The 110,323-nt window shown below is 73.0% G+C and carries 105 protein-coding genes (2 of these 105 cut by a window edge); 43 read left to right on the top strand and 62 right to left on the bottom strand.

Going from position 1 to position 110,323, the window contains the following annotated elements; all coding sequences use genetic code 11:
- Positions 1–6, bottom strand: the beginning of a protein-coding gene (gene ubiA / locus NRP21_RS13355; protein ID WP_257716700.1) for a 4-hydroxybenzoate octaprenyltransferase. The gene continues 894 nt to the left of window position 1, outside the view; 6 of the gene's 900 nt are visible here — the first part of the coding sequence; the start codon lies at positions 4–6; its stop codon lies beyond the left edge, outside the window.
- 29 nt (positions 7–35) lie between these two features.
- Between ubiA and NRP21_RS13350 the strand changes: the two genes are divergently transcribed.
- A complete protein-coding gene (locus tag NRP21_RS13350) occupies positions 36–764 on the top strand; it encodes a 16S rRNA (uracil(1498)-N(3))-methyltransferase (protein ID WP_257716699.1) in 729 nt (242 codons plus the stop codon).
- Positions 765–772: 8 nt separating this feature from the next.
- Entirely contained in the window at positions 773–2,116 is a 1,344-nt protein-coding gene (locus tag NRP21_RS13345; RefSeq protein WP_257716698.1) for a glutamate--cysteine ligase, read from the top strand.
- Positions 2,117–2,130: 14 nt separating this feature from the next.
- Here NRP21_RS13345 and NRP21_RS13340 read toward each other — a convergent pair whose 3' ends face one another.
- From NRP21_RS13340 to NRP21_RS13310, 7 genes are all read right to left on the bottom strand, one after another.
- A complete protein-coding gene (locus NRP21_RS13340) occupies positions 2,131–3,714 on the bottom strand; it encodes a methyl-accepting chemotaxis protein (RefSeq protein ID WP_257716697.1) in 1,584 nt (527 codons plus the stop codon).
- Positions 3,704–4,768, bottom strand: a complete 1,065-nt coding sequence (locus tag NRP21_RS13335) for a TRAP transporter substrate-binding protein (RefSeq protein WP_257716696.1) — start codon at positions 4,766–4,768, stop codon at positions 3,704–3,706. Before NRP21_RS13335 ends, NRP21_RS13340 begins: the two co-directional genes overlap by 11 nt.
- A gap of 105 nt (positions 4,769–4,873) precedes the next feature.
- On the bottom strand, positions 4,874–5,329 hold the full coding sequence (locus tag NRP21_RS13330; protein ID WP_257716695.1) for a GNAT family N-acetyltransferase: 456 nt from the start codon (positions 5,327–5,329) through the stop codon (positions 4,874–4,876).
- The gene (locus tag NRP21_RS13325; RefSeq protein WP_257716694.1) at positions 5,326–6,036 is read right to left on the bottom strand and encodes a TSUP family transporter; all 711 of its coding nucleotides are present in this window, start codon (positions 6,034–6,036) and stop codon (positions 5,326–5,328) included. The genes NRP21_RS13330 and NRP21_RS13325 overlap by 4 nt, the downstream gene beginning before the upstream one ends.
- Position 6,037: 1 nt before the next feature.
- Positions 6,038–7,474: a metalloprotease TldD gene (tldD, locus tag NRP21_RS13320; RefSeq protein ID WP_257716693.1), complete on the bottom strand. Its 1,437-nt coding sequence runs from the start codon at positions 7,472–7,474 to the stop codon at positions 6,038–6,040.
- A complete protein-coding gene (locus NRP21_RS13315) occupies positions 7,471–8,964 on the bottom strand; it encodes a PAS domain-containing sensor histidine kinase (protein ID WP_257716692.1) in 1,494 nt (497 codons plus the stop codon). Before NRP21_RS13315 ends, tldD begins: the two co-directional genes overlap by 4 nt.
- Positions 8,961–10,052 carry a COX15/CtaA family protein gene (locus NRP21_RS13310; protein WP_257716691.1) on the bottom strand — a complete coding sequence of 364 codons (1,092 nt, stop codon included), beginning with the start codon at positions 10,050–10,052 and terminating at the stop codon, positions 8,961–8,963. Before NRP21_RS13310 ends, NRP21_RS13315 begins: the two co-directional genes overlap by 4 nt.
- 145 nt (positions 10,053–10,197) lie before the next feature.
- Here NRP21_RS13310 and NRP21_RS13305 point away from each other — a divergent pair, with 145 nt between their 5' ends.
- The gene (locus tag NRP21_RS13305) at positions 10,198–10,983 is read left to right on the top strand and encodes a glycosyltransferase family 2 protein (RefSeq protein WP_257716690.1); all 786 of its coding nucleotides are present in this window, start codon (positions 10,198–10,200) and stop codon (positions 10,981–10,983) included.
- A 10-nt stretch (positions 10,984–10,993) separates the two neighbouring features.
- Positions 10,994–11,704: a TVP38/TMEM64 family protein gene (locus tag NRP21_RS13300; RefSeq protein WP_257716689.1), complete on the top strand. Its 711-nt coding sequence runs from the start codon at positions 10,994–10,996 to the stop codon at positions 11,702–11,704.
- Positions 11,705–11,755: 51 nt separating this feature from the next.
- Here the strand turns inward: NRP21_RS13300 and NRP21_RS13295 are convergent, their stop codons facing one another.
- From NRP21_RS13295 to NRP21_RS13285, 3 genes are read right to left on the bottom strand one after another with little or no spacing between them, the layout of a single operon-like run.
- Positions 11,756–12,244: a hypothetical protein gene (locus NRP21_RS13295; protein WP_257716688.1), complete on the bottom strand. Its 489-nt coding sequence runs from the start codon at positions 12,242–12,244 to the stop codon at positions 11,756–11,758.
- Positions 12,244–12,792 carry a hypothetical protein gene (locus NRP21_RS13290; RefSeq protein WP_257716687.1) on the bottom strand — a complete coding sequence of 183 codons (549 nt, stop codon included), beginning with the start codon at positions 12,790–12,792 and terminating at the stop codon, positions 12,244–12,246. The genes NRP21_RS13295 and NRP21_RS13290 overlap by 1 nt, the downstream gene beginning before the upstream one ends.
- Before the next feature lie 41 nt (positions 12,793–12,833).
- Entirely contained in the window at positions 12,834–13,490 is a 657-nt protein-coding gene (locus NRP21_RS13285; RefSeq protein WP_257716686.1) for a hypothetical protein, read from the bottom strand.
- Between the two features lie 73 nt (positions 13,491–13,563).
- On the opposite strand from NRP21_RS13285, the gene NRP21_RS13280 reads away from it, so the two are divergent.
- Positions 13,564–14,409 carry an aldo/keto reductase gene (locus NRP21_RS13280; protein ID WP_257716685.1) on the top strand — a complete coding sequence of 282 codons (846 nt, stop codon included), beginning with the start codon at positions 13,564–13,566 and terminating at the stop codon, positions 14,407–14,409.
- Here NRP21_RS13280 and NRP21_RS13275 read toward each other — a convergent pair.
- Both NRP21_RS13275 and NRP21_RS13270 read right to left on the bottom strand, forming a co-directional pair.
- Positions 14,406–14,783 carry a response regulator gene (locus NRP21_RS13275; protein ID WP_257716684.1) on the bottom strand — a complete coding sequence of 126 codons (378 nt, stop codon included), beginning with the start codon at positions 14,781–14,783 and terminating at the stop codon, positions 14,406–14,408. The two genes, NRP21_RS13280 and NRP21_RS13275, sit on opposite strands and share 4 nt — an antisense overlap.
- 80 nt (positions 14,784–14,863) lie before the next feature.
- The gene (locus NRP21_RS13270) at positions 14,864–15,661 is read right to left on the bottom strand and encodes an SDR family NAD(P)-dependent oxidoreductase (RefSeq protein ID WP_257716683.1); all 798 of its coding nucleotides are present in this window, start codon (positions 15,659–15,661) and stop codon (positions 14,864–14,866) included.
- A 110-nt stretch (positions 15,662–15,771) separates the two neighbouring features.
- Between NRP21_RS13270 and NRP21_RS13265 the strand changes: the two genes are divergently transcribed.
- Positions 15,772–16,590 (top strand): aspartate dehydrogenase, encoded by an 819-nt coding sequence (locus NRP21_RS13265; RefSeq protein WP_257716682.1) that lies wholly within the window; start codon positions 15,772–15,774, stop codon positions 16,588–16,590.
- On the opposite strand, the gene NRP21_RS13260 is transcribed toward NRP21_RS13265, so the two are convergent.
- Genes NRP21_RS13260 through NRP21_RS13250 form a run of 3 tightly spaced genes read right to left on the bottom strand, consistent with a single transcriptional unit; the run spans position 16,587 to position 20,070 of the window.
- Positions 16,587–17,669: an alpha/beta hydrolase gene (locus NRP21_RS13260; protein ID WP_257716681.1), complete on the bottom strand. Its 1,083-nt coding sequence runs from the start codon at positions 17,667–17,669 to the stop codon at positions 16,587–16,589. The two genes, NRP21_RS13265 and NRP21_RS13260, sit on opposite strands and share 4 nt — an antisense overlap.
- The gene (locus NRP21_RS13255; RefSeq protein ID WP_257716680.1) at positions 17,612–18,556 is read right to left on the bottom strand and encodes a 2-hydroxyacid dehydrogenase; all 945 of its coding nucleotides are present in this window, start codon (positions 18,554–18,556) and stop codon (positions 17,612–17,614) included. The genes NRP21_RS13260 and NRP21_RS13255 overlap by 58 nt, the downstream gene beginning before the upstream one ends.
- Before the next feature lie 47 nt (positions 18,557–18,603).
- The gene (locus tag NRP21_RS13250) at positions 18,604–20,070 is read right to left on the bottom strand and encodes a GTPase (protein WP_257716679.1); all 1,467 of its coding nucleotides are present in this window, start codon (positions 20,068–20,070) and stop codon (positions 18,604–18,606) included.
- On the opposite strand from NRP21_RS13250, the gene NRP21_RS13245 reads away from it, so the two are divergent.
- Positions 20,069–20,785 (top strand): hypothetical protein, encoded by a 717-nt coding sequence (locus tag NRP21_RS13245; RefSeq protein ID WP_257716678.1) that lies wholly within the window; start codon positions 20,069–20,071, stop codon positions 20,783–20,785. The two genes, NRP21_RS13250 and NRP21_RS13245, sit on opposite strands and share 2 nt — an antisense overlap.
- A 59-nt stretch (positions 20,786–20,844) precedes the next feature.
- On the opposite strand, the gene NRP21_RS13240 is transcribed toward NRP21_RS13245, so the two are convergent.
- The 5 genes from NRP21_RS13240 to NRP21_RS13220 form a co-directional block, all read right to left on the bottom strand.
- Positions 20,845–21,276: a hypothetical protein gene (locus tag NRP21_RS13240; RefSeq protein WP_257716677.1), complete on the bottom strand. Its 432-nt coding sequence runs from the start codon at positions 21,274–21,276 to the stop codon at positions 20,845–20,847.
- Between the two features lie 144 nt (positions 21,277–21,420).
- Positions 21,421–22,068, bottom strand: coding sequence for a GTPase (locus NRP21_RS13235; RefSeq protein ID WP_257716676.1), 648 nt, complete (start codon positions 22,066–22,068; stop codon positions 21,421–21,423).
- Between the two features lie 17 nt (positions 22,069–22,085).
- The gene (locus tag NRP21_RS13230) at positions 22,086–23,495 is read right to left on the bottom strand and encodes a TRAP transporter large permease (RefSeq protein WP_257716675.1); all 1,410 of its coding nucleotides are present in this window, start codon (positions 23,493–23,495) and stop codon (positions 22,086–22,088) included.
- Between the two features lie 28 nt (positions 23,496–23,523).
- A complete protein-coding gene (locus tag NRP21_RS13225; RefSeq protein WP_257716674.1) occupies positions 23,524–24,072 on the bottom strand; it encodes a TRAP transporter small permease subunit in 549 nt (182 codons plus the stop codon).
- A gap of 47 nt (positions 24,073–24,119) precedes the next feature.
- On the bottom strand, positions 24,120–25,238 hold the full coding sequence (locus tag NRP21_RS13220) for a TRAP transporter substrate-binding protein (protein WP_257716673.1): 1,119 nt from the start codon (positions 25,236–25,238) through the stop codon (positions 24,120–24,122).
- Positions 25,239–25,365: 127 nt separating this feature from the next.
- Here NRP21_RS13220 and NRP21_RS13215 point away from each other — a divergent pair, with 127 nt between their 5' ends.
- Both NRP21_RS13215 and NRP21_RS13210 read left to right on the top strand, forming a co-directional pair.
- Positions 25,366–25,740, top strand: a complete 375-nt coding sequence (locus tag NRP21_RS13215) for a VOC family protein (RefSeq protein ID WP_257716672.1) — start codon at positions 25,366–25,368, stop codon at positions 25,738–25,740.
- Between the two features lie 94 nt (positions 25,741–25,834).
- Positions 25,835–26,035 (top strand): hypothetical protein, encoded by a 201-nt coding sequence (locus NRP21_RS13210; protein WP_257716671.1) that lies wholly within the window; start codon positions 25,835–25,837, stop codon positions 26,033–26,035.
- A gap of 7 nt (positions 26,036–26,042) precedes the next feature.
- Here NRP21_RS13210 and NRP21_RS13205 read toward each other — a convergent pair whose 3' ends face one another.
- The 11 genes from NRP21_RS13205 to NRP21_RS13155 form a co-directional block, all read right to left on the bottom strand.
- A complete protein-coding gene (locus tag NRP21_RS13205; RefSeq protein WP_257716670.1) occupies positions 26,043–27,926 on the bottom strand; it encodes a response regulator in 1,884 nt (627 codons plus the stop codon).
- Positions 27,923–29,680: an ATP-binding protein gene (locus NRP21_RS13200; protein WP_257716669.1), complete on the bottom strand. Its 1,758-nt coding sequence runs from the start codon at positions 29,678–29,680 to the stop codon at positions 27,923–27,925. Before NRP21_RS13200 ends, NRP21_RS13205 begins: the two co-directional genes overlap by 4 nt.
- The gene (gene cheB, locus NRP21_RS13195) at positions 29,677–30,756 is read right to left on the bottom strand and encodes a chemotaxis-specific protein-glutamate methyltransferase CheB (protein WP_257716668.1); all 1,080 of its coding nucleotides are present in this window, start codon (positions 30,754–30,756) and stop codon (positions 29,677–29,679) included. Before cheB ends, NRP21_RS13200 begins: the two co-directional genes overlap by 4 nt.
- 1 nt (position 30,757) lies before the next feature.
- On the bottom strand, positions 30,758–32,980 hold the full coding sequence (locus tag NRP21_RS13190; protein ID WP_257716667.1) for an ATP-binding response regulator: 2,223 nt from the start codon (positions 32,978–32,980) through the stop codon (positions 30,758–30,760).
- A gap of 33 nt (positions 32,981–33,013) precedes the next feature.
- On the bottom strand, positions 33,014–34,684 hold the full coding sequence (locus NRP21_RS13185) for a methyl-accepting chemotaxis protein (protein WP_257716666.1): 1,671 nt from the start codon (positions 34,682–34,684) through the stop codon (positions 33,014–33,016).
- Between the two features lie 5 nt (positions 34,685–34,689).
- Positions 34,690–35,283 (bottom strand): chemotaxis protein CheW, encoded by a 594-nt coding sequence (locus NRP21_RS13180; RefSeq protein ID WP_257716665.1) that lies wholly within the window; start codon positions 35,281–35,283, stop codon positions 34,690–34,692.
- Entirely contained in the window at positions 35,283–36,710 is a 1,428-nt protein-coding gene (locus NRP21_RS13175) for a CheR family methyltransferase (protein WP_257716664.1), read from the bottom strand. Before NRP21_RS13175 ends, NRP21_RS13180 begins: the two co-directional genes overlap by 1 nt.
- Positions 36,707–37,261 (bottom strand): chemotaxis protein CheW, encoded by a 555-nt coding sequence (locus tag NRP21_RS13170; protein WP_257716663.1) that lies wholly within the window; start codon positions 37,259–37,261, stop codon positions 36,707–36,709. Before NRP21_RS13170 ends, NRP21_RS13175 begins: the two co-directional genes overlap by 4 nt.
- 71 nt (positions 37,262–37,332) lie before the next feature.
- Positions 37,333–38,058: an ankyrin repeat domain-containing protein gene (locus tag NRP21_RS13165; RefSeq protein ID WP_257716662.1), complete on the bottom strand. Its 726-nt coding sequence runs from the start codon at positions 38,056–38,058 to the stop codon at positions 37,333–37,335.
- A gap of 88 nt (positions 38,059–38,146) precedes the next feature.
- Positions 38,147–38,557, bottom strand: a complete 411-nt coding sequence (locus tag NRP21_RS13160) for a hypothetical protein (RefSeq protein ID WP_257716661.1) — start codon at positions 38,555–38,557, stop codon at positions 38,147–38,149.
- Between the two features lie 31 nt (positions 38,558–38,588).
- Positions 38,589–39,599 (bottom strand): Bug family tripartite tricarboxylate transporter substrate binding protein, encoded by a 1,011-nt coding sequence (locus tag NRP21_RS13155; protein WP_257716660.1) that lies wholly within the window; start codon positions 39,597–39,599, stop codon positions 38,589–38,591.
- A gap of 161 nt (positions 39,600–39,760) precedes the next feature.
- Here NRP21_RS13155 and NRP21_RS13150 point away from each other — a divergent pair, with 161 nt between their 5' ends.
- On the top strand, positions 39,761–41,044 hold the full coding sequence (locus NRP21_RS13150) for an ArgE/DapE family deacylase (protein ID WP_257716659.1): 1,284 nt from the start codon (positions 39,761–39,763) through the stop codon (positions 41,042–41,044).
- A 4-nt stretch (positions 41,045–41,048) separates the two neighbouring features.
- Positions 41,049–41,714 carry an RraA family protein gene (locus NRP21_RS13145; RefSeq protein WP_257716658.1) on the top strand — a complete coding sequence of 222 codons (666 nt, stop codon included), beginning with the start codon at positions 41,049–41,051 and terminating at the stop codon, positions 41,712–41,714.
- A gap of 3 nt (positions 41,715–41,717) precedes the next feature.
- Here the strand turns inward: NRP21_RS13145 and NRP21_RS13140 are convergent, their stop codons facing one another.
- Positions 41,718–43,292, bottom strand: coding sequence for an ABC transporter substrate-binding protein (locus NRP21_RS13140; protein ID WP_257716657.1), 1,575 nt, complete (start codon positions 43,290–43,292; stop codon positions 41,718–41,720).
- Positions 43,293–43,630: 338 nt separating this feature from the next.
- Between NRP21_RS13140 and NRP21_RS13135 the strand changes: the two genes are divergently transcribed.
- Positions 43,631–44,377: a PEP-CTERM sorting domain-containing protein gene (locus NRP21_RS13135; protein ID WP_257716656.1), complete on the top strand. Its 747-nt coding sequence runs from the start codon at positions 43,631–43,633 to the stop codon at positions 44,375–44,377.
- 61 nt (positions 44,378–44,438) lie between these two features.
- On the opposite strand, the gene NRP21_RS13130 is transcribed toward NRP21_RS13135, so the two are convergent.
- Genes NRP21_RS13130 through NRP21_RS13110 form a run of 5 tightly spaced genes read right to left on the bottom strand, consistent with a single transcriptional unit; the run spans position 44,439 to position 52,167 of the window.
- On the bottom strand, positions 44,439–45,407 hold the full coding sequence (locus NRP21_RS13130; protein WP_257716655.1) for an NAD(P)H-dependent flavin oxidoreductase: 969 nt from the start codon (positions 45,405–45,407) through the stop codon (positions 44,439–44,441).
- Positions 45,408–45,440: 33 nt separating this feature from the next.
- Positions 45,441–47,522 carry a glutamine amidotransferase gene (locus NRP21_RS13125; protein ID WP_257716654.1) on the bottom strand — a complete coding sequence of 694 codons (2,082 nt, stop codon included), beginning with the start codon at positions 47,520–47,522 and terminating at the stop codon, positions 45,441–45,443.
- Positions 47,522–50,239 (bottom strand): DUF4159 domain-containing protein, encoded by a 2,718-nt coding sequence (locus NRP21_RS13120; protein ID WP_257716653.1) that lies wholly within the window; start codon positions 50,237–50,239, stop codon positions 47,522–47,524. Before NRP21_RS13120 ends, NRP21_RS13125 begins: the two co-directional genes overlap by 1 nt.
- Before the next feature lie 40 nt (positions 50,240–50,279).
- Positions 50,280–51,125, bottom strand: a complete 846-nt coding sequence (locus NRP21_RS13115) for a DUF58 domain-containing protein (RefSeq protein WP_257716652.1) — start codon at positions 51,123–51,125, stop codon at positions 50,280–50,282.
- A gap of 25 nt (positions 51,126–51,150) precedes the next feature.
- Entirely contained in the window at positions 51,151–52,167 is a 1,017-nt protein-coding gene (locus NRP21_RS13110) for an AAA family ATPase (RefSeq protein WP_257716651.1), read from the bottom strand.
- Between the two features lie 117 nt (positions 52,168–52,284).
- Between NRP21_RS13110 and NRP21_RS13105 the strand changes: the two genes are divergently transcribed.
- The 7 genes from NRP21_RS13105 (at position 52,285) to NRP21_RS13075 (ending at position 57,943) form a co-directional block, all read left to right on the top strand.
- Positions 52,285–52,932, top strand: coding sequence for a DUF1285 domain-containing protein (locus NRP21_RS13105; protein WP_332844178.1), 648 nt, complete (start codon positions 52,285–52,287; stop codon positions 52,930–52,932).
- Positions 52,929–53,531: a CoA pyrophosphatase gene (locus tag NRP21_RS13100; protein WP_257716649.1), complete on the top strand. Its 603-nt coding sequence runs from the start codon at positions 52,929–52,931 to the stop codon at positions 53,529–53,531. The genes NRP21_RS13105 and NRP21_RS13100 overlap by 4 nt, the downstream gene beginning before the upstream one ends.
- Before the next feature lie 41 nt (positions 53,532–53,572).
- Positions 53,573–53,824, top strand: a complete 252-nt coding sequence (locus tag NRP21_RS13095; RefSeq protein ID WP_257716648.1) for a hypothetical protein — start codon at positions 53,573–53,575, stop codon at positions 53,822–53,824.
- Complete coding sequence (locus NRP21_RS13090; protein ID WP_257716647.1) at positions 53,821–55,104, top strand: CCA tRNA nucleotidyltransferase; 1,284 nt, start codon at positions 53,821–53,823, stop codon at positions 55,102–55,104. Before NRP21_RS13095 ends, NRP21_RS13090 begins: the two co-directional genes overlap by 4 nt.
- Positions 55,105–55,149: 45 nt before the next feature.
- A complete protein-coding gene (locus NRP21_RS13085) occupies positions 55,150–55,548 on the top strand; it encodes a DoxX family protein (protein WP_257716646.1) in 399 nt (132 codons plus the stop codon).
- 86 nt (positions 55,549–55,634) lie between these two features.
- Positions 55,635–57,404, top strand: coding sequence for an ABC transporter ATP-binding protein (locus tag NRP21_RS13080; RefSeq protein WP_257716645.1), 1,770 nt, complete (start codon positions 55,635–55,637; stop codon positions 57,402–57,404).
- A gap of 11 nt (positions 57,405–57,415) precedes the next feature.
- Positions 57,416–57,943 (top strand): HutD/Ves family protein, encoded by a 528-nt coding sequence (locus tag NRP21_RS13075; RefSeq protein WP_257716644.1) that lies wholly within the window; start codon positions 57,416–57,418, stop codon positions 57,941–57,943.
- A gap of 6 nt (positions 57,944–57,949) precedes the next feature.
- Here NRP21_RS13075 and NRP21_RS13070 read toward each other — a convergent pair whose 3' ends face one another.
- From NRP21_RS13070 to NRP21_RS13060, 3 genes are all read right to left on the bottom strand, one after another.
- A complete protein-coding gene (locus NRP21_RS13070; RefSeq protein ID WP_257716643.1) occupies positions 57,950–58,927 on the bottom strand; it encodes a Bug family tripartite tricarboxylate transporter substrate binding protein in 978 nt (325 codons plus the stop codon).
- 14 nt (positions 58,928–58,941) lie between these two features.
- A complete protein-coding gene (locus NRP21_RS13065; RefSeq protein ID WP_257716642.1) occupies positions 58,942–60,297 on the bottom strand; it encodes an LLM class flavin-dependent oxidoreductase in 1,356 nt (451 codons plus the stop codon).
- A gap of 133 nt (positions 60,298–60,430) precedes the next feature.
- Positions 60,431–61,048: a tyrosine-protein phosphatase gene (locus NRP21_RS13060; protein WP_257716641.1), complete on the bottom strand. Its 618-nt coding sequence runs from the start codon at positions 61,046–61,048 to the stop codon at positions 60,431–60,433.
- A 162-nt stretch (positions 61,049–61,210) separates the two neighbouring features.
- On the opposite strand from NRP21_RS13060, the gene NRP21_RS13055 reads away from it, so the two are divergent.
- Together NRP21_RS13055 and NRP21_RS13050 are read left to right on the top strand one after the other, a co-directional pair.
- Positions 61,211–61,417 (top strand): hypothetical protein, encoded by a 207-nt coding sequence (locus NRP21_RS13055; RefSeq protein ID WP_257716640.1) that lies wholly within the window; start codon positions 61,211–61,213, stop codon positions 61,415–61,417.
- A 3-nt stretch (positions 61,418–61,420) separates the two neighbouring features.
- On the top strand, positions 61,421–61,636 hold the full coding sequence (locus tag NRP21_RS13050; RefSeq protein WP_257716639.1) for a hypothetical protein: 216 nt from the start codon (positions 61,421–61,423) through the stop codon (positions 61,634–61,636).
- A 74-nt stretch (positions 61,637–61,710) separates the two neighbouring features.
- Here the strand turns inward: NRP21_RS13050 and NRP21_RS13045 are convergent, their stop codons facing one another.
- A complete protein-coding gene (locus NRP21_RS13045) occupies positions 61,711–62,688 on the bottom strand; it encodes a Bug family tripartite tricarboxylate transporter substrate binding protein (RefSeq protein ID WP_257716638.1) in 978 nt (325 codons plus the stop codon).
- Positions 62,689–63,015: 327 nt separating this feature from the next.
- On the bottom strand, positions 63,016–63,936 hold the full coding sequence (gene hemF, locus NRP21_RS13040) for an oxygen-dependent coproporphyrinogen oxidase (protein ID WP_257716637.1): 921 nt from the start codon (positions 63,934–63,936) through the stop codon (positions 63,016–63,018).
- Positions 63,937–64,147: 211 nt separating this feature from the next.
- On the opposite strand from hemF, the gene petA reads away from it, so the two are divergent.
- The 3 genes from petA to NRP21_RS13025 are packed head-to-tail and all read left to right on the top strand — an operon-like array spanning position 64,148 to position 66,845.
- Positions 64,148–64,759, top strand: a complete 612-nt coding sequence (gene petA / locus NRP21_RS13035) for a ubiquinol-cytochrome c reductase iron-sulfur subunit (RefSeq protein ID WP_257716636.1) — start codon at positions 64,148–64,150, stop codon at positions 64,757–64,759.
- 11 nt (positions 64,760–64,770) lie between these two features.
- A complete protein-coding gene (locus NRP21_RS13030; RefSeq protein WP_257716635.1) occupies positions 64,771–66,048 on the top strand; it encodes a cytochrome b in 1,278 nt (425 codons plus the stop codon).
- Positions 66,048–66,845: a cytochrome c1 gene (locus NRP21_RS13025; protein WP_257716634.1), complete on the top strand. Its 798-nt coding sequence runs from the start codon at positions 66,048–66,050 to the stop codon at positions 66,843–66,845. The genes NRP21_RS13030 and NRP21_RS13025 overlap by 1 nt, the downstream gene beginning before the upstream one ends.
- 71 nt (positions 66,846–66,916) lie before the next feature.
- Here NRP21_RS13025 and NRP21_RS13020 read toward each other — a convergent pair whose 3' ends face one another.
- Positions 66,917–68,701 carry a sensor domain-containing phosphodiesterase gene (locus NRP21_RS13020; RefSeq protein ID WP_257716633.1) on the bottom strand — a complete coding sequence of 595 codons (1,785 nt, stop codon included), beginning with the start codon at positions 68,699–68,701 and terminating at the stop codon, positions 66,917–66,919.
- 216 nt (positions 68,702–68,917) lie between these two features.
- On the opposite strand from NRP21_RS13020, the gene NRP21_RS13015 reads away from it, so the two are divergent.
- Together NRP21_RS13015 and NRP21_RS13010 are read left to right on the top strand one after the other, a co-directional pair.
- Positions 68,918–69,805 (top strand): S-methyl-5'-thioadenosine phosphorylase, encoded by an 888-nt coding sequence (locus NRP21_RS13015; RefSeq protein ID WP_257716632.1) that lies wholly within the window; start codon positions 68,918–68,920, stop codon positions 69,803–69,805.
- Between the two features lie 85 nt (positions 69,806–69,890).
- On the top strand, positions 69,891–70,460 hold the full coding sequence (locus NRP21_RS13010; protein WP_257716631.1) for a chalcone isomerase family protein: 570 nt from the start codon (positions 69,891–69,893) through the stop codon (positions 70,458–70,460).
- 9 nt (positions 70,461–70,469) lie between these two features.
- On the opposite strand, the gene NRP21_RS13005 is transcribed toward NRP21_RS13010, so the two are convergent.
- A complete protein-coding gene (locus tag NRP21_RS13005; RefSeq protein WP_257716630.1) occupies positions 70,470–71,489 on the bottom strand; it encodes an enoyl-CoA hydratase/isomerase family protein in 1,020 nt (339 codons plus the stop codon).
- A gap of 66 nt (positions 71,490–71,555) precedes the next feature.
- On the opposite strand from NRP21_RS13005, the gene NRP21_RS13000 reads away from it, so the two are divergent.
- The 5 genes from NRP21_RS13000 (at position 71,556) to NRP21_RS12980 (ending at position 76,507) form a co-directional block, all read left to right on the top strand.
- Entirely contained in the window at positions 71,556–72,797 is a 1,242-nt protein-coding gene (locus tag NRP21_RS13000; RefSeq protein WP_257716629.1) for an ABC transporter ATP-binding protein, read from the top strand.
- A 107-nt stretch (positions 72,798–72,904) separates the two neighbouring features.
- The gene (locus tag NRP21_RS12995; RefSeq protein ID WP_257716628.1) at positions 72,905–73,981 is read left to right on the top strand and encodes an extracellular solute-binding protein; all 1,077 of its coding nucleotides are present in this window, start codon (positions 72,905–72,907) and stop codon (positions 73,979–73,981) included.
- A complete protein-coding gene (locus tag NRP21_RS12990; RefSeq protein ID WP_257716627.1) occupies positions 73,978–75,075 on the top strand; it encodes an ABC transporter permease subunit in 1,098 nt (365 codons plus the stop codon). Before NRP21_RS12995 ends, NRP21_RS12990 begins: the two co-directional genes overlap by 4 nt.
- Entirely contained in the window at positions 75,072–75,785 is a 714-nt protein-coding gene (locus tag NRP21_RS12985; RefSeq protein ID WP_257716626.1) for an ABC transporter permease subunit, read from the top strand. The genes NRP21_RS12990 and NRP21_RS12985 overlap by 4 nt, the downstream gene beginning before the upstream one ends.
- Positions 75,752–76,507 (top strand): superoxide dismutase, encoded by a 756-nt coding sequence (locus tag NRP21_RS12980; protein WP_456300237.1) that lies wholly within the window; start codon positions 75,752–75,754, stop codon positions 76,505–76,507. Before NRP21_RS12985 ends, NRP21_RS12980 begins: the two co-directional genes overlap by 34 nt.
- A 439-nt stretch (positions 76,508–76,946) precedes the next feature.
- Here the strand turns inward: NRP21_RS12980 and NRP21_RS12975 are convergent, their stop codons facing one another.
- The 5 genes from NRP21_RS12975 to ileS all read right to left on the bottom strand — a co-directional run bounded on the left by NRP21_RS12975 (position 76,947) and on the right by ileS (position 83,718).
- Entirely contained in the window at positions 76,947–78,209 is a 1,263-nt protein-coding gene (locus tag NRP21_RS12975) for a M16 family metallopeptidase (RefSeq protein ID WP_257716625.1), read from the bottom strand.
- A complete protein-coding gene (locus NRP21_RS12970; RefSeq protein WP_257716624.1) occupies positions 78,206–79,645 on the bottom strand; it encodes a M16 family metallopeptidase in 1,440 nt (479 codons plus the stop codon). Before NRP21_RS12970 ends, NRP21_RS12975 begins: the two co-directional genes overlap by 4 nt.
- A gap of 81 nt (positions 79,646–79,726) precedes the next feature.
- Positions 79,727–80,305 carry a DUF3035 domain-containing protein gene (locus tag NRP21_RS12965; protein ID WP_257716623.1) on the bottom strand — a complete coding sequence of 193 codons (579 nt, stop codon included), beginning with the start codon at positions 80,303–80,305 and terminating at the stop codon, positions 79,727–79,729.
- Positions 80,306–80,371: 66 nt separating this feature from the next.
- The gene (gene lspA, locus NRP21_RS12960) at positions 80,372–80,890 is read right to left on the bottom strand and encodes a signal peptidase II (RefSeq protein WP_257716622.1); all 519 of its coding nucleotides are present in this window, start codon (positions 80,888–80,890) and stop codon (positions 80,372–80,374) included.
- Positions 80,890–83,718, bottom strand: a complete 2,829-nt coding sequence (gene ileS, locus NRP21_RS12955; RefSeq protein ID WP_257716621.1) for an isoleucine--tRNA ligase — start codon at positions 83,716–83,718, stop codon at positions 80,890–80,892. Before ileS ends, lspA begins: the two co-directional genes overlap by 1 nt.
- Positions 83,719–83,993: 275 nt before the next feature.
- Between ileS and NRP21_RS12950 the strand changes: the two genes are divergently transcribed.
- A complete protein-coding gene (locus NRP21_RS12950; RefSeq protein WP_257716620.1) occupies positions 83,994–85,139 on the top strand; it encodes a mandelate racemase/muconate lactonizing enzyme family protein in 1,146 nt (381 codons plus the stop codon).
- Positions 85,140–85,145: 6 nt separating this feature from the next.
- On the opposite strand, the gene NRP21_RS12945 is transcribed toward NRP21_RS12950, so the two are convergent.
- Positions 85,146–86,138: a tripartite tricarboxylate transporter substrate binding protein gene (locus tag NRP21_RS12945; RefSeq protein ID WP_257716619.1), complete on the bottom strand. Its 993-nt coding sequence runs from the start codon at positions 86,136–86,138 to the stop codon at positions 85,146–85,148.
- A 34-nt stretch (positions 86,139–86,172) separates the two neighbouring features.
- Here NRP21_RS12945 and NRP21_RS12940 point away from each other — a divergent pair, with 34 nt between their 5' ends.
- Complete coding sequence (locus NRP21_RS12940; RefSeq protein ID WP_257716618.1) at positions 86,173–87,825, top strand: cation:proton antiporter; 1,653 nt, start codon at positions 86,173–86,175, stop codon at positions 87,823–87,825.
- A 3-nt stretch (positions 87,826–87,828) separates the two neighbouring features.
- Here NRP21_RS12940 and NRP21_RS12935 read toward each other — a convergent pair whose 3' ends face one another.
- Positions 87,829–88,116 carry a DUF3297 family protein gene (locus NRP21_RS12935; RefSeq protein ID WP_257716617.1) on the bottom strand — a complete coding sequence of 96 codons (288 nt, stop codon included), beginning with the start codon at positions 88,114–88,116 and terminating at the stop codon, positions 87,829–87,831.
- An 86-nt stretch (positions 88,117–88,202) separates the two neighbouring features.
- Positions 88,203–89,576 (bottom strand): glycosyltransferase family 4 protein, encoded by a 1,374-nt coding sequence (locus tag NRP21_RS12930; RefSeq protein ID WP_257716616.1) that lies wholly within the window; start codon positions 89,574–89,576, stop codon positions 88,203–88,205.
- A gap of 143 nt (positions 89,577–89,719) precedes the next feature.
- On the opposite strand from NRP21_RS12930, the gene NRP21_RS12925 reads away from it, so the two are divergent.
- A complete protein-coding gene (locus tag NRP21_RS12925; RefSeq protein WP_257716615.1) occupies positions 89,720–91,903 on the top strand; it encodes a tetratricopeptide repeat-containing glycosyltransferase family protein in 2,184 nt (727 codons plus the stop codon).
- Positions 91,904–92,188: 285 nt separating this feature from the next.
- Here the strand turns inward: NRP21_RS12925 and NRP21_RS12920 are convergent, their stop codons facing one another.
- From NRP21_RS12920 to NRP21_RS12910, 3 genes are read right to left on the bottom strand one after another with little or no spacing between them, the layout of a single operon-like run.
- Positions 92,189–93,349, bottom strand: coding sequence for a flavin-dependent monooxygenase (locus NRP21_RS12920; RefSeq protein ID WP_257716614.1), 1,161 nt, complete (start codon positions 93,347–93,349; stop codon positions 92,189–92,191).
- Positions 93,349–94,389 (bottom strand): ring-opening amidohydrolase, encoded by a 1,041-nt coding sequence (locus tag NRP21_RS12915; protein ID WP_257716613.1) that lies wholly within the window; start codon positions 94,387–94,389, stop codon positions 93,349–93,351. Before NRP21_RS12915 ends, NRP21_RS12920 begins: the two co-directional genes overlap by 1 nt.
- A 48-nt stretch (positions 94,390–94,437) precedes the next feature.
- Complete coding sequence (locus tag NRP21_RS12910) at positions 94,438–95,904, bottom strand: amidase (RefSeq protein WP_257716612.1); 1,467 nt, start codon at positions 95,902–95,904, stop codon at positions 94,438–94,440.
- A 60-nt stretch (positions 95,905–95,964) separates the two neighbouring features.
- Between NRP21_RS12910 and NRP21_RS12905 the strand changes: the two genes are divergently transcribed.
- From NRP21_RS12905 to NRP21_RS12895, 3 genes are all read left to right on the top strand, one after another.
- Positions 95,965–97,002 (top strand): ABC transporter substrate-binding protein, encoded by a 1,038-nt coding sequence (locus tag NRP21_RS12905; RefSeq protein WP_257716611.1) that lies wholly within the window; start codon positions 95,965–95,967, stop codon positions 97,000–97,002.
- A 334-nt stretch (positions 97,003–97,336) separates the two neighbouring features.
- Positions 97,337–98,107, top strand: a complete 771-nt coding sequence (locus tag NRP21_RS12900) for a DUF1194 domain-containing protein (RefSeq protein WP_257716610.1) — start codon at positions 97,337–97,339, stop codon at positions 98,105–98,107.
- A 49-nt stretch (positions 98,108–98,156) separates the two neighbouring features.
- A complete protein-coding gene (locus tag NRP21_RS12895; RefSeq protein ID WP_257716609.1) occupies positions 98,157–98,408 on the top strand; it encodes a hypothetical protein in 252 nt (83 codons plus the stop codon).
- 4 nt (positions 98,409–98,412) lie between these two features.
- Here the strand turns inward: NRP21_RS12895 and NRP21_RS12890 are convergent, their stop codons facing one another.
- The 3 genes from NRP21_RS12890 to ygfZ are packed head-to-tail and all read right to left on the bottom strand — an operon-like array spanning position 98,413 to position 100,966.
- Positions 98,413–99,369, bottom strand: a complete 957-nt coding sequence (locus NRP21_RS12890) for a 2-hydroxyacid dehydrogenase (protein ID WP_257716728.1) — start codon at positions 99,367–99,369, stop codon at positions 98,413–98,415.
- Positions 99,302–100,105, bottom strand: a complete 804-nt coding sequence (locus NRP21_RS12885; protein ID WP_257716608.1) for a GntR family transcriptional regulator — start codon at positions 100,103–100,105, stop codon at positions 99,302–99,304. The genes NRP21_RS12890 and NRP21_RS12885 overlap by 68 nt, the downstream gene beginning before the upstream one ends.
- A gap of 45 nt (positions 100,106–100,150) precedes the next feature.
- Positions 100,151–100,966 (bottom strand): CAF17-like 4Fe-4S cluster assembly/insertion protein YgfZ, encoded by an 816-nt coding sequence (gene ygfZ / locus NRP21_RS12880; RefSeq protein WP_257716607.1) that lies wholly within the window; start codon positions 100,964–100,966, stop codon positions 100,151–100,153.
- A gap of 84 nt (positions 100,967–101,050) precedes the next feature.
- On the opposite strand from ygfZ, the gene NRP21_RS12875 reads away from it, so the two are divergent.
- From NRP21_RS12875 to NRP21_RS12865, 3 genes are read left to right on the top strand one after another with little or no spacing between them, the layout of a single operon-like run.
- A complete protein-coding gene (locus NRP21_RS12875) occupies positions 101,051–101,956 on the top strand; it encodes a glycosyltransferase family 9 protein (protein ID WP_257716606.1) in 906 nt (301 codons plus the stop codon).
- Between the two features lie 33 nt (positions 101,957–101,989).
- Complete coding sequence (locus NRP21_RS12870) at positions 101,990–102,766, top strand: glycosyltransferase (RefSeq protein WP_257716605.1); 777 nt, start codon at positions 101,990–101,992, stop codon at positions 102,764–102,766.
- The gene (locus tag NRP21_RS12865) at positions 102,763–103,875 is read left to right on the top strand and encodes a glycosyltransferase family 4 protein (protein WP_257716604.1); all 1,113 of its coding nucleotides are present in this window, start codon (positions 102,763–102,765) and stop codon (positions 103,873–103,875) included. Before NRP21_RS12870 ends, NRP21_RS12865 begins: the two co-directional genes overlap by 4 nt.
- Positions 103,876–103,885: 10 nt before the next feature.
- Here the strand turns inward: NRP21_RS12865 and NRP21_RS12860 are convergent, their stop codons facing one another.
- Positions 103,886–105,127, bottom strand: coding sequence for an O-antigen ligase family protein (locus NRP21_RS12860; RefSeq protein ID WP_257716603.1), 1,242 nt, complete (start codon positions 105,125–105,127; stop codon positions 103,886–103,888).
- A 447-nt stretch (positions 105,128–105,574) separates the two neighbouring features.
- Between NRP21_RS12860 and NRP21_RS12855 the strand changes: the two genes are divergently transcribed.
- On the top strand, positions 105,575–106,927 hold the full coding sequence (locus NRP21_RS12855; protein ID WP_257716602.1) for a hydrolase: 1,353 nt from the start codon (positions 105,575–105,577) through the stop codon (positions 106,925–106,927).
- A gap of 10 nt (positions 106,928–106,937) precedes the next feature.
- On the opposite strand, the gene NRP21_RS12850 is transcribed toward NRP21_RS12855, so the two are convergent.
- Positions 106,938–107,141, bottom strand: coding sequence for a DUF1289 domain-containing protein (locus tag NRP21_RS12850; RefSeq protein ID WP_257716727.1), 204 nt, complete (start codon positions 107,139–107,141; stop codon positions 106,938–106,940).
- Positions 107,138–108,211: an AbrB family transcriptional regulator gene (locus NRP21_RS12845; RefSeq protein ID WP_257716601.1), complete on the bottom strand. Its 1,074-nt coding sequence runs from the start codon at positions 108,209–108,211 to the stop codon at positions 107,138–107,140. The genes NRP21_RS12850 and NRP21_RS12845 overlap by 4 nt, the downstream gene beginning before the upstream one ends.
- A gap of 126 nt (positions 108,212–108,337) precedes the next feature.
- On the opposite strand from NRP21_RS12845, the gene NRP21_RS12840 reads away from it, so the two are divergent.
- The gene (locus tag NRP21_RS12840) at positions 108,338–109,672 is read left to right on the top strand and encodes a dihydroorotase (RefSeq protein ID WP_257716600.1); all 1,335 of its coding nucleotides are present in this window, start codon (positions 108,338–108,340) and stop codon (positions 109,670–109,672) included.
- 194 nt (positions 109,673–109,866) lie between these two features.
- On the top strand, positions 109,867–110,323 hold the 5' portion of the coding sequence (locus tag NRP21_RS12835) for a cytochrome c3 family protein (RefSeq protein ID WP_257716599.1). 197 nt of this gene lie beyond the right edge of the window; 457 of the gene's 654 nt are visible here — the first part of the coding sequence; it begins with the start codon at positions 109,867–109,869; its stop codon lies beyond the right edge, outside the window.

Genomic DNA, 110,323 nt, shown 5'->3' with positions numbered 1-110,323 from the left:
AGCCACGCCTGCCCCCTTCCGACGGATTAGAGCCCTTGTCCATCCCGCGCCTTTTCACCGAGCACGACCTGCAGGAAGGCCAGGCCATTCCGGCCGCCCCCGGCCAGGGCCGCTACCTCGGATCGGTGATGCGGAAGGCGGTGGGCGACGAGGTGGTCCTGTTCAACGGGCGGGACGGGGAGTGGCGCGCCCGCATCGCCGCCATCCGCAAGGACGACGCCAGCCTGATGCCGGAAACCTCGCTGCGCCCCCAGCCGCCCGCCGCCGGTCCCACCCTGCTCGTGGCCGCCCTGAAGCGGGAGGCGATGGAGTGGGTGGTGGAGAAGGCCACCGAGCTCGGCGCCCGGGCCATCCGCCCTGTCCTCACCGCCCGCTCCGTGCCGGACCGGGTGAACCGCGCCCGCCTCGCCCTCATCGCCCGGGAGGCGGCGGAGCAGTGCGAGCGGCTGGACGTACCCGACCTGCCCGAGGCCCAGCCCCTGCACGCCGTGCTGGATTCCTGGGACGGAACCCCCCTGATCGTGGCCGCCGAGCGCCGCGGCGCCGCCCCCCTGGCGGCCTGCGTGACCGCGCCGGACCCCGCCATCCTCGTCGGGCCCGAGGGGGGCTTCACGGGACCGGAACTTGACGCCTTGGCAGGTCGTCCCTTTGTTGCACTGGCCAGCCTCGGCCCCCGAATCCTACGGGCGGAGACGGCGGCGGTCTCGGCGCTCGCTGTGGTGCAGGCGATCCGCGGCGATTGGGCCCACCACGGGGACGAGTAGAAGAACACATGTCCAATCCTGGGGAGGCCGACCTCACGCCCATCCAGTCCGCGCGCGACCTTGCGGGCTGGTTCGCCGCCGGCAGCAAGCCGCGCGACGCCTGGCGCGTGGGGACCGAGCACGAGAAGATCGGCTTCCGGAAGGAGGGCTTCCTGCCCCCCGCCTACGAGCCCAACGGCATCGCCGCCCTGCTGGAAGGCCTTGCAGGGAAAGGCTGGGAGCGGATCGAGGACAACGGCAAGCTCATCGGCCTGAAGCGCGGCGAGGCGAGCGTGAGCCTTGAGCCCGGCGGGCAGTTCGAGCTCTCCGGCGCGCCCGTCTCCACGGTAATCGAGACCGAGACAGAGCTGGAGGACCATCTGCGCGACCTGCGCGAGGTGGCGGAACCCCTGGGCATCGGCTTCGCCGGCCTTGGCTTCCACCCGCTGGCCACTCGGGAGGCCATGCCGTGGATGCCCAAGACCCGCTACGCCATCATGCGAAACTACATGCCGCGGGTGGGCGACATGGGGCTGGACATGATGCTCCGTACCGCGACGGTCCAGACGAACCTCGATTTCGGGGACGAGGCGGACATGGTGGAGAAGCTCCGCATTTCCCTCGCGCTCCAGCCCCTCGCCACCGCCCTTTTCGCCAATTCCCCCTTCCGGGAGGGAGAGCCGACAGAGTATCGCACCTTGCGCGGCCTGGTCTGGACCCGCACGGACCCGGATCGCACGGGCATTCCCCCCGTGGTATTCGAGGACGGCTTCGGCTTCGAGCGCTTCGCGGACTGGGTGCTGGACGTGCCCATGTACTTCATCATGCGCGACGGCCGCTTCGTGGACGCCACGGGCTGCACCTTCCGCCAGTTCATGGAGAAGGGCCTTCGGTCCGACCCCTCCATCCGCGCCACCATGGGCGACTGGGCGGATCACGTGACCACCGTCTTCACCGATGTCCGCCTCAAGCGCTTCCTGGAGATGCGCGGCTCCGACATGGGCTCCGCCGCCATGGTCTGCGCCCTGCCGGCCTTCTGGGTGGGCCTGCTCTACGACGATGCCGCGCAGAAGGCCGCGGCCGCACTGGTGCGGGACTGGTCGGTGGCGCAGATGCACGCGCTGCGGGCAGACGTGCCGCGCCGCGCGCTGGACTCCGTGATCAACGACGTGCCGCTCCGCGATGTGGCGCAGGCGGTGCTGGCCATCGCTCGGGACGGGCTGCGCGCCCGCGGCCACGGGGAGGAGCGCTTCCTGGCGCCGCTGGAGCGCATCGTCTCCTCCGGCGAGACCCAGGCGGACCACTGGCTGCGCCGCAACGCCGGGGAGTGGGGCGGGGACGTCTCCAAGGTGTTCGGCGAAGCGGCGCTCTGATTTTGAGAGGGGGCTTAGCGCCCCTCCGCCGCCACGTTCTCCACCGCCGCCCGCGTCTCATCCGCGAGCCGCGACAGGTCGATCATCGTTACCGTGATCTCCTCCGCCGAGGTCGCGTTGCTCTGCCCGATGCGGGTCAGCACCTGCACCCGCTCGGCGATGCTGCCCACCGTCGCCTCCTGCTGCTCCATGGCGATGGCGGTGGCGCCGGAGAGGCGGGCGCTCTCGCCCACCAGCCGCTCCAGTTCGTCCATGGCCTCGCCCACGGCGGCGGCGCCCTGCCGGCCCTCCCGCGCGCGGGTGCCGGCGCGCACCACCGCGTCCGCGATCTCCTGCGCCAGCGCCTCCGTGTTCACCGCCAGCGCCCGCACCTCCTCCGCCACCACGGAGAGGCCGCGCCCGTGCTCCCCGGCGCGGGCCGCCTCGATGGCGGCGTTGATAGCCAGGATGTTCGTCTGAGTCGCGATCCGGCCGATATTGGCGGCGATGCGCGTCACGCGCTCCGTGTCCTCGCCCACCGAATCCACCACGTCCACCAGGGTCTCGATCTTCGTCAGGCTCTCCGCCAGCAGGCGGCGGGCGGCCTGGGTCGTCTCGTGGGAGCCCTGGGTGATGCCGCCGACGGAGCGGATGGCGTCGCGGCTGTGGTTCAGCGCCTCGGCCAGATGATTCAGCTCCGCCAGCTGCGTCATCGCGCCGTCTGATATCTGGCTGATGGCGTCCGAGGCCTGGGTGGTCGCCACCGCCGTGCGCCGGGCGCCGTCCAGCGCCTGCTCTCCCAGGCGGCGGGTGGCGAGGAGATTGTCGCGGAACACCAGCAGGGCACGGGCCATCTCCCCCACCTGGTCGCGGCGGCCGGTCTCCGGCACCTCGGCCTCGGCCTGCCCGTGCGCCAGCCGCTCCATCGCGCCCGCCACCCGCGCCAGCGGGCGGGCGGTGAGGCGGACGAGGACGAGCCAGGTGAGGATCAGCCCGACCAGCCCCACTGCCAGCCCGGCGGCGTTCACCAGCCGCGCCGCCTGTGCCACCTGCGACGCGCGGCCCAGATTCCCCGCCGCCTCCTCCCGCACCACGTGGCGGGCCTCGCTCACCAGGCTGTCGAAGGTCACGGCGCGCACGCGCCAGGCGTCGTTCAGCGCGGCGTAGCGGTCCCGCCGCTCCTCGGCGAAGGCCTGGCGCATCTCCTCGGCCAGGGGCCCCATGCGCCGCATCATGTCCCGCGTGATGGTGACGAGAAGCGGGTCCAGCCGGTCGCCGATGCGGTCGATCAGCCGGTCATACTCGGCCGCCAGCAATTCGGCCTGCCGCACCGCGCGCCGGGCGGCCACAGCCGGCCGCACCTCCCCCAGCGCGACGTTGGAGAGGAAGCCGCTGAAGGCGAAGAGGGAGCTCGCGAAGCCGTCCACCGCCTCCGTCTGGCCGCGCTGGCGGATGCCCAGCTCCTCGATGATGGCGGCCTGCCGGGCCCCCAGCAGCGCCGCCCCGCCGGAGAGGGTACCGAGCACGACGAGCATCAGCAGCACGATCCCCGCCGCGCGGACGCTGATCCGCCCGGTCCAGGCAACGAGGCGGCGCTGCGCCGGCGGATCAGCGGGCATGGGCCTGGATCCCCGAACCGGCCGCGAGGGAGCCGTTCCAAACATCCGCGCAGTCCGGCCCGCATCGGTCGATCCAGCGCGGCAGCACGGTCCAGTTGAGGAGACCCCGGCGCAGGGCCGCTTCCCCCGGCGTCATCGGCACGGCGGTCAGGCGGCCGGTCGCGCCGGTGCAGCCCGCTCCGCCAGTGGCGCAGCGCATGCCGTCCACCGTTTCGCCCTCCACCCCGGCCCAGACGGCTGCCTCCAGCCCGGAAAGCCCCTCGCGCAGCCGCGCGCGGACATCCTCCGGCAGGGCGTTCCAGGCGGCGCGGTTGGCGACGAAGATGGAGACGCCCCAGCTCAGCGCCATGTCCTGGATGTGTGTGGCCACGTTCTGCAGCCCGATGGCGTTGCCCGACAGCGCGCCGGTCACGGCGCACTCCACCGCCCCGTCCCGCATGGCCTGCACGATGCCGTTGAAGGGCACGGAGACCGGGGTGGCGCCGAGGGCCTCGAACACCTCGCCCTGGCCGAGGGAGGAGATGCGGATGCGCCGGTTCGCGAGGTCCGACAGCCCGGAGAAGGGCTGGCGGCACCAGACCACCTGGGCGGGGTAGGTATAGACCGCGAGCAGCTCAATCCCGTAGCGCTCGGCCAGCAGGCGCTGGAGGTGGGGGCGGTAGAGCTGCACCGTCCGGCGCAGCGTGGTGATGTCCGGGTTCTGCAGGGGCAGGTCCAGGGCCTGGAACTCCGGTTCCTCGGCCGCCGCCTGGGCCAGCAGGATGGTGCCGAAGGGCACGGTCCCGCGCTGGATCAGGGAGAGCATGTCCTCCGGCTTCAGGCCGGAGCGGTCAGATGGGACGATCTCCGTTGTCACCCTGCCGCGCAGCAGCTCCGGCACGCGGTCCCGCCAGAAGGGCTCCTCGTGGCGCGTGTACTGGGAAACGCCGCCCAGGCCGCCGACCACGCGGAGATGCAGCGGTTCCTGCGCCGCCGCGCCCCCCGCGCCGGCCATGGCCATGAGCGCCGCGCCGAGCAGGCGCAGCCAGGAGGGGCGGAAGGGCGTTCGGCGCATCGCGATCCCGTGGCAGGCGGCCCGCTTCCGCGCCGCGGTTGCCGAACCATAGCCCTGGGCCGCGTACTGCCGCCAGGGTGCAGCCCCAGGGTGGGGCTGGCCGGGTCAGGCAGGGTCCAGGTGGCGGACCATGTAGACGCGGCGGAAGCCCATCTCCTCCCGCCGCTCCGTCTCCTGGAAACCGGCACGGGCATAGATGGCGCGGTTGCGCTCCATCCGCTCGTTCGTCAGCAGCCGCAGCTCGCGCAGGCCCAGGCGGCGTGCCTCGCCCTCCGCGAAGGCGAGCAAGGCGCGGCCGATGCCCTGCCCGTGCAGCCCCGGCTCCACCGCCAGGTCCTCGATCCAGAGGTGGTCCGCGCGGTCCTCGATCACCGCCAGGGCGACGAGGGCGCCGTCCCGCTCCATGACATGCGCCTGACCCTGCGCGATGCGCGCGGCGAAGTCGTCGTCCATCGGCGCGGGGCGGCGGCCGAGCAGCGGGACGTAGGGGGCGTAGGCGCGCTCCACCAGCGCACGGATCGTCGCCTCGTCCTCTGGCTTGGCGGGGCGGAGCGCGCTCATCCCCGTGCCACCAGCGCGGCGCCGCCTGCGGCCGAGATGCCGAGGATGGCCCAGCGCAGCCGCGGCCCGTCCAGCCAGCGCCGCGCCGGGCCGGAGAGGGCGGCCCCCAGCGCCACGCCCGGCAGCAGCCCGAGGGCCAGCCACGCCTCCCCCCACCCCAGCCGCCCGGCGGGGATCGCCATGGCGAGCAGGGTGAGGTGCGCCAGGAGCCAGAACAGCCCGAGGAAGCCCCGCACCGCCTGCGCCGGCAGGTGGGACACCACCAGCCCCATCAGCGGCCCGTGCACGCCGGAGATCCCGCCCATCACGCCGGAGACGAGCCCGGCCCCGGCCAGCATCGGCGTGGTGGGTTGCAGCCGGGGAACCGCCACGGCCAGCGCCACGGCCACCAGCGTGACGATCCCGTAGCCGCGCGGCGTGGCGATGCCGGGCTGGTAAACGGCCAGCGCCATGCCCGCCGCCGTGCCCAGCGCCACGCCGAGCACGGAGGGCAGCAGCATCCCCTTCGGCACGTGGCGCGAATCCACCCGCCACTGCCCGAACATCATGGGCAGGGCGGAGAGGATGAAGGGCACCGGCACCAGCCGGGGTTCGATGGCAACCAGCATGGGCACCCCCACCAGCGTCAGCCCCAGCCCCGCCGAGAGCTGCACGATGGCGGCAACGGCCACGGCCAGGCCGGCCAGGACGAAGTCCCAGAACCCCAAGTCAGACGGCCGTGCCGCCGACCGTCAGCCCCGTCATCTTCAGCGTCGGCTGGCCCACGCCCACGGGCACGCCCTGGCCCTGCTTGCCGCAGGTGCCGATGCCCGCGTCCAGCGCCATGTCGTTGCCGATCATCGAGACCTGGGTGAGGGCGCTCGGCCCGTCGCCGATCAGCGTCGCGCCCTTCACCGGCGCGCCGAGCCTGCCGTCCTCGATCATGTAGGCCTCGCTGGCCGAGAACACGAACTTGCCGGAGGTGATGTCCACCTGCCCGCCGCCGAAGTTCACGGCGTAGATGCCGCGCTTCACGCTGCGCAGGATCTCCTCCGGATGGTGGTTCCCGCCCAGCATCACCGTGTTCGTCATGCGCGGCATCGGCGCGTGGGCGTAGCTCTGCCGGCGCCCGTTGCCGGTGGGGTTCACCCCCATCAGGCGCGCGTTCTGCCGGTCCTGGATGAAGCCGGTCAGGATGCCGTCCTCGATCATCACGGTGCGGCTGGTCGGCGTGCCCTCGTCGTCGATGGTCAGGCTGCCGCGCCGGTCGGGGATGGTGCCATCATCCACCACCGTCACGCCCTTGCTCGCCACGCGCTGGCCCATCAGCCCGGCGAAGGCGGAGGTGCCCTTGCGGTTGAAGTCGCCCTCCAGCCCGTGGCCGATCGCCTCGTGCAGCAGGATGCCCGGCCAGCCCGGGCCCAGCACCACCTCCATCTCGCCGGCAGGCGCGGGCACGCTGTCCAGGTTCAGCACGGCCTGGCGCAGCGCCTCGTCCACCGCGGCCTTCCAGGTCGCCTCGCCCAGCACGCGGTCGTAGGAAAAGCGGCCACCCGTGCCGTAGCTGCCTGTCTCGCGCCGCCCGTCGCGCTCCACCACCACGTTCACGTTCAGCCGCACCAGCGGGCGAAGGTCGGCCACCTCGCGCCCGTCGGCGCGAATGATCCGCACCGCCTGCCACTCGCCGTAGAGAGAGGCCATCACCTGCACCACGCGGGAATCGCGGCCGCGGGCATAGGCGTCGATCCCGGCCAGCAGCGCGGTCTTCGCCTCGAACTCCATCAGCGGAAGCGGGTTGGCGGAATCGTAGAGCCGCGCATTCGTCGCGCGCGGCGGCTCCGCCACACGGATGCTCCCCTCGCCGGGCAGGCCGCGCACGGCGGCGGCGGCGCGGCGAAGGGCAGGGGCCGTCACCTCCCCGGCATGGGCATAGGCGGCGGCGGCCCCGCGCACGGCGCGCAGGCCGAAGCCGCGCTGCGTGTCGAAGGTGGCGGAGCGGATGCGGCCATCCTCCAGGCTCGTCATCTCGCTCTCCCGGTACTCCAGGAACAGCTCCCCGTCCTCGGCGCCCGAGAGCGCGTCGGCGGTGATGCGGGCGGCCTCGCCCCCGTCCAGCTCGCGGAAGAAGAGGCGGGCGGTGGCATCCAGCGGCGTGTCAGCGTTCATGCCGAAGTCTCCTCGGCCGGCGGCACGGCCAGCCGGACGGTGGTGCCCTTGCCGGGCGTGCTTTGCAGGTCCAGCCCGATCCCCATAGCCCCTGCCAGGGCGCGGGAGAGATAGAGGCCGAGGCCAGAGCCGGGGTAGCGCCGGCTCAGCCCGGCCTCGAGCTGGGTGAAGGCCTCGAAGGCGCGCGGGATGTCCTCCGGCGCCATGCCGATGCCCGTGTCGGCGATGGCGATCTCCGTCCCGCCCGTGGCTAGGGGCGTGGCGGAGAGCGTCACCCGCCCGCCGGCAGGCGTGAACTTCACGGCGTTGGAGATGAGGGCGTCCAGCACCTGCCGCAAGCGCCCGGCATCGCCCCGCAGCTGCGGCAACGCCTCTGGCAACGCCTCCTCGAAGGCGATCCCCGCCGCCTCCGCGGCACGGCGGGCGCTGACGGCGGCGGCGCGCAGGATGGGTAGGGGGTCCAGCACCGCGCCGCGCAGGGAGAGGGTGCCGGCCTCGATCCGCGTCGCCTCCAGCAGCCCGTCGACCAGCCCCAGGAGCTGCCGCCCGGCCTCCAGCACCTCCCTCGCGTGGTCCCGCACGGCTTCCGGCCGCGTTTCCTCCAGGATCGCCTCGGAGAAGCCGATCACGGCGTGCAGCGGCGTCCGCAGCTCGTGCGTCATCGTCGCCAGGAAGCCGGACTTGGCGCGGGAGGCCGCCTCCGCCGCGTCGCGCGCCGCCTCCAGCTCCGCCCGCGCCCGCCGCTCCTCCGTCACGTCGCGATAGGTGCGGAGGAAGCCGCCGCCGGGCATCGGGTCTGTCCGCACCTCCAGCACCGTGCCGTCGGGGCGCGTGCGGACGAAGCGGCCCGTCTCCGCGATGGTGCCCTTGCTGCGCGCCAGGGCATCCCGCGCCGCCGGGCTGGTCATGTCGCCGAACTCGAGCGAGGCGAGCTGCAGCAGCCGCAACTCGTCCACGTGGCGGCCCGGGCGCATCGTGGCCTCACCCAACCCTGTCAGCCGGGCGGCCAGGGCGTTGGCGGCGACCAGGAAGCCATCGCCGTCGAACAGCGCCACGCCGTCCGGCTGGTTGTCCAGCATCGCCTGCAGAGTTGCGGTGCGCTGCCCGGCCTCCGCTTCCGCCCGGGCACGGCGGGTCACGTCCGTGACCACCACCGCCTGCCCCCCCTCCGGCAGCGGCACCACGCGGGCCAGCACCACGGTGCCGTTCGGCCGGGTGCGCGTCAGCTCGTAAGGATGGGCTTTGACGAAGTCGTCCCGCATGACCTGGACGATTTCCTCCCGCCGGGCGCCGAACTCGCCGGCGGCCTCGCGCCGCGCGACGATGTCGGCGTGGTGCTCGCCGATCGCCACCTCGGACCCTTCCATGATCCGCTGGTAGGCCGCGTTCACCATCCGCACCCGCCGGTCCGGGCCGAAGACGCAGACGCCGTGCGGGAGGGTCTCCAGGACGGTCCGGTAAAGGTCTCCGGCGGGAGGTTCGTCGCTCAAGCGGGCCGGCCCGCGCGGGGCCGCCGCAGCGCGTGCAGCAGCAGCAGCGCGCCTGCCAGCACCGCCACCGCCACCGTCTGGTGGAGCGTGCCGAGCCAGGCCGGGACCACATGCACCAGCGTCACGACGCCGAGCGCGTACTGGACGAGAACCACGGCCGTGAAGGCCGCCGCCGCCCGCCGCGCGGCCCCGGCCGGCAGGCGGGCCAGCGCCAGCACACCGAGGGCGAGGGCGGCGAGGCCGGTGAGGGTGGCGAGCAGCCGGTGGTTGAACTGCACCGTCGCCACGTCCCCCACCAGGGCATGGAGGAAGGTGGTGGCGCCGGTGCCGCCATAGCCTTCCGGCACCAGTTGCCCGCCCATGAGGGGGAAGGTGTTGTAGTCCAGCCCCGCCTTGATCCCGGCCACGAAGCCGCCCGCCAGCATGGTCAGCACCACCAGCCCGGCCGTGGCATGAGCGAGGGGGCGCAGCGGCCGGGCCTCCGGCGGCGCATCCCGGTCCGGCCGCAGCAGTGAGAGGGCGGTCCAGAGCAGCACGCCGAAGAGGAGGAGCGCGAGGCCGAGATGGACCACCAGCCGCCAGGGCGAGACGGCGGTGCGGTCCGCCTCGAAGCCCGAGGCGACCATGAACCAGCCCACCGCGCCCTGCAGCCCGCCGAGGAAGAGGAGGAGGAGAAGGCGCTTGCCGTAGCCCTTCGGGATCCCGCCCCGCAGCCAGAACCAGAGGAGGCCGCCGGCATAGACAAGCCCGATCAGCCGCCCCCAGAGGCGGTGGGTCCATTCCAGCCAGAAGATGCTCTTGAAGCCCTCCAGCCCGAAGCCGCGGTTCACCAGCTCGTACTGCGGGATGGTGCGGTAGAGGTCGTAGAGGCGGTTCCACTCTGCCTCGCTCATCGGCGGCAGGGTGCCGCGGAGGGGAGCCCACTCCATGATGGAGAGCCCCGATCCCGTCAGCCTCGTGGCGCCGCCCAGGGCCACCATCACCCAGACCATGGCGGCGACGGCCAGCAGCCACCAGGCCACGGCACGGGCCTGCCCGGCGTGGGCGGACGCGGTGCTCGGGTAAGGGGCCTGGGCGTCGAAGGGCATGGCATCCAGCAGGTGGTGGGGAAAGAGGGGCAGGGCAAGCGCGCGGCCGGGGCGGCGCGACGGGCCGTAATATCCGACTGTCGCGGGGGCGCGGCAATGGCCGTGCTGGACGCACCCTCCGCCCCCTGCTACCCCCCGCCGCCGCATGTCCCCCACCCCCAATCCGCCCGACGGCCCGGATCCCGGCGCCCCCGCGGTCAGCCCCCGCGCCGGTAGCACCCCGGCCATCAGCGTCGTGGTGCCCGTCCGGAACGAGGCGCCGAACGTCGCGCCGCTCGTCGCCGAGATCGCCGCCGCCCTCGCCGGCACCCCGCACGAGATCATCTACGTGGACGACGGCTCCACGGACTCCACGGCGGAGGCGGTGCGGGCGCTGGGCGCGGTGCGGCTGCTGCGCCATGCCGCCTCCTGCGGGCAGTCCGCCGCCATCGTCACGGGTATCCGCGCCGCGCGCGCGCCCTGGATCGCCACCCTGGACGGGGATGGGCAGAACGACCCGGCGGACATCCCCCGCGCCTGGGCGCGGGCGCAGGCGGAGGGAATGGACACGCTGGTCGCGGGCTGGCGCACCACCCGCAAGGACACGGCCACCAAGCGCGTGACCAGCCGGATCGCCAACCGCATCCGCGCCGGTCTGCTGGGCGACGCCACGCCGGACACGGGCTGCGGGCTGAAGGTCTTTCCGCGCGACCTCTTCCTCACCCTCCCGCATTTCGACCACATGCACCGCTTCCTGCCCGCCCTGGTGCTGCGCGCCGGCGGCCGGGTGGTGAGCGAGCCGGTCGGGCACCGCCCGCGCACGCGGGGCGTCTCCAACTACGGCACGCTGGACCGGCTGGCGGTGGGGATCGTGGACCTGCTGGGGATGATGTGGCTGCAGCGCCGCTGGAAGCGCCCGCGCCTGCTGCCCGACGACCCGGCCCCGCCGTGAACGGCAACCCGTGAGCGCGACCACTGGGGCCGGCACCCCCGCCACCCGCACCCGCCGCGCCCTGACCGCGGCCGGGCGGATGGCGCTGCTGGCCGCGGGGCTGGGCGTGGCGGGCTGGATTATCCGCACCCTCGGCCTGGCGCCGGGCGGCGAGAGCGGGATGGCCTGGGTGGACCACTGGATCCGGGGCCAGGGGCTGCTGGGCGAGGCGCTGTTCATCGCCGCCGGCACCGCCGCGGCGGCCGCCGGCCTGCCCCGCCAGGCCGTGGCCTTCCTCGGCGGCTACGCCTTCGGCGCGACGATCGGCACGGCGCTTTCCCTGCTGGCGCAGGTGCTGGGCTGCGCCATCGCCTTTCTCTGGGCCCGGATGGTCGGGCGGGGCTGGGCGGCACGGCGGCTGGAAGGCCGCTTCGGCCGCCGCCTGCGCCCGCTGCACGATCGGCTGGCCGCCAGCCCCTTCGGCGCCACCCTGGCGCTGCGGCTGCTGCCCGTGGGCAACAATCTCGCCCTCAACCTGCTGGCCGGGCTGTCTGGCCTGCGGCTCGCGCCCTTCCTGGCGGCTTCCGCCGTGGGCTACCTGCCCCAGACCCTTGTCTTCGTGCTGCTGGGGGACGGTGTGGCGGTGGACCGCACGGCGCAGCTCGCCCTGGGAGCGGTCCTCTTCATCGTCTCCGTCGTGCTGGGGATCCTGCTACTGAGGCGGGAGCCGCAGGGGGGCTGACCGCCCTGCGGCATCGCTCCCGGGCGGTGCCATGCCTTTCGGCGGCCCGCGCTACTGCAGGCTGCCCCAGCGCGCCGTGGCGGGCTCGGCCGCCGCCCATTTCCAGCGGTCGCCCTGGCGGCAGGCGGTGGTGAGGAACCACTCCTGCGTCCTCTCCGCCCCCTCGCCCTCCGCAATGGAGAAGAGCGCCTCCCGGCAGGTGGCGAGGGGCGTGACCATCTCCCGCACCAGCCGGGCCTCGCCCTCCTCGTTGCCGAAGGGGATGTCGTGGTCGCTGCGCCAGGGCAGCGCCTCGCCGGGGGTAAGGCGGCCGATCACCTCGGCCACCGCGTCCTGCTCCCCGCGCGCCCGGACGCGCACGGCCCAGTTCAGCCCGGCCTGGACCGCCGCGCGGGTTCCCACCGCGATCCCAAAGCCCAGCGCCGGGTTCGCGGTGGCCGTGCCCGCGGCAACGCCGGCCAACGCGCTCGTCAGATCGGTCGCGAGGCCACAGCCGGAGAGCGGCAGCAGCACAAGGAAGGGCAGGGCGAGGCGCCGCATCACTGCAGGCTGCCCCAGCGCTCGGTGGCCGGTTCCGCGGAGGCCCAGCGCCAGTCGGCGCCGTCCTGGCAGACATAGGCGGTGTAGAAGGCGCGCCGGGGCTGCTCCTCCGGCCGCGTGGTGGCATCGACGGAGAAGACGATCTCCTTGCAGCGGATCGTCCCGGCATCGATCAGCCGGACCACGGTGACCTGGCCGCGCTCATCCGGCTCGATCGGCACGTCGTGCTCGATGGACCAGGGGGCTATGCCGCCCACCGGCAGGGGCCCCGCTGCTGCCGCCACGCTCGCCTGCGCCGCCGCATGGGCGCGGCGCTGGGCGTAGTGCAGCCCGGCCCGCACCCCCGCCTGCACGCCCAGGCCGATGCCCGTGGTCACGGTGGCGCTGGCGCCGACCGCGTCGGAGATGGCGGCGCTGCCCACGCCGGCCCCCGCCGCCGTGGTCTCGCTCAGGAGTTCGGAGCAGGCGGGGAGGGAGAGGCCGAGAAGGGCGAGGAGGAGGAAGGGGGCGCCCCGGCTGCGGGGTGGCCTGCGGTCTTGCTGCATCATGCTGTCCTGGTTCGTCCTTCCTTGGCGCTTCCGGTGACGCATCACGGCGTGATGAGGGGTCCGATCAGGGCCATGAGGCGGGAGAGCATCTCCCGCAGGTCCGGCAGGCCCGAGGGCGGCGGGGGCGGGGCCGTTCCCTCCGGCTGGCGCGCGCGGAACCGGGCCAGGGCATCGGCCGTGCCGGAGAGGGGGAGCTCCACCGGCTCCTTCATTGCCTGACCCTCGGGCACCAGCAGCCCGTCGATGCGGACGAGGACGCGGGTCGCCCCCGGCAGTTCCGCGGCGGCGCGGGCCAGGTCGGCCTCCCGCGGGGCGCAGACGAGGGAGCGGCTCTCCAGCCCGCAGGGCATGTCGAAGAGGCGGTTGGGCGGGAAACGGAGCTGGGCGGTGCCCGTCAAGGCCAGCAGCCCGCGTCCAGCGCCCTCCAGCGAGAGGTCCCGGGCCGTGACGACGGGGACCAGCTTGCCGCCGCGGTCCGCCACCTCCAGCGCCAGGGCGGCGAGGCCGGCGGAGGCGGGCGCGACGGGCTGGCGGTGCAGCATCCGGCACTCCGAGCGGTCCGTCATGCGGTCCAGCGAGCAGGAGAGGATCCAGGAGCCGACCGATTCGGTCCCGCCACCCTGGGCAAGGGCCGGGCCGAGGGCCAACCCAAGGGACGGCAGCACGAGGAACAGGAGGAGGGCGACAAGCCGCGTCATCCCGCCCACATTCGCATGGCCGCGCCCGCCGCGCGGCGCGCGATCGCGTGACCAGTGCCAGGGAAGCCGCAGTATGACCGCCAAGCCACAGCGAACCGCGCGCCTGCCGGACGGCACGGAGGTGCCCTCCCTCGGCCAGGGCACCTGGCACATGGGGGAGCGCGGGAGCGACCGGCGGGCGGAAGCGGACGCCCTGCGGCTCGGCCTGGACCTCGGCATGACGCTGATCGACACGGCGGAGATGTACGCCGATGGCGGCGCCGAGGAGGTGGTGCGGGACGCCATTGCCGGGCGGCGGGAGGAGGTCTTCCTCGTCAGCAAGGTCTATCCCCAGAACGCCTCCCGAGCGCGCATGGCCCGCAGCTGCGAGGCCAGCCTGCGCCGGATGGGGGTGGAGGCGATCGACCTCTACCTGCTGCACTGGCGCGGCGGCGTGCCGCTGGCGGAAACGGTGGAGGCCTTCGAGCGCCTGATCGAGGCCGGGAAGATCCGCCGCTGGGGCGTCTCCAACCTCGACGTGGACGACCTGGAGGAACTGGGCGCCGCCCTGCCGGACTGCGCGACGGACCAGGTCCTCTACAACCTGGAGGCCCGGGGCCCGGAATACGACCTGCTGCCCTTCTGCCGGGACCACCGTATGCCCGTGATGGCCTATTCCCCCGTGGGGCAGGGCGGGCGGATGCTGGGGAAGCCGGCGCTGCGGGAGGTGGCGGCGCGCCACGGGACCGGCCCGGCGACCATTGCCCTGGCCTTCACCCTGCGGCGGGAGGGGATCATCGCCATCCCCAAGGCCGCCGATCCCGCCCATGTCCGGCAGAACGCGGCCGCACAGGAGATCACGCTGACAGAGGAGGACCTGCGGGCACTGGACGCCGCCTTTCCGCCGCCCAGGCGCAAGCAGGCATTGGCGATGCTCTAGGCGTCCTCGGAGGGCGGGTTCACGCCGAGGCTCCGCATCGCGTCCACCAGTTCCCGCGTACGGAAGGGCTTGCGCAGGAACCGCTCGTTCGGCCCGAAATCCCGGGCATTGGCATGGGCGGGGCGGCCGGTGAGATAGATGATCGGCAGTTCCGGGTGCCGCTCCTGCGCCACCCTCGCCGTATCGAACCCGCTGGGGCCGGGGCCGAGGTCGATATCGGTCAGCAGCAGGCTGCAGCCCGCGCTGGAGGCGAGATGCGCCAGCGCGGCATCCGCTGTGGCGGCCGGGCGCACGGCGAAGCCCTCCGCCTCGATGATGTCGGTCAGGACATCGCGGACGAGGTCGTCATCTTCCAGCACAACCACGTCGAACATCGGTCCCGTCCTGGCCATCACCCGCCCTCTTCCCACCCCCTAACGTCGCGCGGGCGAAAGTGTTGGGCTCGATGAAACGCTCAGACGGCCATGGTGGCAACCGAGCCGCCATCCACGCGGTAGTTCGCCCCGTTCACGAAACTGGCCCGTTCGGAGCACAGGAGAGCGATCACCGACGCCACCTCCTCCACCCGCCCGCGCCGGCGCAGCTCCAAGGTGGGCCGCTCCTCCTTCAGGAAGCTCTGCACGGCCTCCTCGAAGGAGGTGCCGCGCTCCTTCGCGCGCTTCTCCATCATCGCGTCCGTCATCGGCGTCTCGATGTAGGCGGGGGAGACGCTGTTCACGAGCACGCCCTGGCGCGCATAGGTCTTGGACAGGCCCTTGGTCAGGTTCAGGACCGCGGCCTTGGCGGCGCAGTAGGGCAGCTCGTCCGGGTAGGGCTGCACCGCGTCCTCGGACCCGATCAGGACCACGCGGCCCCAGCCCTGCTCCACCATGCCGGGGATCAGGGCGCGGCAGATCCGCACGGCGGAGAGGAAATCGACGTCCAGCGCTGTCTGCCAGTCGTCGTCGATCAGGGTGTGGAAGCTGCCCGTGGGGCCTGTGATGCCGGCCGCATTCACGAGAATGCCGACGGGCCCGAAGGCCTCGCGCGCCGCGAGGGCCAGGGCTTCGACCTCGGCGGGCTTCGTCAGGTCCGCCGCCACGGCCTTCACCGCGCCGCCCAACCCGGCCGCTGCCTTCTCCAGCGGGGCGGACTCCTTGTCCGACAGCACGACCTTCGCGCCCTCGGCGAGAAGAAGCCGCGCCGTTTCCAGCCCGATCCCGGAATCGCCGCCCGTCACCACCGCCACGCGGCCCTTGATCCCGAGATCCATGCGCGCTGCCCCGTTCTCCGCTATGCCCGGTGCTGGACGCCGCGGCGGGCGCATGGTTTCCGAGCGCAGCAGTCGGGCATTCTCACGATTCACGTGACGAGAGGACGGGAATGAGCACCAGACCTCCCCTTCGCATCGCCGTCGCCGGCCTCGGCGCGGTGGGAATGGCCGTGGTGGCCGCGCTGGAGAAGGGCCTGCCGGGCTGCGAGCTGGCCGCCGTCTCCGCCCGCGACATCGAGGGCGCGAAGGCCCGCCTTTCCACTGCCACCGCGCGCCCCGTGCCCGTGGTGCCGGTGGAGGCGCTGGAGCCGCTGGCCGACATCGTGGTGGAGGCCGCCCCCGCCGCCCTTCTGCCCGCGATCGCCGAGCCCTTCCTGCGCGCCGGCAAGAGCGTGGTGGTGCTGAGCGCGGGCGCGCTGCTGCGGGCCGAGCACCTGCTGGAACTGGCGAAGAGGCATGGCGGCCAGGTCACCGTGCCCACAGGCGCACTCATCGGCCTGGACGCCGTAGCCGCGGCGGCGGAGGGCACCATTCATTCCGTGCGGATGGTCACGCGCAAGCCCGTGCGCGGATTGGTGGGCGCGCCCTACCTCGTGGAGAACAACATCGCCATCGAGGACATCAAGGAGCCGCTGCGAATCTTCAAGGGCACGCCGCGCGAGGCGGCGATCGGCTTCCCCGCCAACCTCAACGTCGCCGTCGCGCTCTCGCTCGCCGGCATCGGGCCGGACCGGACGGAGCTGGAGATCTGGGCGGACCCGGCGCTGACGCGCAACACGCACCGGATCGAGGTCGATTCGGATTCCGCCGCCTTCTCCATGCAGATCGAGAACATCCCGAGCGAGAACCCGAAGACCGGGCGCATCACTGCGCTTTCCGTTATTGCGTGCCTTCGCAAGATGGCCGCGCCGCTGCGGGTGGGGACCTAGCGCAGCCGGTCGCGGATCCATGCATGGCCGCGCGCGCGCACCTTCGCCGCGATGCGCGTGGAGAAGTGGATCAGGCCGTGCGGTGATTCGGGTACCAGGTGCAACTCCACCTCGCCGCCGGCGGTGCGCCAGCGCTCCGCCAGTTCCAGCGTGTCGTCGCGCAGGGGATCGAGCGTGCCGGTGAACATCAGCGCCGGCGGCAGCCCGCGCAGGTCGGCATAGAGCGGCGAGAGGTCCGGCGCGCGGCGTTCCTCGTCGTTCAGGTCCGGGGTCAGGCGGCACAACGCCTTCTTCAGGTCGCGCCCGGGAAGCACCAGCGTATCGCGCCCGGCCTCCCGCACGCTCCTCGTGCCGGCCAGGTCGTAGACGCCGTAATGGAGCACGGCGCCCCGCACGCGCCGGAGCAGATCGGGCCAGGCCTTCAGCCGAAGCAGCGTGGCGACGGCCAGGTGGCCGCCCGCGGATTCGCCGGTGAACACCACCGGCATCCCCGCATACTCCGGCAGGCCGCCCTCCAGCAGCCAGCGCGCGGCGGCGGTGCAGTCCTTGATGAGTTCCTCCACCGGCACGCGCCCGGCCAGCCGGTAATCGACCGAGACCACCGCCACGCCGCAGGCGTGGATGATCCGGGAATTCAGCCCGTCATCCACCCGCGCATTGCCGATGGCCCAGCCGCCGCCGTGGATATCCAGCACCACTCCCTTCACTGGCGCGCGGGAGCGGAGGATGCGCACGGGTACGCGCAGCCCATCCGCCTCCGCCACCCGCTCCTCCAGGTCGAGCCCGACGCGCCGGACCGCCCTGTCGCTCCCGGTCTGGGAGAGCCGCAGGAGCGACTGGATCAGGAGCTGGTCGAAGCGGTTGCGGAGCTTGAAGCGCGGCAGCCAGTCCAGCTTCCGGTTGAACTTCCGCGCTTCCGCGAGGTCGTCCTCGTCGATGCTGAGTGTCGAAATGGCGCAGGTCCCGGGGCGGCGTTGCAGGTGGCGATGGGAACGGCCCTGGCCCGGCCGCGTTGCGGCGCCTAGGCCACCACGCTCGAAAGTAGCCGCCCCGCGAAGAAGGCCTCCAGGTTGTCCCACACGAGCTGCCGCTGCGCGGCCTGGGCCGAGGCAGAGTAGGCGGCGACGTGCGGCGTCAGCACCGCGTTCGGGATGGCGCGCAGCCGTTCCGGCACGTTCGGCTCGTCCTCGAACACGTCCAGCGCGGCGCCGGCGATCGCGCGGCGTTCCAGCGCGTCGCACAGCGCCTCCGTATCCACCACGGAGCCGCGGGAGATGTTCACCACCTCGCCCTCCGGCCCCAGGGCCTCCAGCACGGCGGCGTTCACCGCGTGCCGGTTCTCCGGCGCGGCGCGGACGGCCACCATCAGCACGTCCGACCAGCGGGCGAGGGCTTCCAGGTTGTCGTGGTAGGCGTAGCCCACGCCCTCCGCCACGCGGCGGTTGTGGTAGGCGATCTCCATCCCGAAAGCCGCCGCGCGCGCGGCGATCCGCTTGCCGATCGCGCCCAGCCCGTAGATGCCCAGGCGCCGCCCGTAGAGCCCGGGGACCAGCGGCAGGCGCTCGATCGCGTTGCCGCTCCAGCGCCCCTCGCGCACGTAGCGGTCGCCCTCCGCGATCTTCCGCCCGCTCGCCAGCACCAAGCCCATGGCGAATTCCGCCACGGCCTCCGCATTTGCCTCCCCGGCATTCGTCACGGCGATGCCGCGCGCAGCGGCGGCGGCCATGTCAACGCCTTCGAAGCCCGTGCCGTATAAGTGGATCAGGCCGAGATTCGGCAGCGCGGCCACCAGCGCCGCGTCCGTCCGCAGCGTGCCGAGCGTGACCAGCGCCCGCGCCGCGTCCGCCCCTGGCGGCAGGCAAGCGGCCTCGGAGCGCTCCAGCGGGCCGAGCACGGTGTAGCGCTCCTCCAGCCGCGCCACGAGCGGCTGGGGCAGGCGCGGCGCCATCAGGATCACGGGCTTCACGCGGGCACCTCCGGGCGGCTGATGCGGCGCAACATGCACCCGCTCCGTCAGCCCCGGAAGCGCCCGAGGAAGGAAACCACCTCCTGCAGGCTCGGCGGGTGCTGCAGCACCGCCCAGCGATCCTTCAGGAAGGCGAGATAGGCCTGGCCCAGCGCGGTGGTCAGCCCGTAAGCGAGCGCCGCGTTCACCGCGCCGCCCGCCACGCTGCCGACGCCCGGGATGAACTTCAGCAGCGTGCCGAGGGCCCGGCCCGCCACGCGCCCGCCCACCCCGGCGGCGGCCGGGCCCAGCAGGGCGGCGGCCACCGTCTTCAGCGGCATCTCCTCGGCCGGCGTTCCCATCCGCACCGTCACGTCCACGATCATCTTCGCCTGCACGCCGAAGAGCAGCGCGGCATCGGCAAAGGGGATGGGGGTGGCCGCGAGCGCCGCCGCCACCTTCGCGTGGGCAGCGATGGCCGCCTCCGCCTCCGCGATCTTCGGGGCCAGGGCGACGAGGTTAGCCGCCGCCGCCGCCGCGCGCCGCCCTTCCGGCAGGGCCTCCACTGTGGCCGCCACCAGTGCCTCCAGCCCGCGCGCCTCCACCCGCGCGCCGCCTCCATGAGAGCTGCCCGGGAAGAGGCGCGGCGCCGCCACCACGCGCAGCACGTCGCGCGCCTCCGGGATCAGCCCCCGCACGGCTTCCGAGAACTTGTCCTCGCCCCAGGCCTTGGTCAGCACCACGAGGACGGGCACGCCCTGTGCCGCCAGCAGCCGCGCCAGATCCTGGTCCGCAGGCTCCACCCGCTCCCCCGCCGCATCGATGCAGAGCCAGGCGAGGTGCAGCCGCTCCTCCTCCGGCAACGCCGCCAGCCGGGCCAGCTCCGTCTCCACCGCGGCCCGCGTCTCCTTGTAGGCGCCGGGCTCCAATCCCCGCGTATCGGCCAGGTGCAGGGGCGCGCAGGGGTGGCGGTACCAGGTGGCCACGGTGGAGACCGGCGCGCCTTCCCCCGTTTCTGCCGCCACGCGGCCGAAGACGGCGTTCACCAGGGTGCTCTTCCCCGCGCCCGAACGGCCGGCCAGCAGCACGTTGCAGCGCTGCATCCCGGCCATCCGGTCCTCGATCCCCGGCACCGCGGAAACCGCCTCGTCCAGCAGCGTCGCCCCGCGGCCGAGCAGGCGGCCGACCCAGCTCCCCCGCTGCGGCGCCGGGCGCGTGAAACCCCGCGCCACGGGCGAGGTATCCCCGAGAGCGGAGAGCTTGCGGACCCGCAGCGCCGTCAGCAGGGCGGGCAGGGTAGGGGGGGTGTCGGCGCCCTCGACCAGCAAGGGGCGCAGGGCGCGGGCCAACGGCAGCGGCTCCGTCTCGGCCAGGCGGGCGGCCGCCGCGATCTCCGCCCGCTCCGGCCCCGTGCAGACGAGGAGCAGGGGCAGGGGATCGCCCCCGGCCACGGCGCGGCGGGCGTGGTCCAGCGCGATGGCGATGGGGTCCGGCTTGACGGTCCTGCGGAACATCGGGCGGAGTCTGCCCGGCATGGCCGGACCCGTCCAACCCCACCCCGCGCGTTTCGCGGAACCTTCGCCGGAAGGTGACAGCGCCTCCCTCATCGCCGCCCTGCTGGCGGGCAGCGAGGGGGAGCTGGCCGCGGAGCTGGAGCCGGCCGTGGAGGCCTTCATCGGCAACGCCGTGTTCCGCTACGTGGCGGAGGAGGCGTTGGTGGCCATCAGCGTGACGGCGGTGTTCTTCGCCCTGGCGGCGGTCGCGCCCTACATGCCCAGCATCACCTGGGCGCTGATCGGGGCAGGGGCCGTGCTGCTCTGGTACCTCGTCCACTTCGCCCAGGGGGTGGTCTCCGCCTGGCCGCTGGCGCGGGCGCTCTTCTTGCTGCGCGGCGCCCCGGTGTTCCGCTTCGCCCTCTTTGTCCTCTCGCGCTACGCGATCACCATGCTGGAGGCGAAGATGGAGGAGATCGGCCGCGCCGCCTCCCTCATTCCCCGCTTCGGCATCCGCCTGGCGCGGGTGGTGTACCAGGACGACCGGGATCGCGTGGCCCTGGCCCTGGCGGATGCGCTGGCCCGGCCGGTGAAGCGGGAGCTGCTCTGGACCGCCGCGCTGGGGCTGCTGCCGATGCTGGTGGTGATGTTCGGCTTCCGCTCCGCCTTAATGTGGAAGGCCGGGCTCTACGGCGTGGCGCACATGGCCTGGTACGAGCTGCTGCTGCTGCCCTTCCGCGGCGGGCTGGGCGGGTAGGCCACAACGGGAAAGGGCCCGGCGAACCGGGCCCTTCCTGCTTCGGCGCGTCGCGGCGCCTACCGCGTGGCGCGATCTGCCGCGCGCCCGGCCGCCGTGCCGGGCGGGTTGGCCGGCGTGCCGTCCGACTGGGAGGGATAGGCGCCCGAGGTGTTGGTGCCCGCCGCCCGGTCGAAGGCACGGGTGGCGGCGGTGCCGGGCGGGTTGCTGCCGCGATGCGTCTCGGCCTGGCGGTGCTGCGGATGGGCCGGGGCGGCGCGGTCCGCAGCGCGGCCGACTGCGGTGCCCGGCGGGTTGGCGCGCGTGCCGTCGGACTGGGAGGGGTAGGCGCCCGAGGTGTTGGTGCCGGCGGCACGGTCCAGGGCGCGGGTGGCCGCCGTGCCGGGTGGGTTGCCGGGCGTGCCATCCGCCGGGGCAGCCGTCTGGGCCTGGGCCGCCACTGAGAGCAGCGCGGCGGCGGCGGTGCCGAGAAGGGCGATGCGAGCGATCATCGAAGGCGTTCCTTCTTCCGGGGAGTCCGATAGCGGGCCTCCCACAACCGGAAGCTTTGCGCTAGGTTGCGTCGCCGGCATGACGGGGGCGGGGTCACTTCGCGGCAGGCATGGCGCTTTCGGGGCAGCCCTCCGGGCCGCGGGTCAGCCCGGCAGGAAGGGGCGGGAGGCGGTGAGCAGCTCCTGCAGCCCGTGCGCGGGCAGCAGCACCGCCCCACCCTCGCCCAGCAGTGGCCGCGTGTTCACCGCGATAACCGGCAGATCGCCCATCGCCTCCGCAACCCGCGCGCGGAGCCGGGCATGGGCTTCCGCGCCGGGCTCCGCATGGGTGAGCACGACGAGGAAGGGAATACCCACCCTGCGCAGCGCCTCCGCGAAGGCGGCCAGGGTTCCTTCGCCGGCGAAGGCTCGCCCGCCCTCTGCGTTCACCACGAGCCAGACGAGGTGCGGGCGCCGGGCAGGGCCGGCCTCCGCGATAGCCGCCTCCAGCCGCGCCACCTGCGCCGCGCTCTCCGCCGCTTCCAGCCCGCGCGTGTCGCCCAGGGCGAGGCCGAGGCCGGACTCCCGGCCGTACCAGCGCGTCCCCGCCGTCACGGGCGCCCCGGCCTCGGAGCGGGCGGCTTCTTCGCCCAGCACCGCGTTCACCAGCGCGCTCTTCCCCGCCCCGGTCGGCCCGACGAGCAGGATCCGCCCGCGCCCCGCGGCCCAGTCCGGCGGCGCTGGCAGGGTGGAACGGAAAAGGCCCGGGATGGCGCCGCGAAGCGCCCCCCAGACCCGGTCCAGGAACCCCATTCCCGGCAGTTGCCCGCCTAGTTGAAGGTGATGGGCGGCGCGTCCTCGCCCGTGTCGGGCATCGGCACCTCGATCCGGACGGAGTTGGGGTCCACGCCCGTCCCCTTGTCGATCCAGTAGGTCACGCTCTCCGGCCAGATGATGACGATGGCCACCAGCAGGAGCTGCAGCAGCAGCCAGGGCACCGCGCCCCAGTAGATGTCGCGGGAGAGGACGGACTTCGGCGCGATGCCGCGCAGGTAGAACAGCGCGAAGCCGAAGGGCGGGTGCATGAAGCTCGTCTGCAGGTTGATGCAGAGCAGCACGCCGAACCAGACGAGGTCGATGCCGAGCTTTGCGGCCACGGGGGCCAGCAGCGGCACGATGATGAAGGCGATCTCGAAGAAGTCGAGGAAGAAGGCCAGGAAGAAGACGAAGACGTTGACGGCGATGAGGAAGCCCACCTGCCCGCCCGGCAGGCCGGAGAGCATGTGCTCCAGCCAGAGCCCGCCATCGACGCCCTGGAACACCAGGGAGAAGACGGTGGAGCCGATGAGGATGAAGATCACCATGGCGGTGATCCGCATCGTGTTGGACATCGCTTCCCGGATCAGGACCCAGGAGTAGCGCCCGTTCACCCAGGCCAGCGCCACCGCGCCCACCGCGCCCATGGCGCCCGCTTCCGTCGGGGTGGCGAGGCCCAGGAAGATGGTGCCGAGCACGAGGAAGATCAGCACGATGGAGGGCACCATGCCCTTCAGCACGCGCCAGTAGAGCGGCCAGCCGCGCTTGCCCAGCGCCTCGGCCGGCAGGGCCGGCACCTTGTGGGGCGCGAAGATGGAGACGCCCGCGATGAAGGCCATGAAGAGCAGGATCTGCAGGATGGAGGGCCCGATCGCGCCCGCGTACATGTCGCCCACCGAGCGGCCGAGCTGGTCGCCCAGCACGATGAGGACGAGGCTGGGCGGGATGACCTGCGTGATGGTGCCCGAGGCCGCGATCACGCCCGTGGCAATCCGCATGTCGTAGCCGTAGCGCATCATGATCGGCAGGGAGATCATGCCCATGGCGATGACAGAGGCGGCCACCGTGCCGGTGATGGCGCCGAGCACGGCGCCGACGAGGATGACGGCATAGGCCAGGCCGCCCGGGATCTTGCCGAAGAGCTGCCCCGTGCCCTCCAGCAGGTCCTCCGCCAACCCGCAGCGCTCCAAGATCGCGCCCATCAGGGTGAAGAAGGGGATGGAGAGCAGCAGGTCGTTCGACAGCGTGCCGAAGACGCGCAGCGGCAGGTTGCCGAGATAGGCGGTGGTGAAGAAGCCCAGCTCGATGGAGATGAAGCCGAAGAACAGCCCCACCGCGGCCAGGGAGAAGGCCACGGGGAAGCCGAGCAGGAGGAAGAGCACCAGGCCGCCGAACATCAGCGGCGGCATGTAGTCCGCGTTCATGGAAAGATCCGTCCGGTCGTCGTCTGGTTCACTGAAGAGGCCGCTCGTAGGCGACGACCGCCTCGCTCTCCGGCTTCATGCCGCGCAGCAGCGCGATGCGCTTGATCAGCTCCGAGAGCCCTTGCAGCGTCAGCAGCACGAAGCCCACGGGCATCAGCAGCTTCACGGGCCAGCGCAGCAGGCCGCCGGCGTTCTGGCTGCCTTCCCCGCGCTGCCAGCTGTCCAGGAAGAAGGGCCAGGTCATCCAGGCCAGGAGGATCATGGCGGGCAGGAAGAAGACGATGAAGCCGAACACGTCCACCCACAGCCGCGCCCGCTCGGACATGTTGCCGTAGAGGATGTCCACCCGCACGTGCTCGTTCCGGAACAGCGTGTAGGAGGCGCCCAGCATCACCATCCCCGCGAAGAGGTACCATTGCACCTCCAGCCAGGCGTTGGACGAGTAGGAGATGCCGTAGCGCACGAAGGCATTCCCGGCGCTGATGGCGCAGGCCAGCAGCGTCATCCAGTCGGCGATCCAGCCGATCTTTGTGTTCAGGTCGTCCACGAAGCGGCTGAAGGCGAGCAGTGGCTTCATCGTATCCGTATTCCTTGGGTGCTCGGCGGGCGGCCCTGCCGCCGTGCCTAGCGGCGCGGCTGGGCGGCCTGCTGCTGCTCCTGCGCCTGCATCAGGTAGACAAAGCTGTCATAGGAGTTCTCGGCCACCCGGAACCACTGGAGCTGGGTGTCGCGATACGCCTTGAAGTGGTCGTACACCTTCTTGAAGCGCGGGTTGGCGGCCGCCGTCTCGTCGTAGAGCTCGAAGGTGGCGCGGTAGCAGGCCTGCATCACCTCGCGCGGGAAGGCGCGAAGCTGCGCGCCGCCCGCGACCAGGCGCCGCAGGGCCGCCGGGTTCTGGTTGTCGTACTTGGCGATGGTCTCGATCGTCGCGTCGCGGCAGGCGCTCTGCAGCGCTTCCTTATAGAGGGCCGGCAGCTCGTCGTACTTCGCCTTGTTGATGTGGAGGGAGAGGTTCAGCCCGCCCTCCCACCAGCCCGGGTAGTAGTAATAGGGCGCCACCCGGTTGAAGCCGAGCTTCTCGTCATCGTAGGGGCCGATCCACTCGGCGGCGTCGATCGTGCCGCGCTCCAGCGCCGCGTAGATGTCGCCGCCGGCGATCTGCTGGGGCACCGCGCCGAGCTTCTGGACCACGTTGCCGGCGAAGCCGCCGATGCGGAACTTCAGGCCGGACAGGTCCCCGACATTGCGAATCTCCTTGCGGAACCAGCCGCCCATCTGGGCGCCCGTGTTGCCGGCCTGGAAGGAGACCATGTTGTAGCTCTCGAAGAACTCGCGCATCACCTCGTGCCCGCCGCCGGCATTCAGCCAGGCGTTCTGCTGGCGGAAGTTCATGCCGAAAGGCACGGTGCCGTCGAAGGCGAAGGTCGGGTCCTTGCCCACGAAGTAGTAGGAGGCGGTGTGGGCGCACTCGATGTTGCCCTGCTGCACGGCGTCCACCGTGCCGAAGGCGGGCACGATCTCGCCGGCCGCGAAGGCGCGGATCTGGAACTTGTTATCCGTCAGCGCCGCCACGCGCCGCGCCACGATCTCCCCCGCGCCGTAGATCGTGTCCAGGCTCTTGGGGAAGGAGGAAGCCATGCGCCAGCGCAGCTCCGGCGCGGTCTGGGCGATGGCGGGGGCGGCGAGCGTCGTGGCCGCGGCAGCGGCCAGGGGCGCGCCCGCGACGAAACGGCGGCGGTTCATCGGATGTTTTGGCTCCCGGTGTGGGCCCGTCGGACGCGGGCGCTCCTTTCGCCCCTTAACCTTCCATGGCCCCGCTGCCTAGCACTGATCGCGTGCCCGAGAGGACAGGGGGCATTACGCTGGCTTCATGCAGACCAGCGCCCCGGCCTTCGGCCCCGCCATCCCCATTCTCCGCATGTTCGACGTCCCAGCGACCCGTGCCTTCTACGTCGGCTATCTCGGCTTCTCCTGGGATTGGGAGCACCGCTTCGCGCCGGATCTGCCGCTCTATGCCGGGATCTCGATCGGTGGCGTGACGGTCCACCTCACCCAGCACCACGGCGACGCCACGCCCGGATCGGCCCTGCTGCTGCGGGTGCAGGGGATCGAGGGGTTCCATGCCGCGCTGGCGAAGGACTACGGCTTCGCCCGGCCCGGGCTGGAGGAGGCGCCCTGGGGCTCCCGCATCCTGCGCGTGACCGACCCCGCCGGAAACCGCCTGACCTTCGAGGAACCGCACTGAGGGCAGGGATTGTTCATTCTTCGTTCATGCGGGCGCCGGAATGCTGTGCGGGCCGGAAGATCCGGCGCCCCCTCAGGACGAGACCGGAACGCCCATGACTCCCTCCGCCTCCCCCCGCATCCTGCGCCCTGTCCACTCCGGCGCCCTGCTGGAAGGACCTGCCGGCGTGGCCCTGCACCTGCACGGGATCGATGGCGCGCTGACCCAGGTGCCCCTCACCCTCGCCGCACTGCGCGAGATCGCGGCCCTGGCCGGCGCCGCCGCCCGGGGGACGCAGCCCTTGTCGGCGGATTGAGGGAGGCTCAGCCCAGCAGAAGCGCCACATGCTCCGCCAGGTCCGCCTGGCGATAGGGCTTGTGCAGAACGGGGATGTTGGCGGCCAGTGCCGCCAGTTCCGCGTAGCCCGTCACGAGCAGGATCGGCAGGTCCGGCCGCATCGAGCGCGCCCGCTCCGACAGTTCCGCCCCTGTCATGCGCGGCATGGCGAAGTCCGCCACCATAAGCCGGACGGAGGGGTCGCTCTCCAGCACGCGCAGGGCGGCGATTCCGTCATCGGCCTCCACCGTCTCGTGGCCGAGATCGGCCAGGAAGCCGGCTGTCACCTCGCGCACTGTGGCGTCGTCGTCCACCACCAGCACGCGCACCGGCTCCCGCGCCGGGGCAACCTCCCGCGGCTCGCCGACGCCCTGCGCCGCCACCCCGTCCCCCGCGGGCAGGTACAGCGCCACGCGCGTGCCCTCGCCGGGCCGGCTGTCGATGGTCAGCCCACCGCCGGATTGCTGGACCAGGCCATAGACCATGGGAAGGCCCAGCCCTGTGCCCTTGCCCACCTCCTTCGTGGTGAAAAAGGGCTCGAAGACCCGCGCCAGCACCTCCGGCGTCATGCCCGTGCCCGTGTCGGCAACCGTCACCCGCACGTAGGAACCAGCCGGCAGGTCCGGTACCTGCTCCGCCGCCACGGCCACCTCCTCCGTGGCGATGGTGATGGTGCCGCCACCGGGCATCGCGTCCCGCGCGTTGATGCAGAGGTTCAGCAGCGCCAATTCCAGCTGCTCCGGATCCACCACCGCCGTCACCGGCTCCGGCGCCAGGCGCCGGCGCACCTCCACGGTGGTTCCGCTCGGCCCGGCCAGGCTGCGCGTCAGCAGGTCCCCCATGCCGAGGATGAGCGCGTTCACCGAGACGGCGCGCAGCGCCAGCTCGTTCCGGCGGGAGAAGGCGAGCAGCCGCCGCGTCAGCGCCGAACCGCGCTCCGCAGCCATGGTGGCGTTCCGCAGCAGCCGGTGCAGCCCGGGATTGTCCCCCACGCGCCGCCCGGCCAGCTGCAGGCTGCCGAGGATGGCGGTGAGGAGGTTGTTGAAGTCGTGCGCCACGCCCCCCGCCATGGTGCCGAGCGCCTGCATCTTGTCGGCCTGTCGCAGCCGCGCCTCCATCTGGCGCGCCTCCGTCACGTCGCGGCCGATCGTCACCAGCACGCCTCCGCCCAGCGCCACGCGGCTGACCTGCATCCAGCGCGAGGATCCCTCCACCCCGCCCGGCTCCTCCACCAGTTCGGAGACCGCGCCCTCCGCCAGCGCGCCCGCCTCGGCCCGCGCCAGCCGCGCCGCATCGCCCGGGGCAAGGAAGTCTGCCTCGCGCCGCCCGAGGAGGGACTCGACAGTGCCGCCCAGCGTGGCGGCCTTCGCCCCGTTCAGCCGGATGAAGCGCCCGGCCGTATCCTTGAAGGAGAGCTGCTCCGGCAGGTTCTCCAGCAGCCCGCGCATCAGGGCGCGCTCCGTCTCCAGCGCGTGGCGCAGCGCGTAGCGGTCCCGCGCCGCCGTCACCATGGAGAGCAGCGCCGCCGGCTCCCAGGGCTTGGCGGCGTAGCCGGCGATGCGCCCGCGGTTCACCGCGCCCACTACCGCGTCCAGCTCGGCATATCCCGTCAGCAGCAGCGCCTCCGCATCCGAATGGGTGCGCGCGCGCTCCAGGAAGGCGTCGCCGGTCAACCCGGGCATGCGCTGGTCGGAGAGGATCACGGCCGGGCACAGCCCGTCCGCCAGCATCGCCAGCGCCTCCTCCGGCCGGGTGGTGGAGACGACCTCGAAATCGTCCTCCAGCAGGTCCGTCAGCGCCGTTAGGATCTCCGCCTCGTCGTCCACGAGGAGGATCGTCGCGCGCCCGCCAGGATTCCCCCCTGCCGTCACGCCCTCTCCTCCGCCGGCACGCGGACGGTAAAGCGTGCCCCGCCCCCCGGCGCGTCGTCCACGGCGATGCTGCCGTGATGGGCCTGCACCACCGTGTAGGCGATGGAGAGACCGAGCCCCGTGCCGGAGCCCACGGGCTTGGTGGTGAAGAAGGGCTCAAAGATGCGCGCGCGGATCTCCTCCGGCACGCCCGGGCCGGAGTCGCTCACCTCGATCACGTAGTCTCCGCCGTCCAGGCGCGTCGCCACGCGGATCTGGCCCGGTCCCTGGATCGCGTCCGCCGCGTTTCCGACGATGTTCATCACCACTTGGTTGAGCAGGGCCGGGGAGCATCGCAGGATTCGCGGCGCCTGGAAGTCCTGCTCAACCACGATCCGGTCAGAGAGCTTGTGGGTCAGCAGGGCCAGCACCGTGGAAATGGCCTCCGGCACGTCCACCTCCTGCGCGCCGCCCTCCTCCATGCGGGAGAAGCGGCGGAGATTGGAGACCAGCTCCTGGATGCGGCGCAGCCCCACGGCCATGGATTCCGCGCGCTGCACGGCCTTGCCCACGGCCTTCGCCGCCTCCTCATCCCCGGCCACGCGCGGCGCCAGCCCGTCCAGCAGCCGCGTCACCGTGCCCTGGTGCGCCAGGATGAAGGCCAGCGGGTTGTTGATCTCGTGCGCGATGCCCGCCACCAGCTCGCCGAGGGAGGCCATCTTCGCCGCCTGCACCAGCTTGCCCTGGGTGTCGCGCAATGCGTGGTTGGCGGCCCCCAGCTCCGCGTTCGCACGCTCCAGCGCGTCGGCCAGCGCGGCGCGCGCCTCGGCGGAGGCGGCCTCGGCCCGCGCGCGCTCCACCTCCCGCAGCCGCTCGCGCAGCGCGGCCTCAATGCGGCGGTTCTCCTCGCCCAGCAGCTTGCGGCGGACCAGGGCGCGCACGCGCAGCCGGATCGCCTCGCCCACCGCCTCGGCGGGCAGCACGTCGTCCGCCCCGGCCTCGAAGGCGGCAACGGGGCTGGCCCGCGCGCCCTCCAGCGCCACGATGCGGAAGGCGGCGTCGGCGTCGCCCGCCCGCTCCGCGGCCGCTATGCGCAGCGCGTCCAGCCGGCGGCACAGCGCCAGCCCCTCCGGCCCCAGCCCGGCCAGGTTGATCAGCACACCGTCCCAGCCCTCGCCCTCGCGGCAGGCCGCCGCCTCCGCGCCGGCGCTGTCCACCGCCTCCACGCTGTCGCCATCCCCGGCGAGCAGGGCGGAGAGCCAGAGGCGGTGGGTCGGGCCATCATCCACCAGCAGCAGCCGCGCCCGGCGGAAGCCCGCGCCGGGCGAGTCCGCCATCGTCTCCCCGTTCTCGGCGCCGCGGCGCAGCAGGGCGCGCAGCCGGGCCAGGATCAGTTCCCGCCCGGCCGATTTCGGCGCGTAGGCGTCCGCGCCGCTCTCCAGGCCCTGGCGCTCCAGGTCCGCGCCGCCATCGCCGCTCCCGGCATCGGTCAGCATCAGCACGGGAAGCGCGCGGGCGCGCACGTTCAGGCGGATGCGGCGCACCAGCTCGTCGCCGTTCATGCCGGGCAGGTGGTAGTCGGCGATCACCAGGGCGGGCAGGGGGCCGTTCAGCCCGTCCAGCGCCGCCTCGGCCGTCGCGGCGCGGGTCACGGCGAAGCCTTCCGCCTCCAGCATCCGGCGGAGCTGGAGGGCCTGCGTCTCCGAATCCTCGACGAGAAGGATCCGGGGCGCCTCGTCCCGTGCCCCCTCTCGCCATGCTGCCTCGGCGCTCATGGTCCTCTCGCGCCCACCTCGGCGCCGCCTCCCACCGATTTCAGCAGGCGCGGGCCGATCAGGTCCAGCGGTAGCAGGGCCGAGACCCCGCCCAGCCGCGCCGCCGCCGCCGGCATGCCGTAGACCACGGCCGTCGTCTCGTCCTCGGCCAGCGTCAGGCCGCCGGCGTTCCGCAGGGCGGTCAGCCCCCGCGCCCCGTCCTCGCCCATCCCCGTCAGCAGGATGCCCATGCCGCGCGGCCCGAGGTTGCGGGCCATGGATTGGAACAGCACGTCCGCCGCCGGGCGCTGGCCACCCACGGGCGGCGCCTCGCTGACCTGCATCAGCCCGCCCGCGGTGATGCCGAGGTGCCGATCCCCTGGCGCCACGTAGATATGGCCGGCGCGGGGCAGGGTGCGGTCCTGCGCGATCTCCACCCGCGGCGCCACCAGCCCGTCCAGCCAGGCGGCGAAGCCCTCCATGAAGGGAGCGCCCATGTGCTGCACCACCAGCACGGGCACGGGGAAGTCCGCCGGCAGCACACCCAGCACCCGCGCCAGGGCCGGCGGCCCGCCGGTGGAGGTGCCGATGCCCACCAGCGCGGGGCGGGCCGGCGCGGAGGCGGCCTCGGCGCGCGGCGCCGGGCGCGCCGCGCCGAGACCGCCCCCGCGCCGCCGGATCACCGGCACCTGGCTCATGATGAAGAGCTGGGTGCAGATCCCCTCCGCCGCGCGTTCCCATCCCTCGCGCCCGGGGCCGAGGGGCTTCTCCACCACGGTCAGCGCCCCCGCCCGCAGCGCGTTCATGGAGATGCGGAGCCCACGCTCCTCCACCGCATCGGCGATCACCACGATGGGGGTGGGGTGTTCCGCCATGATGCGGCGGGTCGCCTCCAGCCCGTCTATCCCGGGCAGGCGGATGTCCATGGAGATCACGTCCGGCCGCACCCGCTCGATCTCGGCCAGCGCCTCCTCGGCCGAGGGGACGGCCGCGGCGAGCTGGAGGCGGGGATCGCGGGACACGATGTGCGAGAGGAGGTGGCGCACCACGGCGCTGTCCTCCACGATCATCACGCGCACGGGGGACGCCAGGGACATCTCAGATCAGCTGGCCGATAGTGGCCAGGAGGCTCTGGCCGTCGAAGCCCTGCTTCGTCAGGTACGCGCTGGCGCCCAGCTCCATGCCCCGCTGCACGTCGCCCGGGCTGTCGCGGGAGGTCATGAGAATCACCGGCAGCTCCGCCAAGTGCGGATCCGCCCTGATGGCCTCGATAAGCCCGAACCCGTCCATCGCCGGCATTTCGACGTCGGCGAGCACGAGGTCAACCGAGGCACCGGGTTCGCGCAGAGAGTTGAGCGCGTCCACCCCGTCCACCGCGAGGCTCACCCGGTAGCCGCCCGCTTCCAGGATGCTGCGCTCCAGCGTGCGGGTGGTGATCGAGTCGTCCACCACCAGGATGTGGCGCCGCCGCTCCGGCGCGGCGGGGGCAAGGGGGCGGGGGGCGCCGGGGCGCGCGGCCTCCCGCAGCCCGCGGTCCAGCAGACCGTCCGGGCGCAGAACCAGCGCCACGGCCTGCTCCTCCAGCAGGGCGGCGCCGGAGATGAGGGCCGTGTCCAGGCCCGGCGCGTCCACCTCGGTCACCACCAGGCTGCGCGCGTCCCGCAGGGCGGAGACGGTCAGGGCCAGCCGCGCCCCGCCGCGGGCCAGCAGCACGGCCTGGACCGGGCCCGGCGCCGGCTCCTCCGGCCGGCCCAGCAGCGCGGCGAGGGAGGCGATCGGGACCAGCCCTTCCCCGCCTTCCAGCACCAGCCGGGCGACGGGCCGCCCCTCGGCGGCGATGATCGCGGCCGGGTCGATCCGCAGCAGGGGCCCGACCGTGACCAGCCCGTTCCCGCCGGGCAGGCCGAGCACCTGCCCGCCCGCCTCCACCAGCAGCAGCGATCGCCGGCCGGTGGAGGGGGGCAGGGCGATCACGACCTCCGCCCCGCCTGCACCGTTGACCGGGGCGCGCCGGCGGAGGGCGGCGCCGCCATGCAGGGCCACCGCCGCCTCCGCCACCACGGAAAGCCCCATGCCGCGGCCGGAGAGGCGGTCCACCTCCGCCGCCGTGGAGAAGCCCGGCTCGAAGACGAGGGCGAGGAGCGAATCGGCCGAGGGCGGGGCCGCGCCCGGTGCGCGCGGGGCCAGCAGCCCGCGACGGATGGCCGTGGCCTCGATGGAGGCGAGGTCGGGGCCCGGCCCGTTGTCCCAGACGGTCACGGTCAGCCCGCCCCCCGTGGCGGCCACCCGCAGCCCGATCTCCGCCCGCTGCCCGTTTCGTGGCGCGCCATGGCCGATGGCGTTGCGCAACAGGTGCAGCACCGGGTCCTTCAGCGCCTGCAGCACGCGGCGCTCCGCCTGGGTTTCCAGCCCCTCGGTGCGGACCGTCACCTCGTGCCCGGCCTCCCGCGCCATCTCCCGCGCCGCGGCGGCGAGCGGGCCGAGCACGGTAGCGGCGGGCACGAGGGCGATGGCCTCCACCTCCTCCTGCAGGGTGGCGGCGGCGCGGTCCAGCGCGTCCTCCATGGCGCGGCCCTGGCGGGAGAGGGCGGCGAGGTGGCGCACCGCCTCGCCCAAGGCCGCGTCAAAGCCGCGCAGGCGCGGGGCGAGGGCCGCATCCGCCGGAAGGGCGGCGCGCAGCCCGTCCCAGCCTCGCCGCAGGGCGCGCAACTCCGCCTCCAACCCGCGCAGCCCGGCGATAGTGGAGTCCTGGCGCCCGATCAGCGCTTTCAGCCCGTGCATGGCGGCGGAGAGGCTCTCCACCCGCGCCGCCTCCACCCGCAGGTGGCCCTCGCCCGGCGCGGCGGGCTGCGCAGGGGCCTGCGCCGGCTCTTCGGGCGCGCGGGGCGGGAGCGAGGGCGGGGGCGGCGGGGCTGCGGGAGGCTCGGGGGCACCGTCCAGCGCCGCCAGCACGGCCTCCACCGGCGGCGCCTCCGCCCCGGCAGCCATGGCGGCTGCGCTGGCCTCGATCGCGTCCAACCCGCGGTGCAGCAGGGCCAGGGTGGCGGGCGCGAACCGCGCCGGGCCGCCGGCGGCCGCGTCCATCTCCCGCGCCAGCAGCGACTCCACCCGGTGCGCCACCGCCTCCAGCCCCGGCAGGTCCACGGCGCGGGCGGCGCCCTTCAGGGAATGGGCGCGGCGGAACACCTCGCGCAGCGCCGCGGGCTCCAGCGCCACGGCGCCGTCGCCATCCTCCGCCGCCAGGGCCTCGCGGATGGCGGCAAGGTGCTCGCGATGCTCGGCCGCGAAGGCCGCCAGCAGTTCCGCGCGGAAGTCGGACACGCCCGGCTTCCCTCCTCTGCTCTGGTCCTGGGCCTAGATGCGGTAGCGGTCGGCCAGGCGGACCAGCCCCTGGCTCAGCTCGCCCATGTTCGCCGCCGCCTGGTCCAGCTGCCGCGTGCCCGCCGCCGTCTGCTGGCTGGCCTGCCGGATGTTGGAGAGGGCACCCATCACCTGCTCGATGCCGAGCTGCTGCTGGTTCGTGCTGGCGACGATCTGCTGGAAGGTCTGCACCGCCTCCTGCACGCTGCCGGTGATCTCGCGGATCGTCTTGTGGCTCTGCGCCGTGCGCTCGCGCCCAGCGGCGGCGCGCTTCACCGCTTCCTCCGTCAGCATGACGGAGGAGTTGATGCCGCGCTGGATGTCGCCGAGGTTGGCGCGCACCTGCGCCGTCGCCTCCTTCGCCTGGTCGGCGAGGGACTTCAGCTCGGCCGCCACCACGGCGAAGCTGCGGCCCTGCTCCCCGGCCGCCGCCGCCTCGATGGCCGCGTTCAGCGCCAGCAGGTGGCTGCGCTCGCTGATGTCGTTCACGGTCGCGGTGATCTCGCCGATGGCCTGGGTCTTCTCGCTCAGCGCCACGATGTTCTCGGCCACGCGCTCCGCCTGCTCGCGGATGTTGTCCATGGCGCGCACCGTCTCCTCCACGGCGCGCAGCCCGCTGTCGCTGGTGCGGACCGTGGCCTGGGCGGCGGCGATCACCTCCTGCGCGCGCTTACCGATCTGGCTGCCGGAATGGGTGATCTCGTCCACGGTGGCCGCCGTCTCCTGCACAGCCGCTAGCTGCTCCTCCACGGAGGCTGCCTGCTCCTGCGTGCTCGCGCGGATCTCGGCGGTGGCGGCGTCCAGCTGGTGGGTGGCGTCGCGGCTCTGGCGAGCCAGGTCGCGCAGCCCGGCCACCATGGCGTTCAGCGTCTCGCCCAGCCGCCCGAACTCGTCGCTTCCCTCCCGCGCCGGGGTGCCGGAGAGATCGCCCCGGCCGATGCGCTGCACGAACTCCACCAGCACCTCGAGCGGCTTCGAGATGGCCCGCCGCACGAGGAGGGTGACCGCCACCGCGATCAGCACCGCCAGCCCCATGCCACCGAGGATGAGCACGCGGGAGCGCTCCGAGATCTCGTCCAGCCGCTGCTGCCCGATGACCGCCAGGCGCTCCATCGCCGCGTCCACCCGGTCCAGCGACTGGTCCAGCTCGGTCGCGCTCTCGGCCACGCCGGGCTCGGCGGCCAGCACGGCGTTCACGTCGTCCGCGGCCAGGGAGCGGAGCTTCGCCTCCACCCGGTCCCGGTGACGCTGCAGCGCGGCGTTCACCTCGTTCAGCGCGGCGATCACGCGCTGCCAGGCCTCCACCCGGTCCGGCGCGAGGGCCCCGGCGGCGAAGCCCTGCGCGGCCACGAGCGCGTTGTTCAGTAGCGTCGCCATGCGCGCGCTGCCCTGCTGCCAGTCCGCCGTCGGCACGGCGGCGGGGGCGGCCTCCGGGGCGGCGCGGCGGCCGAGATAGGCGATCATGATGCGGGACCGGGTGTTACGCAGGTTGATCTGCGCGTTCCGCACGTCGTCCACCTGGCGCGAAACGCTGCCGTCCCGCGTCGCGACGAGGCGGGTGGATTCCCGCACCACCTCGAACTGGTCCAGGCTCCAGAAGCCCAGGAGGATGGTCAGCAGTGTGAGCGCGACGAAGCCCAGCAGGGCGCGGTTGGTGATGGACACGCGGGTCAGGCTCCGTGTGCGTCTGGGGCTGTGGAAGGCGCGGCATAGGGCCGCAGGAGTCGGTCGAGGTCGAGCACCGCGATGATGGTGGCGGTCCCGTGCGGATCGGGGCCGGGCAGCATCGCGTGGAAGGCCACCGCGCCGCCCGGGCCGGCGGGCGCGCGCTCCGGCGGCAGAGGAACCGGCTCGGCGGCGGAGAGGGCGCGAACGACGCGCAGCGCCAAGCGCCGCCCGCCGGGCCCCGGCCGCAGCAGCACGTCGTGCCCGCCCTCCGGCGCATCGCCGGCGTTCGCCCCGGTCAGCGCGGCCAGGTTCAGCACGGCGTGCAGCCGCCCGGCGCGGGCGCGCAGCCCCAGCAGGGCGGGCGGGGCGCCGGGCAGGGGGCAGGGGGGCTCGGCCGGCAGCACCTCCGCCACGCGCGCCAGCGGCACGCCAAAGGTTTCCGCTCCCACGGCGACGACCAGCACGGGCGCTCCTCTGGGCGGTTCCGGCGCGCCGCGGCGGGCCAGGGCCTCGGCGCGCTCGTCCAGCAGCCGCGCCGCGCGCGCCTCGCCGACGGTGCCGAGGATCCCCGGATTGGGTAGGAAGCGCAGCGCCATCAGCCTGCCCCGTTCAGCGGCTGATCCAGGTGCTGCCGCGCGAGGCCGAGCAGGGTTTCCGCCGTCATCCCGTCCCCTTCCTCCAGCACGGTGTCGCCAGGCAGGGCGCGGGCCAGACGCGCGGCGTTCGCCACGCTGCGCCGCCCCGCCGCGTCCGCGCCCTGGCCCAGCAGCAGCAGGCCGAGCTGGTAGTGCGCCGCCACGAAGCCCTTGTCGAGGTAGAGGGCGCGCCTCAGCGCCGCCTCGGCCGCCGCCGCATCGCCGAGGCCGCGCGCGACGAGAGCGTCCAAGTAGTGCAGCGCCGCCGCGGTGGGATGGGCCAGCAGCCCGGCGCGCAGCGTGGCCTTTGCATCGTCCAGCGCGCCGGAATCGGCCTCCGCGCGGGCCCGCCCGATCACGGCGGGCAGGTCATCCCCTGCCGCCGGGGCGGCGGTCAGCAGGATCGGGGCCGGGCGGGCCGGTGGTGGTGGCGCCAGGGGCGGAAGGAGGGGCTGCCAGGGCTCCGGCCCTTGCGAGGCCTCCTCGGGCGCCGGGTGGAAGAGGGCGGAGGGGGCCGGCGGACCCTGGATCGGGCGCCAGGCCGTGGCGCCGGAAAGGGTGACGGCCTCCAGGAAGGCGCCGTAGGCCGGGTCAGGCTCCGCGTGGCCCAGCAGGAGCCAGCCATCCGGCCGCAGCCGCCCGGCCAGGGCCCGCACGATGGCCGGCACCTGCGCCCGGTCGAAGTAGATCAGCACGTTGCGGCAGAGGATGAGGTCGAAATCCGTCATGCCCAGCGGCAGGCTGCCGTCCAGCAGTGCCAGCAGGTTTCCCCGCTCGAAGCGCACGGTGCCGCGGTGCTCCGGCCGCAGCTGCCAGGCGCGGCCGCCATCCACGGGCACGAAGTCGCGCGCCCGCTCCGCCGCCCCCATCCCGCGCAGCGCCCAGGGGGAGAAGCGGGCGGTGCGCGCGGCGGCCAGCGCCGCCTCGCTGATGTCCGTGCCGAGGATCGTGATGCTCCACTCCCGGTGCGCCGGGCCCAGCAGCCGGCGCAGCAGGATGGCGATGGAGTAGGGCTCCGCCCCCGTGGAGCAGCCGGCCGACCAGATCCACAGCCGCCTCGCCTCCGCTCGGCGCGCGATCAGCCCGGGCAGGATGCTGTCCCGCAGGGCCGCGAATTGCCGGGCATCGCGGAAGAAGAAGGTTTCGCCGATGGTAATGGCGGATTCCAGCGCGGCCCACTCGGCCTCGCCCTCCGCCGGGTCGCGCAGAAGGGCGGCGTATCCCGCGGATCCCCCCGCGCCGGTCGCGCGGATGCGCGCGCGGACCCGCTCCCACAGCGCTGCGTCCTTGTCCTCGTAGTAGGCGTGGCCGGTGCGGGCGATGATCAGGCGCTTGAGCGGCGCGAAATCCCCGTCGGGCGACGCCGGCTCCCCGGCCGTGCCGCTCATGCGGCGCCCCCGGGCGCCTCCCACCGCGCCATCCTCTCCTGCGCCTGCCGCGCCAGCGCTTCCAGGATCGCCGCCTCCTGCGCCATCAGCAGGCGCTCCGGGGCGAGGAGATGGGCCGTGCCGCCGCCGGACTCCGCGGGCAGCTCCACCGCGCCCGCCACCGTATCGCCGAGGGAGGTGCCCTCATCCGCGGGGCGCAGGGGCAGCCCGGCCGGCAGCACGTCCGCCGCCCGGTCCACCAGGAGAGCCACGGGCCCCGCCGCGCCGGCGCGCCCTCTCTCCAGCAGGATCAGGTGGCGGTAGGGGTGCGGCTCGCCGGGCGGCAGGCCGAGCAGGGCCGCGAGGGCGACCACGGGTACAGCCGCGCCGCCGAGGTTGAGAAAGCCCGCCAGGGGCGCCGGCAGGCCCGGCGGGGCGTCCAGCCTCGGCAGCGGCAGCAGGGCGCGCACCGCCTCCCGCGGGAGGGCGCAGAGGGCCCCGCCCACGCTGAAGAGCACGAGCGCGCCGGGTTGGGCAGGGCCGGGCAGGGGCGGGTCGGGCGGTGCTGCCACGAGGGTTGCTGCAGGGTGGAAGGCAGGGGGTGCCCCGCCCTCCGGGCCGGGCCGCTGCGGGGGCGCCGGGTTCAGGCCCGGCGGCCGCGCCGCGCGGCGGGGCGCTCCACGGCCTCGGGCAGTGGCTCGGCCCCGGCGGGGCGGCCGGCGTCGAAGCCGAGGAAGCCGATCTCCGGCCGCGGGCTGCCGCCATCCCCGGCGAAGAGCCGCGCGCGCACGGGCGCGGAAGGGGCGGTGGGGGCCGTACGGCCTCCGCGCGGCGGGTCGCTCAGCAGGGCGGAGGGACGGGCGGGCCCGGCCTCCTCGGCGCGGGCGGCGGCCGGCGCCTCACGCCCGTTCCGGCCGCGGCCCGCGGCGGGGGCCGGTGCTGGTGTCGGTGTCGGTTCCGGCGCCATGGTCGGGCCGCTACCGGCGCTGCCGCGGGCGGAGAGGAGATAGAAGGCGATCTCCGTCCGCCCCTGGTCCACCGCCGCGTCCACCGGCGTCAAGCCGAGCTGGTTGCGGGCGTTGAGGTCGGCGCCGCGGCTCATGGCCTCCTTCACCGCCCCCAGGTCGCCGCGGTTCACCGCGTCGAAGATCGCATCGTTGGGGGAGAGGTTCGCGCTCGGCGTCTCCGCGGGGATGGGCTCCACCGCGCGGCGGTTGGCCAGGCCGGGCAGGGCGGGCGGCGGCGGGCGGGCCGCGTTGCCGGCCGGCGGGGGCGCGCCCCGTCCCGCCATGCCGCCGCCCATCTGGGCAAAGGCGGGCGAGGCCAGCAGCGGGCCGGCCAGGGCGAGGAGGAGAGGGAGGCGGCGCATGGTCACTCCTATAGCCCTCGGCGCGCGGCGGGGCCAATCCCGCGGCGCCCGGCTGCCCTCTCGGCGGCAGCCGGTCCGTTATACCCGGTCAGGCGCAGCCCTGGCCGCGGAAGCTGAAGCCGGAGACGCGGCCGTCGTTCAGCGCGAAGGTCACGTCGCACTGCACGGGGGCGTAAGTGGTGCCGACGAAGCCGCCGCCGTAGAAGCCGCGCCCGTAGGGCCCGTAGAAGGGCCCACCCCCGAAGCCGGCGGGGAAGGCGACGGTGCGCTGCTCGTCGTACTGCAGGAACTTCTGCCCGCCCGTCTCGTAGTGCCGCGTCGGCACGCCGAGCGCGGAGACCAGCTCCAGCTCCGATCGGCCGACGAAGGTGGAGAGCCGCTGGTCCAGAGTGGGCCCGGTGGCGCAGGCGGCGAGGGCAAGAAACGGGAGGAGGGACAGGGCGCGGATCATGCCCAGCATCTGGGGTGTCCGGCCCGGTTGCGGAAGGACCGTGTTCATGATTCGGGCCTGCTGGCGGAACGCGCCGCCATCAGCGGCCCGGGGCGGGGCCGTCCGCCGTGATCCCGGCCTCTCGCACCAGGCTGCCCCAGCGCTCCATGTCGGTAGCCATGCGCCGCCGAAAGGCCTCGGCCGTGCCGCCGGCCACGTTGTAGCCCTGCGACTCCAGCGCCTGCACCGTCTCCGGGGCGGCCAGCACGGCGTTCACCGCCTCGTTCAGCCCCTCCAGCGCAGCCGGGGACACGCGCGAGGGGGCGAGAAGGCCGAACCAGTCCCGCACCGTCACGCCCTCCACCCCGCTCTCGGCCAGGGTGAGGGCCTCGGGCAGCAGGGCGAGGCGCGCGGGGGCGGTGACGGCCGCGGCCAGCAACGGGCCGCCGCGCGTCAGCTCCGCCGCGCCGCTTACGGGCATGAACATCGCCTGCACCTCGCCCGCCGTCACGCCTGTCACCGCGCCGGCGGTGCCGCGATAGGGCACGTGCAGCAGCCGCAGCCCGGCCTGGCGCTGGAACAGCTCCATCAGCAGGTGGTGCGGCGTGCCGATGCCGGGGGATGCGTAGTTCAGCGCCTCCGGCCGGGCGCGGGCACGGGTGATGAATTCCGCGAGGTCGGCGCCGCCGGACGGGTGAAGCACCAGCGCGTAGTCCACCTCCGTCAGCATCGCGATTGGGGCGAAGGAGGCCAGCGGGTCGTAGGGCAGGCTGGCGTAGAGGCCGGCATTCATCACCAGCGTGGTGGTGTGGACCATCAGCGTGTGCCCGTCCGGCGCCGCGCGGGCGACGAGGCCGGCGCCGATATTGCCGCTGGCGCCCGGCCGGTTGTCCACCACCACGGGCTGGCCGAGCCGCTTCTGCAGCCCTTCCGCCAGCACGCGCGCCACGATGTCGGGCGGCGCGCCGGGGGTGAAGGGAACGATGATCGTGACGGGCTGGCGGCCATTGGCGGTCTGGGCGATGGCCGGGGTGGCGAGCATGGCGGCTGCCCCGGAGGCGAGCAGAAGCCTGCGACGGGCGAGGCGCGGTGGAGGGCTGGCGAGGTCCATGGCGGGCTCCGTCCGGATAGGCGGGCCGGAGATAGCCAATCCGCAACTCACTCGCAATTGCGGGAAGCGCGGGTCTGTCCCGGCTTTACGGCGCCCGGCCCCTTCCTTCCCGCCCCGTCCCGGCGCAACCATTCGCACCGCACCGCGAAAGGACGCCCGCCTTGCCCGATCCCGCCATCCTCGACCGCCTGCGCGCCGCCGTGGAGAAGAACTTCGAGGCCGAGACCGCCTTTCTCTCCGAGCTGGTCCGCTTCCCCAGCCTGCGCGGGCGGGAAGCGCCGCTGCAGGACTGGTTCGCGCGGCAGATGGCCGGGCGCGGCTACCAGGTGGATCGCTACACCCTCGCCGACGTGCCGCTCGAATCGCACGAGAAGGCGGCGCCGATGGTGGATGTGGACCCCGCCGGCTCCGTGCAGGTGGTGGCGACGAAGCGCGCGAAGGAAGCGGGCGGGCGCAGCCTGATCCTGCAGGGCCATATCGACGTGGTGCCGGAGGGCCCGACCTCCATGTGGACGCACCCGCCCTATGCCGGGGTGGTGCGCGACGGCTGGCTCTATGGCCGCGGCGCGAACGACATGAAGGCGGGCGTGGCCGCCATGGTCTTCGCCATGGACGCGCTGAAGGAGGCCGGGCTGACGCCGAAGGGCGACATCCACGTCCAGACCGTGACGGAGGAGGAGAGCACGGGCAATGGCGCCCTCTCCACGCTGCTGCGCGGCTATCGCGCCGATGCCTGCCTGATTCCGGAGCCGACGGCGGGCACCATCACCCGCGCGCACACCGGCACCATCTGGTTCCGCCTGCGCGTGCGCGGCGTGCCCGTGCATGTGGCGGTGGCCGACAGCGGCACCAACGCCATCCTTTCCGCCATGCACCTGATCCAGGCGCTGCAGAAGTTCACCGTGGAGCTGAACGAGAAAGCGAAATCCGATCCCTCCTTCGGCGGGGTGAAGAACCCCATCAAGTTCAACCCCGGCATCATCCGCGGCGGCGACTGGGCCTCCTCCACGCCTTCCTGGTGCGAGGTGGACTGCCGTATCGGCCTCACGCCCTCCATGGAGGTGGCCGAGGTGCAGAAGGGAATCGAGCGCGCGGTGGAGGCGGCGCGGGCGGGCGACACCTTCCTTGCCAACAACCCGCCGGAGATCACCTGGCACGGCTTCGTCGCGGACGGCTACGTGCTGGAGGAGGGCAGCGAGGCGGAGCGCGTGCTGGCCGCCGCGCATGAGCAGGCCTTCGGCGCGGGGATGGAAGCGCGGCTCTCCACCGCCGTGAACGACACGCGCTACTACGGCCGCTACTACGCCATGCCTGCCCTCTGCTACGGCCCGGGCGGCGAGGGGAATCACGGCTTCGACGAGCGGACGAACCTCGATCTGCTGAAGAAGACGACGCTCTCCATGGCCGCCTTCATCGCCGACTGGTGCGGGGTGGAACAGGGCTGACCTCATGGCCCGCTACGTCACCGGCGCCCCTCCGCCCTCGCTGGAACCGGCGCTGGTTGCCCTGCTGGAGAAGGCGGAGACCGCCACCATCGGGCACTGGCGGCTCTGGGGCTTCGTGGATCGGCACGTCGCGCCCCTCCTGCCGCGCCGGCGCGTGGCGGGCACCGCCTTCACGGTGATGCTGCCCGCGAATGACGGCACGATCCTCGCCCACGCGCTGGACCATCTGCGGCCCGGCGATGTGCTGGTGGTGGACCGGCTGGGCGACGACCGCCACGCCTGCATCGGCGGCGGGCTGGCGGTGGCGGCGAGGGCGGCGGGCGCCGTAGCCGCCGTGGTGGACGGGCCCTGCACGGACCTGGAGGAGATCGAGGAGGCGGGCTTCCCCGTGTGGTGCCGCGGCCTCGCCCCGGTCACCACACAGATGCTCGACATGGGCGGGGGAATGAACGTGCCGGTGAGCATCGGTGGCGTGGTGGTCATGCCGGGCGATGCGGTGATCTGCGACAGCAGCGGCGTCCTCGTCCTGCCGCCCGGCGAGGCGGAGGCCGAGGCCCGGCGCGCGATCGAGACCCAGGCCCGCGGCGCCGAGACGGCCCGGCGCCTCGCCGCCGGGGAGGTGCGCCTCGGCGCGCTCTCGGGCGCGACGGCGCGCGTGACGGGAGGGTAGGGCCTACTCCTTCCGCACGCCCCAGAAGACCGGCACCGTCGTCGGCCGGATGCCCGTGACATTGCTGCGCCAGGCGGCATTGGCGCGGAACTGGCCGCCATTGATGTAGGGCAGAACCTCGTAGGCGCGGGCATGCACCTGGTCCAGCAGCGCGCGCCGCTTGCCCGGGTCGCCCTCGGCGGCCCAGGCGGCGCGCAGGCGCTCCAGCTCCTCGTCGCATGGCCAGCCAGCCGGCGCCGCGTCGCAGGTGCTGGCGAGATAGAGGTTGGAGAGTGGGTCCGCCGAATCCAGCGCGTTGGCGATGGTGATGAACATGTTCCACCCGCCCTGGGCCGGCGGCTCGCGCCGGTTGCGGCGGGCCGTCAGCGTGCCCCAGTCCATCGCCTGCACGTCCATGTTCAGGCCGATCTGCTTGAAGGCATCCGCCATCACCAGCGTGGAGGCGTTGTTCAGCACGTTGTCGGTGGCGTTGAGGAAGACGACAGGCCGGCCGTCATAGCCCGCCTCGCGCAGCAGGGCGCGGGCGCGCTCCAACTCGGGCTTTTGCAAGCCGCGCGCGCCGGCCGCGGTCTCCAGCGGCGTGCCGCACATGAAGTAGGACGGGCAGTAGGGCACCTGCTCGGCGGGGCGGATTCCCATCCCTTCCAGCACGTCGCGCTGGTTCAGCACAAAGAGAAGCGCTTGGCGGGCGCGGGGATCGTTGAAGGGCGGCTGCGTGTGGTTCAGGCGCAGCCAGGCCATGCTGCCCACCGGGTTCACCGGCGACACGGTCACGCGGCGGTTGCGCTCCAGCGTCGGGATCAGGTCGGGCGGGGGCTGTTCCACGAAATCCAGCTCGCCATTGCCCAGGGCGTTCACCGCCACCGTGGCGTCGGGCATGGTCACCCATTCCACGCGGTCCACGTAAACGGCCTTGCTGCCGGCCAGCCCGTCCGGCGCCTCCTCCCGCGCGCGGTAGTTCGGGTTGCGGCGATAGACCGCGCGGTCACCGGCCCGCCACTCATTTGCCTGGAAGATGAAGGGGCCGGAGCCGATGGCCTCCGTGATGGCCGTGTTGGGCGGCGTCTGCGCGATGCGCTCGGGCATGATGAACAGCGCGCTGCCCGTGGGGCGCGCCAGGGCTTCCAGCACCAGCCCGAAGGGGCGGGCGAGGCGGATCTCGAAGGTCTTGTCGTCCACCACCTCCATCGCGCCCGTCGCCGCCGCCAGCGCGCGGCCCACCACGTCGCGCTGCGCCCAGCGCTTGATGGAGGCCACCGCGTCCGCCGCGCGCACCGGCTGCCCGTCGTGGAAGGCCAGCCCGTCGCGCAGGGTGAAGCGCCAGGTCATCCGGTCGTCGGAGACGGTCCAGTCCCGCACCATCTGCGGCTTCGGCACGCCCTTGCTGTCCAGGCCGAAGAGCTGGTCGTAGACGAAGAAGCCGTGATTGCGGACGGTCGCCGCCGTGGACTGCACGGGATCGAGGCTGGAGGCTGGTAGGCTCAACGAGATCCGCAGCGTGGTCTCTGCCGCGGCGGGCCCGGCCCAGGCGAGCGCGGTGCAGGCGCCGAGGTGGAGAACAAGGCGGCGCAGCGACATGGGGGGCTCCTTCGGCGGCTGAACCGGCCGCTCATTCCCGGAACGTTTAGCACGATCCATGCCGAGCGGAGGTGTGGCCATTGCTGCGCCCATGTCATGCCCATCCTCTCTTGCCGGATCGAACGGCAAGGGAAGTCGCGGCATGGGGGAGCAGCAGATGCTGTTGGTGGCCGGACTTCGTTGTGACCTGGTGCGGGCGTCAGGCCTGTGCCGATTGCCAGCGTTCTTTACGAACGTGTCAGGGGCGTTCGGACCTTCCGTGGAATCACCTGACATCCTTACAAATTCTGGCTGGCATTCATCTTGCCCGTCCTCCTCCGGGTGCGGAGGAACAGGCCATGAAGTCCCTTTCGAAATGCTTCACGCTGGTTGTCGGGCTCCTGGCAGGCCTCGCATCGGCGGCGCCCCGTGCCGAGGCTGCCATCTACCAGGATGCCGCCAGTTGGGCTGCCGCCCTGTCCTCCATTGGGCAATACGGCAGTACCGATTTGTTGGGGCTGCCGAGCTACGAGGCCGCCTATCAGGACGCCTTTGGCACATGGACCAAAGGCACCGTGTACGACCCGGTTCCGACCGGGCTGGCGGCCTATCCGTACAATGATCCGAATGCGACGAGCAGCCGCGGCTTCATGGCATCCTTCGCCAATCCGTCGGTCCCTGGTGGCCTAGGTGCGACGTTCACCTGCTATTCGAACATTTATCCCTGCCTCGGATCGTACCGGGTCACTTTCACGCTTCCCTACCAGATCATCGGGCTTACGGGAGCGCTGCACCTTGCGGCCGACTACTGGCCGGGGCCGGACTTCATGCCGGAGCTGGGCGGAGGGAAAATCGTCAGCGGGACCGCGTGGAAGGACCCCCAGTCGTCCTACTTCTTCGGCGCGCTGTTCGACGCCCCGACGAACATGTTCACCGTCTCATGGACCGGTCAGGCCCAGACGAACCTTGACCTGTTCGCCTCCTTCGCTCTCTCCAACGTGCAGGTCGTCACCGTGCCGGAACCCGCTTCTTCGGCCCTTCTCGGTGTGGGCCTGATCGTGCTTGCGGGCGTTGCCCGTCGGCGCGGTGCAGCCCGGCTCGCTTAGGTCGGGCAGGATTGAAGGGCGCGTCCGGCGCCCCGCCGGATGCTCCGCGGGGCTCGTGCCCCTACCGCCCCTCGCTCAGCACCTGGGCCGCATCCAGTGCCGCCTCGTACTCGGCGCGCAGCCGCGCGATCAACTCCGCCGCGGGCTGCACCGCCCCGATCGCGCCGATCCCCTGGCCCGATCCCCAGATGTCCTTCCACGGCTTGTTGCGGTTGGTGGAGAAATTCACCGAGGAAGGGTCCGGCCGCGGCAGGTTGTCCGGGTCCAGCCCGGCGTTGCGGATGGAGGGGCGCAGGTAGTTACCCATCACGCCGGTGAAGAGGTCGCTGTAGACGATGTCGCCCGCAGCCCCCTCCACGATCATCGCCTTGTATCCCTCGGCCGCGCGCGCCTCCTCCGTCGCGATGAAGGCGCTGCCGATATAGGCGACATCGGCCCCCATCACCTGCGCCGCCAGGATGGCGCGGCCGGTCGCGATGGCGCCGGAGAGGGCGATGGCGCCGTCGAACCAGGCGCGCGTCTCCTGCACCAGTGCGAAGGGAGAGGTGCTGCCGGCATGGCCGCCCGCGCCGGCCGCGACGAGCACGAGGCCGTCCGCGCCCTTCTCCACCGCCTTGCGCGCGAAGGTCTGGTTGATGACGTCGTGCAGCACGTAGCCGCCATAGGCGTGCACGGCCTCGTTCACGTCCGGCCGCGCGCCGAGCGAGGTGATAACGATCGGCACGCGGTGCTTCGCGCAGAGGGCGAGGTCGTGCTCAAGCCGGTCGTTGGAGCGGTGGACGATGAGGTTGATGGCGAATGGCGCCGAAGGGCGGTCCGGATGCGCGGCGTCGTGCGCGTCCAGCCGCTCCCGGATTTCCGCCAGCCACTCGTCCAGCTGCTCCGCCGGGCGCGCGTTCAGCGAGGGCATGCTGCCGACCACGCCGCTGGTGCACTGGGCCACGACGAGATCCGGCACGGAGATGATGAAGAGTGGGGATCCGATCACCGGCAGCCGGAGCCGCTGCCGCAGCAGGTCACGCAATCCCATGAGCTCTTCCCGTGCCGATCCTCGGGCCGGACCCTACCGCCCCTCCCGCCGCCACGCCACCACGGCCACCCCGAGCACCAGCAGCAGCGCCAGCCAGGGCGGTAGCAGCGGCAGGGCGGAAATGCCGGTTACCGTATGGTCCTCCCGCCGCACCAGCCCGATCCAGCCGGGGCCGCTGGCGTCGCGCCCCATGGAGACGCGGCGGATGTCCGGCAGGGCCGAGCCGTCGCCGATCCAGCGCGCCGCGCCGCCGCTGGCCTGGACCAGGTTGCCCATCCGCCCGGGATCGGCGCGCAGATCGGCCACCTCCGGTGGGTTCGCGGCCTCGGCGGCGGCGAAGGCGGTGCGGGTGCCGTCGGTGGCGGACCAGACGCCGGGCGAGGTTGCCGGCACCTCCACCACCGCGCGCCCGCCGTCGCGCCGCTCCGGCGCGTGGCGGCTGACCGTGCCGTCCGGCGCCGTGACCGTGATCTCCGGCGGCGGCGCGTCGGAGAGGCTGCGGCGCGTCACCGTCAGGCGGCCCTGCGTGATGGCCGCCGTCAGGTCCTCCTCCTCCAGCTCCGGCTCGCGCATCAGCCAATGGGCGATGCGGCGCAGGAGTTCCGCCTGCGGCCCGCCGCCATCGTGCCCACGCGACCAGAGCCAGATCTGGTCCGACAGCAGCAGCGCCACGCGCCCTTCGCCCACGCGGTCCATCAGCAGCAGGGGATTGCCGTCCGGCCCGTTCATGATGTTGGCGCCGCTGCGCGGCTCGGCCCGCAGCATCCGGTACCACCGGCCCCAGTTCGCCTGCGCGGCGGCGTTCGCGTTGGCGCCCGTCAGCCCCTCCGTCACGGGGTGGCGCAGCCCCGTCTCGCTCACCTGGGCGCGGAACGGCGTTTCCAGCAGCGCCGCGCTGCCGGGCAGGGGACGCGCCGGCAGCACCTGCCCCAGCGGCGTATTGGCGAGAGAGGCCGCGCCAGTGAATTCCGGCCCCACAGACATCAGCAACGCGCCGCCCTGGCGCACATGGTCCGCGATGTTGCGGAGGTACTGCGGCGGCAGGATGCCGCGGTTGGAGAAGCGGTCGAAGACGATCAGGTCGAACTCGCGCAGCTTCAGCTGGAACAGCTCCCGCACGGGGAAGGCGATCAGCGCCAGCTCGTTCAGCGGCGTCAGGTCGTCCTTCTCCGGCGGGCGAAGGATGGTGAAGTGGACGAGATCGACGTTCGGGTCCGCCTTCAGCAGCCGCCGCCAGGTGCGTTCCCCCGCATGCGGCTCGCCGGAGACCAGCAGCACGCGCAGCCGGTCCCGCACGCCGTTCACGGTGACGATGGCGCGGTTGTTCAGCGCGGAGACCTCGCCCGGCCGTTCCTCCGCGGTGATCTCGATCACGCTCGGCCCGCCGCGCTCGATCGGCAGGGCGATGCGGTGCTCGCGCCCGGGCACCACGCTCTCCGTGCGCGGGGCGCCGCCGTCGCGCCGGATGGAGAGCCGCACGGGCGTGTCGGAGGCGGGCGCGCCCAGGTCCTCGACCACCACGCGCATCTCCACGCCGCGGCCGACGATGCCGAAGCCCGGCGCCTCGATCACCCGCAGGCGCCGGTCCACCTCGCCCGCGCGGCCGGGCAGCAGCAGGTGCAGCGGCGCCTCGGCGGGGAAGTTCGCGGGCACGTCGTGCACCTGCCCGTCGGTGAGGGCGACGATGCCCGCCAGCCTTGCGCGGGAAATGTCGGCTAGGCCGCGCTCGATCGCGGCGAAAAGGCGCGTGCCCTGGTTGCCGCCCTCCTCCGCCACCACGGTGCGGATCTCCAGGTCCGGCAGGCGGCCGAGGCGGGCCTCGATCTGCGCCCGCGCCGCGGCGATCGCGGCCTCGCGCCCCGCCACGGTGGTGGAGGCGCTGCTGTCCACCGCGAGAAGGGCGATGTCCGGCCGCACCTCCCGCGTCTGCTGCACCAGCCGGGGATTGGCGATGGCGCCGAGGATGAGCAGGAAGGCCAGGGCCCGCCACCCGGCCCCGCGCGCGCGCCGCCACAGGGCCGGCACCAGCGCCAGCACCGCCAGCACGGCGAGCGCGACGACGAGCCAGGCCGGAAGGACGGGCGCGAAATCGATGGAGGAGAGGGAGCGGACCATCAGTTCCCCAGCCTCTCGAGGATGGCGGGCACGTGCACCTGGTCGCCCTTGTAGTTGCCGGTCAGCGCGTAGATCACGAGGTTGACGCCAAAGCGGTAGGCCAGCGTCCGCTGCCGCGCCCCACCGGGGATCACCGCGTAGGGGTTGCTCCCCCGCGCATCCACCGCCCAGGCGGAAGCCCAGTCGTGCCCGCCGATGATGACGGGAGAGACGCTGTCATTCGCTCGGTCCGTGTCCCGCGCCACCCATACAGGGCCGCCGGCGTAGCGGCCGGGCAGGTCCGGCAGCAGGTAGAAGGCGCGCTTCAGGACATGGTCTTCCGGCAGCGGCGCCAGCGGGGGCACCTGCAGCCGCGAGGTTAGCCGGCGCAGCGCAGCGTCCGCGCCCAGCGAGACGCCCTCGCCAGAGCCCTCGTTGCGCGTATCGAAGAGGATGATACCGCCGTTCCGCATGAAGGCGTTCAGCGCCTCCACCGCCCGCGCGTCCGGCGCCGCCGCGTCCGGCAGCACCACCCAGAGCAGCAGGGGATAGAGGGAGAGGTCGTCCACCCCCGGCCGCAGCGCGACGGGCTCGGCGAGGTTCGCGGCGGTGCGGCGGTTCACGTACTCGGAAAGGCCCACCAGTCCCTGGCGGGAAACGTCGTCCGTCGCCGTGTCGCCGGTGACGACATAGGCCAGCCGCGTCGCCAGCGCCGCCGCGCCATCCTGCGGCGGAGCCTGGGCCTGGGCCATCCCCGGCGTGAGGATCGCGAGCGCAAGGAGGGCGGCGCGGGCGCGCAGCCCCAGCCCGCGGCTTTGCAGGGACAGCAGCAGGTCCGCCGCCAGCAGCACCAGCGCCGCGGCGAGCAACCAGGGGCCGAGGTCCCTCTCCACCGGCACGCCGCCGATCCGCGTCTCCCGCGCTCCGGAAGGCGGTGCTGCCGCGGGGGCCGGGGCGGGCAGGTGGGCCGAGAGATTCAGCGCCCGCCGCTCCCCGCCCTCGCCGGGGGTGCCGTACCAGCCCGGCGGGTGGCGCGGGCCGGGCGTGGTGGAATCCAGCCGCGCGGCAAGGATCGGGCCTGCGGCAGGGGGCGGGGCACCCAGACGGCCGAAGCCGTCCAGCGTCTCCACCGGCGCCAGGGGCGCCTCTCCCTCGGAACCGGCCACGCCGGAGGAGAGGGCCACGATGCGCCGGAGCATGTCGATGTAGAGGCCGGAGAGCGGCAGGTTGGACCAGTCGGCATTGGCCGTGACGTGGAACAACACGATCCGCCCCTGTCCCCGGTTCTCGAAGGTGACGAGCGGCGTGCCGTCGGACAGCCGCGCCCAGCTCCGCTCCGCCAGCCGGGGAACCGGCTCGGCGAGAACCTGTGTGGTGACGGTCACCTCGGCCGGCGGAGTCAGCCCGGCGAAGGGGCTGCCTTCGGCGAAGGGGGCCAGCGTCTGCGGCCGTTCCCAGGAAAGCGCGCTGCCCAGCGCCCGCTCCCCCGCGCGCAGCGGCACGGGCAGCAGCGCGTCGCCCTTCTCCGCCAGCCGCGGCCCGGCGAAGCGCAGCAGCAGCCCGCCGCCCTCCACGAAGCGCGTCACCGCCTCCGTCTCCGCCCCTTCGGCCAGCGGCCGGTCGGCCAGCACCAGCACGGCAAGGCGGCGCGAGAGCAGCGTCTCCAGCGTGCCGCGCCGCACCTCCGCGAATGGGGAGAGGGCGCGGTCCAGGTAGTAGAGCGAGCCGGTCAGGGGTGTGTCCGCCGCTTCCTCCTGCGCCGCCAGCAGCCCCACGGGGCGGCGGCGGAAGCGCTCGTCCAGCAGCACCACGCCGGCGGCGCCGGGAGGCGCGCCCGCTGACGCTCCCTCCAGGGCCAATTGCGTCACGCTGTTGCGGATCTCTACCGGCAGCTCCAGTGCGCCTTCCACCTCCGTAGCGCCAGCGGCCAGGGCCAGGGTGGCGCGGCCAAGGGTGCGCCCGTCCGGCGTCATCGCCAGCACCGCCGCCTCGCCCGCCGGGCCGCCGGGCGCCCGCCGCAGGCCGAGCACGAGCCGGTCCGCCTCCGCGCGCGGCGGCAGCAGCACACGGGCCGTGCCCGGCGCGCCGAGCGCCACCTGCAGGGGCCCGGCATCGGCCAGCGCCGCCATCAGCGCCGCGCCGTCATTCCCCGCATGGGCCAAGCCGTCGCTGACATAGAGGCTGGCGAATGCACCGTTGCGCCAGGACCGCAAGGCTTCCAGCGCCGCCGGGCGGTCCGGCGCCCAGGGGTGCGGCCGCAGCGCAGCCAGCCGGGCGCGCGCCTCCTCGGCCGGCATCCACCCCGTCGGGCGCGGGGCCTCGCCGGTGGCGGTGGGGCTGGTGGAAAGGATCGCCACGCGCCGCGCAGCGCGGGCGGCAGCGTCCAGCGCGGCGCCCGCCGCAGCCATGCGGTCCGGCCAGTCGGAGGCTGAGGCCCAGCCGTCATCCACCACGATCAGCAGCGGCTGGTCCCCCGGATCGCCCTGCGCCGCGTTCCAAACGGGGCGCGCGAGCCCGAGGATGATCAGCGCCGCCGCAAGCAGCCGCAGCAGCAGCAGCCACCAGGGCGTGCGCGCGGGAGTCTCCTCCACCGCCGGCAGGTCCCGCAGGAAGCGGGAAGGGGGGAAGGACTGGGTGCGCGGCGTGGGCGGCGTGACGCGAAGCAGCCACCAGAGGGCGGGAAGGGCGGCCAGCGCCACCAGCAGCCAGGGCGCGGCGAAGGAGAGGGCGCCGGTCATGAACGCCTTTCGTGCATCGTGTCCCCAGCCCTTTCCCGGGTCATCGGGCCCCCTGCGGGGCCAGGGCCTGCCAGAGCGCCATCAGCGCAGCTTCCGGCGGATGGTCCGTGCGGTGCGACAACATTCTGAAGCCGAAGGAGGCGGCCAGGGCCGAGGCGCCTTCACGATGCGCGGCGAGACGCTCCTCGTAGAGGCCGCGGATGCCCTCCACCCGCGGCACCAGCGCGGGATCGGTGCCGTCCAGCGGCTCGAACTGCACGCGGCCGCCATAGGGCAGGGTCTCCTCCGCCGGGTCCATCAGCACCACCAGCGTGGCGCGCAGCCCGGCGGCGGCGAGCGGCGCCAGGGCGGCACGCAGATCCGGCAGGGGGGCGAGGAAGTCGCCGAACAGCACGGCGCGGGCATGGCGGACGGGCAGGTTCTCGGCGGGCGGGCCGGACTGTCCCTCCAGCCGCACCGCCAGCGCCGGCAGGGCGCCCCGGCCGGAAAGCCCGCGCCCCCCGCCCAGCAGCCGCACGCGCTCCCCGCCCCGCAGCAGCAGGGAGGAGAGGGCCAGCAGCAACAGGTCCGCCCGCGCCCTCTTGGTGGCGCGGGAAGGATGGCCGGACCAGTCCATGCCTGGCCCGGCATCCCGCCACAGCGCCACGGTCTGGGCGGATTCCCACTCCGTCTCCCGCAGGTAGAGCCGGTCAGACTTGGCGCTCTGCCGCCAGTCCACCCGCGCGGCGTCGTCGCCGGGCAAATAGGGGCGGAACTGCCAGAAGCTGTCGCCCTGCCCGGCGCGGCGGCGGCCATGGACGCCCTGCATCACCGTGGCGGCCACGCGTTCCGCGGCCACCACCAGGGGCGGCAGCCGGGCGGCGGCGGCCTCGGCCCTGAGGGGCAAACCTCCGCGGGGAAGCGGCCCCCCCTCAGCCAAGATCGGCCTTCAGCGCGCCGATCACCTCGGAGAGCCGGATGCCGTCGGCCCGGGCAGCGAAGCCCAGCGCCATGCGATGGCGCAGGATCGGCTCAGCCAGCGCGATCACGTCCTCCACGCTCGGGGAAAGGCGGCCGTCCAGCACGGCGCGGGCGCGGGTAGCCAGCATCAGCGCCTGGGCGGCGCGGGGACCGGGGCCCCAGGACAGGTGCTCTCTCACGGCGGGAAGCGTCGCGGTATCGGGCCGGGCCCCGCGCACCAGCCGCAGGATGGCGTCCAGCACCGCCTCGCCCACCGGCAGGCGGCGGATCAGGGATTGCGCGGCCATCAGCTCCGCCGCCGTCAGCGCCGCCTCCGGCCGGGCCTCGGTGGCGCCGGTGGTGGCCAGCAGCATGGCGCGCTCGGCCGCCTCGTCGGGGTAGCCGATCTCGATCTCCAGCAGGAAGCGGTCCAGCTGGGCCTCGGGCAGGGGGTAGGTGCCCTCCTGCTCGATCGGGTTCTGGGTGGCCAGCACGTGGAAGGGGGCGGGCAGGTCCAGCACCTCGCCGCCTACGGCCACGCGCCGCTCCTGCATGGCCTGCAGCAGCGCGGACTGGGTGCGGGGGGAAGCGCGGTTGATCTCGTCCGCCATCAGCAGCTGGCAGAAAACCGGACCGCGCAGGAAGCGGAAGGCGCGGCGGCCTCCCTCGGCCTCCTCCAGCACCTCGGAGCCGAGAATGTCGGAGGGCATGAGGTCCGGGGTGAACTGCACGCGGCGGGCATCCAGCCCCATCACCGTGCCCAGCGTCTCCACCAGCTTCGTCTTGCCCAGGCCGGGCACGCCCACCAGCAGCATGTGCCCGCCGGCCAGGAGGGTGACGAGCGCCTGCTCCACCACCTCCTCCTGCCCCAGGATCACCTGGCCCACCGCCGCCCGCACCCGGGCGAGGCGGGCGGAAAGGGCCTCGGCTTCCCGTAGCAGCCTTTCGGCATCACCTGTCACTTCCGTGACGCCGGGCACTTCAACCATGCGTGGCCCCTTCTCATATGGCTGGACGGTAACGCCCTGACCTCCGCCCCTTCTGAAGATGGAGGCGGGACGGTGAATAGGGAGGGTAGGGCCCTTCGATGGCGCGGAGGAAGTCACATGGCGCTGGGGATGCATGACGTTACGCAAGGCCGGAAAGCAGAAATGCCCCCGATAGCTCGCTCGCCCCGCACGATATGCGGCGATTTCCGCATGCGGATCGCCCGGGACGGCACCTGGTACTACCAGGGCAGCCCGATCGGCCGGAAGGAACTGGTCTGTCTCTTCGCCACCGTGCTGAAGAGGGAGGAGGACGGCAGCTACTGGCTGGAGACCCCCGCGGAGCGCGGGCGGATCGAGGTCGAGGATGCCCCCTTCGTGGCCGTGGAGCTGACCTGGGGCCATTGCTGCGGCGAGGGCGCCTGCGAGACGGGAGCGGGCACCCGCAAGCCGCCCGCGCGTCAGTGCCTGACCTTCCGCACCAATCTGGATGAGATGGTTTCGGCCGACGAGAACCACCCCATCCGGGTGGAGATCGATCCCGTTACCCGGGAGCCCCGGCCCTACATCACCGTCCGCCCGGGCCTGGAGGCCCGGATCAGCCGCCCCGTCTTCTACGAGCTGGTGGCACTGGCCCAGCCGGAAACGGTGGATGGGCGCGAGGTAATGGGCGTGTGGAGCCAGGGCGTCTTCTTCATCATCGACGACAGCCCGGCCCCCGACGACCTGCCCGAGGACCTCGAGGAACTGGACGACGAGTTGGCGTGACCGACGCGCTTCCCGTGCTCCTGCCGGGCCTCGACCCGGCCGAGGTTGAGGCTCGCCTGGCCGACCCCGCCCGCCTGGCCCGTGCGGAGGGGGACGTGCAGCCGCCGGTGGGGCACCGCCGCTCCGCCGTGCTGGTGCCGATCCTGCTGCACGAGGCGCCGACGGTGCTGCTGACCCAGCGCGCCGCCACCCTTTCCTCCCATGCCGGGCAGGTGGCCTTCCCCGGCGGCCGGATCGAGCCGGGCGAGACGCCCGAGGCCGCGGCCCTGCGCGAGGCGGCGGAGGAGGTGGGGCTGGACCCCCGCCTGCCGCGCCTGGCCGGGCGTCTTCCCGCGATGGTGACGGGTACCGGCTTCCACGTAATCCCCGTGGTGGCCCTGCTGGACCCGCCCGTGACCCTCACTCCTTCCCCGGACGAGGTGGCGGAGATTTTCGAGTACCCGCTGGCCCGGCTGCTGGACCCTGCCGGGCCGGAGCAGCGCAGCGGCGTGTTCGCCGGCCGCACGCGCCATTACTGGCAGTGGCCGCACGAAACCCAGACCATCTGGGGCGCGACGGCGAGCATGCTGCGGAGCCTGGCGCTGGCGCTGCGGGACTGAGCCCTACCGGCGCGCCCCGCCCGGCGGCATAAAGGCCGCCCATGCCCTATCTCGCCGAGGCGATCCTCTTCCTCGCGCCCTTCGCCCTCTACGCGCTGTGGCTGCGCTTCAATCCCGGCCGGGCCGTGGGGGCGCACGTCATCGCCCTGGCCGTGGTGGGGCTCGTCATCGCGATCGGCGGGGCGATCATCTACGGGCTGTCTCGCGGGGAGAGCCCGACCACCCTCTACGTCCCCCCGCGCCTCGAGGCGGACGGCCCCGCCCGCCCCGTGCCGCCCGCGCGCGCGCCGTGAGCGACGATCTACCCGTCGCGCGGATCGCTCCCCCCGCTATCCTGGCCGATCCCGCCCCCGCCGCCGTGCTGGCGGCCCTGCCGGGCGGCCGCGCCGTGGGCGGGGCGGTGCGCGACGTACTGGCCGGCCGCCCCGTGGCCGATGTGGACGTGGCCGCGCCCTTCCCGCCGGAGGAGATCGCGGCCCGCCTGACGGCCGCCGGGCTGCGGGTCCATGAGACGGGGCTGGCCCACGGCACCGTCACCGCCGTCCTGGCCGGCCAGCCCGTGGAGGTAACGAGCCTGCGCCGGGACGTGGTGACGGATGGCCGCCACGCCGTGGTGGCGTGGACCACCAGCTGGCGGGAGGACGCGGCGCGGCGGGACTTCACCATGAATGCCCTCTCCCTCTCGGCCGAGGGCGAGCTGTGGGACTATTTCGGCGGGCGTGCCGATCTGGAAGCCGGGCGGGTGCGCTTCGTGGGCGACCCCGCGACGCGGCTGGCAGAGGACCATCTCCGCGCCCTCCGCTACTTCCGCTTCCAGGCCCGCTACGGGCGCGGCGATCCCGATCCGGCGGCGGTGGAGGCCATCCGCGGCGCCGTGCCCTTCCTCTCCCGCCTCTCGGTGGAGCGGATCTGGATGGAGCTGAAGCGCCTCCTCGCCGCGCCGGACCCGGCAGAGGCCGTGGCGCTGATGGAGGCCACCGGCGTGCTGCCCACCGTGCTCGGCCCCGCCACGCTCGGCGCCCCCGGCGTGCTGGGCGCCCTGGCGGCCATCGGCGCCCCGGCAGATCCAATGCTGCGATTCGATGCCCTGCTGACCCATGGCGCCGCCGAGGCCGCTCGGCGCCTGAAAGCTTCGGGCGAGGAGGTGGCGCGGCTGGTGGCCCGCTACCGCGCCGGGCACGACATCCTGCCGATCCAGCCCGCCATTGCGGTGGGCGGGCCGGATGACGACGCGCTGCGCCGCCTGCTGGCCGATCAACCACGCGACCGGCTGCTGGACGCTGCCTGGCTGCGGCAGGCGGTGAACCGCGCCTGGGGCTGGCAGGGGCCGGATGATCCTGCCTGGGATCGTTTCCGGGCGCGGCTGGCCGCCCTGCCGATTCCCACCTTTCCCCTGCAGGGGCGGGATGCGCTGGCGCTGGGGGTGAAACCCGGCCCTGAGATGGGACGGCTCCTGGCCGAAACGCGCCGCTGGTGGATGGAAGATGGCTGCACAGCGGACGCCGATGCGTGCCGGCGACAATTGGCAGAAATGATGAAGGCCATTCACACGAAGACGCTTCCGAAAATGTGATCCTTCGGGTTACGCATCATTCATAACCCGAATCCGAGGTTCGCCATGTCTCCTGCCCTGATCGTCTGGGCCCCCCGCGTTCTTTCCGTACTCCGGATCGTCGCGGCGCTGATCTTCCTGCTGCACGGCACGCAGAAGCTCTTCGCCTTTCCCGGGCCGCCGATGGGCGGCAACCTGCCACCGATCATGTCGCTCTACGGCATCGGCGCGATCCTGGAGCTGGTAGGCGGCATCCTGCTGCTGATCGGCGCCTTCACCCGCCCGGTCGCCTTCATCCTCTCCGGCGAGATGGCGGTGGCCTACTGGATGTTCCACTTCCCCCGGAACTTCTACCCCACGCTGAACGGCGGCGACGCGGCCATCCTCTACTGCTTCATCTTCCTCTACCTCGTCTTCGCGGGCCCCGGCCCCTGGAGCGTGGACGCGGCCCGTAACAAGGCCTGACCTGGCCGCCGGGGCGGAGCCTCCTTCCGTCCCGGCCCCTCGCGTCCACTGGCCATGGGCGGGTCCCCTGCGCTAACCGCCCGCCCATGGCCTCCCCTTCCAAGTCCCGGCGGATCGACCCCGAGGCGAGCCGCGCGCTGATCCTCCGCCTCTGGCGGGAGGAGGTGCGGCACCATCCCCGCCGGATCCTCATCGCCCTGCTCTGCACCGGCCTCGTGGCCGGGCTCACCGCCCTCTACCCCGTGGTGATCCAGCAGGCCTTCGACCTGTTTGCCGCCGGGGACCAGCGGATCGTCTGGGCCATGCCGCCCGCCATCATCGCGCTGACGGTCGCCAAGGCGCTGGCGCAGTACGGGCAGGCCGTCTCCATCCAGTCCACCGTGCTGCGGGTGATCGAGGGGCTGCAGAACCGCCTCTTCCGCGCGCTGACCCACGCCGACTTCGCCGCCGTCTCGCGGGAAGCCCCCGCCCGCCACGCGGCCCGCTTCACCGCCGATGCCGCCGCTATCCGGGAAGCGCTGACCAAGGCCATCAATGCCGTGGCGGACGTGTTGACGGTGGTGGGCCTCGTTGCCTCCATGGTCTGGCTGGACTGGAAGATGTCGCTGGTGGCGGCGCTGCTCTACCCCGTCGCGGTGGTGCCGATCCTGCGTCTGGGCAAGCGCATACGCCGCGCCTCCGGCGGCATGCAGGAGCGGGTGGGGGAGGCTGCGGCGACGCTGACGGAGAGCTTCGCCGCCGCCCGCGTGGTCCGCACCTACCGGTTGGAAGCGGCGGAGGAGGCGCGGGCCGCGCGGCTCTTCGCCAACCTGCGCGCCAGCCTGCTCTCCATTGCCCGCACCCGCGCGAGCCTGGACCCGATGCTGGAGGCGATCGGCGGCGTGGCCGTGGCCGCCATCCTCGCCCTCGTCGGCTGGCGGGTGTCCCAGGGGGAGGGGACGGTGGGCGAGTTCACCGGCTTCGTCGCCGCGCTTCTCATCGCATCCCGCCCCGTGCGCGCGCTGGGCAGCCTGAACGCGGCCTTGCAGGAAGGGCTGGCCGGGCTGTCCCGCGTCAACGCCGTGATCGACGCCCCGCGTCACGTCGAGGACCGCCCCGGCGCCCCCGCCCTGCCGCCCGGCCATGGCCGCGTGGCCTTTGAGGATGTGCGCTTCGCCTATGAGGACGGCCGCGTGGCGCTGGATGGCGTGACCTTCACCGCGGAACCGGGCCGCACCGTCGCGCTCGTCGGCCCATCGGGCGCGGGCAAGTCCACGGCGCTGGCCCTGGTGCCGCGCCTCTACGATCCCACCGCCGGGCGCGTGACGATGGACGGCGCGGACCTGCGCGACGTCTCGCTGGAGAGCCTGCGCGACGCCATCGCCTATGTCGGCCAGGACGCGGTGGTGTTCGACGACACGGCGCTGGCCAACATCGCCTGCGGCCGCCCCGGCGCCACGGCGGCGCAGGTGGAGGACGCCGCCCGCGCCGCAGCCGCGCACGACTTCATCACGGTGCTGCCGGAAGGTTACGGCACGGTGCTCGGCCCCGGTGGCGCGCGGCTCTCGGGCGGGCAGAGGCAGCGCATCTCCCTCGCCCGCGCCCTGCTGCGGAACCCGCGCGTGCTGCTGCTGGACGAGGCGACGAGCGCGCTGGACACGGCGAGCGAGGCGGCGGTGCAGGCCGCACTTGCGAGGCTGCGCGCGGGCCGCACCACGCTGGTGGTGGCGCACCGCCTCTCCACCGTGCGGGACGCCGACCTGATCGTGGTGATGGAGGCCGGCCGAGTGGCCGAATCCGGGACCCATGCGGAGCTTCTGGCGGCGGGTGGCCTCTATGCCGGGCTGGTCCGCGCCCAGGCCTTCGCGACCGCCTAAAGGGAAGAGAGATGCCGCAGACCGCCATCCGCTACGCCGCGCTGGAGCCGCGCCCCTGGGTGAACGGGCTCGGCATCTCGCGCGAGATCGCCTCTGGCGAGGGTTGGACGATCGCCGTCGCCGATCTCGGCACGGCTGCCGCCTTCTCCCACTTTCCCGGGCAGGATCGCGTCTTCACGCTGATCGAGGGGGAGGGCGCGACGCTCTCCTTCGCCGACCGGCCGCCGCTGCCCTGCCTGCCCTTCGTGCCCGCGGGCTTTCCTGGCGACGTGCCCTGCCACTACGAGCCGAGCGGCGGCGCGGCCCGCGCCTTCAACCTCATCGTCGGGCGCGGGCGCTTTGAGCCGCGCGTGGCCGTGCGGGGCTTGGCGGCAGGACAGGGATTGGTGCCGCCCGCCGGCGCGCTGGCACTTTACTGTGCCAGGGGCGCGGTGCGGATCGGCGATGCGCGGCTGGAGGCCGGCGACACGATGATGCAGCCCGGCGCCGCGGTGGCGGCGGACGGGCCGGCGATCGTCCTCCTCGTGGAACTGGGCTGAAGCGCCTCAGCCCTCGGGCTCGATCTTCGCCGTCTCGATCACGCTCTTCCACAGCGCGATCTCGCGCTCCAGGAAGGGCTTGAACTCCGCCTCGGGCAGCGGCGACGGCGTGAAGCCCGAGCCCTCATAGGCGTCCCTCACGCGCTGTGTCGCCAGCGCCTTCGCCGTCTCGGCCTCCCACCGGGCCAGGACCGGCGCGGGCAGGCCCGGCGGGGCGACGAGCCCGTACCAGTTGCTGACGTTGAAGTCGCCCACCCGGCTATCCAGCGTGGGCGTCCCCGCGCTGCGCGCCCAGGGCTCCGCCGTGGAGACGGCGAGGAGGCGGAGCGCGCCCTGCTGCACCAGCGGCCAGCCGGAGGCGTCGCTGAACCCCACATCCACCTGCCCCGCGGCAAGGTCCGTCAGCAGCGGCGTGGTGCCGCGATAGGGCACGTGCAGCATCGTCGCGCCCAGGCGGATGTTCAGCAGCTCCAGCGCCATGTGCGGGGAGGAGCCGACGCCGCCGGAGCCGAAGCGCACCTCCTGCGGTTTTGCGCGCGCCCAGGCGAGAAAGGCGTCGAGGTCCGCCACGGGCAGGTCCTTGCGGGCCACCAGCATCAGCGGGCTCGTCGTCAGGCGGGAGACATGCGTCATCGCCAGCGGCGGATAGGGCGGGCTGCGGCGCAGCAGCGGGCCGATGGTGATGTTGCCGGCGCTGGTGATGCCGAGCGTGTGGCCGTCCGGCGCCGAGCGGAACACCTGCTCGATCCCCAGCGCGCCGGCCGCGCCCGCGCGGTTGTCCACCACGACCGGCTGCCCCAGGGCGGGCGAGACCACCTCGGCCAGCACGCGGCCCACCAGGTCCAGCCCGCCGCCCGGCGGGAAGGGCACGATGATCCGCACCGCATGGTCCAGCGCCCAGGGAGCCTGGGCATTGGCCACGCGCAGCAGCGCGGGGGCGGCAAGCAGGCTGAGGGCCGCCCGCCGGGTCAGGGCATGGGTCATGATCGTCTCCGGGATCAGGCGGGAAGGGCCACGGTGCCGCGCGCCGCATGGGCGGGGCGGGGCAGGCCGAGATGCTCGCGGAGCGTGGCCCCCGTGTAGGCGGTGCGGAACAGGCCGCGCCGCTGCAGTTCCGGCACCACCAGTTCGCAGAAGGCCCTGAAGCCCTCGGGGAAGGTCGGGGGCATCACGTTGAAGCCGTCCGCGCCGCGCTCCTCGAACCATTGCTGCATGTCGTCGGCCACTTCTTCCGCGCTGCCCACGACGATGTGGTGCCCGCGGGAGACGGCGATGCGCTCGTAGAGCTGGCGGATGGTCAGGTTCTCGCGCCGGGCGAGGTCGGCGATCACCTTCAGCCGCGCCTTGCCCACATCCGTGTCCGGCAGATCCGGCAGCGGCCCGTCCACGTCATAGGGCGAGAAGTCGAAGCCGCCCGTCAGGAAGGAGAGGATGGAGAGGCCAACATCGGGGTGAAGCAGGCGTTGCAGCTCCGCCATCCGGTCCTCTGCCTCCGCCCGCGTGCGGCCGACGACGGGGAAGAGGCCGGGCATCACCTTCACCGAATCCGCGTCCCGCCCATGGGCGGAGAGCCGCGCCTTGATGTCGGCGTAGAAGGCCTGCGCCTCCGGCAGGGTCTGGTTGACGGAGAAGATCACCTCCGCCGTGCGCGCGGCCAGGTCACGCCCCGCATCGGAACCGCCGGCCTGCACCAGCACGGGATAGCCCTGCGGCGGGCGGGAGAGGTTCAGCGGGCCCTTGACCGAGAAGTGCTCGCCCTTGTGCTCCAGCACGCGCAGCTTCGCAGCATCGAAATAGACGCCGCTCTCCTTGTCCTTCAGGAAGGCGTCGTCCTCGAAGCTGTCCCACAGCCCCTTCGTCACCTCCACGAACTCGGCCGCGCGCTTGTAGCGATCGCCATGGGCCAAGTGGCTTTCCCGCCCGAAGTTCCAGGCCTCATTGGCGTTGGAGGTGGTGACGATGTTCCACCCCGCCCGGCCGCCCGAGACATGGTCCAGCGTCCCGAAGCTGCGGGCGGTGTGGTAGGGCTCGGAATAGGTGGTGGAGCCTGTGGCGACGAGGCCGATCCGCTCCGTCACCATCGCCAGTGCGGAGAGGAGCGAGATCGGCTCCAGGATGTGCTCGCGCGTCGTGCGGCGCACCGCGGGCCAATCGGTCTGCGGCACGCAGTTGTTGTCGGCCAGGAAGAGCATGTCGAAGCGCGCCGCCTCGGCCTGCCGGGCGACCTCGGCATAGGCGCGGACGTCCATCGGCATCCCCGCCCAGGCATCCGGGTGGCGCCAGCCCGCGATGTGATGGCCGGTGGAGAGCAGGAAGAGGCCGAGGCTGATCTGGCGGGGCGTTGGGGCGGTCATGGCACGTTCCGGTCGGGGGGCTGCAAGGCCCACGATGAACGCCCACCCCGATGGCCGGTCTCGCGCCGCCTATTTCACGGGTTGATTTAGTGCCTCATATGGTTTTTGCAAATCGGCACGGGGATTGGGGCGGCTATTCCCGCCGCAGCACCCCGTCCACCAGCCGGTCGGCCCAGGGGCGGCTGCGGAAGTCGGCGCGCAGCCCGGCCTCGTCGTACTCGTCCCGGACCCAATCCAGGAACGGCAAGCGGCCCTCCGCCCGGCGCGCGTAGAGCCGGAAGAAGGCGTCCAGGATGCCGGTGCGGGAGGCGGAGACGTGGCCGTGGCGCCAGTGAAGCTGCGCGAGGGCATCCGCGCTCGTCCCTCCCCAGAGCAGGAGGTAGAGGCCGGCCGCCAGCCCGGTGCGGTCCGCGCCGGACTTGCAGTGGAGCAGGGCGGGCTCCTCCATCTCCGCGAAGATCCCGGCCAGGCGCAGGATGCGGTCCCGGTGCGGGGCGCCGCGGCTCTCGAAGGGCGCGTCGATATGGGTGAGGCCAAGCCGCGCGGCCTCAGCGCGGGAGAGGGCGTCGGAGCCGCAATCCACCCGCTCTCCGCGGAGATTGATGACCGTCCGCAGCCCGAAGCGCCGCGTCGCGCTTCGCAGTTGCCAGGGGGAGGGGTGGTTGGAGCGGTAGAGCCGCCCCGGCACCACCACGCCCCAGTTGCGCCAGCCCTGGCGAAGGATGGCGTGGTCCACGAAGAGGCTATTCATCACCGCGGCCCGGCGTCCGGCGGGGGTCGTCAGGTCATATTGGGCGCGGGGGGGCATAGGGCGGGAAATAGGGCGGGGAGGGCCGAAAGGGCAACGCCGGGGGAAACATCCCTCGCCGCCGGGACGTTAATCGCCCTCTGACAGATGAAGAGGAGGCCCGCCATGTCGTCCAAAGCCCACATGCCGCCGGTTCCGCCCGAGAACCAGGCGCCCCATCACGGCGGCAGCACCCCGGGCCAGGGGGAGGTGAACCCGAAGGAGGCCAAGAACACGGCCGCCAACCGGGGCAAGTACGATCCGGGCCAGCAGGGGACGACCGGCAGCACCGGCATCAACACCCACCACCAGGGTTATCAGCAGGATCGTTGAGCCATGGTCAAGGGAACAGAGAACAAGGAAAACGCCGGCGGCGGCCCCGGCAGCAGCCATCAGGGCGGCAGCCACGGCGAAGCTCACCGGGAGAAGGGCAAGACCGTGCCCGGCCCGGCGACCAACAGCGACAAGAGCCAGGTCTCAGGCGGTGGTGGTGAGCGCGACAGCCACCACACCCATGATCCCGAGAAGAAGGGCGACCGCACGGGCTACTGAGGCCCGTCACCGATGATCCGGACAAGGGGCCGGGGCGGCAGGACCGCCCCGGCCCCTTTCTCAACCTGCCCTTCTCAGTCCGCTCGGGCGCCGGTGATCCGGACGGCCTCCTGCCACATCGGCCGCTCGCGCTTGCCGCGCTCCACCGCGCCCTCCGGCGTGGACCAGAGCAGCTTCGTGCCGGCCTGGAGCGAGCGCCGCTGCACCGCCGGGTCCTCCGCCACCGCCTTCAGGGCGGCGTTCATCCGGTCCACCGCCACCTTCGGCGTGCCGGCAGGGGCAACGAGGGCGGCCCAGGAGGTGATGACGAAGTCCGGCATTCCCGCCTCCGCCATGGTCGGCAGGTCCGGCAGGCTCGGCCAGCGCTCCGCGCCCGTGACGGCGAAGGCGCGCATCCGGCCCTCCTGGATGATGGGGATGTAGGAGGCCAGGTTGTCGATCGCGCAGGTCAGGTCGCCCGAGAGCATGGCAGGGGTGATCTGCGCCGCGCCGCGAAAGGGCACGTGCTCCGCGTTCAGTTTCAGGCGGCTGGCGAAGAGGCCGCCGGAGAGATGCGCCGTGGTGCCCACCCCCGGGCTGCCGTAGCTGATGCCCTGCGGCCTGTCCCGCGCCCAGGCGATGAACTCCTGCAGCGTCCTCGCCGGGCAGTGCGCGCTGCTGACGACCACCACGTTCGGCAGTTCATAGGTCAGGGCCACCGCGATGAAGTCCCGGTCGATGTCCCATGGCATGCGGGAATAGAGGAACTGGTTGATCGAGAACTGCCCGATCGTGGCCATGCCGAAGGTGTAGCCATCGGCCGGCGCCTTCGCGACCGCGTCCATCCCGATGTTGCCGCCCGCGCCCGGCCGGTTCTCGACGACGATGCTCTGGCCCAGCCGGGCCTGGAGCTGCTCCCCGTAGATCCGCGTCATCACGTCCGTGGAGCCGGCGGGGGGGAAGGGGACGATGAAGCGGATGGGCCGGCTCGGCCATTCGGCCGACTGGGAAAGGGCGGGGGCGATGGCGGGCAGGGCCAGCCCGGCCCCGAGAAGGGTGCGGCGCGCGATCATGGAAGCTTCCCTCGGACGTCTCTCGTTGCCCCGACTGTGCCAGTCCGTTACCGGGCCGTCCAAGTCTCACGGGGCCAGGGTAGGCGGGGTATGCATTTCAAACGCAAGAAGCCGAAGAGCGCCCGTGCCGGCTGCCTCCTGTGCAAGCCGCACAAGGCCAATGGCTGCTGCCCGCCCTGGCGCGACATGACCTTCGGGAACCGCAAGCGCCACGAGGCAGGGCGGGAGCAGTTGCGTTGCGCCGGCCTTCCCGATGGAGGCCGCTAGGGCGGTTCGCTGCAGGCAGCATCGCCCAGCATGCGCGGGGCTGCTCTGGGTGGAGTCGCCTCAGGGCCAGCGCACCTCCGGCGGCATGGACATGAGGATGGCCTCCACATTGCCCCCCGTCCGCAGGCCGAAGAGCGTGCCGCGGTCGTGCAGCAGGTTGAACTCCACGTAGCGGCCGCGGCGGACCAGCTGGTGGTCCCGGTCGGCCTCCGTCCAGGGCTCGTGCATGCGGCGCCGGACGATGGCGGGATAGGCGGAGAGGAAGGCCTCGCCCACGTCCTTCGTGAAGGCGAAGTGGTCGGGCAGGCGCGATTCGTCCGGGTCTTCACGGCCCAGCCAGTCGTAGAAGATGCCGCCCAGCCCGCGCGGCTCGCCCCGGTGGGGCAGGAAGAAGTACTCGTCGCACCAGGCCTTGAAGCGCGGGTAGTAACCGGGATCGTGCTTCTCGCAGGCCGCGCGGAAGGCGGCGTGGAAGGCCGCCCCATCCTCCTGGGACTCCGCCGAATCGGGGAACATCGGCGTCAGGTCCCCACCCCCGCCGAACCAGGCGCGGCTGGTGGTGATGAAGCGCGTGTTCATATGCGCGGCCGGCACCTTGGGGGAGCGCATATGGGCCACCAGCGAGACGCCGGTGGCCAGGAAACGCGGATCCTCCTCCGCCCCCGGGATCTGGCGGCGGAATTCCGGGCTGAACTCGCCATGCACGGTGGAGACGTTCACGCCCACCTTCTCGAAGACCCGCCCCTTCATCACGGACATGACCCCGCCGCCGCCTCCCTCCCTCTGCCAGGGCGTGCGGGCGAATCGGCCGGGCGCCATCCCGGCATGGGGGCCGGTGGTTCCCTCGTCCTCGATCGCCTCGAAGGCGGCGCAGAGCCGGTCGCGCAGCCCCTCGAACCAGGCGCGGGCGGGCGCGGCGAGCGGGTGGTCGGCCGGGCCGGGGCGATCGACGGGAGCGGGCGAGGGAAGGGGATGTGTCATTCTGGCCATCGCGACGTTGCGGCGGGGGGACGTGCCGTTGCCACCCCGCGTTTCACACCGTTATATGGCGGCATCGACGGCTTGGCATGGCGCAGCCCGCGCGTGCCGGGCCTGCGCCCCGTACCCGGCCCGTCAATCCGGTCCGGCGGGGGAGGAAGCAACCGCCCGCCCGGCGCTCGGGACGGGAACGGAGAACAGGACGAGCGATCGAATGGCCGATGTGCTGGCTTCCCCGCCGAAGACGAGTCCCTCCGAACCCGGTCCGCGCCATGCCGATCCCGCCGGCACGGTGCACGAGGGGGAAGGGCCGGTCCGCCGGGACTTCCTGAAGCTCGCCGCCGGCTCCTTCGCGGCCGTGGGCGTGGGCGTGCTCGCCTGGCCCTTCATTCACTCCATGAACCCGAGCGCCGACGTGCTCGCCCTCTCCTCCACCGACGTGGAGCTGGCCCCCATCGCGGAAGGGCAGGCCATCACGGTGATGTGGCGGGGCAAGCCGGTCTTCGTGCGCCACCGCACGGCCAAGGAGATCCAGGAGGCGCGCTCCGTCAACGTCGGCGAGCTGCGCGACCCGGCGCCGGATTCGGCCCGCGTGAAGCCCGGCAAGGACCAGTGGCTGATCGTGATCGGCGTCTGCACCCATCTCGGCTGCGTGCCGCTGGGCCAGAAGCCCACGGACCCGCGCGGCGACTATGACGGCTGGTTCTGCCCCTGCCACGGCAGCCACTACGACACGGCCGGGCGCGTGCGCCGCGGGCCGGCGCCGCTGAACCTGGCCCTGCCCACCTACGCCTTCACCTCCGACACCCGCGTCCGGATCGGCTGAGGAGAGACACCATGGCCGAGGGCCTCCACGACTCCGACGTTTCGAACCCCGTCCTGCGCTGGATCGACCGGCGCCTGCCCGTGATCTCCATGGTGCAGCGGGAATACGGCACCTTCCCCACGCCCCGGAACTTCAACTACTTCTGGAACTTCGGCGCGCTGGCGATGATCAACCTGGTGATCATGATCGCCACGGGCGTGATCCTCTCCATGCAGTACGCGGCGAACACGGGGCTCGCCTTCGACAGCGTCGAGCGCATCATGCGCGACGTGAACTACGGCTGGCTGCTGCGCTATGCCCACGCCAACGGCGCCTCGATGTTCTTCATCGTCGTGTACATGCATATCTGGCGGAACCTGTACTACGGCTCCTACAAGACGCCGCGCGAGCTGCTCTTCATGATTGGCGTGGTCATCTTCATCCTGATGATGGCCACCGCCTTCATGGGCTATGTGCTGCCCTGGGGCCAGATGTCCTTCTGGGGCGCCACGGTCATCACCAACCTCTTCTCGGCCATACCAGTGGTCGGCCAGCACATCGTGACCTGGCTGTGGGGCGGCTTCTCGGTGGACAACCCCACCCTCAACCGCTTCTTCTCGCTGCACTACCTCCTGCCCTTCGTGATCACGGGCGTGGTGTTCCTGCACATCGCCGCGCTCCACATCACCGGCTCCAACAACCCGCTGGGCATCGAGCCGAAGGGGCCGAAGGACACCATCCCCTTCCACCCCTACTACACGAGCAAGGACAGCATCGGGATCATCGTCTACCTAATGGTCTTCGCGATCCTGGTTTTCTTCATGCCCAACTACCTCGGGCACCCCGACAACTACATCCCCGCCAACCCGCTGGTGACGCCCGCGCATATCGTTCCGGAATGGTACTTCCTGCCCTTCTACGCGATCCTGCGCGCGGTCCCGAACAAGCTGGGCGGCGTGGCGATGATGGGCGGCGCGCTGGTCATCCTCTTCTTCCTGCCCTGGCTGGACTCCTCGCCGGTGCGCTCCATGCGCTTCCGCCCGATCGCGAAGTGGGCCTTCCTGCTCTGGTCGGTGAACTTCGTGGTGCTGGGCTGGGTGGGCGGCAAGCCGGCCGAGCAGCCCTACATTCTCATCGCCCAGATCTGCTCTGCCTACTACTTCGCCTACTTCCTGGTGATCCTGCCGCTGCTGGCGAAGATCGAGCGCCCGCTGCCCTTGCCCGAGAGCATCGCGGCCTCGGTCCTCAAGCACAGGGGCGGAGGACCACTGCCCTCCGGCGCCACCGCCAAGCCGATGGAGAAGGCGTGATGCGCCGTAGCGTTTCCACCCTGAAGGCGGCGGTGCTGCTCAGCGCCCTCGCCCTGGTGCCCGCGGGCGCCATGGCCCAGGGGCATGACGAGATCCACCTGCCCGACACGAAGTTCTCCTTCGAAGGGATCTTCGGCACCTTCGACCGCGCCTCCGCCCAGCGGGGCTTCCAGGTCTACAAGGAGGTGTGCTCGGCCTGCCATTCCATGCGGCACCTCTCCTACCGCCACCTGCGGGGGATCGGGCTGACCGAGGGGCAGGTCGCGGCGCTCGCCTCCCAGTTCCAGGTGCAGGACGGGCCGAACGACAATGGCGAGATGTTCGAGCGCCCCGCACGCGCCTCGGACCATTTCCGCCGGCCCTTCCCGAACGATGCCGCGGCGCGCGCCGCCAACAACGGCGCCCTGCCGCCTGATCTCTCCGTGATGGTGAAGGCGCGCGAGGGCGGGGCGGACTACATCCATGCCCTGCTGACCGGCTACGCCGACCCGCCGCCCGGCGTCACGATTGCCGAGGGGATGCACTACAACAAGTACTTCCCGGGCCATCAGATCGCCATGGCGCCGCCGCTGAACAGCGAGGGCCAGGTGACCTACGCGGACGAGACCAAGTCCACGGTGGACCAGATGGCGACGGATGTGAGCACCTTCCTCGCCTGGGCCGCGGAGCCGGAGCTGGAGCAGCGCCGCGCCATGGGCGTGCGCATGATCATCTACCTGGCGATCCTCGGCGGCCTGGTCTTCGCGGTGAAGAAGAAGATCTGGGCGCGGCTGCACCAAAGAGAGCCGGCCCCCTGAACGGAGCGGCCAACGAAAAGGCCCTGCCCCGGTGACGGGGCAGGGCCTTTTTTCTTTCCGGGGTCCTTGCTTCAGTCCGCGCTGATGGGGGTGGGCGCCTCCAGCGCCGCCTGGACGCGGGCGGGGATGGTGGCGACCAGCTCCTCCAGCCGGTCCCAGGCAACAGGGCGAGAGAGCAGGAAGCCCTGCGCCCGCTCCACCCCGAAGCGGGCCAGCACGGCCAGCTGCGCCGCGTCCTCCACGCCCTCCGCCACGGCGGGAACGGAGAGGGCGTGAGCCATGCCCGCCACGGCCTCGATCAGCGCCGTGCCCTGCGCGTCCCGCGCGCAGTCCGTCACCAGGGAACGGTCGATCTTGATGGCGTCGAAGGGGTAGCCGCGCAGCCGGGCCAGGGTGCCGTGCCCGCCGCCGAAATCATCCAGCACCACGCGCACGCCCAGCTTTGCCAGGCCCTGCATGTTGGCCAGCGCCGCATCGGCATCCCCGGCCAGCGAGCCTTCGGTCATCTCGATCATCAGCCGGTCGCCGCTGATGCCGTGCTTCTTCAGCGCGCCCGCCACCTGGGCGTCGAAGCCCGGCATGCCGAAGGTGCTGGCCGAGGCGTTGATGGCGATGGTGAATGGCGGGTGGCCCAGCGCGACCATCCGGCAGGCCTCGTCCACCACCCAGCGGTCCAGCGCGCCGGAATAGCCCATGCCCTCGATCACCGGCAGCACGTCGCCGGGGCGCAGGGAGAGGCCGGTATCCGTGCGCCAGCGCAGCAGCGCCTCCACCGACGTCACCTCGCCCGTCTTCAGTTCCACGATGGGTTGGAAGACGAGGTGGAAGGGCACCGTGCCGCCGGGCGCGAAGGCCTCGCGCAGCCGGGTTTCCAGCGCCGCGCGGCCCACCGTCTCCCCGGACGCGCTGGCGCCGGCGGAACGGGTCACGCCGCGCCCCGCCCGCTTGGCGGCGTAGAGTGCGGCATCGGCCCGCTCCAGCAGCGTGTGCACGTCCCCGGCGTGCCAGGGAATGGCGGCGAAGCCGATGGAGGCGCGCAGCGGCACGGGGGAGCCGTTGAGGACGAAGGTGTCCGCCAGCGCCGCGTGGATCCGGGCGGCCAGCCCCAGCCCGGCCTCCGGCTTGTCCACCCCGCGGACCAGCACGACGAACTCGTCACCGCCGAGCCGCACCACCGTATCCATGGAGCGCACCGTGGCCTGCAGCCGCTTCGCCACCTCCACCAGCGCGCGGTCGCCGCCGGCGTGGCCGTAGGTGTCGTTGATCGGCTTGAAGCCATCCAGGTCGATCATGAGGATGCCGAAGTCCCGCGGCTCGGCCTCGGCGAGCATCTCCTCCATGCCCTTGCGGTTGCACACCCCCGTCAACGCGTCGGTGCGGGCGGCGCGGTGCACCTCCCGGATCGCGTGCCGCAGGGTCAGCGCCGCGGAGACGCCGCGTGCCAGGTCCTGCAACCGGTCCACCATGGCCGGCGTCAGCTCACGCGGCTGGCGGTCCATCACGCAGAGGGTGCCGACCGGCGTGCCGCGCCCGCCGCGCAGCGGGGCACCGGCGTAGAAGCGCAGGTTGGGATCGTCGAGGACCAGAGGGTTGGTGCCGAAGCGGGGATCCGCCTTCAGGTCCGGAACCACCATCACCTGATCGGGGTTCTCGATGGCGTAGGCGCAGAAGGCATCGTCCTTCGGGGTGGAGCCGGCGTGCAGGCCCTGGATGGCCTTGAAGAACTGCTCGTGCTCGCCGACGAGGGAAACGCCGGAGATCGGGACACCGACGAGGTCGCTCGCAACCCGGACGAAGGCGCCCATCAGCTCCTCCGTCACCTTGTCGAAGGAGGCGATGTCGGCGACGTCCAGCAACCGATCGGCTTCATTCCCGGCCCAGGTTCCCGGCATATTGCCCGTGATCCTTCACGTTATTGGTGAATCCAACGCAATTTGACAACCTTGAGTTGCTCATAGCAACCCCGGGTTGAGGGGCCCGACGGCCCCTGGTGCCGCCCTGGCCTCTCCGCTAGACGGGCGCCGAGGCGCGGCCGCGCGCTTTGAACATCCCGGCCAGGAACGGAGCCCGCGATGCCCGACCAGATCACGCCCGTCATCGGCCTCATCGGCGGCTCCGGCCTCTACGACATCGACGGTCTGCAGGACCGCGAGTGGCGCCGGGTGGAGAGTCCCTGGGGCGAGCCCTCCGACGAACTGCTCTTCGGCACGCTGGACGGGGTGCGCTGCGTGTTCCTGCCGCGCCACGGCCGCGGCCACCGCATCCCGCCGAGCGAGCTGAACTACCGCGCCAACATCGACGTGCTGAAGCGCGCGGGCTGCACCGAGGTGCTCTCCCTTTCCGCCGTCGGCAGCCTCAACGGCGACCTGCCGCCCGGCACCTTCGTGATCGTGGACCAGTTCATCGACCGCACCTTCGCCCGCAAGAAGAGCTTCTTCGAGACAGGCTGCGTGGCGCACGTCTCCATGGCGCACCCGCTCTGCCCGCGGCTGGGCGACGCGATGGAGGCGGCGGCGCGCGCGATCGACCTGAAGTACAAGCGCGGCGGCACCTACCTCGTAATGGAGGGGCCGCAGTTCTCCACGAAGGCGGAGAGCGAGTTGTACCGCGCCTGGGGTTGCGACGTGATCGGCATGACGAACATGCCGGAAGCCAAGCTCGCCCGGGAGGCGGAGCTCTGCTACGCCACCGTCGCCATGGTCACGGATTTCGACTGCTGGCACCCCGACCACGACGCCGTGACGGTGGATGCGGTGGTGAAGGTGATGACGGAGAATGCCAGCCGCGCGAAGGCGCTGGTGCGCCGAGTGGTGCCGATGCTCGGCGCCCCGCGCGGGCCCTGTCCCTCCGGCTGCGACCGCGCGCTGGACAATGCCATCGTCACCCCGGAAGCGAACCGGGACCCGGCGCTGATGGCGAAGCTGGACGCGGTGGCCGGACGGGTGCTGAAGGCGGCCTGAGGCGCCTGTACCAACCCGCCGCATCTGGCGCAGCGCCGCCTCGACGCCATCTCAGGCATTGCAGGAGCGGGAGCGGAGGGGCGGCATGAGGGAACACGGCGTGGCGGACCAGTCCTCGGCCATGCGGCGCGGCCCTTCCCGCCGCGCGCTCGCGCCCCTCGCCCTTGCCGCGTTGGTCGCCGGTCCCGCCGCAGCGCAGGAAGCACCCGCCAGCCTGGACGCGGCCGGGCGCCGCCTTGTCCTGAACGGAACGGGGGTGCGCCGCTTCCTCGGCATTCCCGTGATCCGCGGCGCACTCTACCTGGAGCGGCGGAGTACGGATGACGGGGCCATTCTCGCCTCCCCCGGGGTGAAGCTGCTGCGGCTGCGCTATGTCGTCCCCGTTCCCCGCAGCCGGCTGGTGAGCGGCTGGGAGGATGGCTTCCGCGAGGGCTGCGGCTGCGAGATGCCGGCCGACTTCCGCGCCCGCCTGCGCGACCTGCCGGCCGGGCAGGTGGAGGATTGGCTCTTCCTGGCCGACCGCGGGGAGATCGCCTATGCCGGGGAGGCGCCCGTCCGCGTCACCGCCCATCAGGGCCGGATGATGCTGGCCAGCTTCATCGGCCCGGATTCGGGCAGCAATGGGATGCGCCGCGGCCTGCTCGGGCTGGACTGAGAGCCCGGATCAGCCGAACAGCCGCAGCACCTCGTCGCGGTCCAGCGCGCCGATCGAGTCCGGCTGCCAGCGCGGCGCGTTGTCCTTGTCCACCAGGACGGCACGCACGCCCTCCGCGAAGTCCGGATGGGCTGTCACGCCGCGGGTCAGGGCCAGTTCCATGGCAAGGCAGGCCGGCAGGTCCATCCCCGCCCCGCGCCGCAGCAGCTCCAGCGTCACCGCGAGCGAGGTGGGGGACATGCGGCGCAGGATCTCCAACTGCGCCCGCGCCCAGTCCGTGCCCTCCGCGGCAAGCACCGAGGTGATGGAGACGAGGTCGTCCGGCGAGAAGCACCGCTCAATTGCCGCGCGCTCCGACTCGATCCGGCCGGGTGGCACGGCGGCGGCGCGGTGGGTCACCGCCCCGGCATCCCCCGCCAGCAGCGCCTGGCGCAGCGTCGGCAAGCGCTCCCGCGGGACAAAATGGGTGGCCAGCCCCGCTTCCACCGCCTCCGCCCCCTGCAGCCGGGCGCCGGTGAGGGCGAGCCACCGGCCCATGGCGCCGCGCCGCCCGGGCAGGCGCGGCAGCACGAAGGAGGTGCCGACATCCGGGAAAAGGGCGATGGCCGTCTCGGGCATGGCCATCAGCGCGTGTTCCGTCACCACCCGGTGGCTGCCATGGACGGAGACGCCGATGCCGCCGCCCATGCAGACGCCGTCGATGAGGCTGATCCAGGGTTTCGGGAACTCCGCGATGGCGCGGTTCAGCGCGTATTCCGAGGAGAAGAAGCGCTCGATGGTCGCCCGATCGGCCGCCAACGCGGCGTCGCGGATCGCGCGCACGTCGCCGCCGGCGCAGAAGGCGCGGCCGCCCGCGCCCTCCACCAGCACGAGATCCACGGCCGGGTCCTCACGGAAGCGCGCCGTGGCATCCGCCAGCGCGTCGATCATGGGCTGGTCCAGCGCGTTCAGCGCCCGCGGGCGGTCTAGCAGAATCGTGCCCGCCCGCCCCTCGATCCGGGCCACCACGCCCGACACAGCCTGCTCCATTGTCGTTTCGCCCCCTGTTTCTCCACCGGCTAGCCGCCGTTGCCCGTGCCGGCAAGGCCGATACGGTTGACACCGCCGCGCCACGCCGCGATCCCTCTTCCCATGGCGCAGCAACTCGTCGGCTTCGGCACGGAAGGCACGGTCTTCGGCCGGGGGGCAGACCAGGGGGCGGCCCAGGAGGCGGCCCGGTCGGCGGCCGCTCCAGGCCAGGCCGTGCTGGTGCTGGACGGGGTACGGAAGGCCGGGCACGCCGAGGGGACGCAGGCCCTCGCCTGGCTGGAACTGCAACTCCAACAGGGAGAGTTCCTCACCCTTCTCGGCCCGGCCGGTGCGGGAAAGAGCGTGGCGATCGAACTGGTCGCCGGCTTCCTGCAGCCCGACGCTGGACGAATCCTCATCAAGGGAGAGCGGCAGGCGCGGCTGCCGCCCTGGCGGCGCGACATCGGCCTCGTCTCGGACAGCCCCGACCTCTTTCCGGAGATGGACGTGCTGTCGAACGCGGCCTTTCCGCTGGAGGCGCGCGGAGTGGACCGAGCGGGGCGGGAGGAGCGCGCGGCCGCGATGCTGGAGCGCTGGGGCGTCCCGCCCTCCCTGGCCCGCCTCCGCCCCACGGCCCTTTCCCCCGCGCGCCAGCTCCGTGTCGCCCTGGCCCGCGCCACGGTGCACGGCCCGGCGCTGCTGCTGCTGGACGACCCGCTGCGCGGGCTGGACGGGGAGGAGCGCGAGGCCCTGGCCGCCGACCTCTCCCAGCTGCGGCGGGCGCTGGGGCTGACGGTGCTGCACGCCGCGCGGGATCCGGCGCTGGCCTCGGTCCTCTCGGACCGGATGGTGGTGCTGGAAGGCGGGCGCGCGCGGCAGGCCGGCACGCCCCAGGGGCTCTACGAGAACCCGGCCGACCCGGTGGTGGCCGCGCTCACCGGCCCCTGCAACCGCCTGCCCGGCCGCGTCCTCTCGGTGGAGGACGGGGTCTGCCTGGTGCGGCTGGATTGCGGGCTTGAGGCGACCGGCCTGTCGGTGACGGGCCCCGAGGGATCCCCCCTGCCGGGCGCGAACTGCACGCTGGTGATCCGGCCGGAGCACGTGGCCGTCGCCCCCCTGCCGCCGGAGGCGATGGGAGAGGACGCGGTGGCGGCGCGGCTGGTCGAGTCGCGCTTCGCCGGTGGCCAGGTGCGGCTGAGGCTGGCGGTCGGGGAGGGGGGCGAGCTCGTGGCTCACCGCCCGCCCGGCCTTCCCCTGCCGGAACCGGGCGAGGTGGCCTCCATCGCCTGGAACCTCTCGGCCGCGCAGGTGCATCGGGACGCCTCCTGAGGGGAATCACGCGCTCGGCATCGCAATGGGCGTCCTGGGGCGGTTCGCCTGGCGTGCTACCTGGGTTAAGCTGTGCGAAATACCGACAGGACGGGCGAGAGGCGGCGATGCCCCAGCATGGGCCTCCATCGGCGTGGCGCATCGCGCGCAGGCGGCTCGGCACGGCCGCGCTGGGCCTGTTTGCCTGCGCGCCGGGGGCCCGGGCCCAGGCGCGGGACCTTACCGTCGTCTCCTGGGGCGGGGCCTACCAGGACGCCCAGCGCGAGGTCTTCTTCCGCCCCTTCCAGCGCGCCACCAACGCGCGCCTGCTGGAGGAGACCTGGGACGGCGGCATGGAATCGCTGCGCGACCGCGCCCGCACGGCCCGCTGGGACCTTGTGCAGGTGGAGGGCGACGAGCTGCTCCTGGGCTGCAAGGAAGGGCTGCTGGAGCCCATCCGGCCCGAGGATGTGGGCGGCGCGGACCGCTATGTGCCGGGCGCGCTGACGGAATGCGGCGTGGGAAACATCCTCTACGGCTTCGTCCTGTCCTACCGCCGCGGCGGGGTGGCGCCGGAAGGCTGGGCCGATTTCTTCGATACCGCGCGCTTCCACGGCCCGCGCGGGATGCGCCGCGGCGCCAAGACCACGCTGGAGATCGCCCTGCTTGGCGACGGCATGGCGCCGGAGGAGGTCTATCCCGCCCTGGCCACGGATGCCGGCGTGGCGCGCGCCTTCCGCTGCCTGGACACCATCCGCCCGGCCATCCGCTGGTGGGACCAGGGCAGCGAGCCCCCGCGCGCCCTGATGGCCGGCGAGGTGGCGATGGCAGTCGCCTATAACGGCCGTATTGATACCGCCAACCGCGAGGATTCGGCCGATCTCGGCATCGTCTGGTCCGGGCAGCTGCTGGCGCAGGACAGCTGGGCGGTCCTGAAGGGCAGCCCGAACCGGGAGCGCGCCCTGGCCTTCCTGCGCTTCGTGGGGGACCCCGCCGTGCAGGCCGGGCTGCCCCCGCGCATCCCCTACGGCGTGACGGCGAAGGGAGCCGAGAGCGGGCTGCCGGACGACGTGCTGGCCAACCTGCCCACCGCGCCCGACAACGTCCGCGGCGCGCTGCGGATCGACGACGCCTTCTGGCGCGCCAACCTAGACCCGCTGGAGCGCCGCTTCTCCGCCTGGGCGAACGGCGCCCCGCAGCGTTGAGGCCGGATTCTCTTCGCGCCGCGCTGCTGGCGGCACCGCTGGCGCTGCTGGTCCTGCTTGGCGCCTTGGTGCCGCTGGGTGCCCTGGTCTGGCGCGGCACGGCCGAGACGGAGGTGGCGCCCGCCTTGCCGCGCACCCTGCGCGTGCTGCGCCAGTGGGACGGCACCGGCCTACCCGACGACATGGCCTTCGAGGCGCTGGCAGCGGACCTGGCCGCCCTGCGCGCGGCGGGGCCTGCCGGGGCGGAGGCCATGGGGCGGGCGGCGGAGCGCCTGGCCGCCGACGTGCCGGCCCTGCGCGAGGTCCTGCCCGGCACCGCCGAGCGCGCGGCCGAGACGCGCACCACCCGCGCCGCCGCTATCCTCGTCGCCGATCCCGCCTGGGGCGAGGCGGAGAGCTGGGTGGCGCTGCGCCGTGCTGGTGCGGGCGTATCCGGCTTCCACCTTCTGGCGGCGGCCGGGCTGCGCGTCACGGCGGAGGGCGGGCTGGAGGACAGCCGGCAAGGGCCGCACGCACGGGCGATCCTGGCGCGCGGGCTGGGTGCGGCGGCGCTGGCGGTGCTGGGCTGCCTTCTCCTCGCCTGGCCGCTGGCGCGGTGGATCGCCGAGGCATCGCCGCGCCGGGCCGCCGCGCTGGCCGCCCTGACCCTCCTGCCTCTGTTCGCGGGGGAGGCGGCGCGGGTCGCCGGCTGGGCTGCGCTGCTGGAGGCGGGGCCGGGCGCGGCGCTTCTCGCCACCACGGTCGGGCTGCTGCCGCTGATGGTGCTCCCGATCGCGCTCGTCCTGCGCCGGGCCGGGCCGCGCCTGCCGCGCGCGGCGGCCGCGCTCGGCCTGCCGCCGCGCAAGGTGTTCTGGCGCATCCGCCTGCCGCTCGCCCGGCAGGGGATCGCGGTGGGCTGCGCCCTTGTCTTCGCGCAGGCGCTGGGGGGCTTCATCGCGCCGGGCCTGCTGGATCCGGGAGCATCCCTGACGGCCGGGGCGCTGGCCGCCGCCGCGCGCGCCGGGGACTGGGGGCAGGCCGGCGCCCTGGCCGCCTGGCTTCTCCTGCCGGTGCTGCCCGCGGCCTTCCTGCTGCGCCGGGGGATGCGGGGTTGAGGCGCCCCCTCTCCCTCCTGCTCATCCTCCTGCTCCTGGCACCCTTGGTGGGGCTGCTGCTGGCGAGGGGCGCGGGGCAGGCGGTGGCGGAGCCGCTGGGGAACAGCCTTCTCGTCGCCCTCGCCGCTGCCGCCGTAGGTGCGCCGCTCGGCGCCATGGCCGGGGCAGGTTTGCGCGGCCGCTTCCTCGGCCGGGGCCTCGCGCTCGGGTTGATCGCCATGCCGGTGCTGTTGCCGACCGTCCTTCCCGCGGCCGCCCTGCTCCTCGTGGCGGAACGGCTAGGAGGGGAAGCCCGGCTGCCCGGCCTGGCGCTGTGGCACGCCCTGCTGGGCGCGCCGCTGGTCGCGGCCATCATCCTGGCGGCGCTGGACCGCGTGGATCCCCGCCTGTACCGGGCGGCGCAGGCCTGCGGGGCTGAGCCGGAGCTGGCGGCGCGGCGGCTGCTGCGCCCGCACTTCCTGCGCGCCATGGCCCTTGGCGCCGCGCTGGTTTTCGCCCTTTCCCTGGGGGAGAGCGCCCCCGCCGTCCTGCTGGGCGCCCAGACCCTGCCGACGGCGCTGCTGGCCGGGACCGTGGCCCCGCTGACACCGCTGCTCGTCGCCATCGTGCTTGCTGTCGCGTTCTTGCTCGGCCGGGGGGCGCCACGCCCGGCCGGTCCCGACGTTTCCCCCGGGCGATCAGCCCCAAGCATCGAGGAGAACGCGCCCTGACCACTCCCTCCCGCCGCGCCGTCCTGGCCGGCATCCCCGCCCTGGCCGCGGTTGCCCTGGCCCGGTCCGCCCAGGCCCAGACGCCCGCCCCGGCCGGCCCCTTCAGCCTGCCGCCACTGCCCTACGCGCCGAACGCCAACGAGCCGCATATCGACGCGCAGACGATGGAGATCCATCATGGCCGCCACCACCAGGCCTACGTCACCGCGCTGAACAACGCCCTGAAGGACCACGGCCAACTCGCCGCCCTGCCGCTGCAGGATCTGCTGGCGAAGCTGGACCAGGTGCCGGAATCCATCCGTACCACGGTCCGCAACAATGCCGGCGGGCACGCCAACCACAGCATGTTCTGGCCTGTCATGGGTGGCCGTGGCGGCGCGCCCACGGGTGACCTGGCGCAGGCGATCACGCGCGACCTCGGCGGCTTCGACAAGATGAAGGCGGACTTCAACGCGGCCGGCGCCGGGCGCTTCGGCAGTGGGTGGGTGTTCGTGACCGCAACGCGGGACGGCAAGCTGGCCCTGACCACCCGCCCGAACCAGGACACGCCGCTGATGGATGGGCAAAGGGTGCTGTTCGGCAACGACGTGTGGGAGCACGCCTACTACCTGAAGTACCAGAACCGCCGGCCGGACTACCTGGCCGCCTGGTGGAACGTGGTGAACTGGGACCGGGTGGCGGAGCGCTACGCGGCCGCGAAGGCCGGGACGCTGGGCGTCTGAGGCGGCTCGTCCGGGAAGGCCATGCCTTCCCGGACCGCATTCATCCCCTCAGATCCCTATCAGGGCGTTCGCCTCTCACGGCGGGGCTGGCGAGCCTCCCGTTCGGCTCTCGGCATCACGGCCGAGACTTTCTGCGGGGCCCTCTCCCTGAGGGCGGGCAGGCACGACATGGATGCCGCGCGCGGTGTTTCAGGGCGGGAACGCCAGAGCATGGCGTAGTGCAGCGCCCCGCGATTCTCGCCCACCTTCACCAGATACGGCCCCGGAGGGTTCGGTGAGTTGCAGTCCGACGCCTGCGCCGATCCGGCAGCGACGAGAAGCGCTGCCCCGACAACGATGCTTCGCATTGATCCCCCTTTACGATTCCCCGGCCCGAATCTAACGCCGGCCAGGGAAAAACGAAAAGGATTCAATGGGGATAGGGTTTCGCCAGCCCTCGCTAAAGCCCCACGGGCCTGCCGGCGACCACGACGGCGAGTGAATCCGGCAACAGGATCCGCGCCGCCACCGCCGTCAGCCTCTCGCGCGTCAGCGCCTCCAGCCGGGCGGGACGGTTGGCCAGCCAGTCCAGCGGGCGGTTGTTCCGCCGCAGGGCCAGCAGGATGTTCGCCACCTGCCGGGTGGAGGTGAAGGAGAGGGGCTGGCTGCCCGTGAGGTAGGCGATCGCCTCCTCCCGCTCCGCCGCCGTAGGGCCGGAGGCAGCCATCTTCGCCCATTCGCCGCGCAGCACGGAGAGGGTCTCGGCCATGCGGGCATTCTCAGTGGCCACCGCGCCGACGATGAGGCTGCGCCCCGCCACCGGCTCCGGCCCCGCGCCGATGCCATAGGCCAGGCCGCGCTCCACCCGCACCGCCTGCATGAGGCGCGAGGAGAAGCCGCCGCCCGCGAGGACGCGCATGACCACGCCCGCCGCCTCCCAGTCCGGGTCGTCCACCGCCAGGCCCTGGTGGCCGAAGACAGCGGCGGATTGCGGGCTCTCCATCGGCAGCACGGCCACCCCGGTGGCGGAGAAGGGCGGGATGCGCGGGATGCCGGCGGGCTCCTCCGCCGGCCAGTCGCCAAAGAGGGCGGACATCACGCCGCGCAGCCCGTCGGCCGTGATGGCCCCGGAGGCTGCGACGAGAAGGCCGCCCTTGCGGAGCTGCCGCGCCGGCACGCCGCGCAGCGCATCGGCGGGCAGGGTGGCGATGGTCTCGGCCGTGCCGCCCGGCGGATGGCCATAGGCACCGGGCAGGGCGGCGGCCCAGAAGGCGCGCCCGGCCTGGCCGCGCGGATTCTCCAGCGCCTGGCGGGCACCGGCGATGGCGCGGGCGCGCACCCGCTCAACGTCCTGCGCCTCCATACGGGGCTTGGTGAGCGCGAGGCGGGCGAGGCGCGTGGCCTCCGGCAGGGCATCGCTGAGGCAGCGGAAGCTGCCGGAGAACTCGTCCCGGTCGGCGGAGAAGTTGAAGGAGATGGCGTTGTCGCGCATCGCCTCCTGGAAGGCGTTGGCGTCCAGCTCGCCCGCGCCCTCGGTCAGCAGGGCGGCGGCCAGGGCCACCGCGCCCTCCTGCCCCGCCGGGTCCAGCGCGGCGCCGCCCGGGATGGAGAAGGCGAGGGAGACGACGGGAACGGAGTGATCCTCGGCCAGCCAGCCGGTCACGCCGGCCGACTCCACCACCTGCACGGGCAGGGTGAAGCCGCTGGGAACCTTGTCGGTCATGGTGCGCGCACGCCCTCCGGCAGCAGCCAGCCCGTGAGGGAGGGGTGAGTGAAGACGGCGCGGGCGGCGGCCATCACGGCCTCCGGCGTCACGGCGCGGATGTGGGCGGGCCAGTGCTCCACCGATTCGGCGGGCAGGCCGATGGCCAGAGCCCCGCCGAGCAGGCGCGGGGCGGCGCCGATGCCATCGAGCGAGAGCATGACCCCGGCGGTGAGCTGGCGCTGGCTGCGCGCCACCTCCTCCGCCGTCACGCCCTGGTCCAGCAGGCGGGAGACCTCCTCCTCGATGGCGGCCTCCAGCCTCGCGGGCGTCGTGTCGCCGCGCGGGGTGGCGTAGAGGGCGAAGGAATCCGCGCCCAACTCGTCGCTGTCGTAGCCAGCGCCGGCCGCGATCGCGAGGCCGCCCTGGACCAGCGCCCGGTGCAGCCGGGAGCCCGGGCCGCCACCCAGGAGATGCGCCAGCACCTCCAGCGGATGGGCATGGTCCTTGTCGGCCTCCGTCCGGCCCCAGGTCAGGGTCGGCGCGATCCAGGAGCGCAGCATCTGCGCCTCCCGCACGCCGGGGTCGTTGCGGACGATTCGGGCTTCCAGCGGGGCGGGCGGCGGTTCCGCCCGGCGGCGCGCGATCGGCTCGCCGCCCTCGGCGCCGCCGTACTCGTCCTCTACCACGCGGCGCAGCGCCGCCTCCTCCACCGCGCCGGTCACGACCAGCACGGCATTGGCCGGGTTGTACCAGCGGCGGTGGAAGGCGACGATGTCGTCCCGCGTGATCGCGCGGATCTCGTCCTGCCAGCCGATGATGGGGCGGCCGCGCCAGTGCTGGCGGCCCCACATGGTGGCGTCATACAGCTCGCGGAAGCGGGCGCGCGGGTTGCTGTCGGTCCGCTGGCGCCGCTCCTCCAGGATCACGGCGCGCTCGGTCTCCACTCCCTCCGCGGGGTAGAGGGGCGCGCGGAGGCGGTCCGACTCCATCATCGCCACCAGCTTCAGCCGGGTAGCCTCCACTGTCTGGTGGTAGGCGGTCACGTCGCGGGAGGTGAAGGCGTTGTCCTGCCCTCCCTCCCGTGCCACGCGGCGGGAGAACTCGCCGTCCGGCACGTGCTCGCTGCCCTTGAACATCATGTGCTCGAGGAAGTGGGCGAGGCCGGAGCGGCCCTCCGGATCATCCCCGGCGCCGACACCGTAGAACAGGTAATGCGCCACCACGGGCGCGCCGCGCGTGCCGACATGGGCCACGCGCAGCCCGTTCGGCATGCGCCAGAGATTGGCGCCGAAGAGCGGCCTCTCGGCCGGGATGGGCTGCGGGGCCGGCACGGCGGCCGGGGCCGCCAGCGGGGCGGGGGTGGGGGCGGGCGCCGGCGCGGCGGGGGGGCGGCGGGCCAGGGCAGGGGTTGCCGCGGCGGCGGCCAGGGCAGCGCGGCGGGTCAGGGATGGCATTCCCGGCATGTGGGGGGGCGAGGGGCGCGCGGGAATGGCCGGCCGGGTTCGCATTTGTGAAAACCCGGGCCGGCCCGCATCCTAGAACAGGCCGTCCAGCAGGCCGCGCTGGCGGCGCTGGATGATCGGCGTCTCGCCATCCTCCGGGGAACGGCCGAGGGCCGAGTTCTCCCGCAGGCGCTGCGATTCCTTCTGCGGGTCCACCACCGTGCCGGGGCGCGGCGGGTCCTGCCAGAACATCAGGCGCTCCACAACGTTCTGCTGCGGGCGATCGAGGCGGAGGCTCTCCTCGTCCACGCGGCGGCGGATGCTGTCGTCCACGTTCCCGGCGCCGGAGGCCCGGCCGGCCTGGGACAGCAGCGCGGCCTCGGCAGAGGAGGGGCGGTCCGTCCGGCCCTCGCCCAGAAGGGTCGCGGGGGCCAGGGTGCTCTCACCCCGCTCCCGCGCCGAGAGTTCCTGCGGGCGCACCGCGCCGGGGCGCGGCGGCGGCAGGTCGCCGAGGCTGGGCGGGATGGAGAGGGGGGCGCGGGTGACGACCTGGAATTCGTCCGGGGCGTCGCGGGTCAGGCCGAGCGTGCGCGCCGTGTCCCCGCCGCAGCCGGCGAGGGCCAGCAGGGAGGAGGCGAGCAGCGGGGCCAGGAGGAGGGGGCGAGAGGTCATGGCGGCCGCTTCTCTAGCAAGAATGTAAGCTGTGCGGGAACAGGGTGCGTTGACCTGTACGTTTCGTCATGCTGCCTCGCGCTCCGGCGGGCGCGCGGTCACGGCCTCGACCAGCAGCACGAGGACTCCGAGGACGATGGCGGCATCGGCCACGTTGAAGACGTACCAGTGCCAGTTCCAGGCATAGGCATCGACGAAGTCCACCACGGCGCCGAAGCGGGCGCGGTCGATCACGTTGCCCACCGCGCCGCCGACGATGGCGCCCAGGGCCAGGGCGGTGCGGGTGTTCTCGGCCTTGACCATCCAGCGGATGAGGAAGGCGGCGATGGCCGCCGCCAGGGCAGCCAGGGCCCAGGCGTGCCAGGGGGCGCTGCCGGACAGCAGGCCGAAGGTGACGCCGCGGTTCCAGACCATGGTCAGGTCCAGCCCGAAGGCGCCGCCGCCCAGCAGGTTCACGTTGCGGCGGAGGGGAAGCTGGAGGACTTCCAATATCCACCACTTGCTGGCCTGGTCCGCGACCAGGACCACCAGGGCCAGGATCAGGCCCCGGCGAAGGTTGCCCCGACTATCAACCAAGGCAGCCATCAGCCGACCGCCGCTTCGCAGCGCAGGCAGAGGCCGGGATGGGCGGCGGACCGCCCCACCTCCGGCAGCACGCGCCAGCACCGCTCGCACTTGTTGCCGGGGGCGGGGGCGAAGCGCACCGCGGCCTCCGGCGCCACTTCCGTGCCCTCGCCGGTCGGGACGCTGTCCAGCAGGGCGAGGTCGGAGGTGATGCAGAGCTCCGCCCAGGGCAGGTCGGAGAGGTCGGCATTCGCCTCGGCCAGCGCCAGCTCCGGCGCGGCCTGGAGGGAGGAGCCGATGACGCCCCCGGCCCGCGCCTTCTCCAGCGCGCCCGTCACCAGCCCGCGCACGGCGCGCACCCGCGCCCAGCGCTCCGCCAGGGCGTCGTCACGCCACTCCGCCGGGATCTCCGGGAAGGTCTGGAGGTGGACGCTGTCCGCGCCCTCCCCGAAGCGGGCGAGCCAGGCCTCCTCCGCCGTGAAGACGAGGACGGGGGCGAGCCAGGTGCAGAGGCAGCGGTGCAGGATGTCCAGCACCGTGCGCGCGGCGCGCCGGCGCGGCTCGTCCGGCCGGTCGCAGTAAAGACTGTCCTTCCGGATATCGAAGAGGAAGGCGGAAAGGTCGGAGGCGCAGAAGTTGTGGATTTCCGGCATCACGCCGGACCAGTCGTAGTCCTCCGCCGCCTTGCGTATGCGGGCGTCGATCCCTGCCACGCGGTGCAGGATGAAGCGCTCCAGCTCCGGCAGGTCCGCGTAGGGCACCTTCTCGGCGTCCGCGAAGCCCTCCAGGCTGCCCAACAGCCAGCGCAGCGTGTTGCGGATGCGCCGGTACAGTTCCGCCTGCTGGCCGAGGATGGTCTTGCCGATCCGCAGGTCGTCCGCGAAGTCCGAGTTCATCACCCAGAGGCGCAGGATGTCCGCGCCGTAGTCCTTCATCACCTCCTGCGGGGCGGTGACGTTGCCGAGCGACTTAGACATCTTCCGCCCGGACTCATCCAGCACGAAGCCGTGGGTCAGGATGGCCTTGAAGGGCGCGATGCCGCGCGTGCCCACCGATTCCAGCAGGGAGGAGTGGAACCAGCCGCGGTGCTGGTCCGATCCCTCCAGGTAGAGGTCCGCCGGGAAGGGCAGGCCGTGGTCCGGCAGGACGAAGGCGTGGGTGCTCCCGCTCTCGAACCACACGTCCACGATGTCCATGACCTGCTCGTAGTCATCGGGATTGCGCGCATTGCCGAGGAAGCGCGCGGCCGCGTCCGGCTTGTACCAGGCATCGGCCCCTTCCTCGCGGAAGGCGCAGATGATGCGGTCCATCACCGCGGGGTCGCGCAGCACCTCGCCGGACTTCTTCTCCACGAAGACGGCGATGGGCACGCCCCAGGCGCGCTGGCGGGAGATGCACCAGTCGGGCCGCGCCGCCACCATCGATCCGATGCGGTTGCGCCCCTGGTCCGGCACGAAATGCGTGTCGGCGATCGCCTGCAGCGCCTTGGCCCGGATCTGGTTCGCATCGTCCATGGCGATGAACCACTGCGGCGTCGCGCGGAAGATCACGGGCTTCTTGCTGCGCCAGGAATGCGGGTAGCTGTGCTTCAGCGAACCCTTGGCGGCCAGCGTCCCCATCATCTCGAGTGCGGCCCAGACGGCCTCGTGCGCCTTGAAGACGTGCAGGCCGGTGAAGCCGACGGCCTGCACCGTGTAGGTGCCATCGTCGCCCACCATCTCCGGCACCGGCAGCCCGTTGGCGCGGCCGAGGGCGAAGTCGTCCTCGCCGTGGCTGGGGGCGATGTGGACGAAGCCCGTGCCGGCATCGGCGGTGACGAAGTCGCCCGCCAGCATCGGCGTGTCGTGGTCATAGGCACCCTGGCCGGCGGCCCAGCCGCGCAGCGGGTGCGCCAGGATCGTGCCGGCGAACTCTGTGCCCTTGATGACCCGCCGCACGGAATGCGCGGCCAGCCCCGCCTCCTTCGCGAAGGCGGGCAGCAGGGAGAGGGCGATGATCAGGTTGTCGCCGGTGGCGAGGCGGGAGCCCTCCTCGATGCCGTCCACATGGACCAGCGCGTAGTCGATCTCCTCCCCGTAAGCCACGGCGCGGTTGGCGGGGATGGTCCAGGGGGTGGTGGTCCAGATCACCACCCGCGCGCCCTCCAGCCCCTGCGCCCGCGTGCTAACCACGGGGAAGGCGGCGTGCAGGGTGGGGGAGGTGACGTCGTGGTACTCCACCTCGGCGTCGGCGAGGGCGGTCTTCTCCACCGGGCTCCACATCACCGGGCGCAGGCCGCGGTAAAGGGAGCCGTTCATCAGGAAGCGGCCGATCTCCTCGGCGATCGTCGCCTCCGAGGTGAAGTCCATCGTGGCGTAGCGGTCTTCCCAGTCGCCCAGCACGCCCAGGCGCTTGAACTCCTCGCGCTGGATGTCCAGCCACTTGCGGGCATAGGCGCGGCACTCCTCCCGGAACTCCAGGATGGGCACGCTGTCCTTGTCCTGCTTCTTGGCGCGGTACTCCTCCTCGACCTTCCACTCGATTGGCAGGCCGTGGCAGTCCCAGCCCGGGACGTAGTCCGCGTCCTTGCCCGACATCTGGGCGGCGCGGTTGATCACGTCCTTCAGGATCTTGTTCAGCGCGTGGCCGATGTGCAGCGGGCCGTTCGCGTAGGGCGGGCCGTCATGCAGCACGAACTTCTGCAGCCCGCGGGACCGCTCCCGCAGCTGCCCGCGCAGGTCCTGCGCCGCCCAGCGCGCCAGCGTCGCGGGCTCCTTCTTCGGCAGGTCGCCGCGCATCGGGAAGGGCGTCTTCGGCAGGAAGACGGTGCCTCGGTAGTCGCGGGCTTCAGAGGCGGGGGCGTCGGTCATGGTCGGTCCGGTGTTCGGGGCGGCGCCCGGCCAGGGGGCGCGGCGAGAAGGGGGCTGCGGCGGCGTCTCCCGGCCCTCAGAGGAGGGCCGGGCCGGGAATTCGCGCGCAGGGGGGCCGGAAGAGCATGGGCGCCATATGCGGAGGGGGCGGGGCAGGGGTCAAGCGACCGGGCTCCCGCCGGGGGGCGGATCGGCTCCCCGCACGGGGCAGGGCTGGGCAAGCGGGCCGCCCGGCCACAGGCTGCGGCGGGATCCAAGAAAGGGAGGGGCCGTCCATGAAGGTCACCGCCATCCGTGCCTACCAGGTTGCCTGCGATATGCCGGAGCCGCTGGGGAATGCCCTGCAGGTGCTGCGCCGGCGCGCCGCCGTGCTGGTGCAGGTGGTGACGGACCAGGGCGTCTCCGGCTGGGGGGAGAACGCCTCCTCCCCCGTGGCGGCGGGGGCCTATGTCCGGAAGGTGCTGGCCCCCCTGGTCCTCGGCCGGGACCCGCGCGCCACCCTGCCGCTGCACCGGGCCATGCTGGGCACGCTGAACTACGACCGGCGCGGGGTCTCCCTTATGGCGACCAGCGCGCTGGACATGGCCCTATGGGATGCCCGGGCGAAGATCGAGGGGGTGCCGCTCCACGCACTGCTCGGCGGCGCGGTGCGCCAGCGGGCCACCGCCTATGTCAGCGGACCCTTCATGCGGCCCGGCGAGGACCCCTATGCCCGCGTGCCGGAGGAGGCCGAGGCCCATCGGAAGGAGGGGTTCCGGGCCCTGAAGCTCCGCAGCGGCCTCTCCCCGCGCGCCGATGCCGCGATCGTCACGAGGCTGCGCCGGGACCTCGGGGAGGACGTGGCGCTGATGATCGACGTGAACCGCGGCTACACGCCCCGCGCGGCGCTGGAGGCCGCCGACCGGATGCAGGAGGCCGGGCTGCTCTGGATCGAGGAGCCGCTCGCCCCCGACGACCTGCCGGGCTACCGCATGCTCTCCGGCCTGATGCGCACCGCCATCGCGGGCGGGGAGGCGCTGGCGGGGCTTCCCGCCTTCCGGGACGCGCTGATCGAGCGGACCTTCGACATCCTCCAGCCCGACCTCTCGGTCTGCGGCGGCTTCACCAGCGCCATGGGCATCGCCGCGCTGGGGGAGGCCTTCGGCATCCCCGTCATGGCGCATGTCTTCGGCACGGTCGTGAACTTCCACGCCTCGCTGCAAATGACCGCCGTGCTGCCGTCCCACCGGGCCGGGGATCCCTGGACCTATCCCTTCTTCGAGTACGACCGCACGCCGAACGCGCTGCGCCGGCTGCGCGGGGACCATCCCGTGGCCCCGGACGGGACGGTGGCGATCCCCGACGCGCCGGGGATCGGGGTCGATCTCGATCCGGCCGAGCTGGAGCCCTTCCTGCAGGAATACTGGGAGGAGGCGGTCTGAGCCCGCCTACTCCGGGCGAACATTGGCCCGGCGGATCACCTCCGCCCATTTGGCGTCCTCGGCCCGCAGGAAGGACGCCAACTCCTCCTCCGTGCCGCCGATCGGGTCGGCGCCCTGGGCGGTGAGCCGGGCCTGCATCTCCGGCGTGCGGATCATGCGCGTCACCTCCGCGTTCAGCCGGTGGACGATCGGCGCGGGGGTGCGCGGCGGCGCCAGGAGGGCGAACCAGAGGGAGGAATCATAGCCCTGCACCCCGGCTTCCTCGAGGGTCGGCACCTCCGGCAGCGAGGCGGCGCGGGCAGGGGTGGTGACGGCCAGCGCCTTGACCTGCCCCTGCCGGATCAGCGGCAGCGCCTGGACGATGGAGAGGATGCTGAGCTGCACCTGCCCGCTCAGCAGGTCCGTCAGCGCGTTGGCGCCGCCGCGATAGGGGACATGGACCATCCCGATCCCCGCCAGCCCGTTCATCAGCTCCATGGACAGGTGCTGGACCGATCCGGTGCCGGGCGAGGAATAGGTGACAGTGCCGGGCTTCGCGCGCGCCGCCCCGATCGCCGCCTTCATGTCGCCCGCGGCGAAGCGCGGATGCGCCAGGATCACCAGCGGCGAGGAGGCGACGAGGGTGACGGGCGAGACATCCCGCACGGGATCGTAGTCCACGCCGGGATAGAGACGCGGGTTCGTGACGTGGGAGGAGACCGTCATCAGCAGCGTGTAGCCATCGGGCGGCGAGGCGATCATGGCCTGGGTGGCGATGGTGCCGTTGGCGCCGCTGCGGTTCTCCACCACCACCGGCTGCCCCCAGGCGGCGGAGAGCTGCTGGCCGATGTCGCGCGCCATGATGTCCGCGCTGCCGCCGGCGGTGAAGCCGACCAGGATGCGGATGGGGCGGGTGGGATAGTCCTGCGCGGCGGCTGGAACGGCCGCCAGCAGGGCGGTGCCGAACAGGGCGCGGCGGCCGAAGCCGGGCGTGGGGCCGCGCAGGGTCGAATCCCTCATGGAATGTCCTCTCCGGTCCTTTTAGGCGGGGACCTTGAGGCAAGGCTCGGCTCCTGCTTCGCCCGAAGTCAAGGCGAACCGCCTTCCGCGCTTCCGCCTGGTCCTCGCGGCCCGTTACCCTGCGGGAATGGCGCTTTTCGAGACGATCATCGGCCTCCTCCTGGCGGCGGCCCTGCTCACGGCCCTGGCGCATCGGCTGCGCGTGCCCGCCCCGGCGCTGCTGGCGCTGGGCGGGCTGGCGGCCGCCTTCATCCCCGGCGTGCCGCTGGTCACGATCGACCCGCAGCTGGCACTGGCCCTCTTTGTCGCCCCCGTGCTGCTGGACGCGGCCTTCGACGCCTCGCCCCGGGACCTTCGCGACAATCTGATCCCCGTCGCGACCCTCGCCCTGGTGGCGGTGGGGATCACCATCGCCGCGGTGGCCGTGGTGGCCCGCTGGATCCTGCCGGAGATGCCCTGGGCCGCCGCCGTGGCACTGGGCGCCATCGTTGCCCCGCCCGATGCCGCCGCCGCCACCGCCGTGCTGCGGCGACTGAACCCGCCCCACCGGATCATGGTGATCCTGGAAGGGGAGAGCCTGTTCAACGACGCCAGCGCCCTGCTGGTCTTCCGCCTGGCCCTGGCCGCCGCGGCCACCGGCAGCTTCTCCCTCGCCAGCGCTGTGCCGATGCTGCTGGTGACGGCGCTGGGCGGCGCCGCGCTCGGCTGGGCGGCGGCGCGGCTCTACTTCGCCTTCACCCGCCGGGTCGCGCTGGAGATGCCGATCAGCGTGATCCTGCAGTTCCTCGGCACCTTCGGCGTCTGGATCCTGGCGGAGGCGCTGCACGTCTCGGCCATCATCACCGTGGTCGCCTACGGCATGACGCTCGCCCGCCACGCCCCGCGCAGCACCGGCGCCCGGCGCCGCATTGCGGCCTATGCGGTGTGGGAGGTGGCGGTCTTCGTGCTCAACGCCCTGGCCTTCCTGCTGATCGGGCTGGAGGTGCGCGTGATCCTCGGCCGGCTGGACGGGGAGTGGGAGGGGGTGATGCTGCTCGCCGCCGGCACCTGCCTGGCGGTGATCCTGGCCCGGCTGGGCTGGGTGATGTCCTACAACACGGCGGCCCGCTGGGCGCTCCGCCGCTTCGGCCCCTACGCGCCGCGCGGCCGGCCCCTGCCGGCGCCCACGGTGGGAAGTGGCCTCATCATTTCCTGGTCGGGGATGCGCGGCATCGTCACCCTCGCCACGGCGCTGGCCCTGCCGGAGGACCTGCCCTTTCGGGACCCGATCGTCTTCGCCGCGGTCTCCGTGGTGCTGGTCACGCTCGTGGTCCAGGGCAGCACGCTCGGCCCGCTCCTGAGGCGCCTCGGCACCTCGGAGGACGACACGGTGGAGGAGGAGGTGCGGCTGGCCCGGCTGAAGACCTCCAAGGCCGCCATGCACGCGCTGGAGGCGCTGCCCGCCTCGCCTGCGCGGGATTCGCTGCTGCGGGACATGAAGGCGCGCGCGAAGCTGGACGAGGCGCGGATCGAGGCGCCGGCGCCGGGCGGCACGGCGGCGCTGCAGGGCCGCGCGGTGGAGGCGGCGCGGGACGCGCTGGAGGCGCTGCGGCAGGACGGCACCATCGGGGACGATGCCTTCCACGTGCTGGAGGAGGAGCTGGACCTGATGGAGCTGGCGGCCGACCCGCGGGTGCGGCCGGTCTGATCCTCAGGCCTCGGGCGAGGCCCCTTCGGCCCGGGCTTCCTCAACGGGGGCGGCGGGCTCGCGGAAATACGGCTCCACCTTGCCCTGGAGCTTCATGGTCATCGGCTTGCCCTTGCGGTCCACGGCCTTGCCGACGGAGAGCCGCACCCAGCCCTCGCTGACGCAGTACTCCTCGACGTTGTTCTTCTCCACGCCCTTGAAGCGCACGCCGACGCCCCGTTCCAGCAAGGCCTGGTCGAAGAAGGGGCTGGAGGGATCGGCGGAGAGGCGATCGGGCAGGGTGTCGGTCATGGCGGGCCTCATCGGAGGGCAAGGCAGTCAGAAAGGTGGGGCGTGTTAGCGGGGGCGGTGCCGGAGTCCAAGCCCTGCCGGAGCGTTCACGCTCCCATCCTGACCTCGGCCGCCCCCGGCTCCAGGTTCACGCCGAGCTTTGCATAGAGCTCGGCCAGCCGGGCCTCGTAGGCGGCCGCGCTGAAGGTCGCGGCCCGGCGCTGCCCGGCCCAGGAGAGGTGCTCGCGCAGCTCCTCGTCCGAATCCAGGGCGCGGATACCCTCCACCATGGCGCGGATGTCGTAGGGGTTCACCTTCACCGCCGCGTCCCCCACCACCTCCGGAAGAGAAGCGGTGTTGGAGGTCAGCACCGGCGTGCCGAGGCTCATCGCCTCCAGCGCCGGCAGGCCGAAGCCCTCGTAGAGGGAGGGGAACAGCACGGATTTCGCGCCGCGGATCACGGAGACCAGCAAGCGGAAGGGCGCGTAGTCCAGCAGGATGATCTGCTCCCGCAGCTTGCGCTGGGTCAGCTTCTGCTCGCCGGACTGGGTCATCCAGCGCTGGTGGTCCTCGAAGAGGAGCCGCATCTCCTGGTCGCTCTTCCAGGCCTGCTTGCCCAGGATCACCAGCGGCGTCTTCACGCCGGAGACGAGGTGCGCCTCGATCAGCCGCCCCAGGTTCTTCTTCGGCTCGATGGCGCCGAAGAACAGGTGGTAGCCCTTCCACTCCAGCCCGAAGGCGCCGCGGATCTCGTCCCGCGCCTGGTCCTCCGGCTTGTTCGCCAGGGAAGCGGGCAGCTCCACGGACTGGTAGGTGTTCGTCACCTTCTCCTCGGGCGCGCCGAGCAGGTTGATGACGTCACGGCGGGAGGTCTCGCTGACCGTCACGATGTGGTCCGCCTGATTCAGCAACAGCCTGCACAGGCGGAAGTAGCGGCGCTTCTGGTCCAGCGTGGTGAAGGGCAGGCGCAGCGGCACCAGGTCGTGGAAGGTGTAGATGTTCCGTGCCCCGGGCATGCGGATCGGCAGCGGGTAGGTCCAGTGCGCCACGGCCGGGGCCGTGCCCTGCAGGCTCACCGGCACGGATTTCGGGAACATCTTGAACCGGTTGTGGGCGCGGTTGAACACGTCCTCGATGTTCCACAGCCGGTCGAAGTGGGGCATACGCCCGGCATAGGTGTCGGCAACGACCTTTCCGGTCACGGGAATGTGCGCGGCGGTTTCGCCGAAACCGGCGGCAAGCGTCCGGCGGAAGCGCCTGATCCGGCGTCCCAGGGTCATGCGCTCGATGGCTGGGTCGTCGAAGAAGGCGACCTCGCGCATCAGGTCGGTCCACTTGGGGCCGACGTGGCGGCCGTAGAGAACCTCCACCTCCGCGCCCGCGGCGCCAAGCCTGTATGAGAGATTACGGGCGTAGGTCGATACGCCCGTGCCGTGCTCCAGGGCGAGGTTGAAGCCGTCGATCAGGATTCTGGGGCGCATCGGCCGGACCCTATAGGCGATGGGGCGCGGCGGCCAACCCAGGGTTGCCCCTCCGGGGCGGCCGCACCGCGCGGGGATGCCGGGGCGCTGGCCTTGCCCGGCCCGCCGCGGCATGGTCCCCGCGGGCCGGAGGGGGATGGGCGTTGCCGGAGAGCCGAGGGGATGGGAATGCGGGCGCGCTGCTGGCCCGGGCCGACGACGCGCGGGATGCCGGGCGCTGGGGCGAGGCCGCGGAGGCCTATGGCGCCTATCTCCGCCTGCGGCCGGAGGATCGCGGCATCCTCGTCCAGCGCGGCCACTGCCTGAAGGAGGATGGCGACCCCGCCGGCGCCCTGGACCTCTACCGCCGCGCGGAGGCGATGCAGCCGGACGACGTGGACATCCACCTGCAGATCGGCCACGCACTGAAGCTGCTGGGCCGGCGCGAGGCGGCGGCGGAGGCCTATGGCCGCGCCCTCCTACTCGACCCCCAGGACGCGGCGGCCCAGGCGGAGTGGCGCGCCGCCCTGTCCCAGGTACCGGCCTCCCGCGGGGAAGGGCCGGTGCTGGACCTCTCTGACCTCGTCTCCTGGTTCTTCCACCGCCGGGCCCCCAGCGGCATTCAGCGCGTGCAGGCCGAGATCGCGGCCGCGCTGGCGGACCAGGTGTCGCTCTGCGCCATGCACCCGGAGGAGGATGGCTGGCGCGTGCTGCCGACGCCCCTGTTCCGGCGCCTCTACCACCTTTCTCGCAGCGGCGCGGACGCAAAGGATCCGGTCTGGCTCGACACGCTGGGGGTGCTGGAGGGGTGGCGACGCGCGGGCCCGCCGCTGCGGCCCGGGCCGGGCACCCTGATCCTGATGACCGGCAGCGCCTGGTGGCTGCCGCGCTACGCCACCGCCCTTCGCGCCGCCCGCGCCGCCGGGGCCCGCCACGTGCCGCTGCTGCATGATTGCGGGCCGCTGGTCCTGCCGGACCTCGCCGGGCCGGCGCTGCGGGCGGAGTTCGGGCGCTGGTTCTCCGCCCTTCCGGTGCTGGCGGACGGCGTTCTCGCCGTTTCCCACGCCACCGCCGCGGAGTACCGCCGCCTGATGGCGCGCCACCTGCCGGACTGGGCGGCGCCGCCGGTCCTCGTCGTCACGCCTGACGGGCGCGATCCCGCGGTGCCGGAGCCGGAGGAAGCCCCGGCCGCCGGGCCTCCCGGGCGCCGCCTGCCCCGGCTGCCGGTCCTGCGGGAGATGCCACGATCTTCCGTCCAGCGTGTGGCCGCCCACCCGGCGCTGCCGGAGGGGCCCTTCATCCTCCTCGTCTCCAGCCTGGAGCCCCGGAAGAACCACCTGCTGGCCCTCACCACCTGGCGGATCCTGCTGGACCGGCGCGGGGCGGCGGGCACGCCGCGCCTGGTCTTCGCGGGCCGGAGGGCGCCTGGCGACGGGCGCATCCTTGAGGCGCTGGCCGACGATCCCGCATTGGCGGAGCGAGTGACGCTCCTCCACGATCTGGACGACGCGGCGCTGGCCCGGCTCTACCGGGGCTGCCTCTTCACCATCTACCCCAGCCGGCATGAGGGGTGGGGGCTGCCTGTCTCCGAATCCTTGCTGCACCGGCGGGTGCCCGTGGTGTCGGAAATTCCCTCCCTGATGGAGAGCGGGCGCAACGGCGCCGTGTTCTTCACGCCCGGCAGCGCGGAGGACCTGGCCGCGACGGTGGAGGGGCTGATCGCCGATCCGGCGAGGCTGGCCGCCGCCGCCGCCCGCATCCCCCGCCATGGCGGCCTGCGCCCCTGGGCGGAGGTGGCGGAGGAGATGCTGGCCAGCGCCCGCCGCCTGGCGCGGGAGCCGCAGGACCCACCGCCGCCCCTGCCGCTCTCCGGCATTGTCCGTCTCGGCCATGGCGGCTCGCCCGGGCCAAGTTCCGCCCTGGCGCGCGCGGCCCAGTTGCCGGAGGGCGCCGGCTGGCTCCCGCCGGAGGAGTGGGGCGCCTGGACCCGGCCCGGGCGGGCCGCGCTGGCCTTGATTGCGCCCTTCGAGGGCCCGGCCCGCGTGACCGTCGCGCTCCGCCCGCCGCCTGGAGTGAAAGGGGCCGTGCGCCTGACCTTCGGCCGGAAAGGCGCCAGCGCCACGATAGTGGAGCGCCGCGCGGAAGCCGCGGGCGAGGTTGCGCTGGAGATCGGCCCGGGCGAGCCTGAACTGCGGCTCGTGCTGGAAGCCTCCCCCGGCGGCGAGCTGGAAGACGGCACTCGCGTGGGGATCGGCATTGTCTCGGTGGCGGTGATGCGCGCCGGAGAGGTGCGGGACCGGGTGGCCTATCTGGAGAACCGCCTGCTGGTTCCGGCGCAGCCGCTCTGAGCTTGCAAGGCCGGTCTGTCCCGGGGAGAGGAAGAAGGAATTCTTCCTCTCCCCGGACCCCTCACACTCATCTTTTTCTATCGGCTGGTCTGGGCTTCGCTGGCGGTGCGCCTCGGCTCGTGGAGCCGAGGCGACTGCAAGGGCAGGATGAGGCCCCTGGCATCAGCGCCACGCCGCAAGTCAGTCCCTTCGGCAGCCCGATGCAGGTCCAGGGTTGGACCTATAAGTCCAACCAGCCTCCTGGCGGGGATCCAAGGGGCAGAGCCCCTTGGGGGCCACCAGCGCTCAAACTGCCGCCGGCACATCCAGGTAAAGCCGGCGCAGCTTTTCCAAGAAGGGCGCTTCCCCCTTCTTCCGCGTGCCGGAAACGGGATCGGTGCCGAGGATGGTGTCGCTCGCCTCGTGGGAGAGGCCGCGGACATAGTCCAGGCGCGGGTCGCGCAGCGCGGCCACTTCCTGCGCCCCACCGCCCGCGCGCAGCACGGCGGCGGCCAGCACCCCGTCCTCCACCGCCTGGGTCGCACCCTGGCCGAGGGTGGGGACCATGGCCTGGGCGGCGTCCCCCAGGAACAGCGCCCGGCCGCCCGCCGCGTGGCGCTGGACCGGGGCTTCCTGCATGCGGGCCCAGTGGATGTCGCCGATCCCCGTCTCGATCCGGTCCAGCATCCAGGCGACGGCGGGGCTGGGCCTGCCGTTCGCGGGGGTGAAGAGGGCGCGCTGGAAGGCGGCGGTCCGCGCCTCGGCGGGGATGGCCATGTCGCCCTCCAGCGGGAAGGCTCCGGCGACGTAGGTAGCGTCGCCCGGCACCCGGAAGGCGAGGAGACGGTTTGGGCCCTGGAACCACTGGCCGTAGTCGTCGAAGGGGCAGCTTGTGGCGTCCTCCACCAGCATGCGCCAGATGCAGACGCCGAGCTGACGCGATGGCGGCTCCCCTGCCGTCAGGGCGCGCAGGCGGGAGTAGCGGCCGTCTCCGCCAACCAGCAGGTCGAAGCCGCCGTGCCGGGCCAGGGTGCCGCCAGATGTGCGAAACACAGGGACGAGGCGGCCGGCGGCGTCTTCCTCCAGCGCCTCCAGGGCGTGGCCCTGGTGGGCGATGGGGGCGATGGGCGCGCGCAGCACGCGGTACAGCTCGGACCAGCGGATGCGGACGCCGGGTTCCTCCGCCACCTCCAGCATGTCGAGGTCGAGCAGGGGCGTGCCGTCGCACAGCTCCACGATCCAGCGGCGCCAGGGCAGGGAGGCCGCGCGCAGCGCCGCGTGGCGGGCAGGGTTGTGCAGGCGCAGCGCCTTCAGCGCGTTGGGTCCGAGGTTGAGGCCGGTTCCAGCCTCCGCGTGCTCGCCCGCCGCCGCGCGCTCGAAAACGGAGACGTCCAGGCCGGGGGCGCCGACGAGCCCTTCGGCGAGGAGGGAGCCGGCGACGCCGCTCCCGATGATCCCGATCCGCATCACGCCACCTCCGCCGCGATCACCGCTACCAAGCCTCCGCCGGGCGGGCCCTGGTGGGCCGCGCCGCCGGAGACGAAGATCCGCCCATCCCCCGCCACGGCGGCGATGACGGCGCCGACCGCCCCGCGCAGGTGGCGCTGCGCGTCGATGTCCGTGTCGCCGAGCATGGTGTGGCGCTGGCCGCGGATGCGCAGGGTGCGGTCCGGCTCGCCCTTGGCGAGCACGGCGCGGATGCGCGGGCGCTGCGCCTCCGGCACGTCCGGGTCGGTCTCCAGCCCCGCGGCGCGGAAGGCGGACTGCACGGCGCGCAGGTCCAGCGCGTCCGCCATGGCGCGCACGGCCATGCGGAGGCCGGGCGCCCAGCCGGGGGCCTTGCCGAGCACCACCACCTCGTCCCGCTCCACCTCCACCCCGGCGGAGGCGCTGACGCGGGGGGAGAAGAGGTCCAGGCGTTCCAGAAGCGCGGCGCCGCGTGCTTCTTCCGCCGGCACGTCGCCCAGCGCGAGGGCTGCGCCCATAGCGCCGCCCGCGACGGAGCGCAGCAGCAGGCCGGGGCCGCCGGCCGGGGATTTCACCTGCACCAGGGCGATGTCGGAGGCATCGGCGATCCCCGCATCGGCCATGGCGGCGCGCACGGCATCGGCCACGCGGGCGATCTGGGCGTCGTTGCCCACGTCGCCGGGGGCGACCGGTGGGCCGAAGGCGGTGCCGATCGCCAGGCCGGCCTCGCCCGCCGCCTCCTCCACCGCGAAGACGACGTAGTGAGGGGAGAGGACGCCCTCCGTGCCGCCGGAGAGCACGCAGGGGATGCGGGCGGCCAGGTCCTCGGCCGCCTCACCGGTTTCCCGCGCCAGCAGCTGCATCAGGGACTGGGTAAAGTAGCCGCGGGTGAAGTCGTTCAGCCCCCCATTGCCCTCGGTCTTGCCGATGACGGCGCGGATGGAGGCAGCGGGGACGGTGCCCCCCGCGATCAGGGTGGCGAGGGCTGAGACGTCGCCGGGATGCGCCATGGGAAGGCGGTGGATGACGAGGCGCGGCACGGGGGGCTCCGGTGATGGCCCCCGGTGCCGGGCAAGAGGCGGGCCAGACTAGGCCAGGGGTGGCCAGCGATCCGCCCAGGGATGCGCCGCCTCGTACTCCGCCCCCACAGCCATCAGCACGGCATCCGACCCGGGCGGGCCGACGAGCTGGAAACCGCAGGGCAGGCCACCCACGGGATCGCAGGGCAGGGCGAGGGCGGGAAGGCCGCCGAGATTGGCGAAGTTGGTGAAGACCGCATGCCCGCGCGGCCCCACGGGCTGGCCATCGATCACCGGCGGGTGGGACTCCCCGGCCGACCAGGGCAGGGCGGCGGCGGAGGGCGTGAGGATGGCGTCGCACTCGGTCGTCAGGAACCCTGCGATCTGGCGCCTGAAGGCGGCCATCCCGTCCAGCGCCGCCATGAGTGCCCCGGCCGGCATGGCCCGCCCGGCCTGCGCCATGGCGAGGAGGTTCGGGGAACGGGGATCGGGATTCCCCGGCAGGGTGGAGAGCAGCCAGGCCAGCCCCGCCCCGCCGATGGCCCCGAAAAGGGGCAGGACTGTCTCCACGTCGAAAGGCGGAGGGCCTTCCTCCACCTCATGGCCCAGCGCGGCCAACCCGCGCGCGGCGGTGGCGACCGAGGCGGCGATGCCCGGGTCCACGGGATGGCCGGGGAAGTACGGCACGTAGCGGATGCGGAGCCGCGGCATCTCGTCCGGCGGCAGGAAGGGCGGCAGGCCGCGCGAGGCGGGATCCCGCACCGGGTCCGGCGCGGCCATGACGGAGAGGAGGATGGCGGCGTCGCCCAGGGTTCGGGCGATCGGGCCGATCACCTCTAGGTCCAGCAGGATCGGTGGCAGGCCGTCCGCGCGGGGCACGCGGCCGGGGGTGGGCTTCATCCCGACAAGTCCGGTGTGGGAAGCGGGGCGGCGGATGGAGCCACCCCCATCCGTGCCGATGGCGAGCGGGCCGAGTCCTGCGGCGACGGCCGCCACGGCCCCGCCGCTGGAGCCGCCGGGGGTGAGATCCGTGTTCCAGGGATTGTGGGTGGGGCCGAACAGGGCGTTGCTCGTGTAGCCCTCCAGCGTGAATTCCGGGACATTGGTTTTGCCGAGGATCACGGCGCCGGCCGCGCGCAGCCGCGCCACGGGCAGCTCGTCCCGCGCGGGGATGAAGTCGCGGTGCGTGGCGCTGCCCCAGCTACAGCGCAGCCCAGCGACGGGGATGTTGTCCTTCACCGTCAGCGGCACGCCGTCCAGCGGGCCCAGCGGGCAACCCGCCGCCCAGCGCGCCTCGCTGGCCCGCGCCGCCTCCAGCGCGCCTGCGGAATCGAGGGTGACAACCGCGTTGAGGGCGGGGTTCAGCCGCTCCGCCCGCGCCAGCACGGCCTGCGTCACCTCCAGCGGCGAGAGGATGTGGCGGCGGTAGAAGCGGACGAGGCCTTCGGCCGTGATCAGGCAGGGATCGATGGGAGGGGTGCTCCGGCGCTTGTGGCGGCCCGGTGCGCCCGGGCGAGGCCCTGATCCTTCCGGCACCGTTCTTGCTGCCAGGCAGGCGTGCCGCCGGGGTGCCCTCGGGCGGGAAGAGGAGCCTCCATGCAACAGAATCCGTCCCGCCGCCACCTGCTGGCCGCGGCCGCCGCGCTCTCCGCGGGCGGGCTGGCCCGGCCGCACCTGGCGCGGGCCCAGGCGATGCCGAAGCTGCGCTTCGCGCTGGACTGGGCGAAGCAGGGGCCCAACGCCTATGCCAGCATGGCGCTGGAGAAGGGGTATTTCCGCGAGGTGGGGCTGGACGCCTCGGTCGATCGCGGCTTCGGCTCCGGCCGCGTGCCGGTGGACATCGCCGGCGGTGCCTATGACATGGGGCAGGCAGACATCAACCCCGTCATCAAGTTCATGGCGGAGAACCCGAATTCGGGCCTGGTCGTCACCGGCATCTGGGGCGACCGCTCGCTGCTCTGCGCCGTGACGCGCGCGGATGGCGGGGTGAAGACGCCGAAGGACCTGGAGGGCCGCACGCTCGCCGCGCCGGAATCCGATGCGGGCCGCCAGCTCTTTCCCGCCTTTGCCCGGATGGCGGGCGTGGACCCCGGCAAGGTGAACTGGATGAGCGTGAGCCCGGAGCTGCGCGAGCCGATGCTGGTGCAGAAGCGGACGGATGGCGTGACGGGGGCCATTACCTCCGTCGGGATGTCCTTGAAGGCGCTGGGGCTGGACTTCCCGCAGCAGAACATCCTGTACTACCGCGACCACGGGCTGGACCTGCTGGGTACCGCCTACATCACGACCAGGGCCTTCGCCGAGAAGAACCCTGAGGTGGTGCGCAACGCGCAGCGCGCCCTGTTCCGCGGCCTGATCCAAGCCAACAGGAACCGTGCGGAGAGCATCGCCGCGCTGAAGAAGGTCGAGCCGCTGACGGATGTGGCGATCGAGACCGAGCGGCAGGCGATCAGCATGGAGCAGCAGGTCATCTCGGACCACGTCATGCGGAATGGGCTTTCCAACCCCGACATGGCGCGCTTCCAGAAGGCGATCGAGGCTGTGGAGACCGCCTATGGCATGCCGAACAGGCTGAAGGTGGCGGATATCTACACGGACGCTTTCCTCCCGCCGATCGAGGAGCGGCGCCTCTGACCTGCTGGCGGGGAGGGCAGGCATCCTCCCCGCCCGCCTTTGGCCGGGAAGAAGCCGCCGCCATGCTGGGCAGCTAGCTCCTGCTTCCCGGTTGGTATGGCAACAAGGCGCGCAACCGCGAGTTGCGCTAGCCGTTCAATGTTGCACCTTCGTGACCAGGGACGCCGCGCCCGGTGAATCGTCAGCACGGGGGGGGCAGTCAGAGCAGGGCCGCAACAAAACGCCAGAAGGGCTGGCGCATGCGACCGAACCGGTTTATGTTGCACTGCACAATAACCCGTCCCTGAGACGGGCAACAACAGCCGGCCATGGCCCATCCAGAAGGACGGAGCCGATGCAGCGTCGCCAACTTCTGCGCCTCACGGGCGCCGGGGTGCTCTGCACCCCAAGCATCCTGCGGTCTGCCCGCGCGTCTACCGCCGCGCCGGAGCCGGTGGATGTCGAGCTGATCCTCGCCGTGGACGTCAGCCGTTCCATCGACGCGGAGGAGCACGAGACCCAGATGCGCGGCTATGCCGCCGCCTTCCGCGACCCGGAGGTGATCCGCTCGATCAAGGGCGGCGGGATCGGCGCGATCTCCTGCACCCTTTTCACCTGGTCCGACAGCGACAGCCAGGAGGACCTGGTGCCGTGGATGCGGATCAGCGACGAATCATCGGCCGAGCGCTTTGCCGCCGCGATTGACGCCGCGCCACGCCGCACCTGGAGCTACACCTCCATCTCCGGCGCCATGGAGCACGCGCTGCAGCTCTACGCCCAGGAGCGGTTCGAGGGCACGCGGCGCGTGGTGGACATCTCCGGCGACGGCATGAACAACTCCGGCCGCCGCCTGGATGGGGTCCGCACCCGGATGCTGGACGAGGGGATCGTGATGAACGGCCTCGCCGTGCTGGACCGGGCGCCGGGCCCGGGGAACGGTGCCGCGGCGCTGGAGGACTACTACCGCGAAGAGGTGATCGGCGGGCCCGGTGCCTTCCTCGTGGTGGCGGAGGGGTTCGAGGCCTTCGATCGTGCCGTGCGCAGGAAGATCGCACGTGAGATCGCGGGGATTGAGGGTGGGCCGCGCTACGCCGCGATGCCCATGGTGGACCGGGTGTCCGCGTGAGCGGCAAGTCAAGCCTGTTCCTCAGTCTCGTCCTGCGTTACGCAATCTCATGCCCCGACTGACGATCGTCTCCACCCGCGACTACCGCCAGCACGTCCTCGAGATCGAGGAGCGCGGCAACGGTACTCATTCCGTGGTGGTGCATCCGCCCGCCCGGCTGGGCCGCTCGCGGGAAGTGCAGCCGGCAAGCGGTTCCACGCTGCTGATCGACCTCGTCAACCAGGCCAAGGCCGAGATCGACGAGGTGATGGGGCCGAAGCCCCCGCCGCGCCGCCCGCCGATGCGCCGCCGCTTCGGCTGATCTCCTAGACCGGATCGACCGGCGGCTGCCCGCGCAGCACCGCCGCCACGTTGTCCAGCGCCTTGAAGCCCATGGCGTCGCGCGTCTCCACCGTCGCGCTCGCCACGTGCGGCGTCAGGAACACGTTGGGCAGCTCCGCGAAGCGCAGATCGAAGGCCGGCTCCTGGCGGAACACGTCCAGTCCGGCGGCGAAGAGCTGGCCGGATTTCAGCGCATCGATCAGCGCGTCCTCGTCCACCAGCGAACCGCGCGCGGTGTTCACGAAGACGGCGCCGCGCGGCAGCAGGGCGAAGGTCTCCCGCGTCATCAGCGTGCCCGCCGCGCCGCCGGGCAGGTGTAGCGAGAGGATCTGGCAGCGCGGCAGCATTTCGCGCAGGTCGGCCACGTACTCCGCGCCCATTTCCAGCTCCGGCGCCAGGCGGGTGCGGTTGTTGTAGAGGATCTTCATGCCGAAGCCGCGCGCGCGCTGCGCCATGGCCCGGCCGATCCGCCCCATGCCGACGATGCCGAGCGTCTTGCCGCTGGGCTGGAGGCCCAGGTTGTCCGGCATGCCGAAGGGCTTGCGCCAGCCCGCGCGCATGATCGCCTCGTACTCGTGCCCGCGCCGGCAGGCGTTGAGCAGGAGCATGAAGGCGAGGTCCGCCGTGCAGTCCGTCAGCACGTCCGGCGTGTTCGTCACGATCACGCCCGCGGCCTTCACCGCCGCCGCGTCCATGTGGTCGTAGCCGACGCTGGTATTGGCGACGATCTTCAGGCCGGGCGGCAGGGCGGCGGCGTGGGCCGCATTGATCTTGGCCGATCCGCCGATCACCAGCGCGGCGAGGCCCTTCTCCGCCGCGATGCCGATCGCCTCGTCGGCGGACATGTCGTGGTCCGCGACGATGGCGCCGAACTCACGCCGCGCACGTTCGGCCACGGCTGGCGGCACGCGCCGCGCCACCAGCACGCCGCCCGGGATCATGCTCGTCGAGTCCACCGTCACGCTCCGTCTCAATGGGTGCTGCGCCGTCCGGCCTGGCAGCGAGGCCCGGGAAGGTCCCGGAGAAGGCGACCGCCAGCGAGCGCATGGTGTGGGCGCGCATCAGTGCCTCCGCCTCCTCGGCCGCGCCGGCCTCTATCCGGTCCAGGATCGCGGCGTGCTCCGCCTCGGCCAGCGCCCGCTCGGCCCGGTTGGCCAGCACGCGGCCGCGGCTCATCACGTGGTAGGCGCGGAGCGCGCGCAGCGTGCGGATCAGCAGGGCATTGCCGGTGATCGCGTGAAGGGTGCCGTGGAAGGCCTCGTTCGCCTCCTGCAGCCGCTCCGGGTCGTCCGCGGCGGTGGCGGCGCGGATGGCTTCCAGGCCGTCCCGCAGGGCGGCCAGGTCCTCCGGGGTCGCGTTGCGGGCGACAAGGCCGGCGGCCACGCCTTCCATCGAGGCGCGAATCAGGCCCATCTCCAGCAGCCGGCCCTCGTCCAGGGCGGCAACGAAGGTGCCGCTGCGCGGGCGGCTCTCCACCAGCCCCTCTCCCTCCAGCCGCCGCAGCGCCTCCCGGATCGGCTGGGCGGAGATGGCCAGGGCCGCGGCCAGACTGCGTTCCGACAGCTTTCGCCCCGGCGGCAGGGTGCCGTCCACGATCGCCTCGCAGAGGCGCTCATAGGCGCGCTCGGCGAGGGACGGTGCGTCGTCGGTGACGAGCGGCTGCAGGGGGTGGGGCACGCCAGACGCTATGGCAGTTTAGCAGAAACCCGCAAGGGTAGGGGCTCAGGCCAAGGCGGGGAGGCGCATCCATTCCGGCACCGCCGGGCGGAGAACCGCTTCTCCGCAGGCCAGCGCATCGGCCCGCGCGGCTTCCAGCCGCAGCAGGGCGAGGCCGCGCCCCTCGCGGCCGGAGCGCATGTCGCCGACCGTCGCGCCATCCATCATCACCGGCGTGTCGCGCGGGAGGAGAGGCCCTTCGACCACAACGGGCATCAGGCGGCGCTTCAGGAGGCCACGGTAGCGCGTGCGGGCCGTCAGCTCCTGGCCCATGTAGCAGCCCTTTTCCCAGGCAATGCCGCCCAGCTCGTCGAAGCCGGCTTCCAGCAGCACCGTCTTGTCGCGGTCCAGGTCCCGCGCGCCGTCGGGGAGGCCGAGCGCCAGGCGGTGGCGGTCGTAATCCGCCGGGTCGCCCTCCAGCGCCGTGCCATAGGTCCGCCAGCCCGCCGCCTCCAGCCGGGGGTCGCGGCGCGCCACGGCCGCCATGGGCGGCTCCTCGGCCCAGACGGCACCGACGGGCACCTCCCCCGAGAGTTCGGAGAGCGCGACCTTGGCGCGCAGGCGGAAGCGGGAGAGGCGCTCCACGACCATCGCCGCATCCGCCCGTGGCAGGTCCAGCAGGATGGCGTCGGGCGCGATCGCAGGCGCCTCGAACATCAGGAAGTCGCTCATCCACTTGCCCTGGGGGGAGAGGAGGGCAGCCCAGCGCATGCCTGTGCCCAGAGCCGCCACGTCGTTCGAGACGAGGCCCTGGAGGAAGGTTTCCCGGTCGGGGCCGGAGACGGCGACGAGGCCACGGTCGGGAAGAAGGGCGCTGGGCATGTTGGGGGAGATCGGGCGCGCCTGCCCGGGGTGCAAGCCGTGCTGGCCCCTTCCGCCCGGGGGCGTGCTACAAGCGCCGCGCCCATGCGGATCCTCTTTGTCACCTCCACCCGGATCGGCGACGCCGTCCTCTCCACCGGCCTGCTGGACCACCTGATCCGCACCCATCCCGGCGCGCGGATCACGGTGGCCTGCGGCCCGGTGGCGGAGGGCGTTTTCGCCCGGATGCCGGGCCGGGAGAGGACGATTGTGGTGACGAAGCGGGCATTGTCCCTGCACTGGATCGACCTCTGGGCGCAGGTGGCCGGCACGTTCTGGGACCTGGTTGTGGACCTGCGGGGTTCCGCGCTGGGCTACCTGGTGCCGGCGCGGCGGCGGGTGGTGATGCGGGGCGGGCGGCGGCCCGGGCACCGCATCGGCCACATCGCCGGGGTGCTGCGGCTGGACCCGCCGCCCCGCCCCGTGGCCTGGTTCGCGCCGGAGGATTCCGTGCGCATCGCGGCCCTACTGGGAGATGACCAGCCGATCCTCGCACTGGGCCCCACCGCCAACTGGGCGGGCAAGGTCTGGCCGGCGGAGCGCTTCGTGGCCCTGGCCGGGGCCCTGACCGCGGCCGGCGGCCCGCTGGAAGGCGCGCGCCCCGTCCTGCTGGGTGGGCCGGGTGGGGCGGAGCGTGCCATGGCGGACCCCGTGGTGCGCGCCCTGCCGGGGGCGCTGGACCTGATCGGGGCGCTCTCCCTGCCCGAGGCGGCGGCGCTGCTGGCGCGGGCGCGGCTCTTCGTGGGCAATGATTCCGGGCTGATGCACCTCTCCGCGGCGGCGGGGGCGCCGACGCTGGGCCTGTTCGGGCCCACCCCCGCCTCCGAGTACGGGCCGGTGGGCCGCGCCGCGCGGGCCGTGGTGGCGCCGGACGGGCGGATGGAGGGGCTTTCCGTCGAGATGGCGCTGGAGGCCGCAACGGCCCTGCTGCCCTCGCCCGTCGCGGTCTAGACTTCGCGGGCCGCAGCTGACCGGGAGCACCGCATGAGCCGAATCTCCGCCCTCATCGTCGCGCGCAACGAGGCGGAGCGGCTGCCCGACTGCCTTGCCAGCCTGGAGCCGGCGGACGAGATCGTGGTGGTGCTGGACCGCAGCACCGATGCCAGCCTCGCCATCGCCTGGAAGCGCGCGCACCGCGTGATCGAGGGCGCCTGGGCGACGGAGGGGGAGCGCCGGAACGCCGGGCTGGAGGCCTGCACCGGCGACTGGGTGTTGGAAGTGGAGCCGGACGAGCGCGTGCCGGCCGCGCTTTGGCCGGAGATCCGGCGGGTGGCGGAATCCTCCACCCATGCCTGGCACCGCCTGCGGATCGACAACCATGTGGGCGACCGGCTGATCCGGCGGGGCTGGACGGGGCGACTGGGCGCGGCCGAGAAGCCCGTCCTCTCCCGCCAGGGGGCCAAGCGCTGGCGCACCGGCCGCATGAACCCCGGGCCCGACTGGGAAGGCGCGGAGGGGCCGGCCATCGTCGCGTCCGGCCTGCACCGGGTGGTGGACACGGACGTTTCCGGCCTGCTGCGCCGGCTGGACCGTGAGACAGACCTCGAAGCCTCGGACCGGCTGGCCGTGGGGCGCCCAGGCAGCCTGCCCGCCGCCCTGGCCGGCTCCGTCCGCGGCTCCTTCGGCTCCTACTTCCGGCAGGGCGGCTGGCGGGAAGGGGGATGGGGCGTGCTGCTGGCCGTCTGCGCGGGGGTGGCGCCCGTGCTGTCCCATCTGAAGGCGCGGCTGGAGCCGGAGCGGCACCGGGACGAGGGCGCTTGATCCTCCTCCTCACCCAGAACTTCCCGCCCGATCCCGGTGGGATCGAATCGCTGATGGGCGGAATGGCCGGGGCGCTGGCCGATGGCGGGCGGGAGGTGCTGGTCCTGGCCGACCATATCCGCGGCCGGGGACTGAAGGAGCCGGGATGGCCGCCGGGGCTGGAGCTGCGCCGCTTCGGCGGGCCCCGCCCGCTGCGCCGGGTGTTGAAGGCCCTGGCCGCGCGCCGCGCCCTGGCCCGCCGGCCGGTGGAGGCGGTGATCGCCGATAGCTGGAAGAGCCTGGAGGTTCTGCCGCGCCCCCGCGTGCCGACCCTCGTGCTGGCGCACGGCATGGAGTTCCCGCGCGATCTCTCCGCCCGCAAACGAGGGCGGATCGAGGGGGCGCTGGCGAAGGCGGACGTGGTGGCGGCCAATTCGGCCTTCACGGCCGGGCTGGCGCGGCCCTTCCTGCCGGCCGGGGCGCCGGCCCTTTCCGTGGTTCTGCCGCCGATCGGGGCGCAGCCGGAGGCAGGGCAGGCCGACCGGGCGGCGGTGGCGGCGCTGCGCGGGGAGGGGCCGCTGATCCTCTCCCTGGCCCGGCTGGAGCCGCGGAAGGGCGTGGACATGGTCATCCGCGCCCTGCCGGCCCTGGCGGCGCGCCATCCCGGCCTGCGCCACGCGGTGGCGGGCGGGGGAGGGGATTTGCCGAGGCTGCGCGCCCTGGCGGCGGAGCTGGGCGTCTCGGAGCGGGTGCACTTCCTCGGCCGTGTGGAGGCCGGGATGAAGGCGGCCCTCTATGCCGGGGCCGATCTGTTCGCCATGCCCGTGCGGCGGGAGGGGAACTCGGTGGAGGGCTTCGGACTGGTGTACCTGGAGGCCGCCTGGCACGGGCTGCCGGCCCTGGCCGGGCGGGACGGCGGCGCGGCGGAGGCGGTGGTGGACGGGGAAACGGGCCTCGTCTGCGACGGCGCCGACGCGGCCTCGGTGGAGGCGGCCCTCCTCCGTCTGCTGGAGGATGCCGCCCTGTGCCGCCGCATGGGCGAGGCGGCTGCGCGGCGCGCGCGGGCGGAGTTCACCTGGGGGGCTGTGCTGCCGCGTTATCTGGCGCTGCTGGGCGCCGCAGGGCGGTAAGCCCTGCAGGTCAGTCAGGGGCGGTAAGCCCTGCCGATCGGCGGAGCGCGGTGAGTGCGAGCGCGGCCACCAGCAGCAGCCCGATCCACCATTCCTGCCAGATGCCGTAGCTGAGCATCCCCACCGTGGCGGCGGCGGCCAGCACGCCCGCGCCGGCCGGGCCCGAAGCGGCGGCGGCCGCGCCCAGCCCGAGCATCAGCAGCGCCGCCAGCGCCGCGCCCACCCCGCCCAGCTCCAGCCAGACCTGGATCGGGGCGTTGTGGGTGTGCAGCGGCAGGCGCTGCGCGTCCTTCCGCCCGAACCAGGAGCGCGAGAAGGGGGAGGTGAGGCCGTAGCGGTCCAGCGTCTCGGTGCTGAAGGTGTCCTTGCCGCCAGGGATGGTGCGGGCGGCCTCCCCGCCCCAGCCGAGGACGGGGCGCTCCGCGATGCGGGACAGGGCGAAGTCCCAGATCAGGATGCGGTGCGCGGCGGAGGGCTGCATCGTCTCCAGCGAGGGCAGGCGGGGCAGCATCGCGCCCACGATCAGCGGCGCGGCGAGGAAGCCGATGGCCAGGGCCGCCCCGATCGCGCGGGCGACCCAGGGGCCGAGCCAGGCGGCGGCCCCGGCCGCAAGGAGCCCGGCGACGATGGCGATCTTCGCGGATTCCGCCGGCAGGAGGAATGCGGTGAGCAAGCCGCCCAGCACCAGCGCCGCCCGTGCCGGCCAGGGTGTGCCGCGCATGAACGGGACGACCGGCAGCAGCACCGCGATCGTGGAGACGGCGGGCTTGAGGCTGAAGGAGAGCGTCCCCGGCACGTCCCGCATCCCGCGCAGCGCGGCGCGCAGCGCGCCCCCGACCAGGTGGTCGAGGAGGGCAAGGAGGATGGCAAGGCCGAGGCCCCAGGCCAGGCGGCGCAGGATGACCTCCGCCTCCTCGGGCATGGTGGTGGAAACGGCGGCGCAGGCCGCGGAGCCGACCAGGATGAAGCCGCCCAGCAGGAGCGCCGTGGCCGCGGCGTGCCCCGGCGCCTGGGCCCAGAGGGCGGAGACGAGGCACCAGAGGAGCGGGAGCAGCGCGAGAAGGGCGGTGCGGCCCGGCCGGGGCAGCCCGTGCCCGGTGCGCGCGTGCCCCACCACCACCGCCAGCAGGCCGATGGTGGCGGCCAGGGCGATCCCCCGGAACTGCCCGAAGGCGACGAGGGGTACCACCAGCAGCAGGATCCCCGCGGGCAGGGCCGCCCCCGGCGGGATGCTGGTTCTCGGGACTGGCATTCTCGGCGGCGGCTTCCGGGCGGGTGGTCGGGGGCGGGGGATGAACCACTCCGTGCGGGCGTGCAAGCGGCCAGGAAAGCCTCGGTGGGAGCCTTCCGGGCCGGCCCGCGGAATTGCGGGGCCGGCCCGGGCTCGGTGGCGCCGGGGGGCGGCGCTGCCGCGCCGGTGGGGGGATGCGCCCCGCCGGCGGATCGGAATGGCCCCTCTCGGGGCAGGCCCGCTTCGTCAGGCGGGAAAGGGCCGGTGGCGCCCCGCCCTCGGCGGGGCAGGTGGCGTCGCCGCGGGGAGGTACCCGGCCCATCCATCCGGGGCCCCGCCCCCGGGTCTCGCTCGACTGAAATGAGAATGACTATTAATATCGAAAAAGGCAAGCCCAGGGTGGCTGTCTCGCCCGGCCGCCATTCTGTAGATTGGAAGCCTCTCGAGAAGGACAAGGAAACGTCGCCGATGCGCCTGGCCCGACGCGCGCTGCTGGGCGGTCTCGCCCTCGGCCCCCTGCTCGCCCGCTCCGCCTTTGCGCAGCCCACCGAGGAGGCCGCCCTGACCCCCATCCTCTTCGTTCACGGCAATGGCGACCACGCGGCGCTGTGGATGACCACCCTCTGGCGCTTCGAGAGCAATGGATGGCCTCGGGAACGCCTGCGCGCACTGGACTTCACCGATCCCCTGGCGCGCGACGACGACGCCGTGCCGCAGCCCCTGCGCTCCTCCTCGGACCAGGCCTGGAGCGAGCTGGCGGAAGAGGTGGCGGCCCTGCGCGGGCGCACCGGCGCGGCGCGGGTGGCGTTGGTGGGGAATTCCCGCGGCGGCTATCCCATCCGCAACCATGTCCAGCTGCACGGGGGCGGGGGCGAGGTGTCGCACGCCGTGACCTGCGGCACGCCGAACAACGGCATCTGGGACTGGGACGCGAACGCGAATCGCGAGTTCAGCGCGCGGTCCGCGCTGCTTCGGCGGCTGAACGGGGGGGAGTCCCAGGTGGTGCCGGGCACGGCATTCCTGACCATTCGCTCCGATTCCAACGATCTCTATGCCCAGCCGGATGGCCGCTATCTCGGCCGGCCCGGCACCCCGACGGGGGTGGGCTATGCCAGCCCGGAGCTTCGGGGCGCGACCAATGTGGTGCTGCCCGGGGTGGACCACCGCGAGACCGCCTATTCCGCCCGCGCCTTCCGCGAGATGTTCCGCTTCATCGCCGGGCGGGAGCCGGAGCGGCTGGACGTGGTGCCGGAGGAGCGGGTGGTGCTGAACGGCCGCGTTACCGGCACGCCGGGCGGAGTGCAGACCAACCGGCCCGTCGCGGAGGCCATGGTGGAGGTGTACCGGCTGCATCCCGGCACGGGCGAGCGCATGGGCGGGCCGATCCATGCCAAGATGACGGGGGCGGATGGGCTCTGGGGGCCGCTGACGGTCGGGCCACACTGGCTGCTGGAATTCGTGGTGGCCGCGCCGGACCACCCGATCACGCATTCCTACCGCAATCCCTTCCCGCGCTCCTCCGACGTGGTGCATCTGCGCCCGGCCGCGCCGCCCGCGCAGGCGGATCGCGGGGCGGCGGCGCTGGTGCGCTTCAACCGGCCGCGCGGCTATTTCGGAATCCCGCGCGACGCCGTGCTGCTGGACGGGAAGGAGCCCGCGGAGGTGCCGCGCGGCGTGGCGGCGGGCGCCACCGCCACCGCGCGCCTGCCGGCGGAGCGGATCGGCACGCCGGTGGTGGGGCTGTTCAACGAGGAGCGGGTGGTGGCCCGCGCCTGGCCGATGGCGGAGAACCGGATCACAGTGGCCGAGCTGACCTGGTGAGGCCGGGGGGCTAGCCCGCCCCCTTCGACCGGGACCGGCGCCCGGCGGCGCGGGCGAGGATGGCGCGGCGCTCGGTTTCGCTCGCGGAAGGCCAGGCGGCGATCTCGGCGATGCTCCGCCCGCAGCCCAGGCAGACCTTCCCCTCGTCCAGCCGGCACAGGCCGGTGCAGGGCGAAGGGACGGCGGGGTTCCCCTCCGGGCTGCCCTCGCTCAGGGCGTGGTCGCCCTGTCCCGGCGGTCCAGGCCGCGGGCCAGGGCGCGCGACAGGGGCGGGCCGACCAGCACCACGACCAGCATCCGCATGGTCTGCAGTGCCATGACGAAGGACATGTCGGCGCCGCTGGCGGCCCCGATCACGGCGACCGAGTCGATGCCGCCCGGGCTCATCGCGAGATAGGCCGTCAGCGGGTCCAGCCCGAGCAGCTTCGCCAGCCCGAGCGACATGGCGCCGCAGAGCGCGATCAGGACCACGACGGAAAGCAGGATTTTCGGCAGGACCCGCGCCGCCTGGGCCAGGGCGGGGCGGGTGAAGCCGAGGCCGATGTGGCAGCCGATGGCGCCGAAGCCGATGGCGGTCAGCCATTGCGGCAGCTGCAGGTCCAGCAGCCCCGTGGAGTGCAGCGCCGAGCCGACGACGAGCGGCAGGAGGATGGGCCCGGCCGGGATGCGGAGGACCTTGCCGAGCCAGGACCCGCCCAGCGCCAGGACCAGGGCATTGGCGAAGGGCAGGGGCTCGATGGCGGGGAACCAGGGGGCGGGGGGCGGGGGCGCCACGGCCAGCCAGTGGGCGATGACGGCGGCGCTGGCCACCACGCAGGCCACGCGCGTGTACTGCATCAGCGCCACCATGCGGACATCGGCCCCGAAGGCCTCCGCCATCACCACCATGGCGGAGGCGCCGCCGGGGGCGCTGCCCCAGATGGCGGTGGTGCCGGGCAGCACGCGCCAGAAGCTCATCAGCCAGCCCAGCACGCTGCTGGCGGCGAGGGTGGCGAGGACGGCCAGCAGGATCAGCGGCCAGTCGTCCAGGAAGGAGTGCAGGATGCCCGGGGTGACGATGGTGGCGATAAGCGCGCCCACCATGCCCTGCGCCCCCATGTAGAGGGGCCGGGGCAGGCGGAGGGTCGCGCCGGCGACGCTGACGAGGATGCCCGCCAGCATGGGCCCCATCAGGGCCGATCCGGGCAGGCCCGCCGCGCGGAAGCCGAGCGAGAGCAGGGCGGCCAGGGCGACGAGAAGGGTCCACTGGGCCCAGCGGGGCAGCCGTGCGATGCCATGTTCCATGCCGGTGCCCGTATGCTGCATTGCGGAAGGCAGCTTATCAGCTGGGGGAAGGGCCGTCATGGCGGCCTCCCGCCCCGTGCCGCCCTGCGCTATCACCGCCCTTCGCTGAATGGAGGCCCCGGCGCGATGGCAAGCTATGACCTGATCCTGCGCGGCGGCACGCTGGTGCTGCCCTGGGGCGAGGCGCGGGCCGACGTGGCCGTGCGCGCGGGCAAGATCGTCACGATCGGCGACCTGCGGACGGACGAGGCGGCGGAGGTGATCGACTGCGCCGGGCTGCACGTGCTGCCCGGGCTGATCGACCCGCATGTTCACCTGCGCGACCCCGGCGACCCGAATGTGGAAACCATGGGCACGGGCACCAAGGGCGCCGTGCTGGGCGGGCTGACGGCGGTGTTCGACATGCCGAACACCCAGCCCTCCATTACCAGCCGGGAGCAGCTGGACTGGAAGCGCGGGCACATCCGCGAGACGGCCTACTGCGATGTCGGCATGTATGTCGGCGGGGCGCGGAGCAATGTGGGCGAGCTCGGTACGCTGGAGCGCGAGCCGAACGTCTGCGCCATCAAGGTCTTTGCGGGTTCCTCCACCGGCGACCTGATGATCGAGGACGACGAGACGCTGGAGCGCGTGATGCGCAACGGCGGCCGCCGCATCGCCTACCACTCCGAGGACGAGTACCGGCTGCAGCAGCGCAAGCCGATGTTCGCCGCCGGCGGGCCCCATAGGCTGCACATGGAGTGGCGCGACGTGGAGTGCGCCTTCCTCGGCACGCGGCGCCTGATGGCGCTGGCGCGCAAGACGAATCGCCCCGCGCACATCCTGCACGTCTCCACCGCGGAAGAGCTGGAGTACATGAAGGACTTCCGTGACGTGGGCACGGTGGAGGTGCTGCTGAACCACCTGACGCAGTGGGCACCGGACGCCTACGACGCGCTGGGCGGCTACGCCGTGATGAATCCGCCCATCCGCGACAAGCGCCACTACGACGCCGCCTGGGCGGCGGTGGCGGACGGCACGGTGGACACGGTGGGCAGCGACCACGCGCCGCACAGCAAGGAGGCGAAGGAGCGGCCCTGGCCGGCCACTGCCGCCGGGCTAACGGGCGTGCAGACCATCGTGCCGCTGATGCTGAACCATGTGTCGGAGGGGCGGCTCTCCCTCTCTCGCCTGACGGACCTGATGGCGGCGGGGCCGGCGCGGGTCTACGGCGCGATCGGCAAGGGGCGCCTGGCCGCGGGCTACGACGCGGACTTCACCGTGGTGGACATGGGCAAGTCCCGGACGATCGAGCTCGACTGGCTCGTCGCCCCCTGCGGCTGGAGCCCCTTCGCCGGGGCGCGCTGCCAGGGCTGGCCGGTGATGACCGTGATTCGCGGCCGCGCCGTGATGCGGGAGGATGAGGTGATCGGAGTGCCCTCCGGCGAGCCCGTGCGCTTCGACGGGACGCGGGTGGAATAGGATAGGTTAAGCCGCCCGATGTATTCCCTGTCATGTCGCGGAACTGTGCATCGAGCGGCCGCGACGGAGCGTTGACGCGCCGCCAGGGTGCAGTGTCGTCTCCCCTGTCGGAACGGGGGAGTCGATGGTGGGGATGGGCGAGGTTGGACTGACTCCGCGGCCAGCGGCCCCCTGAGCCGCTGACGCGCCCCCGCGTGCAGATCTTCCCACCCTATGCCGACACCATCGCCCGCGCGGCGTTGCTGGCCACTGCCGGCGCGCTGCTGGGCGGGCTGGGCCTGCTGATCGTGCTGCCCTTCACCGCGCATGTCACGCGGCAGGACATCACGGTGGAGCAGCCGATCCAGTTCAGCCACGAGCATCACGCGGGTGGGCTGGGGATCGATTGCCGCTACTGCCACACCTCGGTCGAGCAGTCGCGCTTCGCGGGCATCCCGCCGACCGAGACCTGCATGACCTGCCACTCGCAGATCTGGACCAACGCCGCGATGCTGGCGCCCGTGCGGCGGTCGCTCGCAGAGGGCGACCCGATTCGCTGGCAGCGTGTGCACCGGCTGCCGGACTATGTCTATTTCGACCACAGCGTGCACGTGGCGAAAGGCGTGGGCTGCTCCACCTGCCACGGCGCGGTGCAGCGCATGCAGCAGATCC

Origin of the sequence: Roseomonas populi (assembly GCF_024594815.1) — a bacterium.
GTDB classification, from domain to species: Bacteria; Pseudomonadota; Alphaproteobacteria; order Acetobacterales; family Acetobacteraceae; genus Roseomonas; species Roseomonas populi.
The sequence above is the reverse complement of the archived record's forward strand: the minus strand, read 5'-3'. Positions and strand labels throughout refer to the sequence as shown.

What these genes read in the sequence shown, in the direction of transcription:
- NRP21_RS13070 (WP_257716643.1), bottom strand. Translation starts at nt 58,927, where the DNA reads ATGACCCATGCCCTGACCCGGCGGGCGGCCCTCAGCCTGCTTGCCGCC.
- NRP21_RS13125 (WP_257716654.1), bottom strand. Translation starts at nt 47,522, where the DNA reads ATGGTCCGCTCCCTCTCCTCCATCGATTTCGCGCCCGTCCTTCCGGCC.
- NRP21_RS12945 (WP_257716619.1), bottom strand. Translation starts at nt 86,138, where the DNA reads ATGAGGGATTCGACCCTGCGCGGCCCCACGCCCGGCTTCGGCCGCCGC.
- NRP21_RS13175 (WP_257716664.1), bottom strand. Translation starts at nt 36,710, where the DNA reads ATGAGCGGCACGGCCGGGGAGCCGGCGTCGCCCGACGGGGATTTCGCG.
- NRP21_RS13235 (WP_257716676.1), bottom strand. Translation starts at nt 22,068, where the DNA reads ATGGGGTTCCTGGACCGGGTCTGGGGGGCGCTTCGCGGCGCCATCCCG.
- hemF (WP_257716637.1), bottom strand. Translation starts at nt 63,936, where the DNA reads ATGACACATCCCCTTCCCTCGCCCGCTCCCGTCGATCGCCCCGGCCCG.
- NRP21_RS13210 (WP_257716671.1), top strand. Translation starts at nt 25,835, where the DNA reads ATGACTCCCTCCGCCTCCCCCCGCATCCTGCGCCCTGTCCACTCCGGC.
- NRP21_RS13240 (WP_257716677.1), bottom strand. Translation starts at nt 21,276, where the DNA reads ATGATCGCTCGCATCGCCCTTCTCGGCACCGCCGCCGCCGCGCTGCTC.
- NRP21_RS13340 (WP_257716697.1), bottom strand. Translation starts at nt 3,714, where the DNA reads ATGCCCGCTGATCCGCCGGCGCAGCGCCGCCTCGTTGCCTGGACCGGG.
- NRP21_RS13200 (WP_257716669.1), bottom strand. Translation starts at nt 29,680, where the DNA reads ATGAGCGCCGAGGCAGCATGGCGAGAGGGGGCACGGGACGAGGCGCCC.
- petA (WP_257716636.1), top strand. Translation starts at nt 64,148, where the DNA reads ATGGCCGATGTGCTGGCTTCCCCGCCGAAGACGAGTCCCTCCGAACCC.
- ileS (WP_257716621.1), bottom strand. Translation starts at nt 83,718, where the DNA reads ATGACCGACGCCCCCGCCTCTGAAGCCCGCGACTACCGAGGCACCGTC.
- NRP21_RS13105 (WP_332844178.1), top strand. Translation starts at nt 52,285, where the DNA reads ATGGCGCTGGGGATGCATGACGTTACGCAAGGCCGGAAAGCAGAAATG.
- NRP21_RS13095 (WP_257716648.1), top strand. Translation starts at nt 53,573, where the DNA reads ATGCCCTATCTCGCCGAGGCGATCCTCTTCCTCGCGCCCTTCGCCCTC.
- NRP21_RS13290 (WP_257716687.1), bottom strand. Translation starts at nt 12,792, where the DNA reads ATGATGCAGCAAGACCGCAGGCCACCCCGCAGCCGGGGCGCCCCCTTC.
- NRP21_RS13120 (WP_257716653.1), bottom strand. Translation starts at nt 50,239, where the DNA reads ATGACCGGCGCCCTCTCCTTCGCCGCGCCCTGGCTGCTGGTGGCGCTG.
- NRP21_RS13245 (WP_257716678.1), top strand. Translation starts at nt 20,069, where the DNA reads ATGGCCGGACCCGTCCAACCCCACCCCGCGCGTTTCGCGGAACCTTCG.
- NRP21_RS12935 (WP_257716617.1), bottom strand. Translation starts at nt 88,116, where the DNA reads ATGACCGACACCCTGCCCGATCGCCTCTCCGCCGATCCCTCCAGCCCC.
- NRP21_RS12870 (WP_257716605.1), top strand. Translation starts at nt 101,990, where the DNA reads ATGAGCCGAATCTCCGCCCTCATCGTCGCGCGCAACGAGGCGGAGCGG.
- NRP21_RS13285 (WP_257716686.1), bottom strand. Translation starts at nt 13,490, where the DNA reads ATGACGCGGCTTGTCGCCCTCCTCCTGTTCCTCGTGCTGCCGTCCCTT.
- NRP21_RS13075 (WP_257716644.1), top strand. Translation starts at nt 57,416, where the DNA reads ATGCCGCAGACCGCCATCCGCTACGCCGCGCTGGAGCCGCGCCCCTGG.
- NRP21_RS13060 (WP_257716641.1), bottom strand. Translation starts at nt 61,048, where the DNA reads ATGAATAGCCTCTTCGTGGACCACGCCATCCTTCGCCAGGGCTGGCGC.
- NRP21_RS13275 (WP_257716684.1), bottom strand. Translation starts at nt 14,783, where the DNA reads ATGTTCGACGTGGTTGTGCTGGAAGATGACGACCTCGTCCGCGATGTC.
- NRP21_RS13015 (WP_257716632.1), top strand. Translation starts at nt 68,918, where the DNA reads ATGCCCGACCAGATCACGCCCGTCATCGGCCTCATCGGCGGCTCCGGC.
- NRP21_RS13085 (WP_257716646.1), top strand. Translation starts at nt 55,150, where the DNA reads ATGTCTCCTGCCCTGATCGTCTGGGCCCCCCGCGTTCTTTCCGTACTC.
- NRP21_RS13145 (WP_257716658.1), top strand. Translation starts at nt 41,049, where the DNA reads ATGGCCCGCTACGTCACCGGCGCCCCTCCGCCCTCGCTGGAACCGGCG.
- NRP21_RS13055 (WP_257716640.1), top strand. Translation starts at nt 61,211, where the DNA reads ATGTCGTCCAAAGCCCACATGCCGCCGGTTCCGCCCGAGAACCAGGCG.
- NRP21_RS13160 (WP_257716661.1), bottom strand. Translation starts at nt 38,557, where the DNA reads ATGAACACGGTCCTTCCGCAACCGGGCCGGACACCCCAGATGCTGGGC.
- NRP21_RS12930 (WP_257716616.1), bottom strand. Translation starts at nt 89,576, where the DNA reads ATGCGCCCCAGAATCCTGATCGACGGCTTCAACCTCGCCCTGGAGCAC.
- NRP21_RS13140 (WP_257716657.1), bottom strand. Translation starts at nt 43,292, where the DNA reads ATGTCGCTGCGCCGCCTTGTTCTCCACCTCGGCGCCTGCACCGCGCTC.
- NRP21_RS13165 (WP_257716662.1), bottom strand. Translation starts at nt 38,058, where the DNA reads ATGCGCCGCCTCCCTCTCCTCCTCGCCCTGGCCGGCCCGCTGCTGGCC.
- NRP21_RS12845 (WP_257716601.1), bottom strand. Translation starts at nt 108,211, where the DNA reads ATGGAACATGGCATCGCACGGCTGCCCCGCTGGGCCCAGTGGACCCTT.
- NRP21_RS13305 (WP_257716690.1), top strand. Translation starts at nt 10,198, where the DNA reads ATGTCCCCCACCCCCAATCCGCCCGACGGCCCGGATCCCGGCGCCCCC.
- NRP21_RS13080 (WP_257716645.1), top strand. Translation starts at nt 55,635, where the DNA reads ATGGCCTCCCCTTCCAAGTCCCGGCGGATCGACCCCGAGGCGAGCCGC.
- NRP21_RS13230 (WP_257716675.1), bottom strand. Translation starts at nt 23,495, where the DNA reads ATGAACGCGGACTACATGCCGCCGCTGATGTTCGGCGGCCTGGTGCTC.
- NRP21_RS13110 (WP_257716651.1), bottom strand. Translation starts at nt 52,167, where the DNA reads ATGGTTGAAGTGCCCGGCGTCACGGAAGTGACAGGTGATGCCGAAAGG.
- NRP21_RS13065 (WP_257716642.1), bottom strand. Translation starts at nt 60,297, where the DNA reads ATGACCGCCCCAACGCCCCGCCAGATCAGCCTCGGCCTCTTCCTGCTC.
- NRP21_RS13130 (WP_257716655.1), bottom strand. Translation starts at nt 45,407, where the DNA reads ATGGGATTGCGTGACCTGCTGCGGCAGCGGCTCCGGCTGCCGGTGATC.
- cheB (WP_257716668.1), bottom strand. Translation starts at nt 30,756, where the DNA reads ATGTCCCTGGCGTCCCCCGTGCGCGTGATGATCGTGGAGGACAGCGCC.
- NRP21_RS13045 (WP_257716638.1), bottom strand. Translation starts at nt 62,688, where the DNA reads ATGATCGCGCGCCGCACCCTTCTCGGGGCCGGGCTGGCCCTGCCCGCC.
- NRP21_RS12905 (WP_257716611.1), top strand. Translation starts at nt 95,965, where the DNA reads ATGCAACAGAATCCGTCCCGCCGCCACCTGCTGGCCGCGGCCGCCGCG.
- NRP21_RS12875 (WP_257716606.1), top strand. Translation starts at nt 101,051, where the DNA reads ATGCGGATCCTCTTTGTCACCTCCACCCGGATCGGCGACGCCGTCCTC.
- NRP21_RS13155 (WP_257716660.1), bottom strand. Translation starts at nt 39,599, where the DNA reads ATGGACCTCGCCAGCCCTCCACCGCGCCTCGCCCGTCGCAGGCTTCTG.
- ygfZ (WP_257716607.1), bottom strand. Translation starts at nt 100,966, where the DNA reads ATGCCCAGCGCCCTTCTTCCCGACCGTGGCCTCGTCGCCGTCTCCGGC.
- NRP21_RS13135 (WP_257716656.1), top strand. Translation starts at nt 43,631, where the DNA reads ATGAAGTCCCTTTCGAAATGCTTCACGCTGGTTGTCGGGCTCCTGGCA.
- NRP21_RS13250 (WP_257716679.1), bottom strand. Translation starts at nt 20,070, where the DNA reads ATGCCGGGCAGACTCCGCCCGATGTTCCGCAGGACCGTCAAGCCGGAC.
- NRP21_RS13265 (WP_257716682.1), top strand. Translation starts at nt 15,772, where the DNA reads ATGAGCACCAGACCTCCCCTTCGCATCGCCGTCGCCGGCCTCGGCGCG.
- NRP21_RS13025 (WP_257716634.1), top strand. Translation starts at nt 66,048, where the DNA reads ATGCGCCGTAGCGTTTCCACCCTGAAGGCGGCGGTGCTGCTCAGCGCC.
- NRP21_RS12860 (WP_257716603.1), bottom strand. Translation starts at nt 105,127, where the DNA reads ATGCCAGTCCCGAGAACCAGCATCCCGCCGGGGGCGGCCCTGCCCGCG.
- NRP21_RS12855 (WP_257716602.1), top strand. Translation starts at nt 105,575, where the DNA reads ATGCGCCTGGCCCGACGCGCGCTGCTGGGCGGTCTCGCCCTCGGCCCC.
- lspA (WP_257716622.1), bottom strand. Translation starts at nt 80,890, where the DNA reads ATGGCTGCCTTGGTTGATAGTCGGGGCAACCTTCGCCGGGGCCTGATC.
- NRP21_RS13280 (WP_257716685.1), top strand. Translation starts at nt 13,564, where the DNA reads ATGACCGCCAAGCCACAGCGAACCGCGCGCCTGCCGGACGGCACGGAG.
- NRP21_RS12895 (WP_257716609.1), top strand. Translation starts at nt 98,157, where the DNA reads ATGCCCCGACTGACGATCGTCTCCACCCGCGACTACCGCCAGCACGTC.
- NRP21_RS13215 (WP_257716672.1), top strand. Translation starts at nt 25,366, where the DNA reads ATGCAGACCAGCGCCCCGGCCTTCGGCCCCGCCATCCCCATTCTCCGC.
- NRP21_RS12970 (WP_257716624.1), bottom strand. Translation starts at nt 79,645, where the DNA reads ATGCCATCCCTGACCCGCCGCGCTGCCCTGGCCGCCGCCGCGGCAACC.
- NRP21_RS13030 (WP_257716635.1), top strand. Translation starts at nt 64,771, where the DNA reads ATGGCCGAGGGCCTCCACGACTCCGACGTTTCGAACCCCGTCCTGCGC.
- NRP21_RS13270 (WP_257716683.1), bottom strand. Translation starts at nt 15,661, where the DNA reads ATGGATCTCGGGATCAAGGGCCGCGTGGCGGTGGTGACGGGCGGCGAT.
- NRP21_RS13220 (WP_257716673.1), bottom strand. Translation starts at nt 25,238, where the DNA reads ATGAACCGCCGCCGTTTCGTCGCGGGCGCGCCCCTGGCCGCTGCCGCG.
- NRP21_RS13050 (WP_257716639.1), top strand. Translation starts at nt 61,421, where the DNA reads ATGGTCAAGGGAACAGAGAACAAGGAAAACGCCGGCGGCGGCCCCGGC.
- NRP21_RS13010 (WP_257716631.1), top strand. Translation starts at nt 69,891, where the DNA reads ATGAGGGAACACGGCGTGGCGGACCAGTCCTCGGCCATGCGGCGCGGC.
- tldD (WP_257716693.1), bottom strand. Translation starts at nt 7,474, where the DNA reads ATGAACGCTGACACGCCGCTGGATGCCACCGCCCGCCTCTTCTTCCGC.
- NRP21_RS13345 (WP_257716698.1), top strand. Translation starts at nt 773, where the DNA reads ATGTCCAATCCTGGGGAGGCCGACCTCACGCCCATCCAGTCCGCGCGC.
- NRP21_RS12995 (WP_257716628.1), top strand. Translation starts at nt 72,905, where the DNA reads ATGCCCCAGCATGGGCCTCCATCGGCGTGGCGCATCGCGCGCAGGCGG.
- NRP21_RS12975 (WP_257716625.1), bottom strand. Translation starts at nt 78,209, where the DNA reads ATGACCGACAAGGTTCCCAGCGGCTTCACCCTGCCCGTGCAGGTGGTG.
- NRP21_RS13310 (WP_257716691.1), bottom strand. Translation starts at nt 10,052, where the DNA reads ATGCCCTTCGACGCCCAGGCCCCTTACCCGAGCACCGCGTCCGCCCAC.
- NRP21_RS12950 (WP_257716620.1), top strand. Translation starts at nt 83,994, where the DNA reads ATGAAGGTCACCGCCATCCGTGCCTACCAGGTTGCCTGCGATATGCCG.
- NRP21_RS13335 (WP_257716696.1), bottom strand. Translation starts at nt 4,768, where the DNA reads ATGCGCCGAACGCCCTTCCGCCCCTCCTGGCTGCGCCTGCTCGGCGCG.
- NRP21_RS13005 (WP_257716630.1), bottom strand. Translation starts at nt 71,489, where the DNA reads ATGGAGCAGGCTGTGTCGGGCGTGGTGGCCCGGATCGAGGGGCGGGCG.
- NRP21_RS12890 (WP_257716728.1), bottom strand. Translation starts at nt 99,369, where the DNA reads ATGATCCCGGGCGGCGTGCTGGTGGCGCGGCGCGTGCCGCCAGCCGTG.
- NRP21_RS12920 (WP_257716614.1), bottom strand. Translation starts at nt 93,349, where the DNA reads ATGCGGATCGGGATCATCGGGAGCGGCGTCGCCGGCTCCCTCCTCGCC.
- NRP21_RS13295 (WP_257716688.1), bottom strand. Translation starts at nt 12,244, where the DNA reads ATGCGGCGCCTCGCCCTGCCCTTCCTTGTGCTGCTGCCGCTCTCCGGC.
- NRP21_RS12840 (WP_257716600.1), top strand. Translation starts at nt 108,338, where the DNA reads ATGGCAAGCTATGACCTGATCCTGCGCGGCGGCACGCTGGTGCTGCCC.
- NRP21_RS12965 (WP_257716623.1), bottom strand. Translation starts at nt 80,305, where the DNA reads ATGACCTCTCGCCCCCTCCTCCTGGCCCCGCTGCTCGCCTCCTCCCTG.
- NRP21_RS13180 (WP_257716665.1), bottom strand. Translation starts at nt 35,283, where the DNA reads ATGGCGCTGCGCTTCCTACCCAATCCGGGGATCCTCGGCACCGTCGGC.
- NRP21_RS13330 (WP_257716695.1), bottom strand. Translation starts at nt 5,329, where the DNA reads ATGAGCGCGCTCCGCCCCGCCAAGCCAGAGGACGAGGCGACGATCCGT.
- NRP21_RS13225 (WP_257716674.1), bottom strand. Translation starts at nt 24,072, where the DNA reads ATGAAGCCACTGCTCGCCTTCAGCCGCTTCGTGGACGACCTGAACACA.
- NRP21_RS12900 (WP_257716610.1), top strand. Translation starts at nt 97,337, where the DNA reads ATGCAGCGTCGCCAACTTCTGCGCCTCACGGGCGCCGGGGTGCTCTGC.